This window comes from Mycobacterium sp. Soil_C_30 (assembly GCF_057656995.1).
Map to the genome: position 1 here is coordinate 112,738 of NZ_JBDGJH010000012.1, position 94,795 is coordinate 207,532.

Genomic DNA, 94,795 nt, shown 5'->3' on the forward strand with positions numbered 1-94,795 from the left:
CCTACGAACGTCCGTTCGCGATATGGGCCGAGACCGCGGGCTACCAGCTGGACTATCTGACACAGTTCGACCTGCACGAAGGGGCGGACGGACTCGACGGTTACTCGTGTGTGCTGACGGTGGGGCACGATGAGTACTGGACCTGGAAGATGCGCGACACCATCGACGAATTCGTTGACAGCGGTGGCGGTTTCGCCAGGCTCGGTGGCAACTACCAGTGGCAGGTGCGGCTCAGCGAGGACCTCGCGACGCAGTACTGCTACCGCCTGCCGTCATTGGATCCCGAAGCCGCCGCCACGCCACATCTGGCGACCACCGTGTGGGAAGCGAAATCGGTGGGCCGCCCCGGTGCCACCACCATCGGCCTCAACGGCCTGGGCGGCATCTACAACCGCTACGGGGTGGCGACACCACGCTCGGCCGGCGGGTTTACAGTGTACCGGCCGGAGCACTGGAGCTTCGCGGGTACCGACGTCTACTACGGCGACCTGCTCGGCGGACCCCCGGCGTTTCTGGCCGCATTCGAGGTCGACTCGGTGGAGTACACCTTTCGCCGCGGACTGCCCTATCCGACGTTCGAGGACGGTGCTCCGGAAACGCTGGAGATCCTGGCGCTGTGCCCGGCGGTGCGCGGCGAGGAGGACCGGTTCGGCGGCCGCTACCCACTCGGAGGCCCGGAAGCCGAGGTGTACGACTACAACGCCGAACTCGGCGACGATCTGCCGGACTACGTCCACGAAGGTCAGATGCGCGGCGCAGGCATGATCGCCGCGTTCACCCGAGGCGCCGGCGAGGTCTTCAACGGCGGAAGCACCGAATGGTCGCACGCGTTGGCGGTGGGAGATCCGCAGGTGGACCGCATCGTCCGCAATGTCCTGGACCGGTTCGCCGCCAAGGAGCGCGCATGAGCATCGCCGCAGTCACCACCATCGGCACGGCCGGTGTCCGCGTGGTGCCCGATCCGGAGTCGTACTCCAGCGCCAGCCCAGGTTGGACGGAAGAGGAGTTCCGGGCGTTCGAGCTGGCCAACGGCTCCCTGGGCGGACTCTGGCAGGGTGAGCCGGGCCGGGTGTCGTTCGACAGCTGGCCCTACACCGAGGTGTGCGTCATCCTGTCCGGGCACGTCGCGATCGAGGACGACGCCGGCGGGCGACGCGACTTCCGAGACGGAGACGCTTTCGTGGTCCCGGAAGGGTTCCGTGGCACCTGGATCACCGTGACACCGACCCGGAAGGTCTTCGTCGGGGTGAGTAGTCGGCCCGACCGCCACTAGAGTGACGGCGTGGATTTCCGGGCGGTGGGCGCGATCCTGCTCCCGCTGCCGCTCATGGTGGGGCCCACCGCGCACGCCACGCCGGAGACCGGTCTGCCGCCGCTGCAGCCGGGGCAGGTGATCCGCGTCGGACCGATCGCAGGCACCGGCACCGGCACCCGGGATTACGGTATCGGCGCCACCGATCTGTGTGAGTTCATGGAGTTCAACACCGAACTTCTGCAGGTGTGCGGCGACAGCTTCGCCGGCCAGGGAGTGGGGTTCGGCGGCTGGTACTCACCAGTGGCGCTGCACGTCGACCGGGCGTCGCTGGACGCACCCGACGGCGTGCGCTACACCGGGGTCAGCGGTGTTCATTCACCCCTGCTGGCCGACCCGACACCGCCCGGCTCCTCCCAGTTGCCCGCCGGTGTGGTGTCGATCAACCGCGAGAACTATCTGATGGTCACCACCACCGCCAGCTTGCGCCCGCAGACGTCCCGCTTGGTGAAAGCCGAAGCGTCCCAGGATCAATGGGTGACCATCCCCGGTTCGGAACGCGACGCGGGATTCGCCGGGGGAGGGCAGTCACAGATCAGTGGCTATTACGACCCCATCCCGACGCCCGACTCGATCTCCGGTTGGGTGTACATCGTCGCCAACAACTTCGACCGCAGCGGGCCCGTCACGCTGTATCGGGTGCCGCCCGCGCAGTTCACCGACCGCGCGGCCTGGCAGGGCTGGTCCGACCTCGAGGGCTGGGGGAAACCGCCGACCCCGTTGTGGCTGGATCGGATCGGCGAGATGAGTGTGCGCCAGCTGGACGGTAAGGCGGTGCTGTCCTACTTCAATGCCAGCACCGGCAACATGGAAGTCAGAGTCGCCAACGACCCCACTGGTCTCGGCAGCGCGCCCGTGACCACCGTGGTCCGGGCGTACGCGTGGCCGGAACCCGCCGAGAGCCTGCCGCCACCGGAAGTCAACCAGCTCGCCCAGCCCTACGGCGGGTACATCGCACCCGGTTCCACCTTGGATGAGGTGCGGGTGTTCGTCAGCCAATGGAACACCGAATCCCGCGAGCGTGCCCCGTACCGGGTCATCCAGTTCGTGGTCAACCCGCTGCGTTGACAAGACGAAGCCCCGCAGCGCACGGGTGCTCGTGGTCTGAACACCTGACTCTGCGGGGCTTCGCTGGGCCTGCCCTCGGATTGTGCGTCGATAGAGCAGCGGGGCCCGATGTCGGGGTAGCCACTGTGAGGCAGACCTAATCCCGGTGGGTCCAGACGCGAAAGCGGCCACCGCGTGAATCGCGATGGCCGCTTGCGAGATGTCGATCAGTTCTTGAAGGCGTCCTTGATCTTTTCGCCCGCATCCTTGATGTTGGACTTGGCTTGATCGAGCTTGCCTTCGTTCTCGGTGCTCTTGTCGCCGGTCACCTTGCCGAGGCCTTCCTTGGCTTTTCCGCCGAGGTTGTCGATCTTGTTGCTGGCCTTGTCGTCGGCGCCCATGATGTTCTCCTTCAGCTGTGACGGTCGAAACCGGGCTCGTTGTGAACCTGCCGGGTGGGTACCTCCTCGGGCGGGCGCTCAAAACCAATTTCACCTGTGAGGTGAGCCGACCTGCTCACAGCAACTACATAGCTCGGTCCTAAACAACGCTGTGGTCAGCGGGTGGATCATCGCCGCATGAGTGAAAATCCAGAGCCCAGCACCCAACCTGTCACCCCGGTGACGACCGTCGATCGACCGGCTGATGTCGCCGTCACGCGGGATCGTCGGCCCAGCCGGGCGGTCCAAGCGGCGGCGTGGGTGGGCATCGTCGCGGGCACCGTGTTCGTCATCGCCGTCATTTTCTTCTCCGGATTCGTCCTCGGTAAGCAGTCCGGCGGAGGCGAGCGCGGCTTCGGGCCCGGTGGCCAAGGCCCACGCCATCACCACGAGATGATGTTCCGCGAAGGCCAGGCGGGCCCGCCCATGTTCCGGCAGGGCCCCGACGGATCCGTTCCCGGACCGGGCAACACCGGACCGGTGCAGCAGCAGCCCACACCACCCGCACCGCCGGCGCGGCCCTGACCGAGCTGTTTCGCCGGTGCCCACGTGTGGGTACAGGAGACCGCAAAAGCCCAGGGAGGAGATGCGTGGCGCCCATGACCGAGAAATTTGCGACGACCGACGGTGGTGCTCCGGTACCGAGCGTGGAGCACTCACTGTCCGTCGGACCCGACGGCCCACTGCTACTGCAGGATCACTACCTGATCGAGCAGATGGCGAACTTCAACCGCGAACGCATCCCGGAGCGGCAGCCGCACGCCAAAGGCGGTGGGGCATTCGGCTATTTCGAAGTCACCAATGACGTCAGCAAGTACACCCGCGCGGCGTTCCTGCAGCCGGGCACCAAGACCGATACCCTGATCCGGTTCTCGACGGTGGCCGGTGAACGTGGCAGCCCAGACACCTGGCGCGACCCCCGCGGATTCGCGCTGAAGTTCTACACCACCGAAGGCAACTTCGACATGGTGGGCAACAACACCCCGGTGTTCTTCCTGCGGGATCCGATGAAGTTCCAGAACTTCATCCGCAGCCAGAAGCGGATGCAGGCCACCAACCTGCGCGACCACCACATGCAGTGGGATTTCTGGACCCTGGTCCCCGAATCGGCGCACCAGGTCACCTGGCTGATGGGCGACCGCGGCATCCCGAAGACGTGGCGACACATGAACGGCTACTCCAGCCACACCTACAGCTGGCTCAACGCCGAGGGTGAATTGTTCTGGGTGAAGTATCACTTCAAGACCGACCAGGGCGTCGACTTCCTGACTCAGGAAGAAGGCGACCAGCTGGCCGGCGAGGACGGCGACTACCACCAGCGCGACCTCTACGACTCGATCGAGAGCGGCAACTTCCCCAGCTGGACGCTCAAAGTGCAGATCATGCCGTTCGAGGAAGCAAAAACCTATCGCTACAACCCCTTTGACCTCACCAAGGTGTGGCCCCACGGCGACTACCCGCTGATCGACGTGGGCAAGCTGGTGCTCAACCGCAACGTCACCGACTACCACGCCGAGATCGAGCAGGCGGCGTTCGAACCCAACAACGTCGTCCCGGGCACCGGCCTGAGCCCGGACAAGATGCTGCTGGCTCGGGGATTCTCCTACGCAGATGCCCACCGCGCCCGACTGGGCGTCAACTACAAGCAGATTCCCGTCAACGAACCGCACGTCGAGGTGCACAGCTACAGCAAGGACGGGGCGATGCGGATCCGCAAAGTCACCGATCCGGTGTACGCGCCGAATTCGGTGGGCGGTCCCGTCGCCGACGCCAAACGCGCCGCCGAGGTGCACTGGGCTTCCGACGGTGACATGGTGCGCACTGCGTACACATTGCGCGCCGAGGACGACGACTGGAGTCAGGCCGGCACGCTGGTGCGCGAAGTGCTCGACGACGGCCAGCGGGAACGACTGGCGCACAACATCATCGGACACGTCTCCAAAGGTGTTAAGGAACCGGTGCTGTCCCGCGTCTTCGAATACTGGCGCAATGTCGACCCCGACCTCGGAAAGAAGGTCGAAGAAGGCGTGCGCGACAAGCTCAGTTAGCGGTCCTGCCCGGGGTACGGCAGCAGCGCCATCTCGCGCGCGTTCTTGATCGCGGTGGCTACCTGGCGCTGCTGCTGCACCGTCAGCCCGGTGACGTTGCGGGAGCGGATCTTTCCCTTCTCCGAGATGAACACCCGGAGCGTGTTGGTGTCCTTGTAGTCGACGTGATCCAGGCCCATGCCCTTGAGGAGGTTGCGCTTCGGCTTCTTGGCGTCGGCGACCGCGCGGCGCTTCTGGGGGCGGGCCATCACCAACTCGACTTCCGGACGCCGGGAAGCTCTCCGCGATGCGCGAGTTCGCGAACTCGCACTCTGGACAGGCCGAACTTGCGGAGATGCCCGCGAGGGCGGCCGTCCACCGAATCCCGGTTGCGAACGCGAACCGCGCTGGCATCACGCGGCTGTCGCGCCAGCTCGGCTTGGGCGGCAGTTCGCTGCTCAGCAGACGTGCCCGGCGACTTGATGATCCGCTTCAGCTCCGCGCGGCGTTCGGCGTAGCGGGCGACGACTTCCCGACGCTTGTCGTTCTTGACGACGTTGGACCGCTTGGCCACCTCAGCGCTCCTCGCGGAAGTCGACGTGCCGTCGAACCACGGGGTCGTACTTGCGCAGCACCAGACGGTCAGGATCGTTGCGCCGGTTCTTGCGGGTGACGTAGGTGAACCCGGTCCCCGCGGTCGAACGCAACTTGACGATGGGGCGGATATCGGTGCTCTTGGATGCCATCAGATCTTCTGTCCTTCCCGGCGCAGCCGCGCCACCACCGCTTCGATGCCGTCGCGGTCGATCACTTTCATGCCTTTGGTGCTGACCCGCAGCCGGATACGACGGTGCTCCGACGGCAGGTAATAGGTCTTGAGCTGGATGTTGGGTGACCAGCGGCGCCTGGAACGCCGGTGGGAATGCGAGACGGTGTTACCGAATCCCGGCGTACGCCCGGTCACCTGGCACTGCGCGGACACTTGCGCACACCTCCACTGTTGTTGGGAATCATTTTCGACAAGCTGTCTGTCGCACTGTAGCGTGAACACCGCCCAACTGAAAATGATTCCCGATAACGGAGGGTGATGTGCGTACGCCGGTAGTTCTGGTCGCAGGTTCGAGCGACACCGACGCCACGGCAGGCGTGCTTCTGCGTCAGCCCGGGACGCTGGTGGTCGAGCACCGGTTCGACGGACACATCGTGCGGCGCACCATGAGCACGCTGCAGGACGGGGTGCTCACCACCGCGGAGGGCGCGCTGGAACTGGCCCATGGATGTGTGTCGTGCACGATCCGCAATGACCTGCTGATCCTGTTGCGCCGGTTGCACCGTCGTGAAGACGTGCACCGCATCGTCGTTCATCTCCCACCCCTCATGGAACCGGAGCCGGTGTGCTTCGCGATCAACCGTGTGCCGGTGCGGGTGGGCCCGGGCTACCTGGACGGACCCGCCGCCCGCGACGTCAGGATCGCCGCGGTGGTGGTATGCGTCGACACCGACACTTGGTTGACGGCAGCGCTCGGCGACGAGGTACTCGACGACGGCCGCACCGAGGCGCAGGTGGTGGTGTGTCAGGCTGAATTCGCCGACGTGCTGGTGGTCAGCCGCCCCGAACCCACGGTGCTCGCCGCGCTGCGGCGACTGGCGCCGCGAGCCCGCATCACCACAGGATCGGCTCGGGTGGAGATGGCGCTGGCCAACCTCGAGCCCGATTCCCGTTGCGGGCGCGGCGATCACCCGCACTCTCCGCTCCTGGCCGGCCAGCCGCCGCTGGAGGCGGACGGTCCGGTGAAGATGGTCGAGTTCGGCGCCAGGCGGCCGTTCCATCCGCGCCGATTGCACGATGCGCTGGACAAGCTACTCGACGGGGTGATCCGGGCACGGGGGCGGTTGTGGCTGGCCAACCGTTCCCAGCACGCCATGTATCTGGAGTCCGCCGGCGGCGGACTTCGCGTCAGCAATGCAGGAAAATGGTTGGCGGCCATGACGTCCAGCGAGATCGCCTACGTCGATCCCGAGCGGCGGGCGATTGCGGATCTGATGTGGGAGTACCGGTTCGGAGACCGGCACACCTCGATGACCATTCTGGTGTGCGGCGCCGATCCCGCCGAAGTGTTGGCGGCCCTGCACAACGCGCTGCTGACCGACGACGAGATGAACCGCCCCAACGGGTGGGCAGGCTACGAGGATCCGTTCGGCGACTGGCATATCGAACCCTGTGAGACCACAGACGAATTCGCTGCCGAGATGCAACGCGGCGCAGAAGGAGAACGATGAAACCCGATATCCACCCCGACTATCACCCGGTGGTGTTCCAGGATGCGACCACCGGTAAGTCATTTCTCACCCGGTCGACGGCCACCAGCACCCGCACCATCGAGTGGCAGACGCCCGAGGGAGTGCGGACCTATCCTCTGGTGGTCGTCGATGTCACCTCGGACTCGCATCCGTTCTGGACCGGCGGCAGCCGGATTCTCGACAAGGCGGGTCAGGTGGAGAAGTTCCGTAAGCGCTACGGGCAGCGCACCTAAGCGGACTGCGGGGAGGTAAGCGACGCCACGATGTCCTCCCATGCCTGACCCAGATGCCCACAGATGGGCCCGGTCTGGGTGAGCACCGTGACACAGCGGTGGCTGTGGTCGTACAGTTCGACCGCTGAGGTGAGTCCGGTGGCGCCGTGTGCCTGGGTGACCCAGCATTCGGCGACCATCGCCGGATCCACGGCATATCGCGCCGCCCCGAACACCACCGAGGTGTGCGTCTCGACGTGTTCGACCATGGCCGCGGCTCCGCGGTGCAGCTGAAGGCACCCTCCGCCGGCAACGGCGACGGTGAGCGGTAAAGCGTTGCGGCACAGGTGTTCCAGAAGATGCGGTAGCGCACGGGTTTCCACCTGACGGGCGCCGGTGAACGGCAGCACCCGGTACCGCTCCGGGGTCAGCGCATCGAGGTGGGTGATCTGGTCGGCGTCGCGCCACGTCAGTGCGGACCAGTCGAGCGGCGCGGCCGGTGCCGGACGCCGGGTCGGAGCCAACTGCAGCGCCTGGACGGCCAGGTGATCCGACATCGGCGTGAAGTACGCGCGGTGAGTGCCGAATTCACCGGCCAGGGTCAGCGCCCGAGGTGTCAAGCGAATGTCGTTGACGGCGTTCGGGTTCACCCGCAGGCTGATGTGGGAGTCCCCGCAGCGCAACGCCTCACCGGGCAGTGCGGCAGGCAGGTATTCGCCGGTGTGGCTCAGCAGGGCGGCGTCGTTGGCGGTCACCGCGACCACCATGCCGAGGGCAGGCAGCGTTTCGGCGATCACGGTGGGGCCCGCGGTGATCCGTTTGGCCGGGCAGTTTCGGCAGCGTTGCCCGTCAGTACACATCGCGGACGTACCGTTTCTCCCGTTTGAGGGTGTTGACGTATTCGGTGGCGGCGTCGCGATCGAGGCCGCCGTGTTCGATGACCACGTCGTGCAACGCCTTGTCGACGTCCTTGGCCATCCGGGTGGCGTCGCCGCACACGTAGAAATGCCCGCCGTCCTCGAGCCAGGTGAACAGTTCCTTGCCCTGCTCCAGCATGCGGGTCTGCACGTAGATCTTCTGCGCCTGGTCCCGCGAGAACGCCAGATCCAGGCGGTTCAACAGGCCCGATGCGTTCCAGCCGACCAGCTCGTCGCTGTAGATGTAGTCGTGTTCGCGATGCTGGTCACCGAAGAACAGCCAGTTCTTACCCGCCGCGCCGCGCCGCTCGCGCTCCTGCAGGAACGCCCGGAACGGGGCGATACCGGTGCCGGGGCCGACCATGACCATCGGTGCACTGTCGTCTGCCGGTACCCGGAACGATTTGTTGGGTTGCAGGAAGATCTTCGCGGTGCCTCCGCGGTCGGCCAGGAACGTCGAGCACACGCCGCCACGCATCCGGCCTGTGCTCTGATAGCGCACACTGGCGACCGTCAGGTGGATGCGATCGGGGTGCGCCAGCGAGCTCGAGGAGATCGAATACGCGCGGTGCTGCAGAGGTTTGAGCAGTCCGATGAACTCCTCCAGGCCCAGCTCGTCGCCACCGATGCGCAGGATGTCGAGGACGTCTTTACCGTAGAGCCAGCGATCCAGGGTCTCCTTCACACCACCGCGCAGCGCATGGGAGAACTCCTCGTTCTCGGCGCGGCTCTCCACTTCACCGAGCAGATCCTTGGACGGGGCGCTGATCTCGTAGCGGTGGGCCAACAGCTCACCCAGCGGTTCGCCGTCCACCAGGGTGTCCACCGAAATCCGGAAGTGATCGGCGATCGCCTCGACCAGCGCCGGATCGTTCTCCGGGATGACCGCCAGCGCGTCGCCCGCTTCGTAGGTGATGCCGCTGTCGGCGAGCGCGAACTCGTAGTGCCGGATCTCTTTGTCCGAACCCGCTCCCGACAGCAGGCGGTTGACCGCGACCTCCGCGACGAACGGGTTCTTGCGGGTCCAGCCGGAGCGGGCCGCGATACTGGGCGGCGGAGTGCTCGGAGCGCCGCTGGCACCGGTGATGCTGACCAGGCTGCCGACCGCGGACTGCACCCATTCCGCGGCGTGCGCTTCGTAATCGATATCGCAGTCGACGCGGGTCACCAGGCGGCTGGCACCCAGCTGCTCCAGACGGGTATCGAAGAGCTTGCCGGCCTGGCAGAAGCCGTCGTAGCTGGTGTCACCCAGCGCCAGCACCGCGAAAGACACCCCTTCGAGGCGGGGCGCCATATCGGAAGACAGTGCTTCCCAGAACAATTCGGCGTTGTCGGGCATCTCGCCCTCGCCGTAGGTGGAGGTGACGATCAGTACGTGTTTGAGGCCGGCGAACTCGTCGAGTTCGATCTCGTCCAGACCCGAGACGGTCACGTCGAAGCCCTGCGCCCTGGCGGCGGCCGCGGCGTCGCCGGCGACGCCTTCGGCGTTACCGGTCTGAGTGCCGTAGAGGATGCGCAACGGGGGTCGCGGTGCCTCCTGGTCACTGGTGACAGGAGGTGGGGTGGTCATGTTCATGGCCAGCCGAGAGTGCAGGCCGGCCAGGAAGCCCGAGATCCAGGCGCGCTGGTCCTCGTTGAACGGGGCGTCTTCGGGAATGTAGGCGATCTTCATGAGCTCTTCACGGGGGTCTGGACGGCCAGGGCTGCCACAACAGGGGGGATGGTCTTGAGCGCGAACAACTCCTCGAAAGACGGCAGCCGGCCGATTTTCTCGACGTTTCTGGCGCTCTGGTACAGGATCCAGCCGTAGGTGCCGGGGCTGTCCATCGACAGGACGTTGCGCTGGGTGAGTGCGGCTTTGTAGTCGGTGATCCGCTTGTTGGCGATCAACACCGCCAGATCCTCGTCGCTGAACGGATCGATCGCTTCGCGGGCGTAGCGCTGCAACTTCTGGATCAGGAAGAAGTCCTCCGTGAGCACCAAGTTGCGCACCGTCTTGCCGATCCGGGGGTCGGTGACGTCAGTGACACCAGGCGTGCGCGCCATCGCCAACTGCTGGGCCATGTTCAACACGGTGTAGGTGTTGAGCAGTGCGTACATCTCCTCGGTGTCGGTGTCGCCGTAACCCGGCACCGAACCACCGTGCACCATCTGCTGGTCGCGGTAGGACCGCTTGAACTTGTGCACCTGGTATCCCGCCAGCGCGGCGGCCAGCTCGTCGAGCAGTTCCTTACGGGTCTTGGCCGCCAGAATCGCATCGGAGTCCTGGTACTGCAGCAGCGCGCGCGGCATGGCGTACACCACGTGGCGGCGAGTGGTGTCCCAATTGTCCAGAAGTGCAGCGGCTTTCGCTGATCCGGTGGCTTCGACGTGCCATGACAGCAGCGTCTTGGCGGCCTCTTCGTGGAACGGTGCCTCCGTGACCGGTGCGATCACCACGGAATCAGCGCTCACCTTGGCGGGCAGCATCGCATCGGGGTCGTACTGGTAGAGGAAACCGCCGCTCATCCCGTTGGCGACACCCTTGCCGAAGCCGCCGATGTTGAACACGGCACCGTTGGTCATGTACTCGCACAGGAATTCGCCGACACCCTCGACCACCGCGGTGGCGCCCGAGTTGCGCACCGCGAACCGGTCACCGGCCTCCCCTTCGACGAACAACCGTCCTCCGGACGCGCCGAACAGGGCGAAGTTGCCGACCAGGACGTTGCCGCTGGGCGCGTCGGACCCGCCGCCGGGGGAACGGACGGTGATGGTGCCGCCGCAGGCGCTCTTGCCCACACCGTCGTTGCAGGTTCCGGTGTGAGTCATGACCATTCCGTCGTTGCAGAAGACGCCGTAACTCTGGCCGGCCGATCCGCTGGTGGTGATGACGATGCTGTCGGGTTTGAGGTAACGGCGGCCGCGATGGTCGGTGGCCACAGCGTCCTCCGGGATGAGCCCCTGGTGTGTTCCGTGGTTGAGCATCCGCTCGATGTCGATTGCGAGCTGCCCACCGACGCTCTTGTTCTGATTCGTCAACGAGACCGGGGCCGGTACCCCGCCACCCAGCTGGCTCAAGAAGCTGTCGTCGACGGCGTAGTCCTTCTCCATGTAGATCGGCTCATCGACGATGAATTCCTCGGCCACCTGCAGCATCTGGCGCAGGTCGAGCCTGCCGATGCTGGAGGGATGCTCGAGCAGGTGCAGCAGATCGCTGCGGCCACGCGCCGCCCGCAACGACGGCAGCCCCAGGGTGGCGAGGATCTCGCGCACCTCATGGGAGATGTTCAGCAGGTACTGGGCGAGCGCGCGCGGATCACCTTCGAACGCCTCGGCATTGGTGGTCAGCCCGGCCGGGCACTTGATGTTGCAGTTCTTGGCCATGACGCACTTGAGCATCATCAGTGCGGTGGTGCCGAATTCGAAGCTGTCACCACCGAGCAACGCGGACTTGATGACGTCGCTGGCGGTCTGGTGCGCGCCCGAACAGCGGAGCAGGACCTTCTGGCGGATACCGTTGGCGCACAGAGCCTGGTGCACTTCGGCGATCCCGATCTCGGCGGATCGCCCCGCATATTTGAGGCTGGTGACGGCGGCGGCGCCGGTGCCGCCGGTGTTCCCGGCGACATTGATGACGTCGGCGCCGGCCTTGGCGACGCCGACGGCGATGGTGCCGATACCTTCGGAGGACACCAGCTTGACGATCACTCGGACGCGGGCGGCCTTGCAGTCGTGGATCAGTTGCGCCAGGTCCTCGATGGAGTACGTGTCGTGATGCGGCGGCGGTGACACGAGCTCCACCCCGGGGGTTCCCCCGCGCGCGGCAGCGATCTGCACGGTTACCTTCGGTGCCGGAAGCTGGCCGCCCTCACCGGGTTTGGCGCCCTGGCCGATCTTGACCTCCAGCTCGCGCAGCATCGGGTCGGCGAGGTACCCCGCCCACACCCCGAAACGGCCGGAGGCGAACTGCTTGATCCGGGAACCGCGGATGGTGCCGTAGCGGCTGATGTGCTCGCCACCCTCACCGCAGTTGGACAACCCGCCCACCATGTTGGTGCCATGGGCCACCGCTTCGTGGGCCTGCGCCACCAGCGCGCCATGGCTCATCGCGCCCGAGGCCAGTGTCGCCGCGATCTCGCTGGCGGGCTGCACCCCGGCCAGAGGAATCGAATCCGGTGCGCTGCGTACGTTCTGCAGATACGCCGCGGCCGCGCCGGTGGCGCGCACCCACAACCGGTCGCCGACGATGTCGCTGTCGAGAATGTCGTCGCCGAATCGTGCCGCCAGCGAGAAAGCCAGCGCGTCCAGGCGTTCGGAGCCCTGGCTCAGGCGCAGGGTGAACTCGTCGCGCACCTGGATACACGACAATCCCCGGACCTGGAAGTCGTTGTTGCCCGTGAGCGCGAATTGGCCCATCTCCTGGGTGAATTCGTCGGCGGTGTGTACGAAGTTCACATCAGCGGGCAGCGCCAGCACGTCGCGCAGTGCAGCAGGCCTGCGGGTGCGTTCGGCGTTCATACTGCGCACGAAGTTGCGGTAACCGGGCGTGATGTCGAAGCTGTTGATGGCCCGCGGCGTCAGCTCGTCGAAACTGGTGTTGCGGTAGGCCTCGTCATCGAGGCCGAATGCACCGTCGAGTTGATGCAACGGTAGCCCGCGCAGGAAGGCGGGGTCGGCCATATCCGGATTGTCCGGCTTGGCTTCGTCGCCGAAAGAGATGGATTCCTCTGTCATGTCGACGAATCCGCGCACAGCGGTGGTGCCGTAGGAGTGCCCGGCCCCCTCTGCGCGTTCCTTGAACAGGCCGAGCAGGGGCACGTCCTTCTCGCCTGCCACTTCCAGTGCGCGAGCGTGCCACTCGGCGACGGTGTCGGCCAGGGTGGTGAACCCGACCCCGGCGACGGGGGAGACGACATTGGGGAAGTAGCGGCGCAGAACCGGGTCACCGGTGTCCAAGTAGTTGGGCTCGAAGAACTCTCCGCCGATGTAACTCTCGACGGTGCACAGACCCACGCGGCCCATGGTTTTCATCAGGGACTTCTCGGCGGCCTTGGCGAACTGCTTGAAGGCCCTCGAGGCGCCTGTTTCGACGTCGCCGAACTTCTCCTCGGCCCGCATCTGTACCGCCAGCGGATACACCGCGGCCGCCCCGAATCCGAGCACGGTGGCGACGTGATGCGACGAGCACAGCTGACCGCTCTCGGCGATCACCGAGACCCGCAGGCGCAGGCCTTCCTCGATCAGCCGCTGATTGACCGCCGAGATGACGATGATCAACGGCATGGCCGCCCGTTCGCTCTCGACGTGCCGGTCCGAGATCACGGCGATGCCACCGGTTTCGCGGGCGAACGCCTCCACCTCATCACATAAGGCGTCGATGGCCCGGACCAGCGCGTCGGCGTTGGCGGCCCGGTCGGTCAGGTCGATGCGGTAGCGCATGCCGAACCGGCGCACCGGGGTCTGCTGCTGATCCCGGATCTTGAGCATGTCGAGATGGGTGAGAATCGGTGAGGGCACCACGATCTGGGGTGCGGGCCGGGCTCCGCTGTTGGGCTTGGCGCCGAGTGCCACCCGCAGCGTCATGCCGTCGGCCTCGCGAATGCTGTCCAGCGGCGGGTTGGTCACCTGGGCGAACTTCTGCGAGAAGTAGCGCGCGATTCCGCCCTCGTGGTTGGACAGCGCGTTGATGGCGGCGCCGTAGCCCATTGCCGAGATCTTCTCCTGGCCGGTGGCCAGCATCGGATCCATCAGGAACTTGAAACTCTCCTGGTTCAGCGAGTACGCGACGTAGCGCTGGTGCCGGGACAGGTCGCCGTTGTAGCGGGCGGGGGAGAGTTGACTTTCCGGGGGAACCGAGGGCAGATCGGCGAGATTGACGCGGGCGGCATCGAGCATCGCCGGGTAATCATCGCGTGCGGCAAGCATTTCCAGCGCCTCGTGGGTGCTGTAGGAGCGGCGCGTGGTGTGGTCGTAGTACAGCATGCCGCCGGCTTCGATACGGCCGCGCCTGATGACGGTCTCCGGGGGGAAATACACCTGCCCGGCTTCGGACATCACGCCCAGGTATTCGTCGGTCTCGACGGTGCGCAGCGGCCGCAGCCCCAGGCGGTCCAGGCGCGCCCCGATGATCGTGCCGTTACCGAAGATCAGGGCGGCGGGGCCGTCGTTCTTCTCCTCGTAGAGGCTGAAGAACTCGAGCATCGCCCGCACCTGCGGCGAGAGTGTCTGGTCGTTCTCCCATGCCGGCGGCATCATCGCGACCACGGCCGAGACCACATCCAAGCCGTCTTCGAACACGCGGTTCTGCAGGGTCTGGTCCAGGCGGCAGCTGTCGGACTGGCCGAGCGGACGCACGATCGAGCGGTTGCGGGCCCGGGCGATCGCGTTGTCGGAGAGGCGGTTCTTCTTGTCGGTGTTGAGTTCACCGTTGTGTGCCATCAACCGAAATGGCTGCGCCATCATGGCATTCGGGACGGTGTTGGTGGAGAACCGGGTGTGGAAGAACATCGAGTGCACTTCCATCCGGGGATCGGACAGATCGCTGAAGTACGGCACCACTTCGCCCGAGTTCAGCCGGCCCTTCAGCACCTGGGTGCGCGCGCTCAGCGACAGCGGATACAGACCCAGCAGCTCGGCGCGGGTGTAGGCGACCGATTCGATGGCCATGAGAGCGTCGTGGATCTTGCGGTCTGTGATCTGTGCGCCGGGGCCGGACTCGAACACCCACTGCCGGATGGGCAGCTGGTACTTGATCGCCGCCGGGCGGATCGCAGTGTTGTCCACGGGGACATCACGTTTGACCAGAATGTCGAAGCCTTGGGCCAGCAATGCCGCCTCGATCACCGCTTCGGCTTCGCCGTGGAAGGCGGGGTCGGTCGGCAGGAAGAAGTTACCCACCCCGAACTGGCCCAGCTCCAGGTCGGCGCGGCCGGTCACGTCGGCGAAGAAGCGCAGCGACAGGTCGAGGTTCACCCCGGCGCCGTCGCCCACCCCCTCCGAGGACATTCCGCCCCGGTGCGGAACCGCGCACAGCGCTTCGTGCAGCTTGCGGATGACCTCATGCGTCTGTACGCCGTCTTTTCGGGTCAGGAATCCGACACCACAACTGCTGTGTTCCCGGTCGGGGTTGTACAGACCGCTCAAACGAGGCTCTCCTCAGCTGAAAAAACAGACGCAACGGCGCATGTTCGCGTGACGTGGCCGCGCGCCGTTGAGCTGGCCGGTCGTTCCCAGGCAGCACAGAACCCCGCCCCGGTGGCGAGGCAAGCCTAGCCTAACTTTAGGTGTGACGGCTCGGGCCGCTGTCTGCGCGTGGTAGCGGGCCGCGGTTGTTCGGGCCCGTCGGCGACACAGCCTAGCTGGCATGATCGATGAAATGAGCATCGAAGTGGTGTACACCGCAGAGTCCACAGCCTCCGGTGGCGGCCGCGACGGCCACGTCAAGTCCACCGACGGCAAGATCGATCTCGACACCCGGCCGCCTAAGGAGATGGGCGGCACCGGCGAGGGCGTCAACCCTGAACTGCTGTTCTCCGCCGGCTACGCCGCCTGCTTCCTGGGGGCGCTGCGCCTGGTCGCCAAGAACGAGAAGATCAGCATCGACGACGCCAGCGGGATCACCGCGCAGATCGGCTTCGGCAAGGATTCCGAGGGCGGCTTCGGTCTGACCGCCAATCTGATCGGCTATCTGCCCGGCCTGGAGCAGAAGGTGGCCGACGAGCTGATGGAGAAGGCGCACGGCGTCTGCCCGTATTCGAAGGCCACCCGCGGCAATATCGAAGTGTCACTGTCCGCGAAGGTCTGACATGCGCAGAATCGCCGCGACGCTGTGCGCCGCCGGTCTGGCGCTGACTGCTGCTTCCGGCCTGGCGGCGCCCGCAGCGGCCCGGCCGTCGGATCCCGGTGTGGTCAATTACGCCGTGCTGGGTAAGGGGTCGGTGGGCAACATCGTCGGTGCACCGATGACGTTCGAGTCGATGTTCACCAACCCGGTCCAGGTGTTCTCGGTGGACATCCCGGTGTGCAACAACTGGGCCGACATCGGATTGCCGGAGGTGTTCAACGATCCGGATCTGGCCTCGTTCAACGGGGCGACCACCCAGGCGTCGAACACCGATCTCACCCATCTGGTCAAGCAGGCCATCGGGGTGTACGCCACCCCTGAGGCGGCCGATGCCGCCTTCCACCGTGTGATCGACCGCACCGTGGGGTGCTCGGGTCAGACGACCCGGATGGGTTTCGGCAACGGGACCACCCAGGTGTGGTCCTTCACCGGCGGTCCGCCCGGTCCCGCCGATGCCGCGTGGGTCAAACAGGAAGCGGGCACGGATCGGCGTTGTTTCACTCAGACCAGACTGCGGGAGAACGTTCTGCTGCAAGCGAAAGTCTGCCAGTCCGGAAACGGCGGTCCGGCGGTCAACGTGCTGGCCCAGGCGATGCAGAACAGCTTGGGACAGTGATCGGGGGATAGCCCGACCGCCCACTGGGTACATGTCAGCGCGATGGTCCCAAGAATGTCACCCGATAAAAACGGGAGTTTGTCGGTGCTCTCGCCCAAGATGGACCCATGACGTTCGTCGTCACGTCGCCAACCGCGGATGCGCGGCCCTTGACGGATTCCGCCGACGCCGCGCAGTACATCGCCGCCGGCAGTCTCACCGACGCTCCGCTGGGCCAGGTGGGCCTCGAGATCGAGGCGCACTGCTTCGACCGGTCCGACTTGCACCGCCGCCCGTCGTGGTCGCAGATCAGCACCGTCATCGAGGCGCTCCCGACGCTGCCCGGAGGCAGCGCCGTGACGGTCGAACCCGGCGGGGCGGTCGAACTGTCCGGCCCGCCCTTCGCCGGGGTGCTGCCGGCAGTGACCGCCATGGTCGCCGACCGGGCGGTGCTCGACACGGCTTTCGCCGCGGCCGGGTTGGGTTTGGCGCTGCTGGGCACCGACCCGCTGCGTCCGCCCCAGCGGGTCAACCCGGGCGCGCGTTATCAGGCGATGGAACAGTTCTTCGACGCCAGCGGCACCGGCGAGGCCGGCGCGGCCATGATGACGTCGACCGCCTCCATCCAGCTCAATCTCGATGCCGGTCCGCGTGACGGCTGGGCGGCCCGGGTGCGTCTGGCGCACGCGCTCGGCCCCACCATGATCGCTATCGCCGCCAATTCGCCGCTGCGCAGCGGCCAGTTCACCGGGTGGGTGTCCTCGCGGCAGCAGGTGTGGGGCCAACTGGACTCCGCGCGGTGCGGTCCGATCCTGGGTGTCAGCGCGGACGACCCCGCCAATGAGTGGGCGCGGTACGCACTGAAGGCGCCGGTGATGTTGGTGCGCTCGGGCGATGCGGCGGTACCGGTGCTCGATTGGGTGCCGTTCGCCGAATGGGCCGACGGGACGATCCTGCTGGGCGGCCGGCGTCCCACCACCGCGGACGTCGACTACCACCTGACCACGCTGTTCCCGCCGGTGCGGCCGCGGCACTGGCTGGAGATCCGCTACCTCGACAGCCTGCCCGACGCGCTGTGGCCGGCGGTGGCGTTCACGCTGACGACGCTGCTCGACGACCCGGTGGCCGCCGATCTGGCCGCCGAGACGGTAGAACCCGTGGCCTCGGCGTGGGACACCGCCGCCCGGGTCGGGCTGGCCGATCGGCACCTTCACGAGGCGGCCGTTCGCTGCGTCGCGATCGCCGCTGACCTCGCCCCCGCGGAATTGGCCGGCTCGATGCAGGCGTTGGCTGACATGGTGGGCCGTGGCCGCACCGCGGGAGACCACTTCTCCGATACCGCGGTGCGACTCGGTATCGACGCCGCCCTTGACGATCTGTGGCAGGAGCACCTGTGAGTACACGAGAGTTGTTGGCCGACGGTCTGACCCGGGCCCGCGAGCGCACCCGCCGCCTGGTGGCGTTCGACGAGGAGGAACTGCGCCGGCAGTACCACCCCTTGATGAGTCCGCTGGTATGGGATCTGGCGCACATCGGCCAGCAGGAAGAACTGTGGCTGGTGCGCGACGGCAATCTCGACGTGCCGGGGCTGCTGCCGGCCAATGTCGAAGGGCTCTACGACGCGTTCGTGCACTCGCGGGCCAGCCGCGTCGACCTGCCGTTGCTGTCGCCGAAGGAAGCTCACGCCTATCTCGACACCGTGCGTGCCAAGGCCCTCGACGCCCTGGACGGCACTCCGGAGGAGTCGACGTTCAAGTTCGGCCTGGTGGTCAGCCATGAGAACCAGCACAACGAGACCATGCTGCAGGCGCTCAACCTGCGCACCGGGACACCGCTGCTGACCACAGGCGCGCCCCTGCCCGCGGGCCGGCCCGGCGTGGCGGGCACTTCCGTGGAGGTCCCCGCGGGTGAGTTCGTGCTCGGTGTCGACGCCGCCGACGAACCCTTCTCACTGGACAACGAGCGCCCATCCCACACCGTGCACGTGCCCGGATTCCGGATCGGCCGGGTGCCGGTCACCAACGCCGAGTGGCGGGCGTTCATCGACGACGGTGGCTACCGCAGGCCGGAGCTGTGGTCGAGCCGCGGGTGGGAGCACCGGGTGCAGACCGGCCTGACAGCCCCGCAGTTCTGGAATGCCGGGGAGGGCACCCGAACCCGGTTCGGGCACGTCGAGACCATCCCGGATGACGAACCCGTGCAGCACGTCACCTACTTCGAGGCGGAGGCGTACGCCACGTGGGCGGGGGCGCGCCTGCCCACCGAGATCGAGTGGGAGAAGGCCTGCGCCTGGGACCCGGCGACCGGACGGCGCCGCCGCTACCCCTGGGGCGCGAACCATCCGAACGCTCAGCTGGCGAATCTCAGCGGTGAGGCATTGCGGCCCGCGCCGGTGGGCGCCTACCCCGGCGGAGCCTCGGCATACGGGGCCGAGCAGATGCTGGGCGATGTCTGGGAGTGGACCAGTTCGCCGCTGCGGCCGTGGCCGGGCTTCACCCCGATGATCTACGACCGCTACTCCGTCCCTTTTTTTGAGGAGCCGAATTCGATCGGGGACTATCGTGTGCTGCGCGGTGGTTCCTGGGCCGTGGCCTCCGACATCCTGCGGCCGAGCTTCCGAAACTGGGACCACCCGATCCGTCGGCAGATCTTCGCCGGGGTGCGTCTGGCCTGGGATCTGTAGATGTGCCGTCACCTCGGGTGGCTCGGCCGGCCCGTGCCGGTGAGCAGCCTGGTGCTCGAACCGCCCAGCGGGCTTCTGGTGCAGTCGTATTCGCCGCGGCGGCAGAAGCACGGCCTGATGAACGCCGACGGCTGGGGAGTCGGTTTCTACCCGGCCGATTGGGGGGACAAGCCCCCCTGCCGGTGGCGCGGGGCCACCCCGCTGTGGGGTGACGCGTCGTTCGCGTCGGTGGCACCGGCGCTGTGGAGTTCGTGCGTGGTGGCCGCGGTGCGCTCGGCCAGCGCGGGTATGCCCATCGACGCCAGTGCCGCGGCGCCGTTCACCGACGGCCATTGGTTGCTGTCGCACAACGGCGTCGTCGACCGCGCGGTGCTGCCTCTCGACCCGACGGCCGAATCGGTGGTGGACAGCGCGGTCCTGGCCGCGCTCATCTTCCGCCGCGGCCTCGACCGCCTGGGGGAGACGATCGTGGAGGTGGGTTCACGCGACCCCGCCGCCCGGCTGAACATCCTGGCGGCCAACGGTTCTCGACTGTTGGCCACCACATGGGGTGACACGTTGTCGGTGCTGCGCCGCCCCGACGGGGTGGTGGTGGCAAGCGAGCCGTACGACGACCACCCCGACTGGGAGGACGTTCCCGACCGCCACCTCGTGGAGGTAGTCCAGGGAAACGTGACCATATCCGCGTTGCCGTTCTGAGAAAGGGTCCTTCATGGGAAGCCGCACGTCACCCTCGGTCGCCAACCACCTGGCGGCCGACCACGCCGCGCGCGCCTTGCGTCAGGACGTGCGCGAGGGTCTGACCGCCACTCCGAAGTCCTTGCCGCCCAAGTGGTTCTACGACGCCACCGGCAGCGACCTGTTCGACCAGATCACCCGGCTGCCGGAGTACTACCCCACCCGCGCCGAGGCGTCGATACTCGCCGAGCGCGCCGCCGAAATCGCCGAGGCCAGCGGGGCGGACACCCTGGTCGAACTCGGCAGCGGCACCTCCGAGAAGACGCGGATGCTGTTGGACTCGATGCGCGAGCGCGGCTCGCTGCGCCGTTTCATCCCGTTCGATGTGGACGTATCGGTGCTCGAGGCGGCCAGCGCCGCGCTGACGGTGGAGTACCCGGGTGTCGAGATCGACGCGGTGTGCGGCGACTTCGAGGAACACCTCGGCCAGATCCCCAGTGGCGGACGCAGGCTCATCGCATTTCTGGGCTCCACCATCGGCAACCTGACCCCGGGGCCGCGCGCCGACTTCCTGGCCGCGCTGGCCGCGGTGATGCAACCCGGCGATGCGCTGCTACTCGGCACCGACCTGGTGAAGGACACCGGCCGACTGGTCCGTGCCTACGACGACAGCGCGGGCGTCACCGCCGCATTCAACCGCAACGTCCTGGCGGTGGTGAACCGCGAGTTGGGCGCCGACTTCGATCTCGAGGTCTTCGAGCACGTCGCGAAATGGAACCCGGACGAAGAGCGCATCGAGATGTGGCTGCGCGCACGCGCCAGGCAGCAGGTCCGGATCACCGCACTGGACATGACCGTCGAGTTCGGCGAAGGCGAGGAGATGCTGACCGAGGTCTCGTGCAAGTTCCGGGCCGACGGCGTGGCCCGGGAATTGGCCGCCGCAGGATTGTCCCGCACGCACTGGTGGACGGATACCCCCGGCGACTTCGGCCTGTCCCTGGCCGTCAAATGAGTGCTGCCCCCGGGACCGAGGACCTGGCCACCCGCTGGCGGGCCGCCCGGCCCCAGCCGGCGGGCATCCACCTGGATTCGGCGGCCTGTTCCCGGCAGAGCAACGCCGTCATCGAGGCCGTGACCCGGCACGCCCGCCACGAAGCCGAGGTCGGCGGGTACGTGGCCGCGGCGGCGGCTGAACCCGCGTTGACCGCGGGCCGGACCGCCATCGCGACCCTGACGGGCATGAGCGCGGCCGACGGCGTGTTCACCACCGGCTCCAATCACGCGTTGGACCTGCTGCTGGGCTCCTGGCCGGGGCGTCGGTCGCTGGCCTGCACGCCCGGCGAATTCGGGCCCAACCTGGCCGTGATGGCGGCCAACGGGTTCGAGGTCCGTGCGCTCCCGGTCGACGAGCACGGCCGCGTCCTCGTGATCGAGGCTGCGGCGGCGCTGCAAGCCGACCCTCCCGGCTTGGTGCACCTGACCGGTATCGCCAGCCACCGCGGCATCGCCCAACCGGTGGACAAGCTCGTCGACCTGTGCCACACGCTCGGCATCCCGCTGGTGCTCGACGCCGCGCAGGCGCTGGGCCAGCTCGACTGTGCCGTCGGCGCCGACGTGGTCTACTCGTCGTCCCGCAAGTGGATGGCGGGACCGCGCGGTGTCGGCTTCCTTGCCATCACACCTGATCTGGCCGACCGACTGGTGCGCCGCCTGCCCCCGGCCTCCTGGGATGTGCCGGTGGATGTGCTGGCCAGCTTCGAACACCATGAAGCGAATCTGGCTGCGCGCATCGGGTTTTCAGTGGCGGTCGGGGAACATCTGGCCGCAGGCGCCGAGACGGTGCGGGCCACCCTGGCGCAGATCGGCAAAACCGCACGCAGCATGCTCGACGGAGTGTCGGGCTGGCGGACCGCCGAACCCGTCGACGAACCCACAGCCATCGTCACGTTCGTCCCGCCCGCGGGTGTCGACCCGGCGGCGGTTCGGCAATGGCTCATCGAGCAGCGCGGAATCGTCACCACCGCCGCCGAGATCGCGCGCGCCCCGTTCGAGCTGACCGCGCCGGTGCTGCGGATCTCGCCGCACGTCGACGCCACGACCGCCGATCTGGAGGGTTTCGCCACCGCCCTCGATGAGGCCACAGCCTCTTTGACCAGGTCGTAACACGCCACAGGTGTGATCGCAGCCACTTCGGGGAACCCCGCCTCCGGCGATATGGCGATGACTGGCTGAGGAGTTGGGGATGGCGAGCGCAGCGGAACCGAGGCCGGATACCGAGCCCGACCCTGGGAAGAAGACCAAAAAAGACCGCACCCACTGGCTGTACATCCTGGTCATCGTGGCGGTGGTGGGCGGCGTCGTCGTCGGCCTGGTGGCCCCCGAAACCGGGTCGTCGCTCGGTGTGCTCGGCACCTTGTTCGTCAGCCTGATCAAGATGATGATCTCACCGGTCATCTTCTGCACCATCGTCATCGGCATCGGATCGGTCCGCAAGGCGGCCTCCGTCGGCAAGGTGGGTGGGCTGGCGCTGGCCTACTTCCTCATCATGTCGACGTTTGCGCTCGGTATCGGCCTGGTGGTCGGCAACCTGATCAGCCCCGGAACCGGGCTCAACGTCCAGGGCGATCCCGGGGCCGGCGCCGAACTGGCCGGTGAAGCCGAAGCCGAAGGCGGCATGCTCGAGTTCTTCCAGAACATCGTGCCGACCTCGCTGCTGTCGTCGCTGACCGAAGGCAATGTCCTGCAGACCCTGTTCGTCGCGCTGCTGGTGGGCTTCGGCATCCAGGCGATGGGCGCCACCGGCGAGCCGTTGCTGCGCGGTATCAACTTGGTGCAGAAGCTCGTGTTCCGCATCCTGGCCGGCATCCTGTGGCTGGCCCCCATCGGTGCCTTCGGTGCCATCGCCAAAGTGGTGGGCGACACCGGGTTCGACGCGGTGATCCAGATGGGCGTGCTGATGCTCGCCTTCTACATCACCTGCGTGGTGTTCGTCTTCGGTATCCTGGGCCTGCTACTGCAGTTCGTCGCGCGCACCAACGTGTTCAAACTGGTCAAGTACCTTGCCCGCGAGTATCTGCTGATCGTGGCCACCTCGTCGTCGGAGTCGGCGCTACCGCGGCTGATCGCCAAGCTGGAGCATGCCGGTGTCCAGCCCACCACCGTGGGAATTGTTGTGCCCACCGGGTATTCGTTCAACCTCGACGGTACGGCCATCTACATGACCATGGCTTCGCTGTTCATCGCCGACGCGATGGGCAATCCGTTGTCGATCGGTGAGCAGCTGTCGCTGCTGGTGTTCATGATGGTGGCGTCCAAGGGTGCCGCCGGGGTCAGCGGCGCCGGGTTGGCCACGCTGGCCGCCGGGTTGCAGAGCCACCGTCCCGAGCTGCTCGACGGGATCGGGCTGATCGTCGGTATCGACAAGTTCATGTCGGAAGCCCGTGCGCTGACCAACTTCTCGGGCAACGCGGTGGCCACCATCCTGATCGGCGCCTGGACCAAGACCTACGACCACGACCGGTTGACCGCCGTGCTCGACGGGGACGTGCCGTTCGACGAGCAGGCGATGGTGGACGACCATCCGCTGCCGAGTGAGCGTGAGCAGGTGCCGGCGGCGAAGAGCTAACTCAAGCGGTATCTGACCTGAGGCCGGCCCGCCTTACCGTACTCGGTCACCCGGGTCACCACACCGTCGTCGGCCAGACGTTCCAGGTAGCGCCAGGCAGTCACCCGTGAGATGCCCGCCTGCGCAGCCGCTTCCGAGGCGTTGAGGCCGTCCGGGGTGGCTCGGATGGCCGCGGTCACCAGATCCATGGTGTCGGCCGAGACACCTTTCGGGGTGGCCGGGCGCTGGCCGGCGGTGCGTAAAGCGTTCATCGCCCGGTCGATCTCGTGCTGACCGGCTGCGGAACCACCCGCGCCGAGGGCCTCCCGGTACTGCTGGTAGCGCTCGAGCTTTTCGCGAAAAGCCGCGAAGGTGAACGGTTTCAGCAGATACAGAGCGACGCCGTGGGCCACCGCCGACCGCACCACCTCGAGGTCACGTTCGGACGTGATGGCGATGATGTCGGGGGAGGGGCGGATGGCGCTCAGAGCGGAGGCGACATCGATACCGCTGGCGTCGGGCAGGCCGATGTCCAGCAGCACGAGGTCGATCGGATTCTCATCAGCGGCGGCTGCGGCGACGGCCCGTAGCGCCGCGCTGCCGGTGCCGACGGCGGCATGCACCACGAATTCAGGTAGACGCTCAACGTATTGACGGTGCGCCTCGGCGATCAGCGGCTCGTCTTCGACGATGAGAACCCGGATCACCGGCGCACCGTGGGTATGGTGGCGGTGATCACCGAACCGTAGGTGTTCTCCGAGGTGATGGTGCCGCCGTGCGCGGCGATCACCTGCCACACCAGGGCCAGGCCCAGACCTCGCTCGCCGGACTTGGTGGAGTATCCCCGCATCCGGGCCTGCTCGAAGGCATCGGGCGTCATACCCGGTCCGCTGTCGGCCACGATGACGGTGAGGGCGTCGGTGGTTCCGCGCACGGTGACCTCGACCCACGCGGGTGTCTCGGCACGAGAGGCGTCGATGGCGTTGTCGACGAGATTGCCGACCAGCGTGATCAATTCGCCCTGTTTGAGGGTGAGATTGCTGGGATCGTCGAGCAGTGAGTCTTCGGTGACGGTCAGTTCGACACCACTGTCACGGGCCTGGCTGATCTTGCCGAGCAGCAGTGCGGCCAGTGCGGGCTCGGCGACGGTGGCCATCAGCCGGTCGATGAGGTGTTGTGACACGGCCAGTTCCGCCGTGGCGAATTCGACGGCCTGCTCGGCGCGGCCCAGCTCCACCATCGTGATCACGGTGTGGAGTCGGTTGTCGGCTTCGTGTGCACGCGAGCGCAGCGACTCGGCGAACTGCGTGACCGAGCTCAGCTCACCGGAAACCCGTTGCAGATCAGTACGATCCCGCAAGGTCATGACCGTCCCGACTTTGCGGCCCTCCCACAGCACGGGCTGCTGGTTGACCAGAAGCACGCGGTCAGCGGTGACATGGGTTTCATCGGTCAGCGTGTCACCGCTGGAGCTGCCCAGGGAGCCAGGCAACTGCGCCCGGGTCAAGGGCTCGTCGGGCAGCGAAAGCAGCCTTCGTGCTTCGTCATTGACCACTTCGGCGCGGCCATCGAGGTTGAACACCAGCAGCCCCTCGCCGATGGCGTGCAATACCGCCTCGCGTTGTTCGTACAACGTCGACAGATCACTGAACGACAATCCCAGGGTGCGCCGGCGCAGCCGTCGCTCCAGGAGGTAAGCCCCGAAGAAGGCGAGCAGCAGCGCGACACCGACCGCGAGCCCGATGGCGGGCAACGTGGCGAGCACGCTCTGCGACACCTTGGTGCGGGTGACGCCGGCGGACACCAGCCCCACGATGTTGCCGTCAGCGTCCCGCACCGGCGCCACCGCCCGAATCGAGGGTCCGAGTGTGCCGGGGTAGGTCTCGGTGAAGGTTTTGCCGGCCAGCGCGCGGTCGATGTTGCCGGTGAACTCACCACCGATACGGCTGACGTCGGTGTGGGTGAAGCGGGTGCGGTCCGGCGCCATCACCACGATGAAATCGACGCCGGTGGCCTTGCGGATCGCCTCGGTCTGCGGTTGCAGGATCGCCGTCGGGTCGCGGGAGACGATGGCCTCGGCGGTCGAGGTCATCAACGCCACCGACTCGGTGACCGCGATGACCTTCTGCGTCGTCAGCTCGTCCGCGTCGCGCCGGGCGTCGAGCACCGCCACCCCACCCGCCCCCAGGATGAGGATCAGCAGGAGCGCCAGCTGCCAGCTGAACAGCTCGCGGGCCACACTGCGATCGGTCGCCGAACCCCTGATCGTCACCGTGACGACCCTATTGGGTCGTGTCAGTCTGCCGACGCGGCTTGGGCCAACTCCCCGCGTGATGCTCGTGAACAGAGCAGCTGGCAGACGTGTCCTCTCAGGGATAGCTGTGGCGCCGATTCAAGGCCTGATGGCTGCTCATTTGTTTGCTGGCGGCGCTGGGTGGGATGCCGTGCAAGGTTCCGTGAACTGAAATCAATGAACTTATTGGTGACTTGGGTCACGCGGGGCCCGAGCATTTTGTGCAGTCCACGTGACCCCCACCACAGAACTCGAACTAGGAGCGCTGACATGGCAGATCAAGACACCGCCAGGCCTCTCGAACAACGCAAGAAACGCGACCGCACCCACTGGCTGTACATCGGCGTCATCGTCGCGGTGCTCGGCGGCATCGTCGTCGGACTCGTGGCGCCCGAGACCGGATCCGATCTCGGCGTCCTCGGCACGCTGTTCGTCAGCTTGATCAAGATGATGATCAGCCCCGTCATCTTCTGCACCATCGTGTTGGGCATCGGATCGGTCCGCAAGGCCGCCTCCGTCGGCAAGGTCGGCGGGATGGCGCTGCTCTACTTCCTGGCCATGTCCACCGCGGCGCTGGCTATCGGCCTGGTGGTCGGTAACCTGATCAGCCCCGGGACCGGGCTCAACGTGACCGCGGACCCGACCGCGGGCGCCGAACTGGCGGAGAAGGCCCACGGTGCCGGCGGCACCATGGACTTCATCGCGGGCATCATCCCCACGTCGCTGCTGAGCTCCCTGACCGAGGGCAACGTGCTGCAGACGCTGTTCGTGGCGCTGCTCGTCGGCTTCGGCCTACAGGCCATGGGGGCGGCCGGTGAGCCGATCCTGCGCGGTATCGGAATGGTGCAGAAGCTGGTGTTCCGCATCCTGGCGGGCATCCTGTGGCTGGCCCCGATCGGCGCATTCGGTGCCATCGCCAAGGTGGTGGGCGACACCGGCTTCGCCGCCGTGGTCCAGCTCGGTGTGCTGATGGGCGCCTTCTACCTGACCTGCGTGCTCTTCGTCTTCGGTGTGCTGGGCGGCCTGATGCGCCTGGTGTCGGGTGTCTCGATCTTCAAGTTGGTGCGCTACCTGGCCCGCGAGTACCTGCTGATCGTGGCGACGTCCTCCTCGGAGTCCGCGCTGCCCCGCCTGATCGCCAAGATGGAGCACGCCGGTGTGCAGCCCACCACCGTGGGAATCGTTGTGCCGACCGGCTATTCGTTCAACCTCGACGGCACCGCGATCTACCTGACCATGGCCTCGCTGTTCATCGCCGACGCGATGGGCAACCCGCTGTCCATCGGCGAGCAGCTCAGCCTGCTGGTGTTCATGATCATCGCTTCCAAGGGCGCCGCCGGTGTCAGCGGTGCCGGGCTGGCCACTCTGGCCGGCGGCCTGCAGAGCCACCGCCCGGAGCTGCTCGACGGTATCGGCCTGATCGTCGGCATCGACCGGTTCATGTCCGAGGCCCGCGCCGTCACCAACTTCTCCGGAAACGCCGTGGCCACCATCCTGATCGGCACCTGGACCAAGACGCTGGACAAGGCGCGGGTCCATGAGGTGCTCGACGGCAAGGCCCCGTTCGACGAGCAGACGATGGTCGACGACCACCCGCTGCCTGCTTCGTCGGAGAAGAAGGAACACGTCGGGGTCTGACTCCGCCAAGCAACCGAGCGCCGGCCCGAAATGGGTCGGCGCTCGGTCATGTTTTTCGGGCCTTGTCCCCGGCACATATGTGTGTGCAGCGACGTCTTGGCGGCGAGTCGCGTCGTTAGCCGCATATATGTCGCGGGGCGGCAGGGGGTCGACGGGCACATATGTGTGTGTAGCGGCGTCTTGGCGGCGTGTCGCGTCGTTAGCCGCATATATGTCGCGGGGCGGCAGGGGGTCGACGGGCACATATGTGTGTGTAGCGGCGTCTTGGCGGCGTGTCGCGTCGTCAGCCGCATATATGTCGCGGGGGTGGGCCGGGGGCGACGAAGCCGGGCGACCCTGCCCGACCGGGTAGGTATCGCACTGTCCGCTCGTGCGCAATTCCACTGCCAGGCGAGGGGTCTTGCCTCCGGAGTGTTCCCTAGATCACACCCCGTCCTCGACTCTGGTGTCCGACACCGAGTGCTCAAGACTCAGAGAGGACGCCACCCAATGAAGGTCGAGGATCTGCTCAAGCCTTTCCCCATCAAGGAGTTCCATCCCTTCCCGCGCGCCATGATGGGACCCGGCGCTCACGAGATGGTGGGTCCGGAAGCGCTCAAGATGGGTTTCAAGAAGACCCTGCTGATGTCGTCGGGCCTGCGTGGCACCGACATCGTGCACAACATGGCCGAATCGCTGAAATGGCATGGCCTCGAGGTGGTGGTCTATGACCAGGTGGAGTCCAATCCCAAGGACTACAACGTCATGGACTCGGTGAAGCTGTACCAGGAGCAGGAATGCGACAGCTTCATCTCCATCGGCGGCGGCTCCACCCACGACGCCTGTAAGGGCGCGCGCATCTCGGTGGCCCACGACGGTCGTAATGTCAACGACTTCGAGGGCTTCAACATGAGCGAGAACCCGAAGAACCCGCCGCACATCGCCATCTCCACCACCGCGGGTACCGGCTCGGAAACCTCCTGGGCGTACGTCATCACCGACACCACCACCGATCCGGACAACCCGCACAAGTACGTCGCCTTCGACGACGCCTGCGTGGCCACCCTGGCCGTCGACGACCCGGTGCTCTACTACGACTGCCCCACCGACTACACCGCGCAGTGCGGTTTCGACGTGCTGGCCCACGCCTCGGAGCCGTATGTCTCCCGGCTGAACTTCGAGCCGTCGCTGGGCAACGCCATCCGCGCCATCAAGCTGACCGCCGAGAACCTGCGCGAAGCCACCTGGAACGGCCAGGACCTGGCCGGTCGCCAGGGCATGATGTACGCGCAATACATTGCCGCACAGGCCTTCAACTCCGGTGGGCTGGGGATCATCCACTCCATCTCGCACGCGGTGTCGGCGTTCTACGACACCCACCACGGCCTCAACAACGCCATCGCCCTGCCCCGGGTGTGGGCGTTCAACATGCCGGTGGCCTACAAGCGATTCGCCGACATCGCCCAGGCGATGGGGGTGGACACCTATGGCATGACCGACGTGCAGGCCGCCGACGCCGCGCTGGCCGCCGCGATCCGCCTGCTGCGCGACGTGAACATCATCGAGAAGTTCACCGATATCAAGCAGGACAGCTACTCCAAGAACCGGTTGGGCCTGGGGCCCACCAAGTTCTACGAGAACGCCAAGGTGATCAAGGGTGACAAGGCCGACGTCGACCGCATCACCAACCACGTCCTCGGCGACGCGTGCACCCCGGGCAACGCCAAGGAGTGCACCTTCGATCTCGTTCGCCCCGTCGTGGACCACTGCATGAACGGCGACCTCGACGATCTCCTGAGCTGATGTTCACAGGCGTAGACGAGGTGCGTGAGGCACTCGCCGGGCAGGGCTACCTGGCCGACGAGCGCCTTGCGACAACGGTTTTCCTACAGACCAGGCTCGACAAACCACTGCTGATCGAAGGGCCGGCGGGTGTCGGGAAGACGGAGCTGGCGAAGGCTCTGGCCGCGGCTACCGGCCGGCGACTACTCCGATTGCAGTGTTACGAGGGTCAGGACGAGACCAAAGCGCTCTACGAATGGGATTACGGCAAGCAGTTGCTGTACACCCAGATCCTGCGGGAGAAGATCGGTCAGCTGGTGGCCGACGCCAGCACTCTCGAGGAGTCGGTGGAGCGGATCGGCAAGCAGGAGAGCGTGTTCTTCTCCGATCGGTTCCTGGCGCCGCGACCGCTGCTCGAGGCGGTGCGCTCCGAAGAGCCCGTGGTGCTGCTGATCGACGAAATCGACAGGGCCGACGAGGCATTGGAAGCGGTGCTGCTGGAACTGCTGGGTGAGTACCAGGTCTCGGTACCCGAGGTGGGCACCTTCACGGCCAAGCACGCCCCCTATGTGATCCTGACGTCGAACAACACCCGGGATCTGGCGGCCGCCCTGAAACGGCGCTGTCTGCATCTGTTCCTCGATTACCCTGCGGCAGAACGGGAGTTGGAGATCGTCCGGTCCAAGAACACCGGGCTCGCCGATGCGCTGGCCACCCAACTCGTTGACGTGGTGCGGGGCCTGCGTGACCTCGATCTACGCAAGTCGCCCAGCATCTCCGAGACCATCGACTGGGCCAGGACCCTGGCGGTGCTCGGCGTGGACGAGCTGAACGCCCAGGTGCTGTCCGACACCGTGTCCGTGGTGGTGAAGTACGACAAGGACGTGCGCAAATCGCTCGATGCGCTACCCCGCTTGGTGGATCCCAACGCGAAAGTGCCTGCGACGATGCACCACTCCCACAACGGGCACAGCCACTCGCATGATCATGATCATGATCACGGACATCCTCATGATCATTCCCACGATGAGCCCGACGGTAAGGACGTGCGGCAAGCCAAGGACAAACCCGGCCGGTTCCAAGACGGGTACTACGGCACACCCAAAACCGCCTCGCTCGGCCGGCGCCGACCCTTCTGATGGAAGCGACCCTGCACCGGTTCGTCCGGATCCTGCGGCTCGGGGGCCTGCGTGTCTCGATCCCCGAGGCGCTGGACGCAATGCGGTGCGCTGGGCAGCCTGGTGTGTTGAAATCCCGGGCTGTCCTGCGCACCGCATTGCGCGTCGCGCTGGTCAAAGACCACCGCGACGAGCCGATGTTCGACGAGATCTTCGACGCGTTCTTTTCGTTGGTGCGCATCGGCGCCGAAGATTCCGGGCACGGGCACAGCCACGCGCATGACGATCTGGTGGACACCGGCGAACTCGAGTCGTTCACGTTGTCCGAGGAGCCCAGCGACAAGCCGGAGGAGGGACACGAACACGGCAAGCCCAAGAGCATCCGGGACTACTTCAAGCAAGAAGACCTGGCCCAGCAGTACAACCTGCACCAGGAGGCCAACAAGATCGATCTGGCCGCACTGACCGACCAGATCGTGTTCTCCAAGGAAGGCACAGGGCTCGACGACAACAAGTACCGCGTCGAGCTCTCCGCCGACCGGCTGCACGGCGCGGGTCCCCCCGGCACCCTGTCGACCGCGTCGGGCACCGAGGTCGACGCTTCGCTGACCATCGCCGAGCAGAACGCACTGCTGGGCTGGCTCGACGAACTGGACGACCTGACCGGTGACGAATCGGATGCCGCGGCGTTGCGACGTCGGCTCACCGGCGTGCTGGAGAACCTGCCCCAGGCCCTCAAACGTCACCTCGAAGCGCTGCTGGCCTTGGAGAACCGTGTCATCGAGACCCGCGAACTGCGGGAGGCGGAACTGTCCGGGTCGGCCTGGCTACGTGAGACCGAGCGTGCCGAACTCGAGGACTCCCTGCGGAGGCTGGCCAGGTCGCTGCACGGGGCGTTGACCCACCGTCGGCGGATCGCCGCGGCCGGGCGCGTGGACCCCGGCCACACGATGCGGCGCAACATGCGCTTCGACGGCGTGCCGTTCATGCCCGTCACCATCCGCCGCGCCGAGGACCGGCCCCGGCTGGTGGTGCTCGCCGATGTGAGCCTGTCGGTGCGCGCGACCGCGCGGTTCACCCTCAACCTGGTGCACGGGTTGCAAGATCTGTTCACCCAGGTGCGTTCGTTCGCGTTCGTCGCGCACGTGGCCGAGACCACCGAGTTGTTCCGCGATTTCTCTTCCGAGCGGGCGCTGGGGTTGATCTTCGGAGGGGACGTGATCGATGTGGATGCCAACTCCGATTTCGGCAGCGTCTTCGGCGAGTTCCTGGCCGAACACTCCTCGGCGGTGACCCGGCGAACGACGGTGGTCATCCTGGGAGACGGCCGTAACAACGGCAAAGATCCCAATCTCGCGGCGTTCGAAGAGATCACGCGGCGCGCCCGGGAAACCGTCTGGCTGACCCCCGAACCGCGCTATTCGTGGGGCCTGGGCAGCTGTGACCTGCCTGCGTACGCCGAATTCTGTGACCGGGTACGGGTGGTCCGCGACCTGTCCGGGCTCGAGCATGCCGCGGCCGAATTTGCCGCCGGGGCGGTAGGCCGATGACCCGGTGGGGTCGTACTGTGGAACCTGCATTGTTATCCGGGTCACACTGTGTGCGCTCGGCGCAGGTCAGGCAGAGCGAGATGGTGACAGAACAACGGACGCGTGCCCAGCCCTGTCGGGTGCTCAAGTTCCACGCCCCCGAGATCGTCTTCGGGCTCGATTCGATGGTGGAGGCCGCGCACGCCGCGTTGCGGTTGGGAGCGCTGCGGCCGCTGCTGATCACCGACTCGGGTCTGATCGAGGCGGGCTGGGCCGACGAGATGCTGGCACACCTGCGCGAGCAGCACGTCGACGCCCAGGTGTGGAGCGGGTTGACGCCCAACCCGAAGGATCATGAAATCGCCGCCGGCTACCAGACCTATGTCGAGCACGGCTGCGACGTGCTGGTGGCGGTGGGCGGCGGTTCGGTGATCGACGCGGCCAAAGGGGTCGCGATCCTGGCTTCCAACGGCGGGCACATCCTCGACTACGAAGGCGTCGACAAAGCGCAGGTTCCGATTCCACCGCTGGTGGTGGTGCCGTCGACCTCCGGCACCGGCGCCGATGTGTCCCAGTTCTGCATCGTCACCGACACCACCCGCAATGTGAAGATCAGCATCCTGGGCCGTGCGCTGGTACCCGACGTCACCGTCATCGATCCGCGCCTGCTCACCACGATGCCCGAAAACCTCAATGCGGCAACCGGTCTCGACGCGTTGACGCATGGTATCGAAGCGTTCGTCTCACTCGGGCACAATCAGCTCACCGACCATCACGCGCTGCGCGCAGTACAGATGGTCACCGAGAATCTGGTCACCACCATCGAGCGCCCCACCGAGATGCCGGCCCGGGTGCTGATGGCCCAGGCCGCACTGGAGGCGGGCCTGGCGTTCACCAACGCGATCCTGGGCGCCACCCACGCGATGAGCCATCAGGTGGGTGGACTGCTGGATCTACCGCACGGCGTCATCAACGGCGTGCTGCTGCCGCACGTGATCCGGTTCAACTCCGAGGCCGACCCCGAGCCGTATGCGGTGATCGCGGCGTCCCTCGGGCTGGCCGAGCCCGGTGCACCGGCCGCCGAAGCAGCCGAAGCGCTGGCCGAGCGGATCGACCGGCTGGCCGCCGACGTCGGCGTGCCCCGCGGCCTGGCGCAGCTGGGGGTCAGCGACACCGACGTACCGATCCTGGCCAAGAACGCATTACACGACGCCTGCATGGCGACGAACCCGCGGCCGGCGGACGAGGAGCAGATGCAGGCGCTGTTCCGGGCGGCCATGTGAGTGCGGGGCCCGATCTCGAACGACTGACCGGACTGCGCTCCGGCAAGGGGACGTTCTACAGCGAATTCCGCGCCACCGCACAGCGACTCGACCGCGTGGTGGTGGCGCTGGACACCATCTCGCGGGCCCTGGTGCAGACCGTGCACGGTTCGGAGAACCTGGTGCGCGCCGTCGCCGAGGCGGCCCGGGTGCATCTGGACGCAGAATGGGTGGTGCTCGCACTGGCCGACGGTGCCCTGCCCGACGCGTATCCCCGGCACCTGATCCTGGATTCGGCGGGGCGGGCGTACGCGTTCGAAGGCCTGCCCGACGTCTCCGATCCCGGACCGCACCTGCCCGACGCGGTGCTCAACCGGCTCAACGACATCCTGCGCGGCCAGCTGGCGCAGTTCCGATTGCCGGTGATCGAACGCCGGCACGCGCACGTCCCGATCGAACTCGACGGTGAGGTGATGGGTGCGTTCGCGGCCTGGACGGCGCCCACGCGCACACTCGATGCCACCGACGCCGCGGTGATGCGGATCCTGGCCAGCCAGACGGCGGTGGCCCTGCAGAACTCGTCGCTGTTCTCGAAATCGGTGAGCCTGCTGGCCGAGTCCGAGGCCCGCAACGCCGAACTGCTGGCCACACAACGCGAACTCGGTGCGGTGCAACGTCATCAGGTGCTCGACAACGAACGGCACCGGATCGCCCGTGAACTGCACGACAGCGTGGCGCAGACGGTGCTGTCGGCGGGCATGCTGATCGAGGTGTGCCGCAGCGAGGCCGATGCGCCCGAACTGGTCAGCAGACTCGATCTGGCCAAAGACCTCACCCGGTCGGCCACCGAACAGCTGCGGTCGGCCATCTACGCCTTGAACCATCCCGGCGAGGCGGACCGCTCCAGCCTGTCGGAGATGCTTCAGCAGCTGGCCACGGTGCACATGCCGGAGGACCTGCGGGTGGAGCTGCGGGTGACGGGTAAGGCCGTCGAATTGCCCAACGACGCCGAGCACGCCCTGCTGCGGATTGCCGGTGAGGCGCTGTTCAACACCGCGATGCACGGCCACGCCACCCGCGCCATCATCGGACTGTCGTACAGCGATACCGCAGTGACACTGTCGATTTCCGACGACGGTGTGGGAGATCCCGGGCGGCTTCGATTGATGCTGCGGATGGCCGAAGCCGCTGACGTCGACGGTCGGCATCGCGGATTGGCGAACATGCGGGCCCGGGCCCGCGAACATGGTGGCACCTTCGAGGTGTACCGGTCCCGCATCGGCGGGGTGCGGGTGGCGGCCAGGATTCCCCGAGGAGTGCAAGCATGAAGACTGCGACAACCACGATCCGGCTGGTTCTGGTCGACGACCACGCCATCCTGCGCCAGGGGCTGCGCTCGATCCTGGAACGTGAACCCGACCTCGTCATCGTGGGGGAAGCGGCCTCGGAGGCCGAGGCGGAAGCCGTTGTGGCGGCGACGAATCCGGATGTGGTGCTGCTGGATCTGAAACTGTCGGCCGGATCGGATTTCGAAGGCCTGTCGCTGTGCGCGAAACTGTCGTCGGCCTACCCGTCCTGTGGCCTGCTGGTGCTGACGACGTTCCTGGATGAGAGTCTGGTGCTGCGCGCCGTGCACGCCGGGGCACGCGGTTATGTGGTCAAGGATGTGGACACCACCGAGCTGGTGCGGGCCATTCGGGCGATCTCGTTGGGGGAGAGCGCGTTTGATTCGCGTAGCGCCGCGGCGGTGGTGCGTTCACTGTCTGGTCGTACCGAGCCGCCGCAGCAGCTCACCGATCGCGAGATCGAGGTGCTGCGGCTGCTGGCGGCCGGGTTGTCCAACAGCAAGATCGGCGAGAAGCTGTTCATCTCGGCCACCACGGCCAAGTTCCACGTCAGCAACATCATGCGCAAGCTGGAGGTCAGCCGTCGCGCCGAGGCGGTGTACGCGGCGAGCAAACGCGGGCTGATCTGATCCCCTGCTCGGCCCTAGGGCCCTGGGGGTCCTGGGGGTCCTGGGGGTCCTGGGAGGCTCAGTGGTCGAGAATGAGCCAGCCGCCGTGGAATTCATCCACCGAGGCGGTCAGGCCGGAATGCTCGTCGCACAGTTTCGAGCCGAGGTGGTGCAGCCGGTCAAGGTCGAAACGCTGGACATGGCCGTAGCATTCCCTCGGCTCATCCTCGAACGGCACCGCCACCACCACACGATGGCGGGCCAGCCGCACGGCTTCACGCAGTACGGCGTCGACGGTGGGGTCATCCAGGTGCTCCAGCAGGTGCAGTGCGGTGACGGTATGGGCACTGTCGTCCGGCATCGGCACCGTCGAAGCATTGCACTGCAGTGTGCGCAACGGCCGGCCCAACGAACGGCTGGCCATGCCGAGCAGCTTCATGGTGGGGCCGCTGAGATCGGTTGCCGTCACTGCGATTCCGTTTCCCGACAGCCGCAAAGGGAAGAAACCGAAACACGAACCCAGGTCCACCACCCGCTGGCCGGTCACCAGAGTCGCGGCGCGCTCGTGCACCGGTGCGAACGCCGTCTCGCCGGCCTCGAGCCGCGCCAGGGAGTTGCGGTAGAAGCGCAGCCAGGCCGGTGCGCCGCCGTCGACGGTCGAGCGCACCACACCGGTGAACACCAGCTCGAACTCCGGTTGGCCCTGCAGCGCCCCGATGTCGACCAGCTCTTCGGCGAGCAGCACCGCCAGATCGTCGGACAGTTCGGCGGGGGTAAGGTCATGTTCCACGGTGAGTAGGGCACCGCTGCGATGCACGCAGAACCGCCGCGTGCACACCGCGTCGTGATGGTGGGAGCGGTGTGGACCGGTCCGGCGCCGCACCCGCACGCCATGGCCCGTCCACAGTCCGCGCGCCGCGGGCGCCAACGGATCGAGCGCAGTCTCCATGGCGGTCAACGCTATTGAACGAAGCCGGTGCTGCGCCCGCACCGAAAGGGCGCCGAATCAGCGCCGGTCGGGTGGGGGAGTGACTACCCGATCGGCGAGTGGGCCGGCGTGGCGGGCCGGGCGATGGACCGCCACACCATCTCGGTGAGCTTGCGGCAGTAGTCATCGGTCACCGGCTCCCCGGTGTAGAGGATGCGCATGTTGATGGGCGCGAACACCATCTCCAGGCAGACCTCGGGGTCGACGCCGGTGCGGATCTCGTCGCGGTCCCGCGCACGGTCGAAAATCACGCGCAGGCTGTCCGCCCGGGCTCGCCACGCCGCGCGGCGGATCTCCACCGTCCCGAGATACGGGTCGGTGATCAGATGGGCTCCGTGCAGTTTGGGGCCGTCCTGCGAGCCGAGGATGGTGGCCATCCCGACCGCGAGCAGGTAGAGGTCCTCCAGAAGCGACCCGGTGTCCGGCGGGAAGTCGTCGTCAGGGCGATGGGCGAGCGCGTCGAGGACCAGGCTGGCCGAGTCCGGCCAATGCCGTGCGACGAGCTGCGGGTCGAGTCCGTGCCGCTCGGTGGTTGCGGCGACGTCGAAACGGTCGATACCCCACCGGGTCAGTTCTTCGCGGACGGCACCGAGGACCCGATCGAGCTCGTCGACGGGCGCGGCGTCTTCGGGCACCATGCTCATGTTCTCCTCGCGTGATCGTCTGAACGATGCCGGATGCAGCGCTAGACGGGGGTGCGCCGGCGGTTCCTGGTATCGGTGCGCAGCACGGTGCGCACCGATACGGTGTCCCCGAGCATGTGCGCAATGGTACCGACGATGTCAGTGGCGGTCGTCACTCCCGTATCCAGCGGGCTGCGGGCCGCGACCGTCACGGTAAGAGTGATTGTGGGTGAACCGTGTTCAGCGGCGGCGCGGCCGGTGGCCTTGATGACATTCGAGTGTTGAGCCAGGGTGGTCGCGGCGACCTGCGCCACCGAGGACGCGTCTGCTGTGAGTCCGAAGTTGTCGGTGGTACGCCCGTCAACGAGGCCGAGACGAGTGAGCTTCGGTGCCCGATGATGCGAGAACAGCCACCGTAGCGCCAGCAGGATCAGCAAGATCCCGGCTGCTGCCGAGGCCCAGGGCCACCACGGTGTCTGAGTCAGTTCGGCGGCGGCGGACAGGTCCAGGGGCCGGGCCTGCCAGAGGGCTCCGCGTTGCCATGCGACTGCCGCCAGGCCGGAAGCCAGGAGTCCGATCCCCAGTAACAGCGCGGCGATTCGATCGACGATGACGGCGCGTCGCGTCATGATCTGGTCTCCTTCCGAGTGCGCACGACGATGCGAGGGGTGTGCTGTAGCGGCTGAAGCGCCACGCCGACAGCGTCGGCGACTCGACGCTCGACCTCTCCGCCGGTGTCACCGGTGACGGTGCAGCGGACGACGATCTTGCGACGGGTGGCGCTGGAGCGTGCGTTCAGGACGCCGGCAACGTCGTCAGCGGCGGCCGTCGCCACCTTCGCGATGTCACCGAGACCGATGAAGGCACCGGTGTCGGTGCCGATCGGTTGGGCGGTGGCCCGCCGGGGCGTGAGCGCGACGACCATCAACCCGATACCGAGGAACGCGGCGATGACTCCGAGTGGTTCCAGCCAGGCGGTGGGTGCCCATCCGTCCACTGCGGTGATGGCTTGGGAGACCCAACCCTGCCCGGCCAACCATCCGGCGGCGACCGCGGTGTCGCGGACGGCCACCACGCCGACCGCGCCGAGCGCTAGTGCGGCCGGCACCGCCACGTAGCTTGCGCCTGCCGCGGCGCGGGGTGCGGCTGCTGTGCGAATGTTTTGGCGGACAGGGGCACTGGTCATGTCAGCTCCCGGTGGCTGGAGGGCGGAACGATGGCAGCGACGTGCACGGTGACGCCGTCGACGGCGAGGCCGCTCTGGGTGGCGAGCGCATCGGTGACCTCCCGCCGCACCGTGGCTGCGGTGTCGGCGAGTGCACGGCCCCACTGCACGGCGATCTCGACGTCCACGCGGACCCGGTCGCCGGCGACGAAGGTGTCGACGCGGGGCAATTCGCGGCCGGCGACCCTCGACAATCCGCTTCCGTGCCGGTGGACGCCGTCGGCGCCAAGGGCAGCAGCCGTGGCGATGCTGGCCACGGCGCGATCCCGGACGGTGAGGCGTCCGCGCGCATCCGGGACCGCGAGGGTGTCGGGGTCAGCCACGGCCGCGGCCCTTGAACCAGGCGGTGGCGTCGAACTCCCCGTCGCGGTGCCCGCCGACGATATAGCCGAGTGCTCCCAACACCAGGGCCAACAGGAACCCCGTCAGCCCGCCTGCGGCGGCAGCGACGCCGAGCAGGACACCTGCGAGCATCCCTGAGGTTGCGGTGGTCATTCAGTTCTCCTTGGCGAGGTGGGAAGAGTTCCGGGGTCCTGCGGCGGGTGCGCCACGATGTCTTCGACGGTGACGTCGACGGGCCGCCCCGGCACCGCCGCGGCGACGGCGGCGCGGACAGCGGCGGCCGTCTCGCGCACCGCCGCGTCGCGCAGCACGCTGATGTGCACGTCGATGCGGTCGTCGGAGATCCGCACACCGGTGACCCGGCGTCCGGGTAGGTAGGTCGCGACCTCACCGAACATGCCGGGATGCAGTCCGGCGACGCCGGCCACGGTGCGGGCGATGCCCGCCACCGTGTCGGCTTCCGTGGAGAGGTCGGGCACTACTCGACCCTGGCCAGGCGGCTTTCCGTGGCGTCATCCTCGTCGGCGGGGACGTGGACGTCGTGCACGGTGATGTTGACCTCGACAACTTCCAGGCCGGTCATGCGTTCCAGAGCCGCGATGACGTTGCGGCGGATACCGGACGCCAGATCCGCGATCGAGACGCCGTACTCGGCCACGATGTCCACGTCGACGGCGGCCTGCTTCTCGCCCACCTCGACGGACACGCCCTGGGCGTAGTTGGTGGTGGCACCCGGGATGCGTTCCCGCAGCGCGCCGACTGCGCGGGTGGTGTTCCCACCCAGGTCATAGACGCCATTGACCTCGCGTGCGGCCAGGCCGGCGATCTTGGACACCACGGTGTCGGCGATCGTCGTCCGGCCGTGGCTGGTGGCCAGCGGGCCATTGGCGGCAGGAGCAACCGTCGGTGCTGCGGTGGTCGGAGTTTCGGTGGAAGCCATCTCACGAATCCCTTCTCGTCGGTTGTTGTACGTAGGTTGGACGGCGCTCCCCGGCGAAACCGAACGCCGCTGGAATGTGTTCTGTGACACAATCCGTGCCGGCGTCGGGGCCGGGTGTGGCGGAGGGGGCGCGGTGTGTGACGAGGAGACCTCGTCGGATGTCGACGACCGGGGGCTGGCGGCTGCTGCCCGCGCGGGCGATGCGGACGCGTTCGAGGAACTGGTCCGTCGGCACGGGCCGTCGCTCTACAGGTACGCCCGGCGCATGACCCAGGACACCGACGCCGTGAACGACATCGTTCAGGAGACGTTTGTGGCGGCATGGCGCCGGATCGCGACATTCCGCGGGGATTCGGCGGTGCGAACGTGGTTGTTCTCCATCTGCGCCCGCAAAGTGGTGGACTCGCAGCGCATCAAACGCGCGATCCCGGTTGACGACAGGTTGATCGAGCCGGTCAGCCATGACGCCGGGACGCATCCGTTTGCCGTGGCCTCCAACACGGCATTCCTGGAGGCTCTGGAAATCGCACTGGCCGAACTACCGCCCCGGCAACGCGCGGTGTGGATGCTACGAGAGGTCGAGGAGTTGACGTTCCCCCAGATCGGCACCATCCTGAATCTGAGCCCGGATGCCTCTCGCGGACACCATCACCGGGCCAGGGTGACACTCCAGCAAAGGCTTCAGCAATGGCGGTAGGTGACTACCACGGCGACGAGGACGTACTCCGGCGTGCGCCGCGGGTCCTGCGCGCCGCGCCCGAACCAGGCTGGCAGGCCCTCCAATCGAAGGTGCTCGCAGCGGTCCGGGCCACACCTCGCGGCGGCTGGCCCCTCGACGTCGACGATCCCCAGCCCGCCACGGCGACCGGTGTGCTGCGCGTCAGCGACCTCGTTCTCGGTACGGCACTGAGCCGGGCCTTGCGGGGCGACCCGAGCTACCAGGTCACCGATATCGATATCACGTCCGAAGAAGGTGTGCTGCAGGGTGTTTCGGTGACAATCAGTGCGCGCTACGGCGCGGATCTGACGGCGGCAGGTGCCCGTATCCGACGGCAGGCCGCAGCTGTGGTCGCTGACATCGTCGGGCCGACAAGTGTTCCCGCCATCGAGGTCGACGTCACCGATATCCACCGCTGACGTCCCTCGGTGGGTGCTGACCGCGTGGCCATTCAGAATCCGCGCGATCGATTGTCTTGTGAGGTCTGAACCTCGCGCACCATCCTGACCCCATGACATACCGGACACTCGGCCGCACAGGTGTGAAGGTGAGCCCGCTGACGCTGGGGGCCATGAATTTCGGTGCGTACGGCAACACCGATCACGATGACGCGATCCGGATCATCGAGCGCGCCCTCGATGCCGGGATCAATGTCATCGACACGGCCGACGCCTATTCACAGGGCGAAAGCGAGGTGATCGTCGGCAAGGCGCTCAAAGGACGCCGGGACGACGTCATCGTGGCCACCAAATTCCACGCGCCGTTCGGGGACGGAATCAACACCCGCGGCAGCTCGCGCCGGTGGATCTTCACCGCCGTCGAGAACTCGCTGCGCCGTTTGCAACTCGATCATCTCGATCTCTACCAGGCACACAAACCGGACCCCGACGTCGAACTGTCCGAGACGCTGGGAGCTCTCGACGACCTGGTCCGGCAGGGCAAGATCCGCTACTACGGCACGACGACTTACGAGCCGCACCTGCTGGTGGAAGCACAGTGGGTGGCGCAGCGGGATTCGCTGCGTCGGCCGGTCACCGAGCAGGCCCCCTATTCGATCCTGGCGCGCGGTGCGGAGCGGGCCGCCCTGCCGGTTGCACAGAAATACGGGCTCGGGGTGCTGACCTGGAGCCCGTTGGCCGGCGGCTGGTTGTCGGGACGGCATCGCGCGGGAGAGGAGGCGCTTCCGTCCCGGCGGGCCGAGAAGATGCCTGCGCGCCACGATCCGGAACTCGACGCCAACCGGCGCAAACGCGATATCGCCGTGGCGCTCGACAAGCTCGCCCGCGACTCCGGCATCACGGTCGCGCAGCTCTCGATCGCCTTCGCGCTCAACCATCCCGCGGTCTCGTCGGTGATCATCGGGCCGCGGACGCTCGATCAGTTGACCACGCTGTTGCCGGCCGGCGACGTTCGTCTCGACGCCGGCGTTCTGGACGCGATCGACGAACTGGTGCCGGCGGGCACCACCGTCAACCGCGCCGACGAGGGCTGGGAGCCACCGTGGCTGGCCGATGCCTCGGCGCGACGCCGCTGAACCCGGGCGATCAACCGTTCACGGCACCGTGATGGCCGCGTAGCGGGAGCGGAGGTACTCCTCGGCCGTCACCGGCTGATAGTCGTTGGCCCGGCCGATGGGCGGTGGGAACGACTCGATGAGCTGGTCGAGGTTGGCTTCGAAGAAGAAGATCAGCGAGATCAGCTCCTCGTCGGGCGCTTCGGCGCTCGGCGGCAGCACCCGGTGCAGGGTCGAGGTCCAGCGGTCGCCGGTCCAGCGCGCCATCAGGTCCCCGATGTTGATGGTGTAGGCGTCGGGAATCACCGGCGCGTCGATCCAGACACCGTTCCGCGTGCACACCTGCAGCCCGCCGTACCCGGCTTCGCGGTCGAGGATGGTGATGGTGCCGAAATCGGTGTGCGGTGCGATCCGGAACTGCCCTTCGGCGACGGGCCCGGTGCGGTTCAATGCGGGGTAACGGTTGATGTTGAACGTGTGCGGTGATGCCATGCAGCGTTCGACGAACCAGTTGGGCGGCAGGCTCGCCGCGGTGGCCAAGAGCTCCAACAACTCGGCGGCCAGGTCACGCATGGCGACGGCGTAGGTATCGCAAAGGGATTGCAGCACAGGGACTTCAGTAGGCCACACGTTGGGTGGGAACCATTCGGCGTCGACACTCGCCGCGCCGCTGGAGTACTCGTGACCCGACACGAACGTCTCTTTCAGGTCCGGCGGCAGCTCGACGCCCAGCAGGTACCCGTTGGCTTCCTTGCCCGGCGGTATCCAGCCGCGGCCACCCACCGCGGTGGCGTAACGCTGTTTGGCGGGATCGGAGAGCCCGAAGAACGTTCGTGCGGCCTCACGCAGTCCGGCCCGCAACGCGGCCGGCACTCCGTGCCCGCTGACCATCAGGAAGCCACTGTCGACGAGGGCGCGGTCGACAGTGGCGGCCAATGCGGCACGGTCGGCTTCAGAGCCGTTGCGCCACAACGAGAGGTCGACGAGCGGGATGCTGGCGGTCACAACTGATCCTGTCTCTGCGCGGGCCTGCCCGAGATGCGGCCTCAAGACTGGGCAGTCGATGTGTCCGACCCATCACCCGCGCGTTGCGTCGCGGTAAAAGACCGCCCCGGAACTAGGCCGGCTTGTGCGCGGTCAGCAGGAACGCGGGCATCTTCACCCGGCCCTTCTCGTCGCGGTCATGCGCGGGCATCGGAATGCCGGGAATCTCAGGCATGTTCGCGTGGATGAACGCAGGCCGGATCTCGTCGATGGCCCAGTACTTGCCCACGGCCGCACGGAGTTCGGCCTCGTCCACCGCATTGGGCTTCTGCTCCAGATCCGGCGGGAACGCACCGACCGCGAACACCAGGATGTAGAAGGTGGCGCCCGGGGCGGCCGCCGCGAACACCCGCTGCTGATAGGCGTCGCGCGCCTCTACCGGCAAGGAGTGGAACAGGGTGCTGTCGAGGATCGTGTCGAAGCGACCGTCGAACCCGGTGAACGTCGTGATGTCGTCCTGAACGAACGTGGCGTTGGCCAGGCCGCGTTCCTGGGCGGCCCTCGTCGCGGCCGCCACCGCGGTGGGGGTGAGTTCGATGCCGACGACGGTGTAACCCTGCGCGGCCAGCGCCAAGGACAACTCGGCGTACCCGCATCCGGCATCGAGCACCTGACCCCGCACCTTGCCGGCGGCGATCAGCGCGGCCAGCTCAGGCTGCGGCTCCCCGATGTTCCATGGTGGCGGGCCGTCGAAGCCGCCCTCACCGCGGTAGGTGCTGTCCCAGTCGATTTCAGACGTCATGCGGTCGACGCTACGCGGGGCCGTCCCAGGTGTGGACGGGCTCGTTGGTGTGCATCCGCTGGCAATACAGCCGCAGCATCTCGGCGAGTGCCTGGGGGCGCGCCATACCTCGCTCCTGCAGCGCGCGCACCGTCGCGACCTGCCAGGCGGCGCCCGTCTGCCCCGTCTTCGCCCGGCCTTCGATGACGCCGAGAAAACGGTCGCGCACCTCGGCGGCCACGCCCCAGCGGCGCAATCCCTCGTGCGCCATCGGCAACAGCCGGCGCAGCACCAGCTCATCGGGTGTCACCTCACCCTCGCCGGGCCAGTACAGCCGCGCGTCCATGCCGTCACGGGCCGCGGAGGTGAAATTCGTCTCTGCCGCAGCGAAACTCAGCTTCGTCCACACCGGCCGGTCTTCCTCGGACAGCGTGCGCAACATGCCGTAGTAGAACGCGGAATTGGCCAGCATGTCGATCACCGTCGGCCCGGCGGGCAGCACCCGGTTCTCCACCCGCAGGTGGGGCCGTCCCTCCACCACGTCGTACACCGGCCGGTTCCACCGGTACACCGTGCCGTTGTGCAGCCGCAGCTCGGCCAGCTTCGGAGTGCGGCCCGCCGCCAGCTCGGCCACCGGGTCTTCGTCGGACAGCTCGGGCAGCAGCGACGGGAAGTAGCGGACGTTCTCCTCGAACAGGTCGAAGATCGAGGTGATCCAGCGTTCGCCGAACCACACCCGCGGGCGGACGCCTTGCGATTTGAGTTCGTCGGGCCGGGTGTCGGTGGCCTGGGTGAACAACTCGATGCGGGTCTCGGCCCACAGCTGGTGGCCGAAGAAGAACGGCGAGTTGGCGCCGAGCGCGAGCTGGGGCCCGGCCAGCACCTGCGCGGCGTTCCAATTGTCGGCGAACTCGCCGGGGGAGACCTGCAGGTGCAATTGCATACTGGTGCAGGCAGATTCGGGCGCGATCGAGGGTGACTGGAGGCTGAGCCGCTCCGGTCCGTTGATGTCGATCATGATGTCTTCACCGCGCGCGTTGAAGATCGAGTCGTTGAGCGCCTGATACCGCGTGGACTCACTCATCCAGTCCGAGGACAGGTGCTCGGGCATCAACGTCGGCAGGATCCCGATCATCACGATGTGCGCGCCACTGGAATTGGCTTTGGTTTCAGCGGCATTCAGGCTGGCGCGGACGTCATTCTCCAGTTCGAGGCCCGACGTGCCGGGCAGCGGCCGAGGCGGCACGTTGAACTCGATGTTGTACGCACCCAATTCCGTCTGGTACGCGGGGTCGGCGATCGAGGCCAGCACATCGGAGTTGCGCATCGCCGGCTGGTAGTCGTTGTCCACAAGGTTGCACTCGATCTCCATGCCGGTGAGGGGGCGGTCGAACTCGAAAGCTGTTTGGTTCGGCGCGGTCTGTCTGAGCATTGCCTCGAACACGTCGAGGCACAGTTGCACCTTGCGCCGGTACTCCTGGCGGTGCGCTCCGCTGAACTCGGTCTGCGTGACCTCTTCGCCCACGCAGTCGATGGTAGTGATTACAGCTCGGACAGCGCCCGGGGTTTGAGCAGCCACGTGGCGATGACACTGATCACCGCGGTGCCGACCAGGTACGCGCAGGCCAGCCACGGCGAGCCCCCGGCGGCGGCGATCAGCGCGGTGAGGATCAGCGGCGTCAGGCCCGAGGAGTACACGCCGGACAGCTGGTACACCGTCGAAAGGCCGGTGTAGCGCACGGGTGTGTCGAACAACGAGGCGTACAGCGTGCCCTGCGCGCCGTAGAACCAGGCATGGATGATGCCGAAGACCACGACCATGCCGATGGTGTAGGCCACCATGCTGCCGGTGTTGAAGAGCGCGAACACGGGGAAGACGGCGACGGCGTAGGCGGCGATACCGGTGCCGTACACCAGCTTGGCGCCCAACCGGTCGACGAGCATGCCCGACACCGGCAGCAGCACCGCCATCAGCAGTGCCGAGACCGTCACCACCACCAGCACCGGCACCTTGTCGAAGTGCAGCGTGGCGGTGGCATAGGAGATGGCGAAAACACCCCAGGTGTTGAACGCCGCACCCTCACCCCAGCGCGACAGCATGCCCAGCACGGTGGTCTTGAGCACCGGCGGCTTGAAGATCTCCTTGACCGGGACCGCCGACCGCCGTTCCTCGCTGCGGATCTTCTCGAACGCCGGAGTCTCGTCGGCCTTGAGGCGGACGACCACACCGAAGATCACCAGCAGGATGCTGACCAGGAAGGCGATGCGCCAGCCGTAGGACAGGAAGGCGTCCTCGGGCATGGCGACCTGGAGGAACGCGAAAACGCCGGTGCCCAGGGCCAGGCCGAGCGCGAGACCCACCTGCGGGACGCTGCCGGAGAACCCACGCCGGGTGGCGGGGCTGTGTTCGACGGCCAGCAGCACCGCCCCGGCCCACTCGCCGCCGAGGGCGAAACCCTGCACGACGCGCAGCAACAGCAGCAGGATCGGGGCCAGCACGCCGATCTGCGCGGCCGTCGGCAGGATGCCCATCAGGGCGGTGGCACCGCCCATAAGGAACATCGTCAGCGCCAGCGTGCGCTTACGGCCGATCCGGTCGCCGATGTGGCCGAACACGAAGCCGCCGATGGGCCGCACCACGAACCCGACGGCGAACGTCGCGAACGACAACATGGTGCCCACGAACGAGCTCTGGTCCGGGAAGAACGCCTGGTTGAACACCAGGCTGGCGGCGGTGGCGTAGAGGAAGAAGTCGTACCACTCGATGGTGGTGCCGACCAGGCTGGCCAGCAGCGCGGTACGCACCTTGGAGGGGTCCGTCTGATCGGCGCTCGACGGGACTGGCGGGTCGGCGATGGTCACGCTGCCCTATGTAGCCTGCTGCGCGCCGATTCACACCAGGGTTTCGCGCATCACGATTTAAACCGCTGCGCGACGACCACCTGCGGTGACGTGATGCCGCCGCGCAGTGTGACCTCGATGTTCGGGTCGGCATGGGCGGCCAGTGCCCGCAGCGCCGAGGGACTGTAACTACGCAGCGAACTGATCACACCGTCGTGCACGAACGGGTGAATGAGCGAGAACGGCAGCATGGTCGCCAACTGCATCACATGCAGCGGTGCGGGTGGGCGGGCCAGGTCGATGATCACCAGCTTCGTGGCCACCCGGGTGCCTTCGGCGAACACCTTCGCCGCCTGCGCCGGCGCCAAGTGGTGAAACGACAAGGCGAACAGCGCCAGGTCGAAGGCCCCGTCGGGCGCATCGATCGCGGTGGCGTCCATCTCGCGCACCGTGGCGCGCGGATCCTCGCCCAGCTCGGCCATGCCGGCCACCGACTCGGTGTTGATATCGGTGACGGTGACCTCAGCGGTCGGATGGTTCTCCAGCAGCAGTCGTGACACCGCGCCGTGGCCGGCGCCGAGTTCGAGGATTCGCGGGTCGGCGACGTCGGCGATCTCGGCCAGCGCGATCTCGGCGAAACGGCGGTGGTTGCCGAACACCCGGCCCGTCCAGTCGAGCGCGCCGATGACCCTCCGCTTGACGGCGTCGTCGATGTCGTCACGGTCGAGATACTCGAGCCGGCTGGTCTCCAGCAGCCGGTCCAGGCAGCTCGCGTCGGGTCCGCCGCGGGGCATGCGCTCGATGCTCATGTGGTCCATCTTGTCGCGATTTCGGCGCGCTCATAACCGCTCAGCGGTTACGAGCGCGCCGAAATCCCTAGTCTTCGCTGAGGATCTGGTAGATCTCCCGGCGGGCGTTGTTGAGGATCTCGATGATCCGCTGCTGCTGCTCCTCGGACGCGGCGTGCGCGGACTGCGCGACGGCTCCGAAGAGCTGGCCGGTGGCCGAGCGCAGATTCATCTGGGCCGGATCGGCGTTCTCGTTGATCTCATCCCACGGCGCGGTCTCCACCTTCTCGGCGGCGGCCCGGCCGTCCTCGGACAGTTCGAAGAGCTTCTTGCTGCCTTCGGTCTCGGCGGCGGTGATCAGGCCCTCGTCCTCGAGCAGTTGCAGCGTCGGGTACACCGAGCCGGGGCTGGGCTTCCACAGGCCGTTACTGCGGGAGGCGATCTCCTGGATCATCTCGTAGCCGTGCATCGGCCGTTCGACGAGCAGGGTGAGGATGGCGGCGCGCACGTCTCCGCGCTTGCCGCGACCGCCGCGGCCCGGGCCGCGACGACCTCCGCGTCCGCCGAACGGGCCGGGGCCGAAGCCGAAGCCGGGGAAGTCGCGGCCGAATCCGGGGCCACCGAAGCCCGGACCGAAGCCGGGCCCGCCGTGTTCGCGGACGTGGTTGCGGAAGTCGCGACGGGCGCTGCGGCGCTGCTCATGCAGGGCACGACGATCGCCGGGCGCGAAACCGAAGCCGGGGCCGCCAATGGGGCCGGCAAAGGGGCGGCCGAACGGGCCGTCTTGTGGTGTGAATGGGGTGTTCATGAGGTGTCTCTCTTTCAGTGTGGGAAGCTCGATAACCGCTTCCGATACGTTGACGATATATCGATAACTATCGTGATGCAACGTTTGTTCCCGAGCCGGTGGTTCCATCGTCACGGCTGCCGCGTCCCGGGGGTCGCCAAATGACCCCGTTCACAACGTCATTCGGGTGCACCGCGTCTGTGGACGTGGCGAAGGTGACCGGACGATCTACCGGGTCAAGAAGTAGGGTCTTGCCGCTCGTCGATCGCGGACAGGAGCCAGCGCGCCCAATCGGCCTCCATGGCCGCGCTGCGCAGGCCGTATTCCAGCGCGGCGCGGGCGAAGAAGTCGTCTGCGTCGTCCTGCCACGGCACCGAATCGCGGATGTGCTTGTAGTGCTCCAGGGTCTTGTCGGCGGTCGCGGCGATTCCGTCCACGTACGCGCGGGCGTCGGCCGTCGTCATCTCGCCCAGCAGGAACACCCGCAGGACATCGGGTCTGCGGACCGGGGTGTTGTCGCGCGGACGGGTGATCCAGGTCAGCAGCTCCGCGCGGCCGGCCTCGGTGATGGCGTACTCCTTGCGCCCCCGCGCTCCCACCGCGGTCACCTCGATCAGTCCGTCGGCAGCGAGCTTGTTCAACTCCCCGTAGAGCTGGCTCTGGGTTGCCGGCCACACGTTGCCCATCGATGCTTCGAACCGCTTCAGCAGGTCATAGCCGCTCGCGGGATGTTGGGCCAACAATCCGAGGGCGGCGAAGCGGAGACTCACGGCGGACATGCTACGGCCCCGACACTCCAATAGTGGAATGTCGAGGCCGCGGCGAGGAGTGGGATCAGCCCTGGACCAGATCGGCACCCTGCGGGAGGCGGAGTGCGGACATCCGCCACGGCCCGCGGGTAGCCAACAGGTAGAACAGGCCGAACGCGACGCCGCAGCCGATGAACCAGCTGTACTGGGCCGCGGTGGCCATGCCGGCCACCGAACCCCCGAGCAAGACCGGGATCACCGCCAGCACCGCACCCACGATCGTGGCGGCCACCGCGGCTGGGTTGTAGCCCTTCTTGTACCAGTAGTTCCCGGTTTCGGTCATCGTGAAGAGGTCGTCGACGACGATCTTCTGCTTACGCACCAGGTAGAAATCGGCGATCAGCACCCCGAACAGCGGACCGATGAAGGCGCCGAGGGTCTCCAGCGTGTAGTGGATGACCTCGGGGTTGTTGTACAGGTTCCACGGGGTCAGCAGCACCGAACCCACGGCGGCGATCATGCCGCCCATCCGCCAGCTGATCTTCTGCGGGCTGACGTTGGAGAAGTCGAAGGCCGGCGAGATGAAGTTGGCGACGATGTTGATGCCGATGGTGGCGATGGTGAAGGTCAAGGCGCCCAACACGATTGCCATGGTGTTGTCGATCCGCGCGACGGTTTCCACCGGGTCGGTGAGCAGCTCGCCGAACACCGGCACGGTGGCCGCGGCAGTGATCACCACGAGCAGCGAGAACACCAGGAAGTTCACCGGCAGGCCCAGGAAGTTGCCTTTCTTGACTGCCTGGAAACTCTTGCCGTAGCGCGAGAAGTCGCCGAAGTTCAGCATCGGGCCGGAGAAGTACGACACCACCAAAGCGATGGCGCCCAACATGATCGCGATGGTGTTGCCCTGCTTCTCGCCGCCGAGGGTGAGGCTGACGTGCCAGTCCGAGCGGTACAGCAGATAACCGCACAGGATGAACATGACGACGTAGACGGCGGGACCGCAGAAGTCGATGAACTTGCGGATGGATTCCATGCCGCGCCAGAAGACGCAGGCCTGCAGCACCCAGAGCAGCGCGAAGCTGCACCAGCCCAGCAGGGACAACCCGGTGAATCCATACTGCTCGGGATCCGCGTAGGGCATCAACGCCGGGAACAGCTTGAGCAGCACCACGTCCAGCGCGGCCGACGCCAGGTAGGTCTGGATGCCGTACCAGGCCACCGCGATCAGACCGCGGATGATGGCCGGGATATTGGCGCCCAGCACGCCGAAAGAACTGCGGCACACCACCGGGTAGGGAACTCCGGCCTGCTGGCTGGGTTTGGCCACCAGGTTGCAGAACACGTTGACGATCACGATGCCGACCAGCAGCGCGATCAGCACCTGCCAGCTGGCCAGACCCAGGGCGAACAAGCTGCCTGCGGTGACATATCCACCCACGCTGTGCACGTCGGACATCCAGAACGCGAAGATGTTGTACGACGACCAGGTCTGCTTGCCCAGCGGGGCGAGGTCTTCGTTGGTGAGCCTCGGGTCGTAGGTCGACTTGATGATTCCGCCGCCGACCGGGTGACCGGATGCCTCGACGATGTCGTTGGCACCGACGACAGCGCCGGGGGGAAGGTCTTGGGTGTCTGTCATGGTCAGCTTCCTGCTCGTGACTCCAGATCGATGTCAGGAAACGTAGCCACGGCGTGTTTCCCAGCCGTTGCGCCGAGAATATATTTACGAGATCACCCGTCTTTGATAACCAGGCCGGTGTCCGTGGGCAGCGACGCCACCACTGTGTTGAGGCGTTTGTTGTGCACGGCGGTGGCTTCCAGCAGGGCGTCTGCGTCACCGTCGAGAAACGCCACCAGCATCACCCGGTGGTCGTCGTGCAGGACGGCGCGCTGGCTGGGCTCCACATGGACCATCAGCTGCACCGGTTCGGTGATGTTCCAAGCGGATTCGAGCATGTGTACCAGCCGCAGCATGCGTGACGGCCGGCTCAGCGCCATGTGGAATTGACGGCTGTGTCGATGGTAAGCCTGCGCGTCGTCGAATTTCAGCGCCTGCTCGAGGGTGTGGTGAACCTCGGACAGGTGCGTCCGGTCGGCGTCGGTGGCGTGCAGCACCGCCGCTGCCATGGCCGCGGACTCGAGAGTCTCACGCACCAGGTACATTTCGGCGAGCTCACTGGCGGTCAGCTGGGCCACCGAGTAGCCCGAGTTCGGCCGGTGTTGCACAAGCCCTTCTCCGGTAAGGGTTTTCAGGCTTTCCCGAACCGGGATATGGCTCACTCCGAACATCTCGGCGACCTCGGTCACCGGAATGGGTGTGCCCGGCGGAACGGCGCCGTCGAGAATCACTCGCCGCAGCTCGTCGACCACGTTCTGGTGTGAGCCGCCGTCGCGGCCCACCGCCGCCCTGAACAGCGCGGCGGAGTGTCGGCGGTCAGGCACTCAGCGATCTTCCTCCCAAGACTGCGATAGCGCGAGGCGACCACATTCCACTATTGACATGTCAGCGTTGGAGTGTCAGAGTGGTGGAGTCAGCGAATCCCAGCCCAGGAGACTTCCGACATGACTCACACATCCGAACCGCAGACCGCCTCTCCTGAGCGCGGCAATCTGCCCGCCGAGGGTCAGTTCTTCCGTACCGGAAACTACGCCCCCGTTGCCGATGAGCTCACCGAATTCGACCTCGAGGTCGACGGTGCCATTCCGGGTGAACTCGACGGGTGGTACCTGCGCAACGGCCCGAACCCGCGCCAGGCCACCGCACACTGGTTCACCGGTGACGGCATGATCCACGGCGTCCGGATCGAGAACGGACGCGCGGCCTGGTACCGCAACCGCTGGGTGCAGACGGACAGCTTCAAGAAGGACTTCCCTCTCTACAACGCCGACGGCACCCGCAATCTGCACGCCAGCGTCGCCAACACTCACGTGGTCAACCACGCCGGCAAGACACTGGCGCTGGTGGAGTCGTCGCTGCCCTACGAGATCTCCAATGACCTGCAGACCGTCGGCGCCTGGGATTTCGGCGGCAAGCTCGTCGATTCCATGACCGCGCACCCGAAGATCTGCCCCACCACCGGGGAGCTGCATTTCTTCGGCTACGGCAACATCTTCGCCCCGCACGTCACCTATCACCGGGCTGACGCCAACGGTGAACTGGTGATCAACCGGCCCGTCGACGTGCCCGCGCTGACGATGATGCACGACTTCGCCCTGACGGCGCGGCACGTGGTGTTCATGGACCTGCCCATCGTGTTCAATCTCGACGTCGCGTTGCGCGGTGAAGGTGACATGCCCTATCGATGGGATGACGCCTACGGTGCCCGGCTCGGTGTGCTGCGCCGCGACGACCCCTTCGGTGAGATCCGCTGGTTCGATATCGACCCGTGCTACGTCTTCCACGTCGCCAACTCCTTCGACGACGGTGATTCGATTGTGCTGCAAGCAGTTCGGTACCCCGAGCTGTGGCGGGGTACCGGTGGGTTCGAAGCCGACGGTGTGCTGTGGAGCTGGCGGCTGAACCTGGCGACCGGTCGGGTCGAGGAACGCCAACTCGACGACCGCTCGATCGAATTCCCCCGCATCGACGACCGCCTGGCCGGGCTGCCGGCCCGCTACACCGTCTCGGTGGGCAACGACAGCTTGATTCGCTACGACCTGGAAACCGGTGCCAGCGAACGTCATTCGTTCGGAACCGGCGGACCCGGTGAAGCCGTCTTCGTCCCCTCGGCCAACGGCCCGGCCGATGAATCCAACGGGTACTACCTCGGATATGTCTACGACCCCGAGCGCGACGGCAGCGACCTGGTGATCCTGGACGCTTCCGACTTCGCCGGTGCACCGGTGGCCCGCATCAGGCTGCCGCGCCGGGTGCCCTACGGCTTCCACGGCAACTGGATACAGGCTGGTTAGCGGCGTCGGTGACGACGAGTTGGTGGGATGGGCGATGGCTAAACCGCTTGGCGCCGATGCTCGTTCGGGCTGAAACCGTAGGCGCGCTTGAACGCACTGCTGAACGCGAACGGCGTGCTGTAACCGACGCGGCGGGCCACGGTGGCGACGGTGTCATCGCTGGACCGCAGCAGATCGGCGGCCAAGGCGAGACGCCACCCGGTGAGGAATGCTATCGGCGGTTCGCCCACGAGGTCGGTGAACCGCCTGGCCAGTACCGCCCGCGAACAACCCACTGCGCCAGCCAAGTTCGCCACCGTCCAGGCGTGCTCAGGGCGGGCGTACATCAACCGCAGGGCCGGGCCCACGAGTGCGTCACGCTCGGCGTGCCACCAACGCGGCGCGGTGTCGGCCCGGTCGAACCAGCTCCGCAACGCATCGATGAGCACCAGGTCGAGCAGCCGGTCCAGGAACACCTCCTGTCCCGAGCTCTCGCGACCGGCCTCAGCGGCCAGCAGAGCAACCAAAGGGGAGTCGGTCCGCATGATCACCACCGGCGGCAGCGCATCGAGAATCCGTGCACTGACCGCGCTACGGCCTTCATAGGCTCCGATCACACACCGGTGCTGTCCGGCCTCGCTGTTGCCCCAGGTGCGCACGCCGATCGCCATCTCGAAGCGCAGGTCCGCGCCTGCCGGTGTGGTGCACCGCTGGCCGGGGTGGATGATCACCTGCGGCGGGGTGGCCGGGGAATCGGCGAAGACATAATGGCGGGTACCGCGGGCCACCGCGACATCCCCCGGATGCAGCCAGTCCTGGCTGCCGTCATCGCCCAGGATCACCGCCTGACCCTGCGTCTGGCACAGGACGGTCAGCGGCGCCTCGTCCTGAATCCGCATGGCCCACGGCGGATCCAGCGACAACCGCAGGACGAACGCGCCGCGGGCCCGCACCCCGTCGAGCAACCCGGCCAACGCATCCACAGACCGCAGCGTAGCTCCGGACGGCGTACCGGACGTTCTTTGTGGGTAGGCCATGTCCATGGTCGAAGTCGAACGCCGCGCTCGTCCCGGCGGTGCCGTGCTGAACTGGGTGCTGGCGCTGGCCACGATTCTCGGCGCCGCGGCGCTGGTGGTCTTCGCGTACGGCAAGGTGATGGGTACCGCTGCGTGCACGGCGGCGACGTGCGAAGTGCCTTCGGAGGGTCTGTTCACCGTGCTGCTCTACGGGCCGCCGGTGGTGTCGGCCGCCGCCATCCTGCTGTCGTTCTTCACCGCGCGGCGCCCCAAGGGCATCCTGGTGCCGATGGTCGCCTGGCTGTTGCTTGCGGTGGACCTGGTTCTGCTGCTGGTCTCATTCCAGAGCTGAGACGCTGACGTATGTAATCGCGACGATGAGCGATGGATCGTCGCAGCCGGCGGGAGTTGACTCGCGGTGTGAGTACGCAGCCGTTGCTGATCCTGTCCTACGCCGCCGCCCTCGGTGCCGCCGCGGTGGGCGGGCTGTTCTACGCCTTCTCCACATTCACGATGCGCGGTCTGGACCGCACCGATCCCGCGGAGGCGATCACCGCGATGCGGGGGATCAATGCCGAAGCGCAGGCGAATGCCCCATTCCTGGTGATGTTCCTGGGGTCGGCCCTGCTGGCGCTGGCGGTGGGGATCGTCGCTGCGCTACAGCTGGGCCGACCGGGCAGCGTCTACCTCTTGGCAGGTGCCGCGTGCGCGGTACTGGCTCTGATCATCACCATCGGGTTCAACATCCCGCTCAACGACCATCTGGCCGCAGTGGATCCGGTCGGCTTGAACCCTGCCGAGGCCGCCCGGGAGTGGGCGGCCTACTACCGGCCGTGGACCGCGTGGAATCACGCGCGCAGCGTGGTGTCGTTAGTGGGTGCCGCGCTGCTTCTGGCCGGCATCCACTTTCGCTGAGCGCCGGAACGATACGCTGACCACCAGTGCTGCGACCAACGCCAGCGAGCTCGCGATGATCGCCGTCGGAGCGATACCCGAGTCGAACGCCGTACGCGCCGACTCCAGCAGTGCATCGCCCAGCCCCTGCGGCAAGGTGTCCGCCACCGAGGTGGCTCCACCGATGCTCTCGGCTGCGGCCTGGGTCTGTTCGGGGTTCAAACCCGCGGGCACCTCGACGTTGTTGCGGTAGAACGCCGTGAAGATGGTGCCCAGCGTTGCGGTGCCGACGACGGCGCCCAGCTCGTATGCGGTCTCCGAAACTGCTGACGCTGCACCGGACTTCGCGGGCGGTACCGAGGAGACGATGATGTCGTTGGACAGCGTCTGCGACACGCCGACGCCGAGCTCGAGCACCAGGAACGACACGATCACCGCGACGATCGTGAGGTCATGGCGGAACAGCAGGATCAGCAGGAAGCCGGCCGCGACGAGCACCAGCCCGATCGTCATCAGCGAATGCGGCGCGAAACGCTTGGCCAGCTTCACCACCGCCAGGCCGCCGATCACCGAGAGCACCGCACCCGGCAGCGTCACCAGGCCGGCCGCCAACGGGCTGAGCCCCAACACCAACTGCAGGTGCTGCGAGATGAAGAACAGGAAGCCGATCAGGCCGACGATGGACAGGAAGTTGGCCAGGATCGACGACGTGAACGGGGCGTTGCTGAACAGTTTCATGTCGAGCATCGGTGTGGCGCTGCGGTTCTGGCGCATGACGAACAACATGCCTGCGGTCAGGCCGATGGCCACCGCCGCCACGACCACCGTCGAGAACCCATCGTGGGCAGCGGTTTTGATAGCCCACACCAGAGGCAGCATCGTCACAAAGGACAGCAGCACGCTGGGCAGGTCCAGCGGTCCCGGATTGGGGTCGCGGGACTCGGGAACCAGCCGGGGTCCCAGCACCAGCAGCGGCAGCAGGATCGGGATGGCGATGAGAAAGACCGAACCCCAATGGAAGTGCTGCAGCAAGGCGCCGCCGACGATCGGCCCCAACGCCGAGCCCGCGGTGAAACCCGAGGCCCAGATGGCGATGGCCAGGCGGCGTGCGGAGGCGTCGACGAAGATGTTGCGCAACAGCGACAGCGTCGAGGGCATCAGCATGGCGCCGAACACACCGAGCAGTGCGCGGGCGCCCACCAGCACCTCGGCGCTCGGGGCGAAAGCCGCCGCGGCCGAGACCACGGCGAAGCCGGACGAGCCGATCATCAGCAGCCGGCGGCGCCCGATGCGGTCACCGAGGCCACCCATGGCCACCAGCAGGGCGGCCAGCACGAGGGCGTAGACGTCGACGATCCACAGCTGGGTGGAGGCCGGCGGACGGAAATCCTCGGCGATCTTCGGCAGCGCGAACGTCAGCACGGTGTTGTCGATCGCGATCAACATCACGGGAAGCATGAGCACAGCCAGGGCGACCCAGGCGCTGCGCGGAGTGGCGGCGGAGACCGTGCGGTCGACGCCGATGAAGGTGGACATGTGTTCTCCTGAGATGGTGACGCGGAGCGGAGGCTCTACGCGTCGGAACGGATGGTGCCCTCGGTGAGGGTGGCCATGATGGCGTCGACGATGCGGTGTTTGGAGGTGCCGTCCTCTTTTGCCGCTTGGTAGCCGGCATTCAACAGCGCCCAGAACGCTCGTCGCGCCCATCCAGGTGGTGCAGTGGCGGGCTGGGTGGACACCTTACTCAGCATCTCGGCGATCACTTCGTCGCCGGTGTCGAGATGCGCCATCAACGCGGTGTCGGCGTTGACGATGGGTTCGGTGAAGACGTACACGACGATGGGGCCGAGCTCGAGCTGGCCTTCGACCACGCGGCGCAGCGCTGCCAGCGGCGGTCCGCATTCTGGTTCGGCCTCCGCGATCGCGGCGTTGCTCAGTTCGTGGACATGCAAGGCCAGCGCGCGGATCAGGTCGGCGCGCTCGGGGAAGTAGCGGTGCAGTGTGCTGCGCCCGACGCCCGCGGCGGCCGCGATATCGGTCAGCGGCGCGGCGGGGTTCTCGGCCAGCACGATCATGGCTGCCTCGATGATCGCCTTACGGGTGCGTCCCCGCGCGCCACCCTCGATCGATGCAACCTCACTCATGGCTCAAAATATAGCACGAGTTTTTCAAAATGGGACATTGGTGTCCCACATTAGGTCGGAGGTGTGAATCCTCCAGGCTGCTGCGAGGTCGGGGTCGGTGCCGGCGGGCGCGGGGTCCAGGTCGGCGGGCCGGGCGTCGGGGGCCAGGCTGGAAAGCTCACCGGCGGACCCGGCGCGGCGCTCTGACGCCCCAACCGGTCCAGTTCGCGGCGGTGCCGCTCGGCCAACACCGCGGCCAGCACGTATTGGGGCGGTGTCCCGGGCGGAGGTGGCGGGGAGATTCGAGCGAGGACCTCGCCGGCAATGCGGTGTGCCATCTGCTCACGCAGCGCAGGGTCGAGTTGACGGGCGCGGGACAGGAACTGCCGGGCCAGCTCGGCCTGCTCGGGCCCGAGCCCCGACAGTTGCAGTGAGGCGGCCCACCACGCCAGCGAGGGCGGCATCGGCGGTGGGGGACTGACACGCAGACCGCGCTCGCTGATCACCACGGTGCCGGCGAAGACGTCGCCCAGACGTTTGCCCTTCGGGGAGATCAGACTGCAGATCACCGCCGGCCCACCGAAGAACATCCAGATCTCGATCACCGCCGACAGCGAACGAAACAGGGCCTGCCGAAATCGTTCTGGGCCGCCGTCCTCGGACACCACTCGCAACCCCATCGCCATCTTGCCCAGCGAGCGGCCGCGGGTGGCGGTCTCGAACACCAGCGGATAGCCGAGCAACACCAGCACCGTGAAGATGATCAGCACCGCGGCAGACAAGGCCGGGTCATAGTCGGGCAACGTGGCCGCCCACAGGAGTATCCCGATGACGTAGCAGACGAACATCACCGTCACGTCGATCAGCGCGCCCACCGCACGCACGGGTAGCTGGGCCAGTTGCACATCGAGCACCACGGCATCGCCGGTCACCACCGAACCGGGTTGCTGCCAGTTGCCAGGGGTAGCCACATTTCGACGCTACTAGACTTCGCGGGCGTGGATGTCGACGCGTTCGTGCTCGCCCACCGCCCCGCCTGGGACCGGTTGGAAACGCTGGTCAAGAAGCGTCGCACGCTGACGGGAGCCGAAGTCGACGAGCTGGTGGAGCTGTACCAGCGGGCGTCCACCCATCTGTCGATGCTGCGGTCGTCGTCGACGGATTCGGTGTTGGTCGGCCGGCTCTCGACGCTGGTGGCCCGCGCCCGCGCTGCCGTCACCGGCGCCCACGCCCCCCTGTGGAGCGAGTTCGTCCGGTTCTGGACCGTCTCGTTTCCCGTGGTCGCCTACCGCGCATGGCGGTGGTGGCTGGCCTCGGCGGTGGCGTTCTTCGTCGTGGCCACCATCATCGGCGTCTGGGTGGCGCTCAATCCGGAAGTGCAGGCGGCGGTGGGCACCCCCACCGACATCGATGAACTGGTCAACAATGAGTTCGCGGCGTACTACAGCGAGAATCCGGCGGGTTCGTTCGCACTGCGGGTGTGGGTGAACAACTCGTGGGTGGCCGCCCAGTGCATCGGCTACGCGATCCTGCTCGGGCTGCCGATCCCGTACGTCTTGTACCAGAACGCCGCGAACCTCGGGGTGTCCGGTGGGCTGATGTTCCACCACGGCAAAGGCGACGTCTTCCTCGGCCTGCTGGCGCCGCACGGTCTGCTCGAGCTCACCGCGGTGTTCCTGGCGGCCGCGGTGGGCATGCGGCTGGGCTGGGCAGTGATCTCACCGGGCAACCGGCCGCGCGGGCAGGTGCTGGCCGAGCAGGGCCGTGCCGTGGTCGCGGTCGCTGTGGGACTCGTTGTGGTGCTGCTGATCTCCGGGCTGATCGAGGCACTGGTGACGCCGTCGCCGTTCCCGACCTTCGTCCGCGTCGCGATCGGGGTGCTGGCCGAGGTCGCGTTCCTGGGCTACATCGTCTACTTCGGCCGTAAGGCGGCGTCGGCCGGCGCCACCGGTGACGCCGATGACGCGCCCGACATCGTGCCCACATCGTGAGCGCTCAGAGTTTCCCGGTGGCCTTCATCGCCAGGTAGCTGTCGGCCAGGGCGGGCGCCAGATCTTCAGGGAGGGCGTCCACCACCTCGACGCCACTTCGGCGCAGCCGGGATGCGATGGTGCGACGGTCGTTTCGGGCCTTCTCGGCGGCCGCCGCGTCATACACTGCGGCGGGATCCGAACGGCCGGCGGCCAACTCGTCGACGCGCGGGTCGCCCACCGCGGCGACGATCACCCGGTGTTTGGCCGACAGCTGCGGCAGCACCGGCAGCAGGCCCTCGTCCAGCGCCGAGGCGTTGAGGTCGGTGAGCAACACCACCAGCGCACGGCGCCGGACCCGGCGCTGGATCGCGGCCACCAACGCCGTCGAATCCGATTCGACGAGAGCGGGTTCCAGTGGTGCCATGGCCTCGACCAACTGCGCCAGGAGTTCGGTGCGGGAGGCGTTGACGACGGCTGCGCGGGTGCTGCGGTCATGGGCCAGGAAGTCGACGTGGTCACCTGCGCGCGAGGCCAGCGCGGCCAGCAGCAGTGCGGCATCCAGGGACCAGTCCAGGCGGGGCCAACCGCCGGGGTCGCTGGCGGTGGGGTCGACGCCTACCCGGCCGGCCGAGGTACGGCCGGTGTCGACGACGATGACGACCCTGCGGTCACGTTCCGGGCGCCAGGTGCGCACCACCACGTCGTTGCGCCGTGCGGTGGCGCGCCAGTCGATGGACCGGACATCGTCTCCGACGACATACTCACGCAGCGAATCGAATTCGGTGCCCTGACCGCGGATCAGCACCGGAACCATGCCGTCGAGTTCGCGGAGTTTCGCCAGCCGCGACGGCAGGTGCTTGCGGGACAGGAACGGCGGCAGGATCCGTACCGTCCACGGAACCCGGTGCGAACTCTGCCGGCCGGCCAGACCCAGCGGGCCGATGGATCGCGCGGTGACCACCGCTGAGACCTGATCGCCGCGCCGGATGGGGCGCAGGGCGGTACCCACCTGCTGTCGGTGCCCCGGCGCGAGAGTGAGATCGTGCGAGCGGGGTTGCGCTCTAGTGCTGGGCGCCCACGCATCTCGGACCGCGCCGCGGAAGGTGCGGGAACCGCCGTTGTGCACCAGGAGCTGTACGTTCACCGGCTCGCCGAGACGCGCCGAGGTGTCGCCGGAACGCGAGAACTCCAGACCCTTGGTGCTGGCCGCAAACACGACGTCGAGTCCGACGGCGGCAGCGAGCAGCACCGCCAGGACCGCGAATGCCGTTGCCGGCCAAGGGGCTACCGCGACGGGGAGAACGCAGATCAGCGCCACCAGCCCGGTGCGGCCGGTGAGGACCATTACCGCGGTACCGGAACGGAGGCCAGGATGCCGTCGAGCACGGCGTCCGGTGTCGCGCCTTCGAGTTCGGCTTCGGGACGCAGGGCGATGCGGTGGCGCAGCGTCGGACGTGCCATGGACTTGACGTCATCGGGGGTCACGTAGTTGCGCCCGGACAACCACGCCCACGACCGGGCGGTGCCCAACAGTGCGGTGGCCCCCCGCGGTGAGACACCCAGTTGCAGGGCCGGCGATTGCCGGGTGGCGCCCACGATGTCGACGATGTAGCCGAGCACCTCGTCGGCGACGAGTACGCGGCCGGCGGCTTCGCGGCCCGCGCGCAGATCGTCGATGCCCGCAACCGGCCGGATGGCGGACAGGTCGCGCGGGTCGAAACCGTGCGCGTGCCTGCCCAGGATGGCGATCTCCTGATCCCGGGGCGGCAGAGGAACATTCAGCTTCAACAGGAAACGGTCGAGCTGTGCCTCGGGAAGCTGGTAGGTGCCTTCGTACTCGATCGGGTTCTGGGTGGCGGCCACGATGAACGGGTCGGGCAGCGCGCGCGGATCACCGTCAACGCTGACCTGTCGTTCCTCCATCGCCTCCAGCAGGGCGGCCTGGGTTTTGGGTGGGGTGCGGTTGATCTCGTCGGCGAGCATCAGGTTGGTGAACACCGGGCCTTCCCGGAATTCGAACTCGGCGGTGCGCGCGTCGTAGATCGCCGATCCGGTGATGTCGCCCGGCATCAGGTCGGGGGTGAACTGCACCCGCTTGAACTCCAGCTGCAGTGCTGCGGCCAGCGAACGCACCAGCAGCGTCTTGGCCACCCCGGGTACACCTTCGAGCAGCACATGGCCGCGGCACAGCAATGCGATGACCAGGCCGCTGATCACGGCATCCTGACCCACGACCGCTTTGGCGATCTCGGCGCGCAGGGCCAGCAGTGCCGAGCGTGCGGTGTCAGCGGTGGAAGTAGCGGGCTGTGTCACGAGTGGGCGACCTGCCTTTCGATGTCGTCGAGCGCGTGAGCGAGATGCATCAGATCGTTGTCGGAACCGGGAGTGGGCCCGAATAGAGTGTGGTGCACGGTATTCGGATCCAGAGCAGTGCGTTGGGCCACCGCCTGTACGACGGTTGCGGGGTCGGGGTGGACTCCGAATCCCAGCCGGGGTGCCAGTCGCTGCAAGGTAGCCGTGCGCAGTGCGTCGGCGGCGCGGTCGCGCGCTCGTCGCGCCCGGTACAACCGGCCGCGGCCTTCGACGGTCTCCGACGCCCGCACCACCACGGGAAGCCGTTCGGCCACCAGCGGACCCAGCCTGCGGCCCTTCCACAGTGCCACCAACGCCACGACAAGCCACAGTTGCCACACGATCCAGTCGACCTGTTTCGGGATCAGGTCGAACACCGTTGCAGAGCCCGACGTTTCACCCTCGAGGCGCTGCGGTGCGTACCAGATGACCCGGGGCCGGCTGCCCGCCAGGTTCATCGCCAGCGCGGCGTTGCCTTCCTGCAGCAGCGTCGAATTGGTCATGAACTCGGCGGTACTGACGACGGTGATGGTGCGCCGTTGGTCATCCTGATAGCGCACCACCGCGCCGGAGTAACAGCGCACGAGATCCACCGTGGAATCCTCGACGGCTTCGTAGGTGTCCGTCGGCCCGAACTGTGCGACCCCGGCGCGGACGGCTTCGGGCAGGTCGCAGTCGGGGTCGCCGCCATAGGTGGCGGTGGGCGCCACCCGGACCTGCGGGGCCAGTGCTTCGCGGGTGCGCGACGTCGGCTCCACCACCAGGCGGTCACCGGGCGCCTCGGCCAGGTCGCGCAGCAGTTCGTCGTCGGCGGTGTAGGCGGTCTGCGCGATCAGGATCAGCGAGTCGGGACGGGCTGCGCGTTCGGCGTCGGCCACCGTGTCGGCGACCACGACGTCCACACCGCGTTCCCGCAACAACGCCACCAGCGCGTGCGCGCCGTCGGCGGATGTTGCAGTGGGATCCATCCGGCCGCCGGGCCGAGGCGCGGTGAGCCAGGCGGCGATCACCGCCAGCACGATGATCATGACGGCGGCCCCGGCCACCCACCGCACGGTGCGCCAGCGGCTCACGACGGCCGGGCGTGGTGCCGTGGACGTCACCGCACCTCCGCCCAGCCGTGCGGTGTCGCCGGCGGCGACGCCGACGTCGGCGTCATCGACCGCGTCCGTAGATGGTCGTCGAGCTCGCTGATCATCTGGTACGCACCCTGGGTGCCGGGCAGCTCACCGTAGGTGACGTCGTTGAAAGCGCCTGCTGCCGCGCTCAATTCACCTGAGAGCTGGGGCAGTGCGCCACCGGCGTCGCGCGCCAGTTCGTTGGCGGTGCGACCGGGAATCGCGGACACGACGCCCACCTCTTCGAGGTGCCGGGCGATGGCGCGGAGCCGATGCCGGATGGCGGCGGCCCAGTCGCCGCGCATGGCGCACTGCTGCGCGAGCTCGCGGTGTTGGGCCGCAGACAGTTCCGTCGAACCGAACAACTGGTGCTCACCACCGCGATTGGTACGCATGGTGTTACGCGCGATACGGACGGCCACCACGATCGCGATCGTCAGGATGATCAACAGCACCATGATGGTGAACCAACCGCCGGGAATCAGGTCACCGCCGGCCACGATCCGGAAGATCAGATCGTTGAGCCAGTCGTTGAATCGATCGGTCAGCGAACCCTTCGGATAGATCGGCTTGTTGAGTTCCTCCTGCGCGGCCTCACGCGCGGCATCGCGGTCGATGTCTACCGGCGGCACGGCAACCTCATCCTCAACGCCGGGCCAGCCAGAGGTTGTCGGTCGAGGTGATGTCGCCGGGGCCGGCGGTCGCGCCGGTGCGCAACACCAGGTCGAACGCCTCGGCCCGGATACGCCGGTCGGTGTAGAGGAGTACGACGACGCCGGCGGTGAACGGCGCGGTGATCACCTGCCCGACGATCGCGCCGACGCTGGCCGAGACCGTACCCAACAGGATCGCGGCGGTGGATTCCATGCCCATGATCAATTGCGCGATGGAAAACGGCATGGCCACGGCGGCCGCGATGGCCCACACCACGATTCCGGCCAGCGCCCTTATCCCGAACACCCTCAGGAAGTCGTGACGGATCAGGAAGAACGACCGTTTGACCGAGTCGATCACCGGCATCCGCTCGAGCACGATCGCCACCGGCGCGAAGGACAACATGGTGGCCAGATACAGGATCGCGACGATGCCGAGCAGCCCGAGCGGAATCCCGACGAGGACGGCGACGGCTACGCCGGTACCGACGGAGAGCCCCACGATGATCAGTGTGATGACGCCGGCCAGCAGGATCACACCGAGGAGTTCCAGCACCGCCAGCCCCAGCAGCGGCAGGATGCGGTCGCGGATCCTGGCCCAGGCCTCACCGATGGTGATCGGGGATCCGAAAACCGCGCGGCCCACGACGACGGTGAGCATGCCGCTCAGGATGACCGCGGTCAGCGCCTGCATCAGGGCTGCCACCACCGTGGTGGCGAAGGACCCGATGAGGCCCGCGGTGGAGTCGCTCTCGCCGCGCAGGGCGTCGAGTTCCCCCATCGCGGCCAGCGGGCCCACCTGGAGGAGGAGTGCCAGTATCTGGGTCACGATGACGACCGCGGCCGCCAGCCCGAGGGTGGCCTTGGGATTGGCGCGGATGTAGCGGACGGCGCCGTTGAAGATGTCGCCGATGGTCAGTGGCCGCAGCGGGATGATGCCGGGCTGCAGGGCCACTGGTGGCAGGACGGGATAGCCGTTGTGCGGCGGCGGGTAGCCCTGGATCGGGTACCCAGGCGGGGGGTAGCCCGGTGGCGGGTAGCCAGGCGGGGGGTAACCCTGCTGTGGGTAGCCCTGGCCCGGGTAGCCCTGCTGCGGGTAACCCGGAGGCTGCCAGCCGGGTCCGGTCGGCGGCTGGGTCACAGTGAGCGTCCCCCGTCGTCGTTGCGCATGGTGACCATCCTGTCGATGGTCGTTGGTTCTGACAACGATACGAGTCACACGGGGCGGCCAGGCGTAGCGTCATGAGGCATGGCGGAGCTCAAAGCGCGGCTGCGGTCTGATCTCACTGCGGCGATGAAGGCGCAGGACAAGTTGCGGATGGCCACGTTGCGGATGTTGCTGGCCGCCGTGCAGGCCGAGGAGGTCTCCGGCAAGCAGGCGCGTGACCTCTCGGACGCCGAGGTGCTCAAGGTGTTGACCCGGGAAGCGAAGAAACGGGGCGAGGCCGCCCAGATCTACATCAGCAACGGCCGTGGTGAGCTGGCGGCCAACGAACGCGCCGAAGCGGCGGTGATCGAGGAGTACCTGCCCACCCAGCTCGACGACGACGAGGTGGCCCACGCGGTCAACACGGCGATCGCCCAGGTGGCAGAGGAACTCGGCGAGCGCCCCGGCATGAAACAGATGGGTCTGGTGATGAAGGCTGCCAATGCGATCGTCGCCGGCAAGGCCGACGGGGCGCGGGTCTCGGCCGCGGTCAAGGATCGGCTGTAACTGGAGGAAGCCCGGCTCGTGCCTCGCCGCCTCGTCGACCGGGCTGAAGCCGCTGGAGCCCGGCCCTCCCTCCCCGGCTCGTGCCTCGCCGCCTCGTCGACCGGGCTGAAGACGGTTTGCCGCCCAGGCGCCCGGGTATCCGACCCGCATGACCAGGTTCGGATACACCTTGATGACGGAGCAGGCGGGGCCCAAAGAGCTTGTCCAGCACGCTGTTTCAGCGGAGTCTGTCGGTTTCGACTTCGAGGTGTGCAGCGACCATTTCTCACCCTGGCTGGCGGCTCAGGGCCATGCGCCCAACGCGTGGACCGTCCTCGGCGCCGTCGCGCACGCCACCCAGCGGGTGGATCTGTACTCCTATGTCACCTGTCCCACCATGCGATACCACCCGGCGATCGTCGCGCAGCAGGCGGCCACGGTGCAGATCCTGTCGGACGGCCGCTTCACCCTCGGGCTCGGCAGCGGCGAGAACCTCAACGAGCACGTCGTCGGTAAGGGGTGGCCCAGTCTGCAGACCCGCCAGGACATGCTCGTCGAAGCGATTCACATCATCCGCGAGTTGTGGACCGGCACGCTGGTCGACTGGCGCGGCGACTACTTCCAGGTGGACTCCGCGCGCATCTGGGATGTCCCTGAGGAGCCGATCGGAATCGGCATCTCGATGACCGGCGACCGCTCACTCGACAATTTCGCGACACTGGCTGACCACCTCATCGAAGTGCAACCCGACGCCGACCGCGTGAAAGCCTGGCATCACGCGCGGCAAGCAACCGGGCTGCCCGGTGGTGGCCGCGTCGTCGGTCAGATCCCCATCTGCTGGGACCCCAACAAGGACGCGGCGATCGAACGCGCGCACGAGCAGTTCCGGTGGTTCGGGGGCGGTTGGGCGGTCAATGCCGACCTACCGACCACGGCCGGCTTCGCCGGCGCCACCCAGTTCGTCCGCCCCGAGGACGTCGCGGAGAGCATCCCGTGCGGTCCGGATCTCGACGCGATCGTCGAGGCCGTCAGCGCTTACTGGAAGGCCGGCTTCACCGACATCGCCCTCGTTCAGATCGGGGGCGCTCACCAGGATCAGTTCTTTAAGGAAGCCGCGGAGCCGCTGTTGGCGGCACTGCGGTCAGCAGCCGATTAGGGAGGAAGAAACATGACCGACGAACACAGCCAGCGAGTGGCCACCAGCCCGCACGAGGTCAAGGGCGTCGACGACAAGGATCGTCCCGGCCCGGCCGATCACGGCCGTGAAGGCGGGATGGCCACCCGCGAGGTCGCGCCGGATGTGGCCGACGAGCAGGGCACTCCGGAACCGCCGGACTGAGTCCGTTCGTCAGGTCAGCGCTGCGAGCTCGCGGCGGGCGCGGCGTTCGACAAGCAAGGGAATGAAATCCCGCACGGTGCTCTGCTCGAATTGCGCGTGCGCCTGACCGATGGTGGCGGTGACCTGCTGTGGGTCGATTTCGGTGTAGATGCTGGTCAGACGGTGTTCGATTTCGATCAGCAGATCTTGCTCACTTCTTGGCACCCAGAGATGATTACCGGCAGGTAAACGCTCGTCAACGAGGTGTCGATCACAGCTGTTAACTGTCGACAGAGTTGGCCTCGTGTCGGCCCTGACGGCTTCCGCGGTAGGCACCCCGGCGCAGGGCGGTGAGCCATTGCGGCAGCAGTGTCACTCCGGGTGCGGTGTTGCGGGTCGGGTCGAGGGCGAATTCACCCTTGTCGTCATTGGGTAGCAACTCGGACAGTGTCAGCATCGCCAGCGGGGCGAAGCCGCCCAGGCCGGCGGATTGGTCCACGGCGATACGGATCGCAGTACCGCTACCCAGCGCTGCCGACAGGTCGTCGAGTGACAGGCCATTGGAGGTGGTCGGCTCCAGGAAGCGAGCGCGCAGCCACCACGTCTGCGCGCCGTACCCCAACGGCATCAAGGTCGAGAACGTGGTGTTCGGCCAGGCGCGGGCCGGGCGCAACACAACACGACCCAGCGCACTCGACCCCGCGGAGACCATCAACACATCCCACGGCGTGACCGCGGACGCACCCGGACCCATACGCCAGGCCAATCCGGCAAAATCGGGCAGCCCGCCCGGCAGCCCGGCCCCTTTGGACAATCTCGCGGTGATCTCACCCGATTCGACGGGTAAGCCCTTGGCTACCGGCGCGATCCGCTCGATTCGGCCACGCGCCAGTACCCCGATGGGGTGAAACGCGCGCCGGTGGCGCAGTTCAGCGCCGAGTTTGAACGGCAGTTCGGCGATGTTTGAGAGATGCACGACACCCGGATGCCCCCCGAAACCGTTGGTAAACGGCGGCAAGCGGTTTAACCCGCCCGAAACAGGGCATCAAATTTCCCACGTGCTACATCAGCACACGACGACAGTTGAGAGGCCGCCGTGACTGCAACGCTCCCCGAAATCCACCGCCCAGTTGTCGCTGCACCCGATGTGTATCGACCGCAGGAGGATTCACACCTGCTGATCGACACATTGGAACGCACCACAGTGGTGGTGGGCCGACGGGTGGTCGATTTGTGTACCGGCAGCGGTGTGGTCGCCATCGCGGCCGCCGGCCTGGGCGCCGCTGAGGTCACCGCATGGGATGTCTCCGAAGATGCGGTGTCCTGTGCCCGTCGCAATGCCGCGCAGGTGGGCGCGGACGTCGACGTACGCCTTGGTTCGTTCGACAACGCGCTGGCGGACGGGCCCTACGACGTCGTGGTGTCGAACCCGCCTTACGTGCCAACACCTTCGGCGATCGATCTCACCATCCCGGCGAATGCCGACCCGGCATGGTCGTGGGACGGCGGTGACGACGGCCGCATCATCGTCGACCCGTTGTGCACGATGGCACCCAAACTGCTGACCGATGGTGGCACGATGCTTCTGGTGCAGTCCGAGTTCACAGGTATCGAGCAGTCCATCGAGTCATTGCGTGCCGGTGGGTTGAAAGCCGATGTGGTTGCCTGGCAGTTGATTCCTTTCGGGCCGGTGCTCACCTCCTGCGCGCCGTGGCTCGAGGCGACGGGGCGGTTGCCCCTAGGACATCGGGTCGAGGAACTCGTGGTGATAAGGGCTGACAAGCAGTGAGTGACGCCGAACCTCGCCGAGTCAAGATCGTGCCCAAGGGCCCGATCATGGTAGAGGGTCCGGTGTGTATCGAGATGCCCGACGGAAGCACCGTCGAGTCCGACCGCTTCATGGTGGCAATCTGCGCGTGCAAGCGCAGCAAGTCATATCCGTTGTGCGACACCAGCCATCGGCGAAAAGCCCGGCGCTCGGCATAACGCGCATACAACATCGCGAACATACGACGAAGGCCCGCCACCCGGCGGGCCTTCGTCGTCGTCTGAGAAAGTCAGTCCAGCGGCCGGCGCAGTGAGGTCTGATTCTCTGCCCAGCGCTTCATCAGCAGATCGGCCAACCGGTCCTCCACCACTGCGTGGGCCCGGATGCCGAACACCACGTCCCGCTCGAGTTGCGGTTCCAGCCTGATCAATTCACCTACGACGTCGGTGCGCACCACCTGTTCGTGCACGGCGTCGGCCTCCACATGCTCCTGGTAGAAGCGGACGCATTCCTGTGGGGCCCCGAGACGCTCGAGACCCTGGACCAGGCGCGCCGACCCGGGGGGAGAGGTGATCTCCGTGGACGCGAAATGCCCCACCGCAGCGCCTCGGAAAGCGCGGTGCAGGCCGAACATCGACATCAGGTTAACCGACGAAAGAGCTTCTGCCGGAACGTGATTGATGTACCCGAGATAGCTGGAGTCGAGTCCCGCGGCGGCCATCAGGTCAGCGAACAGCCGCTGATGCAGATTCTCGCCGCGGCCGCCGCCGTATTCGTCGAATTCGACCGCGACAAAAGATGCCTTGGCCTGCCCTTGCAGACGGGGGATCGCGAAAGCATGGGGGTCGGCTTCTTTGAGGTGGTACAGCGAACGGTGCACGAAGTACTCCTGTACCTGTTCCAGCGTCGCTTTGTCGCGGATGAAGTACGACGGGCCTTCACCATCGGCGGGCTCGGTGGAGATGTCGTCCATCACCGCGAACACGGACTCCACGTCGTCGAGCGAACCCACCTCGTTGGTCACCACATCGAGAAAAGCGATCTCCAGCTGTGCCCGCAGATGAAGCAGTGCCGGATTCCACTCCCAGGCCGGATCTACGCCTCGGAACCCGCGGTAGTGCAGTTCATACAGAACGTAGAGCGCCATGTGCAGGTCCAGACCCCACGGATCGGAGTCGACCACCGGAGCGTTGATGCGGGTGAGGAGGCGACGCGGCGGACGTTCACCCAGAACCTCCAACACCGTCGCCGACAATGGTCCGACAGCAACGGGAAGTGCGGGTTCGGTCACGGGAGTAGCGAGAGTCACGCGAGTCAGGTACCCGCATACACCCGTCAGAAACCACCTTTCACCAACGTCACAGGCGCCACAGCGCCTCCTGGGTCATGCTCGCAATCAATTGGCCGGACGCGTCGTACATGGACCCGACCACGAGGCCGCGGTTGTCGTTGTTGTTGACCGGATGCACCTCGTAGCGATGCCAGCTCGCAGGGTCGAACGGCCGGTGGAACCACACCGAGTGGTCGAGGCTGGCCGCGTATCCGACATTGGGCTCCAGCGGGGTACCCGCGGGCCGGGCCGCGGGTACGGGTCCGAGATCGGTGACGAAAGTCAGCGCGCACGACCGCGACAGCGGGTTGTTCTCGACCGGTTCGCGGAAGCGCACCCAGTACGGGGGTACCGCGAAGGCGGACGGATCCGAGGGTGCGGTACGGATCTCGAGGTGCTCCGTGATCGATAGCCCCGGGTACTTCGGCTGGGCGGCGTCGAGGTCGAGCGCCTCCGGTGCCGGCGGGTGCCAGTCCGCACCGGCTTCGGGCCGGTGGAACGAGGTGATCATCTCGAGGATGACCTTGCCCTCCTGGACGGCGGTCACCCGGCGGGTGTCGAAGGATCGGCCGTCGCGGGTGCGCTCCACCTCGAAGCGCAGTTCCACCCCGAATTTGCCGCCCCGGACGAAGTAGGCGTGCAGTGACTGCGGCAGCTTGTCCGGCTCCACGGTGGCACCGGCGGCGCCCAGGGCCTGGGCGGCGATCATGCCGCCGAACAGACGCTCTCCGCGCCCGCCCGCCGGGTCCGCCACCACGAACACGTCACCGTCACGCTCGAAGGCCAATAGGTCGGCGATCCAGCTTCTCTTGACACCTGTCATCGAATGCCGACCTTAGCGGTCGGCGAAATACTTCTGACCGTCGGCGGCCATGCGGCCGAAACCGGCTTTGACCACCGGCGCCAACACGTGGAAGGGCAGCCGCAGCGCACTCTTCGGGTCGATCGCCACCGTCCAGCTGAACAACGTCCCGGTCCCGTCCGGTGCGATCGTGTAATCCTCGGCGAAGCGCCGGAACAGCGGGGCATTGGCCTCGTAGACGTAGAACGAGTAGCCCGAACCCTCGTCCCACCGGAAGAAGTGCTCACGCACCCGGGCCAACCCGCCCGGCATCGCCACCTCACGGGTGGTGCCGATCCCGAACGGCCGCGGCGTCGTCCACGTGACGGACTGCACCGACGATCCCCAGTCGGCGAGCGAGTGGTCCGACGCCAGTGACGTCCACACCACGTCCGGCGGTGCGTCGAAGTGCTTCTGATAGCGGAACACGTGTGCTGCGGTGTCGAACAACGTCGCATCGGTGGATTCGAGCGGATACCAACGGGCCATGGCCCCAAGCCTTCCACGAACAGTGTGGGCCAGACGCCCCGACTGTCGCTCAGCCCCGGCCGTCAGGCTGGTTGTTGTTCTTCTGGGCGCCCCAGCCGTGCACCCGGTCCACCTCGATGAGCGCGCTGACCCGCGGGCGGTCCCGGGCCGGATACTCCTTGCCCTGGTAATGCCGAGACAGTGCATCGATATCGGCGAGGCCCTCGTCGTCGTAGATGTCGGTGACGTGTCCGATGACGGTGATGTGGGTGTACCAGTCACTTTCATCGATCACCGTCAGCGACACCCGCGGGTCCTTGCGCAGATGAGCCAGCCGTTTGCGGCCGACGTCCATGTTGACCAGCACATGATCGTCGCGCAGCAGGTACCAGGTGGCGGCGGACACCGGCTGCCCGTCAGTACGGACGGTGCTGATGACAGCGGGGTTGGGCTTGGACAGCATCTTCTTGGCGTCGTCGGTCAGTGGTGATGTCATTGGGACGGAATGCCCCGGGCGGACCCGGTTATGCCTATTCACTCCCGGGGACGCCCGTTCCAGGCACCTCTCGTAGAGGCTGAGGTAAGCCGCACCCATGACCTTCGGCGAGAACCGCCGTTCGGCAACAGCCCGGCAGACGGCGGGATCGATCTGCTCCGCCTCTCCGACGAGCCGCGCCAGTGCGGTCTCGTCACCCGGCGGCGCCAGCAGGCCGGTGCCCGGCTCGACGAGTTCGGGCAAGCAGCCACGGGCGTAGCCGACGACAGGTGTGCCCAGCGCCAGCGACTCGACCACCCCGGTACCGCCGGGCTCATCCCACAACAGTGCGAACAGCGTGGCACGTGCCGTTCCCACCAGGCGGTCGCGGTCCTCGCCGGTGACATTGCCGATCCACCGCACCAGATCCCCGTCCACCAGCGGTGCCACCTCGTTACGCCAGTACCGCACATCGGCGTACCGATCAGCGTGCGGGTCAGCGGCCAGCGCAGTAGCGTCGGGGTACGGGCCCACCGGACCCGCCAGCACCAACGGACGGTGCAGTCGCTGCGCGATGCGCGCCGCAACGTGTTGGCCTTTGCGTGCACAGATCCGGGCCACGAACACCAGATGATCTTCCTTGGTGCGCAACGGCGTCATGGTGGCGGCGTCGGCCAACGGGGTGGCCAGATGAACATGACCGAGGATATGTCTCTTCAAAGTGTCTGGCGCACAATCAATTTGGTTCTTCGAAACGCCGTTGATCCACACCCGGTTCGCGCTGCAGAAGCTGGAGTAGAGGCCCCGGTGCTTGGTCACATCCCAGTGCAATGTGTGCAACACCGGAGGCAGGCAGCCTTCGGCGCCCCCGAGCATGGTCAGACCCAGCGCTTCCACATGATCGTGGATGAGATCGATATCGGAGCGGTCACGCACCTCGGTGATCACCCGAAGCATGTGCGCCGCAGGCACTCCCATCACTTCGTTGTACGGTTCACCCAACCGCGGGAACTGCGGCTCGTCGAACACGCTGATCATCTCGTCGACGTCGATGGTGCTGGCACCGACCGTTGCCAGCACAACCCGCACGTCGTTGCGGCGCAACTCCGGAATCAGTGTGGCTATGACGTTTTCGATGCCGCCGTACCCCTGCGGCGGCACGGTCAACCACGGGCCGGCATTGATGAAAACGGTCAGCGCCATGGCACATCACGCTCCTCATTGCCCTCGCACGAAACCGCGACTACCGCTGAGTGAGGTGTGCGCTCTAGGGTAATCCTGCGGCGTCGATAGGGAGGCGAAATGGCAGACTGCAGAGTCGGCTTCGTCGGCGCCGGAGGGGTGGCCACCCGACATGCGCGTCACCTGGCCGGCATACCCGGAGTCGACATCACCGCCGTCACCGATCCCGCGCCCGGCGCGGCCCAACTGTTCGCCGAAGCCACCGGTGCCGCCGCCCTGCCCGACCTGGCCGCCGTGCTCGATGCCGGCGTGGATGCGGTCTACGTGTGCGTGCCTCCGTTTGCACACGGCTCCGTCGAGGAGGCGGTGATCGAGGCGGGTACCGCGCTGTTCGTGGAGAAGCCGCTCGGACTCGACCTGGCGACCGCTGCACGCATCGCCGCACTGGCCGGCAGACACGCGACCGTGACCGCCGTGGGGCACCACTGGCGCTACTCGAACACGGTGCGCCTGGCGCAGCAAGTGCTCGCCGGCCGGCCTGTCCGGTTGGCCGTCGGATCCTGGGTGGACCGCGTGCCGCCGGTGTCGTGGTGGGCGCAGCGCTCCCGATCCGGCGGCCAAGTCATCGAACAGGCCGTGCACGTACTGGACCTGGTGCGGCTGCTGTGCGGCGAGGTCGACGGCGTGACGGCCTACGCCAACGACACCCCGCCCGGCGACGGCGATATCGAGGTGGCCACCGCGGCGGTGCTGCGTCTTCGGTCCGGGGCGGTGGCCACCATCGCGACCACCTGCTGTCTGGATTGGAAACAGTCCGCCGGCCTGGACCTGCACGCCGACCGCCTTTCCGTCGCCATCGGCGAAGATGGCGTCACTGTGCGCACCCCCGAAGGATCGCAGCATCACAGCGTGGACCCCGACGAGGCGAAACAGGCGGCGGATCGGGCATTCATCGACGCCGTGCTGGGCCGTGGGGAAGTCCTCGTCGACTATGCCGAGGCGCTGCTGACACACGAATTGGCTTGCGCCGTAGCGACATCCGCTCGGGAGGGGCGGGCGGTGAGCCTGCGTGCGTGAACCGGGCTACGTCGTCGTGGTGGAGCAACCCGGTGTCGTGACGCTGCAGCAGCAGCCCGACCCCGGGCCCCTGGCGGCGGGGCAGTTCGACGTCGAGACGGTGTTCAGTGGGTTGTCTACCGGCACCGACCTGAGCTGGGTCAAAGGCACGAATCCGGCCGGACGCCGCCGCTGGGATGCGGACCTGGGGCTGTTCGGCTCGGACGCTACCGACAGCGGCTACCCGGTGCGCACGTTCGGTTACATGCAGGTCGGCCGGGTCACCGACAGCGCCACCGCGGCCGTCCACAGTGGTGACCTGGTGGCGATGACGTACGGGCATCGCAGCAGCTGCCGGGCCGACGTGCTGGCCGACCGCGTCGTCACCCTCCCCGCGAGCCTGGACCCGGTACTCGGAATCTACGCCGCACACATGGGCCCCATCTGCGCCAACGGATTACTGCACGCCGCGGCCGACAGCTGTGGTGCCGACGTCCGCAGCCTGGGCGACGGTGTGCGCGGCCGGCGCGTCGTGGTTGTCGGCGCCGGGGTGATCGGACTGCTGACGGCGATGTTCGCCGACCATCACGGCGCCGCGACGATCGTTGTCGTCGATCCCACACCGGGCCGACGCCGGGTGGCCGAACTGCTGGGGTTCGAGGCGCTGGACCCGTCCGACGACCCCGCCGTGCTGCTCAAGACCCGGTGGCGCCACAGCGCGGGCGACCGCGGCGCCGACGTCGCGTTCCAGTGCCGCGGTCAAGCCACCGCTCTGGCGACCGCCCTGAGAACGCTGCGGCCGCAAGGCACGGTGATCGATCTGGCGTTCTATCCCGGCGGCAGTGCCGAGCTGAGGTTGGGGGAGGAGTTTCACCACAACGGGCTCAGCGTGCGTTGCGCACAGATCGGGCGGGTGCCCCGGGGGACGGCTCACCTCTGGGATCGCGAACGGCTCAGCGCCGCGACGCTGGAGCTGCTGGCCGCGCGGGGCGCAGCGATCAGCGCCCATCTGATCACCGACCGGGTGCCGCTGCGCGAGGCCCCCGGGGTGCTGACCCGGCTGGCGCGGTCCCGGCACACCGGTCTGCAATTGGTCTTCACCGGCGATTGATCACCCGGACCCGTCCTGCTCCAACATGCAGAGGTCCCTGTTGTACTTCGCCGGCGGCGCCATGGGGTCGGGACCGCACATGCTGCGGTTCATGCCGTCCTCGAACGGGATCTGCGCTCCGCCGGCGGAGCCCCACCCGGGTTGGCCCGGCGCGCCGGCATCGAACGACAACCTTGAACAGTTGGTTACCCATCGAGGTCGTCGGCGGTGCGGTGGGCCAGGTGGGTCCAACGGGTGACTTCGGCGGAGACGTAGCAGGGAATGCCGCAGATGGGAAGTTTGGATAGGCGTCGGCCATCACAACGGTGACGTCGGTGCTCGGGTCGAGTTCGCGAATGCGCAGTGCGGCGCTGATACCGGCTGTCAGAGCGTGGTGTTGGGTGGTGTGAGCGTCGTGTGCAGCTGCTGCACACGGGCGGCGATATCGTCGCGGACCAGGCGCATGCGTTCGAGGCCGTCGATGCCGCGTTCGGAGGGTTCGTCGGTGTCCCAGTTCTGCACCTGGGTGCCGGGCAGCGGATCGAGTTGTGCCTCCCGGCCGAGGGTGACCACCAGGTCGACATCGTGGGCGAGTTGATAGTCGATCAGTTTGGGCTTCACACCGGTGATGTCGACGCCCACCTCGTGTAGCGCTTGGGCTGATAGATCATTGATGGTGCTGCCGGGTTTTGTGCCGGCGGAATGCACGATGACGGAGTCTCCGGCGAGCTGGCGCATCAGCTCGGCCGCCATCTGTGACTTGCCTCCATTCTTGACGCAGACGAACAGCACTGAGGGCGTGGTGGATTCGGTCATCGGGTCAGGCCTGCCACGCGGTGACGTTGAGTTCGGCGAGCAGGCGGCGGACGCGTTCTTCGATCTCGTCGCGAATCGGCCGCACCGCGTCCAGCTCTTGCCCGGCGGGGTCGGGCAGGTCCCAGTTGACGTAGCGCTTGCCGGGGAAGATGGGGCAGGCATCGCCGCAGCCCATCGTGATCACGACGTCGGCAGCCTGCACGATCTCATCGGTCCAGGGCTTGGGGAATTCGCCTGTGATGTCGATGCCGACTTCGGCCATCGCGGCGACGGCGGAAGGGTTGATGTGGTCGCCCGGTTCGGAGCCACCCGACCAGGCGACGGCGTCGTCGCCGGCGAGGTGGGCGAAGTAGCCCAGTGCCATCTGCGAGCGGCCGGCATTGTGGGTGCACAGGAACAACACGGTCGGTTTGCCGTCGGTGATCTTGCCTTCTACCCGGGCCAGGGCATGTAGGCGTTGGCGGGCGAACCGTTCGGCGAGTAGCGGCAAGAAGTTCGCGATGGTGGCGCGGCCGGCGAACTGGTCGTAGGAGGTGTGCAGAAACCGCTCGATCGTTTCGACGCCGAAGCTGTCCCCGAAGTCGCGTTCCAGGCGGGTGGCAGCTGTCGTCAAGGCGTGCTGTTGATCGATGGACAGATCGCGGTGTGGGCGCAGGGCGGCAGGACTGTCGGACATGGGGTTACGACTCCTTTGTCGAGGCGGTGGCCGAAGACGCAGTGCTCTGATCGGAGAAACGTCGCCGCAGGGCCAGTGATACGTAGACCAGGGCGACCAGGACCGGGACTTCGATGAGCGGGCCGACGACCCCTGCCAGGGCCTGGCCGGAGGTGGCGCCGTAGGTGGCGATCGCCACCGCGATGGCGAGCTCGAAGTTGTTGCCGGCGGCGGTGAATGCCAGTGTCGTGGTCCGTTGATAGCCCAGGCCGGTCGCAGCGCCGAGCAGATAGCCGCCACCCCACATGATCGCGAAGTACGCCAGCAAGGGAAGCGCAATGCGTACCACATCGAGAGGACGGCTGGTGATCTGTTCGCCTTGTAGCGCAAAGAGAATCACGATGGTGAACAGCAGTCCGTAGAGGGCCCAGGGTCCGATTCGGGGCAGGAACGTGGTTTCATACCAGTCGCGGCCCTTGGTCTTCTCACCGAATCGGCGCGAGAGGTAGCCGGCGAGCAGCGGGATGCCGAGGAAGATGAGCACCGATTTGGCGATCTGCCAGGGCGAGGTGTCGATGGTGGTCTGTTCCAGACCGAGCCAACCGGGCAGCACGGACAGGTAGAACCAGCCCAGTGCGGCGAACATGACGACCTGGAAGATCGAGTTCAGCGCGACCAGGACGGCGGCGGCCTCGCGGTCACCGCAGGCGAGGTCATTCCAGATGATGACCATGGCGATACAGCGGGCAAGCCCCACGATGATGAGGCCGGTGCGGTACTCGGGCAGGTCCGGCAGCATCAGCCAGGCCAGGGCGAACATCAAGGCCGGGCCGAACAACCAGTTCAAGAACAACGAGCTCAGCAGCAGCTTGCGGTCACCGGTCACGGTATCGAGCCGGTCGTAGCGCACTTTCGCCAGGACCGGGTACATCATGATCAGCAGGCCGAGCGCAATCGGAAGCGAAATGCCGTCGATCTGAACGCTTTCCAAGGCCCTGTTCAAGCCGGGGATCCAGCGACCCAGCAGCAGCCCTGCGACCATCGCGATGCCGATCCACACCGGCAAGAACCGATCCAGGGTGGAGAGTTTCGCGACGACCGGTGCCGACGTCGATGACATGGTCTCGGTCATGCGGTCGTCTCCGCGAGTGTCGCTGTGTTGAGGCCCAGCAGCGCTGAGAGCTCGCCGAGGGCGGCCGGGACGACGGCGTAGTACACCCAGGACGCCCGGCGCTCAGAGGTCAGCAGGCCTGCATCGCGCAGGACTTTGAGGTGGTGCGACACGGTTGGCTGGGAGACGTCGATGCCACCGGAGATGTCGCAGACGCAGGCCTCACTGCCGGCATGGCTAGCGATCGCACTGAACAGCCGCAATCGCACCGGGTCCGCCAAGGCCTTTAGCTTCTTGGCCATCTCTGCGGCGGCCTGCTCGGACAGCGGCTCGTTGAGCAGGGGCGCAGTGACGCAACACGCGTCCGCCGCCTCGGGTGGATTCGACATGCATCGATATTGACACTCATCAAACTAGGGTGCAAGCGAACAGTCGGTGAACGACGACCCGTCGGCGGGCATGCCGGCGGCCCGGCATGCCCACCGGCTCATGGTCAGCAGCAGGGCGATGCGGTCGCTGTCGGCGCGGCTGCGCGTTGGCTGCCGCAGCACACGTCGGCAGCGTCCGTGGTGTCATCGAGATGCTGCGGGCTGCTGCCGAAGGTGTCGGAGTCGGCGAGCACGGTGTAGACCTCCCACTGTTCGCCGGCCGGTCCGGTCACCCACACCTTGTCCTGGGTGGCGAAGCAGCACGTGGTGCCGATCTGCTCGTCGGTGAACAGACCCTCGCCGGCCAGGCGGGCGATCTCGGCGTGGACGGTCTCGCTGGATGTGACTTCCACGCCGAGGTGGTTGATGGTTCCGCCCTTGCCGGGGTTCTCCAGCAGTACCAGCTTCAGCGGGGGCTCCGCCACGGCGAAGTTGGCGTAGCCGGGCTTCACCTTGGCGGGTTCGGTGTTGAACAGCTTGCTGTAGAACGTGATTGCTTCGTCGAGGTCGTCGACGTTGAGTGCCAGTTGTACGCGGGACATGGCCCGGCCTCCTCGGGTTGTTTTACATATATCGAAGTAGCGCGCCACGGCCCAGCATGCCACCTTTTGGATATATGTCAATCTTTCTGGCAGACTGGCGCCATGCCCAAAGCGCTTCCCGTCATCGACACGTCTGCGCCGGTGTGCTGCGCACCGGTCGCCGCGGGACCGATGACCGATGACGACGCACTCAACGTCGCGCTGCGCCTCAAGGCGCTCGCCGACCCGGCACGCGTGAAACTGATGTCGCACCTGTTCTCGTCCGAGGCGGGGGAGCAGAACAGCGGCGAGCTCGCCGCCGCGCTCGGGCTCACCGAATCCACGGTGAGCCATCACCTGGCCCAGCTGCGCAAGGCCGGCCTCGTGCTCTCCGAGCGCCGCGGTATGAACATGTTTCATCGCGCGCACCCGGAAGCCCTGCAGGCGTTGTGTGCCGTACTCGACCCGAATTGCTGCCGCTAGCGTGCGGCCCGCGGCCCCGGAGAACTTCGGCGCACGACCGTCGCGAACTCTGGTTGCGGCGTTGGCACCGCCATACCGTGATGTTCTCAGTGGCCGGCGGCACGAACCGACCCGCAATGGCGCCTACAACGTGAGGACTTTCGCGATAACGAACAAAATCGAGCGGAATGGCGCCGAAGAAAAGCTCTGAGCGTCACTGCTGTGGCTCGCTCAGGGCGGCGCCATTACACAGAATCAGGCCGGCCCCTTGACCTCATCCATCGCGCACCGGCACTCGCTCGCCCACAAGTTCGTCAGATATCTATCGATCCGGACGTCGATCCCGACGTCGACTTATTTATCGATGCGGTAGCCACGCTAAAAGCCCTGCATCGCTTCTGGATCGACATAGAACTCAGCGCCGGGGGCTTCCTCGCCGATGGTTCGCACGTTGACATCGATGTCGATGAGGTTATGCCTGCGTCGTTGATGGTGGACACGCGTCTGCGGTTCTGACCTCGGATACCTATGCAGACTTGTTCCCGGACGACCTGGAGCAGGTTTCGGTAGCACTAGATGCGGCGCGAGTGCGGTCCTTAGCAGCCACTGCGGACCAGCTGCGGACTGAGAAGTGAGAAGGCCCCGGACTGGATGACCAGTCGGGGGCCTTCTCGCTGCAGTTCACACGAGTCGGGGTGGCGGGATTCGAACCCACGACCTCTTCGTCCCGAACGAAGCGCGCTACCAAGCTGCGCCACACCCCGCGTGAAGCTCCGACAGCGTATCGCACGGGTAGCCCGAGAAGCCAAACGCATAAAGATCGCCCGATTCGGGAACAGATGGCTCACGGACCGATGTCACATCGGATCTCGATCGCAATTGCACGGATTGGGATGGAAATGGCGTGTCGCAGGCGTTGTGGACAGTAACGAAGCGCACACTGCGCACCAGGTAGACGACGGAAAAGGTGGACCGGCCATGACGGCTCTGGGTGCTGCTATCTACGGGGGATTCTTCGCGCTGGCGGCTCTGTGGCTCTTCTTGACGTCCGACGATTCGACGGGCGGCGATCAGCTCCAGGAGCAGGATCTCTCGAACTCGGACAGCTTCGCCGCCGGCCCGGTGGGATCCAGCTTCATGCTGGTGAGCCACTCCTCCGAGAAGTAGGTGTCGGCGTAGCGGTCGCCACTGTCGGCCAGCAGGGTCACCACCGAGCCACTGCGGCCCTGGGACACCATCTCGGCCAGCAGGCCGAATGCACCCCAAAGGTTGGTTCCGGTGGACGGTCCCACCCGGCGGCCCAGCACGGCGCTCACGTGGTGCGCGGCGGCCACCGACGCCGAATCGGGCACGCTGACCATCCGGTCCACCACGTGCGGTAGGAACGACGGCTCGACCCGCGGTCGGCCGATTCCCTCGATCCGTGACGACGCACCGGTTTCGATTTCGGCGCCGCGCTCGTAGGAGAGGAAGAATGCCGAGTTCTCGGGGTCGACCACGCACAGCTTGGTGTCGTGGCGCCGATACCGGATGTAGCGCCCAATGGTTGCGCTGGTGCCGCCGGTACCCGCCCCGACAACGATCCACTCCGGGATCGGGTGGTCTTCGTCGCGCATCTGCGAAAAAATCGATTCGGCGATGTTGTTGTTGCCGCGCCAGTCGGTGGCGCGCTCGGCATTGGTGAACTGATCGAGGTAGTGACCGCCGGTCTCCTGAGCCAGCCGGTGGGCTTCGGCGTACACCTCCGAGGAACGCTTCACGAAATGGCAACGCCCACCCTGTGCTTCGATCAGGGCGATCTTCGACGAGCTCGTCGTTGCCGGCATCACCGCGATGAACGGCAACCCCAGCATCGCCGCGAAATACGCCTCCGACACCGCCGTCGACCCCGACGACGCCTCCACGACCGTGGTGCCTTCGTGAATCCACCCGTTGCACAACGCATAGAGGAACAACGACCGCGCCAGCCGGTGCTTGAGGCTGCCGGTGATGTGGGTGGTCTCGTCCTTCAGATACAGCTGGACGTCCACGCCGCCGCACCACGACGACGGCAGCGGATAGCGCAGCAGGTGGGTGTCGGCGCTGCGGCGGGCATCGGTTTCGATCAGCCGGACGGCGTTGTCCACCCACTGTCGCGAACGGCCGCGGTCAACGACCCGGGTCACCGGGATCAGTGCACGGAGGACGCGGTCGGATGCGACTGTCCCAGTGTGCGGCTGGAGTCCCGTCCGCCCGTCGGCGCCGCGATGAGCGTCAGCAGCGTGGCCTCGGGACGGCAGCAGAATCGCAGCGGGGCATACGGTGACGTACCGATTCCGGCCGACACATGCAGCGCGGTGTCCGCACCCCACTTCGACGCGCCCTTGACCCGCGACGTATCGATATCGCAGTTGGTCACGATGGCCCCGTAGAACGGCAGGCACAGCTGCCCGCCGTGGGTGTGCCCGGCCATGATCAGCTGGTAGCCGTCGGCGGCGAAGCGGTCCAGGACCCGGGTGTACGGCGAGTGGGTCAAACCGAGCCGCAGGTTCGCCGCCGGACTGGCCGGGCCGGCGATGGTGTCATAACGGTCGCGGTCGATGTGCGAGTCGTCCACCCCGGCGGCGGCGATGGTCACGCCCGCCACCTCCAGCTCGCGGCGGGTGTGCGTCATGTCCAGCCAACCGCGCTCGGTGAACGCAGCCCGCAGGTCCTGCCAGGGCAGCGGTGTGCCATGAGCGCGAAACTCGCTGTCGTAGAGGTACTTGGCGGGATTCTTCATCGTCGGCCCGAAGTAGTCGTTGCTGCCGAAGACGAACAGACCTGGAACCGAGAGCAGGTCACCCAGCGCCTGGACCACGGCGGGCACCGCCTTGGGGTGCGACAGGTTGTCTCCGGTGTTGACCACCAGATCCGGCTCCCAGCCGGCCAGTTCGCGCAACCATGCCTGCTTGCGGCGCTGTCCTGGCCGCATGTGGATATCGGACAGATGCAGGACCCGCAGCGGCGAGGACCCGGGCGTCAGCACCGGCATGGTGACCTCGCGCACGACGAACGCGTTGCGTTCGATGATCGCGGCGTAACCGATGCCCGCGACCGTCGTGCCGAGCGCCACTGCTGCGGTGTTCTTCAGAACATGCAATGCGGCAGCCATGTGTGCAGCCTACTGCGGCACCCTGTGCGTGGCGCGAGTTACGGGGGTGGCGGTGGGGGCGGCGGCCCCGGTGGCGGGGCAGGCGCGGGCGGGACGAGAACCGGCACCGTGATCGGAGGCAGACCAGGGATCTGCACCACGGTCTGGCCGAACTCCGGCGGAGCGCCCGGCGGGGGCGCTGCCACCGGCGGTGGTGGCGGAGCGGGCGCGATGCCGTTGCTGATCTGGATGGTGATGATCGAGCCCGGGATCGTCTGCCCCGACGGCGACGTGCCCACCACCGCACCGCTCGGTGAGCTGCTGTTGACCGGGGTGGCCTGATCGGCGACCTGGAAACCGGCGTCGCGCAGGCGTTGACGAGCCGCGTCCTGGGTCAGCCCGGCGACGCTGGGCACCCGGCCGCCCGGAGACCCGTCGACGTACCGCGGATCGGTGGGAGGCAGGGCCACCTCGCCGAAGTTGGTGGCGATGGGCTGCATCGCCGTGAACCAGGTACGGGCCGGCTCGTTACCGCCGAACAAGCTGCCGGATCCACACTGGCGCAGCGGGAACGAGCACAACTCGCTGGGCTCGGTGGAGTCGTCGTAGATGTAGTTGGCCGCGGCCAGCTGGTTGGTGAAACCCAGGAACCCGGAGGATCGGTTGGCTTCCGTGGTGCCGGTCTTGCCGGACATCGGCAGCGTCCAGCCGACGGATCCGGCGGCCCCGGCGGCGGTACCCGATCCGCGATCGTCCTCGCTCATGGCATTGGCCAGCGTGTTGGCCAGACCTTCCGGCACCACCTGCTCGCAGGTGGAGGTGGTCACGGCGACCTCGTTGCCGTCGCGGTCGAAGACCTTGTCGATGGGGTTGGGCGGGCACCACACACCACCGGAGGCCAGGGTGGCCGCCACGTTGGACAGTTCCAGCGCGTTCACCTCGATGGGGCCCAGGGTGAACGAGCCGATGTTCTGCCGCTTCACGAAGTCGGCGAGGCTCTCGTTGCTCTCCGGGTCGTAATCGCGCGCGGTTCCCGGTTCGGCGTAGGACCGCAGGCCCAGCCGGACGGCCATGTCAACCGTTCGGCCCACCCCGACCTGGGAGATCAGCTTCGCGAACGCGGTGTTGGGGGAGGTGGCCAAGGCGTCGGTGATGTTCATCTTGCCGCGGTAGCCGCCGGCGTTCTGCACACACCAGGTGTCCTTCGGGCACCCGCGGGCGCCGCCACTGCCCAGCCCCTTGGCCTCGAACCGACCCGGCACGTCGAGCTCGGCGTTGATGCCCATGCCCATCTCCAGGGCCGCGGCCGTGGTGAAGACCTTGAACACCGATCCGGCGCCGTTGCCCACCAATGAGAACGGCTGCGGTTGCATGGTTTCGCCGGCATCGAGGTTCAACCCGTAGTTGCGGTTACTCGCCATCGCGAGCACCGGGTGGGTCTGCTTACCGGGCCGGATCACGCTCATCACCGAGGCGATGCCCTCCAGATCGGCAGGCGCGAACTTGTTGATGGCGTTCTTGACGTTGGCCTGCACGTCGGGGTCCAGCGTGGTGCGAATCAGGTAGCCGCCCTTGGACAGCTGCTCCTTGCTGATCCCGGCCCTGGCCAGGTATTCCTGCACGTAGTCGCAGAAGAATCCGCGATCTCCCGCGGCGATGCAGCCGCGGGGGAGTTCCTGCGGCTGCGGCAGGATGCCCAGCGGCTCGGCTTTGGCGGCACGCAGTGCCTCGGCATGCTCGGGCACGTTCTCGATCATGGTGTCGAGCACGACGTTGCGACGGGCCAGGGCGCCCTCGGGGTTGGTGTACGGGTTCAGCGTCGAGGTGGACTGCACCAGACCGGCCAGCAAGGCCGACTGCTGCCAGTTGAGCGCGGAGGCGTCGATGCCGAAGTAGGTTTGCGCGGCGTCCTGGATGCCGAAGGCGTTGTTGCCGAAGGAGACCAGGTTCAGGTAACGGGTCAGGATCTCAGGCTTGGTGAACGTCTTGTCCAGCGTCAACGCCATCCGGATCTCCCGCAGCTTACGGGCGGGCGTGGTTTCGATGGCGGCGCGTTTCTCGGCGTCGGTCTGGGCGATCACCAGCAGCTGATAGTTCTTGACGTACTGCTGTTCGAGGGTGGACCCACCGCGGGTGTCGAGGTTGCCCGACAGGTAACCCGACAGACCCGTCAGCGTGCCCTGCCAGTCCACACCGTTGTGTTCGGCAAATCGTTTGTCCTCGATGGACACGATTGCCAGTTTCATGGTGTCAGCGATTTTGTCGCTGGGAACCTCGAACCGGCGCTGGGTGTAGAGCCAGGCGATGACGTTGCCCTTGGCGTCCACCATCGTGGAGACGGCGGGTATCTCCCCTTCGACAAGCTGAGAAGAACCATTGGCGACGACGTCGGAGGCTCGGTTGGACATCAGGCCGATACCGCCGACGACCGGGAACATCAATGCCGCTGTCAACACACTGGCGAGTAAGCAGCACCAGGCCAGCTTGATCAGGGTGACAGCGACCGGGGGGCGGTCCGACATGGTCTACAGAGTAATGGGGTTGCCGACAGTGCTGATGCCCGTACGGCGTCCACGGAACGGCCCCGGAGCGTGCCCGCGACACGCCGAAACCAAAGATTCGCTGAGGGACTGCACGGTTGTCCCAAAAAAGTCGGAATCAGACTGTTGCCAAAACGCTATTTGACCACCTAACTTAGACAGACAGTGCGACACAGGTAACAGAAAAGTGCGCAATGTGGCGTAGATCGCAGTCGCGGTTTGCACCCGAGACAGTGGCCGGAAAGTCGGCCTGAGCGAAGGGGAGTTCGCTGATGTCAGGAATTTCGGCCGCACCAGGGGGGACCACCGCCACACCCATGCCCAGCCCGCTGCAGGGGGCCGAGGGCGAGGCGCGGATCGCGTGGGTGTCACAGGCCCGCTGCCGCGGGGCAGACCCTGATGAGCTGTTCGTCCGCGGGGCCGCGCAGCGCAAGGCGGCAGTCATCTGCAGGCACTGCCCGGTGATCGCCGAATGCGGCGCCGACGCCCTCGACAACCGTGTGGAGTTCGGGGTCTGGGGCGGTATGACCGAGCGTCAGCGGCGGGCTCTGCTCAAGCAGCACCCGGAGGTCGTCTCCTGGGCCGAATTCTTCGCCGCTCAACGCAAGCACCGCAGCGCTGGCTAATTTCTGCGTAGTACTGGCTTCAATCGGCCCCTCCCGCACCGCGCGGAGGGGCCGATTGCATCCCGGACGTTGGTCTCGCGGCCGTCTCGACTCACGCCGGCCCGTCTGGGCGTGAGCTCCTTCGACTGCTCGTTCCTCGCAGCCTCGGACTCACGCCGGATCGTTTGGGCGTGAGCTCTTCGACGGCCTCGTACCTCGGCCGTCTCGACTCACGCCGTGATCTGGTCGGCGATGGCTCTCAGCGCTTCCAGGTCCGACACGTCGAACGGCAGCGACGGCACCCCCACGATCGCCACCTTGGGATTGGCCCCGGTGAATCGCGACAACAGGCGAACCTCACGCTTGGCCGTCAACGCCCGATCGGCGTGCACGCGCAGCACCGCCGCCGTCAGCGACTCGGGATCATCGGCCTCCAGCTCCTCGGCCCCGTCCACCGCACGCTCCACGTGCAACGAGCACAACGTCGGATGCGTGCGATTGAGGATCAGCCCCGCCAGCGGCATGCCCTCCTCCGAGAGCCGATCGACGAAGAACGATGCTTCACGCAGCGCATCCGGCTCGGCCGCGGATACCACCACGAACTGGGTTCCGCGGCGCTTGAGCAATGCGTAAGTACGGTCGGCCTTCTCCCGAAAACCGCCGAAGGTCGAGTCCAGAGACTGCACGAAAGCCGAAGCGTCCGAGAGCATCTGGCTACCCAGGATGGTTGACATCCCCTTCATCGCCAGGCCGACCGCCCCGGTGACCAGCTTGCCGATGCCACGGCCCGGTGCCAGCAGCAGACGCCACAGCCGGCCGTCCATGAAACTACCCAGGCGCTTGGGGGCATCCAGGAAGTCCAGCGCATTGCGCGACGGTGGGGTGTCGACCACCACCAGATCCCAGCGATCCTGGGCCAACAGCTGGCCCAGCTTCTCCATCGCCATGTACTCCTGCGTGCCGGCCAGCGAGGTGGCCACCGTCTGATAGAACTGATTGTCCAGAATCGCTTGCGCGCGTTCGTTTCCCGAGTACTCGACCACCATCTCGTCGAAGGTGCGCCGCATATCGAGCATCATCGCGTGTAGCTCGCCGGGCACCTCCGGAGCCAGCGGTACACGCTGGGGCGAGTTGCCCAGATCCCTGATGCCCAGTGCCTGGGCCAGTCGCTTGGCCGGATCGATGGTGAGCACCACGACGGAGCGGCCGTACTCGGCGGCCCGCAGGGCCATCGCCGCGGCGGTGGTGGTCTTTCCGACACCGCCGGCGCCGCAACACACAACAACGCGGTTGGTCGTGTCGCGAAGGATCGACTCCATGTCCAGAGCTGGTGGTGTGGTGCTCATCGTTACCGGACCCCCTGCTCTGCCAGTGCCTCGGCCAGCTCGTACAGGCTGCCCAGGTCGATTCCGTCGTTGATGGCCGGTAACTCCAGCCGGGGCACCTTGATCAAGTCCAACTGCTCGGCGCTCTCGGCACGGGCCTGCAACCGGGTGGCGTGCTGGATGCTCTCCGTCAGCAGTCCCGCAAAGTCGTCGTCCGACAACGTGATTCCCACCTTCCCGAGATCGGCGCGCACGGCGTCGGCGTCGATGTCTCCTTCGGCAGCCTTGGTGAGCGCGTCCGCCGGCAGGAACGTCGGGATGTTGCGGTTGACGATCACGCTGCCGATCGGCAGCCCGAGCGCCTCGAGTTCTTCGATGGCCTCGACTGTCTCCTGGATGGGCAGCGCCTCCAGCAGCGTCACCAGGTGAATGGCCGTCTGCTCGGAATGCAGCAGCTTCACCACACCCTCGCTCTGCGAGTGCACCGGCCCGCCCTTGGCCAGATCAGCGACAGCCTTGGTGACGTCGAGGAAGCGTGCGATTCGGCCGGTGGGCGGTGAGTCCACCACGATCGCGTCGTACACCGGCTGCTTGTTGCGGTCCACGCGGACCACGGACTCCTTGATCTTGCCGGTCAGCAGCACGTCGCGCAGCCCGGGCGCGATGGTGGTCGCGAATTCGATGGCGCCGATACGACGCATGGCTCGACCGGCCAGACCGAGGTTGTAGAACATGTCGAGGTATTCGAGAAATGCGGCTTCGATGTCGATGGCCAGGGCGTTGACCTGACCGCCGCGTTCGGCCGTGGCGATCTTGAGCTCTTTGTACGGCAGCGGCGGAACATCGAACAGCTGCGCGATGCCCTGGCGGCCTTCGACTTCCACCAGCAGGACCTTGCGGCCGCCGGCGGCCAGCGTGAGAGCCAGCGCGGCCGCCACCGTGGATTTCCCGGTGCCGCCCTTCCCACTGACAAAATGGAGGCGGGCTTTCGCCAACCGGGAGGGCCAACCGACGCTGGTTGGGCCGCTTGCTGTGGTCGCCATGGCTTGCAGCCTAACCATGTGGTTGGGTCCGGCGGCTAAGCTCTGCCCATGAGCGAACCGACCATCTGGGAGTACGCCACCGTGCCGCTGCTCACCCACGCCACCAAACAGATCCTCGACCAGTGGGGGGCTGACGGCTGGGAGCTGGTCGCCGTCCTGCCCGGGCCCACCGGCGAACAGCACGTCGCCTACCTCAAGCGTCCCAAATGAGCTGGTCTGCCAAGCTGACCGAGCTCGGCATCGAGCTGCCGCCCGTCGTCGCTCCGCTGGCGGCGTATGTGCCCGCCGTGCGCACCGGCAACCTGGTCTATACGGCCGGCCAGCTGCCCATCGAGGGCGGGGAGTTGCTGCGCACCGGCAAGGTCGGCGCCGAGGTGAGCGCCGAAGACGCCAAGGCCCTGGCCCGGGTGTGTGCGCTCAACGCACTGGCGGCCGTCAATTCCCTGGTGGGCGTTGACCAGGTGGTCAAGGTCGTCAAGGTCGTCGGCTTCGTCGCCTCGGCACCCGGATTCGACGGTCAGCCGGGCGTCATCAACGGCGCCTCCGAACTGTTCGGTGAGGTGTTCGGCGATGCCGGTGCCCACGCTCGCTCCGCGGTCGGTGTCTCCGAACTGCCGCGCAACGCTCCCGTCGAAGTGGAAATCATCGTCGAGGTCGCGTGACCCTCGAGCACCCCGCCTACGCGCAGCTGCGTCCGGTCACGGATACGGCGTCGGTGCTCCTGTGCGACAACCCGGGCATCATGACCCTCGACGGCACCAACACCTGGGTGCTGCAGGGGCGGGGTAGCGACGAGATCGTGATCGTCGACCCCGGTCCCGACGACGAGGCGCACCTCGACCGGATCGCCGCGCTCGGAAAGATTCCTCTGGTCCTGATCAGCCACCGGCACGGCGACCACACCGACGGCATCGACAAACTCGTCGAGCGCACCGGCGCCGTCGTCCGCTCGGTCGGTAGCGGATTCCTGCGCGGTCTCGGCGGGCCGTTGACCGACGGCGAGGTGATCGACGCTGCCGGCCTGCGCATCACCGTCCTCGCGACACCCGGTCACACCGCCGACTCGGTGTCGTTTGTCCTCGAGGACGCCGTGTTGACCGCCGACACTGTGCTGGGTCGCGGAACCACGGTCATCGACACCGAAGACGGGAGTCTGCGCGACTACCTGGACTCTCTGCACCGGCTGCATGGTCTGGGCCAGCGCACTGTTCTGCCTGGGCACGGCCCCGATCTCGGCGATCTGGTGGGCGTGACCGAGATGTACCTGAAGCACCGCGAGGAACGACTCGATCAGGTCAGGGCCGCCCTGCGGGAGCTGGGAGAGGACGCCTCCGCCCGGCAGGTCGTCGAACACGTCTACACCGACGTCGACCAGAAGCTCTGGGATGCCGCGGAGAAGTCCGTGCAAGCCCAGCTGGACTACCTCAAGACGTGATTTCGGCGCGCTGGTAACCGCTCAGCGGTTACCAGCGCGCCGAAATCACAAGAGAACTAGCGGGCGCGCCTTGCCAGCCGCTCGGAGTCGCTGATCAGCACGCTCTTGCCTTCCAGGCGGATCCAGCCGCGGTGGGCGAAATCGGCGAGCGCCTTGTTCACCGTCTCGCGGGAGGCGCCGACGAGCTGGGCGATCTCCTCCTGCGTCAGGTCGTGCGTCACGCGCAGGGCGCCGCCCTCCTGAGTGCCGAACCGCTGAGCGAGCTGCAGCAGCTGCTTGGCCACCCGGCCGGGCACGTCGGTGAAGATCAGATCGGCGAGGTTGTTGTTGGTGCGGCGCAGGCGACGGGCCAGCACGCGCAGCAGCTGCTCGGCGATCTCGGGCCGGTCGGCGATCCAGGCACGCAGCGCGTCCCGGTCCATCGACACCGCACGGACCTCGGTGATGGTGGTGGCACTCGACGTCCGGGGGCCCGGATCGAAGATGGACAACTCACCGAACATGTCGGAGGGGCCCATGATCGTCAGGAGGTTCTCCCGACCGTCGGGTGACCGACGACCGATCTTCACCTTGCCCGAGATGATGATGTACAGCCGATCGCCAGGCTCGCCCTCGGCGAATACCGTGTGCCCCCGCGGGAAGTCGACGGGCTGCAGCTGCTTGGTCAGCGCTGATACGGCGCTGGGTTCGACTCCTTGGAAGATTCCGGCCCTCGCCAGGATCTCGTCCACGTTGCCCCTCTTTGGCTCTTGGCTGTGTGATGTGCGTCGACCAGCCTCTATCTGTGTGTTCCTTGCAAGTCTAGAGGTAAGCAGTGGCGCGACTAGCCAACGCTACACACGATTGGCCTGGCGAGTCGCCTGAAACTGCGGATTCCTGTCCACCGGAATCTGCACGGACGGGCTCAGCCGGGTCGGCAAACGGGGTTCACCGTCGAGTGTTTCGAAGGCCGCGCGCAGCGAGGGAAACGACGGGAAGTCGTTGTCCGGCCGGGGTTCGGGGCGCATCTTGGGCTGTTCGGTCAGCTCCGCGCCATCGCGGGACTCGAAGGTACAGATACCGGACTCCAGCCGCTGCAGCCCGAAGGTCGCCAGCATGAGCAGGCCGGGGACCGACGCCGCGAGCAACCAGGACACGACGAGAAGTAAACACGCGCCAGGTCTCAGCAGGATCACGGTTTGTCAACCGCTCAGACATAGCTGTAACGAATCTGTCGGGCCCGGTCAGTAGCCTGTCAGGGTGGCCGCCAAGGCAAAGCCGGATTCTTCGCCGAAGACCAAATCGAAGACCAAATGGGACACCGAGACGCACCTGGGGTTGGTCCGGCGTGCCCGCCGGATGAATCGCACCCTCGCGATGGCGTTCCCACATGTCTACTGCGAGCTGGATTTCACCAACCCGCTGGAGCTGACGGTCGCCACCATCCTGTCGGCGCAGAGCACCGACAAGCGCGTCAACCTCACCACTCCCGCGCTGTTCGCGAAGTACCGCACGGCCGCCGACTACGCCGGGGCCAACCGCACCGAACTCGAAGAACTCATCCGGCCCACCGGCTTCTACCGCAACAAGGCCAGCTCGTTGATCGGGCTCGGACAGTCGCTGGTCGACAACTTCGGCGGCGAGGTGCCGGCCACCCTCGATGAGCTGGTGACGCTTCCCGGCATCGGCCGCAAGACCGCCAACGTCGTCCTGGGCAACGCGTTCGACATCCCCGGCATCACGGTCGACACCCACTTCGGCCGGCTGGTCCGGCGGTGGCGGTGGACGGCGGAGGAAGACCCGGTGAAGGTGGAGAAGATCGTCGGTGACCTGATCGAGCGCCCCGAGTGGACGCTGCTCAGCCACCGCGTGATTTTCCACGGGCGTCGGGTCTGCCACGCCCGTAAGCCCGCGTGCGGGGTCTGCGTACTGGCCAAGGACTGTCCGTCGTTCGGTGCGGGCCCCACCGATCCGCTGCTCGCCGCTCCGCTGGTCAAGGGACCCGAAACCGAACACCTCCTGGCGCTGGCAGGTCTGTGACCGGCTCGGCCAAGTGGACCCTGGCGATCGTCGCCGTCATCGCGGTGGTGATGGCTGCGCTGCTCGCTCAGCTCGGTGAGTCTCCCGAGACCGGCGTGCAGTCCGGCCCACCGACTGCGGGCCAACCCCGCCAGGACCCGGGCCAACTGAGCCAAGCCCGCCGCGAAGCGGACCTGCCGCCGTGCCCCACTGGCGACGGCGGCCCAGGCCCTGCCGAACTGCGCGGGGTCACGGCGGTGTGCGCGGCCGACGGCGGGCACGTCGACGTGGCACGTGCGCTCTCCGGGCGCCCCGTGCTGCTGAACCTGTGGGCCTACTGGTGCGGACCGTGCGCCGACGAACTGCCGGCGCTGGTCGAATATCAGCAACGGGTGGGCCAAGACGTCCTCGTGGTGACGGTGCACCAGGACCCCAACGAGGAGGCGGCATTGTCGCGGCTGGCGGAGTGGGGCGTCAGGTTACCCACCCTGCAGGACGGTGACCGCAGCATTGCTGCGGCTCTGAAGGTCCCGAACGTCATGCCTGCGACGGTTCTGCTGCGCCCGGACGGTAGCGTTGCCGAGATCCTGCCCCGTGCTTTTGTCTCCGCGGACGACATCGCCGAGGCGGTCGGAACCGAGTTGCGATGAGAGGGGTACCGCGGTGAGCAGTGCGGTATCCCCGTCGCCCGACGACGGACCCGACTGGTTGCGGCCACTGCTGGACAACGTGCACAACGTGCGCGGCGCGTACCGGCGCCGGGTGCCGGCCGAGGTGCTGGCGTCCATCACCGCGGCCGCCGAGTCCGCCGTCACCCGGCGCGACGCCGCGGTGCTGGTGTTGTTCTCCGGCCCGGAGTTCACCCCGGCTCGCTCTGTGGTGCCCGGGCTGCCCGACGAGGCGGACCTGCTGCTCACCGTCCGGGCTTCCACACTGCGCCACCACGCCGGACAAGCCGCCTTTCCGGGCGGCGCCAGCGATCCGGGCGATGATGGACCGGTTGCCACCGCGTTGCGGGAGGCGCGGGAGGAGACCGGGATCGACGTCACACGCCTACAACCGTTGGCCACGCTCGAGCGGATGTTCATTCCGCCGTCGGGCTTCCACGTCGTGCCTGTGTTGGCCTACTCGCCCGATCCAGGACCGGTGTCCGTCGTCGACGAAGCCGAAACCGCAATCGTTGCGCGGGTACCTGTCCGCGCGTTCACCAACCCGGAGAATCGGCTGATGGTCTACCGAGCCGCCAATACCCGCCGCTTCGCCGGGCCCGCCTTCCTGCTCAACCAGATGCTGGTGTGGGGATTCACCGGCCAGGTCATCTCGGCGTTGCTCGACGTGGCCGGCTGGTCCAGCCCCTGGGACACCACCAAGGTGCTCGAACTCGAGGACGCCATGGCGCTCGTGGGCGGGGAGGCGCAGTGACCCCTTCGCAGTGGCTCGACATCGCTGTCGTCGCAATCGCGTTCGTCGCCGCCGTTTCGGGCTGGCGTTCCGGCGCGCTGGGTTCGGTGATGTCGTTCATCGGCGTGGTACTCGGTGCCGTTGCCGGCGTGCTGTTGGCGCCGCACATCGTCAACCACATCGACGGTGCCAGGACAAAACTCTTCGCCGCACTGTTCCTCATCCTGGCTCTGGTGGTCGTCGGCGAGGTGGCCGGTGTGGTGCTGGGCCGCGCGGTACGCAGCGCCATCCGCAATCCCGGTGTGCGGTTGGTTGATTCGCTGATCGGTGTGGGCCTGCAGCTGATCGTGGTGATGGTGGCGGCCTGGTTGCTCGCCACCCCGCTGACCTCCTCCGACCAAACCAATCTGGTCAATGCCGTCAAGGGCTCTAAGGTGCTGGCGCAAGTGGACGAGGCGGCACCCGAGTGGTTGCGCGCGGTGCCCAAGCGGCTCTCGGCGCTGCTGGACACCTCCGGCCTGCCTGACGTGCTCCAGCCGTTCGGCCGCACCCCGATCGTCGAGGTGGAGCCGCCGAACGCGACCCTGGCCACCGACGCCGTGGTGGCCGCGGTCCAGCCCAGCGTCGTGAAGATCCGCGGGGTGGCGCCGGGATGCCAGAAGGTGCTCGAGGGCACAGGTTTCGTCGTTGGGCCGCAACACGTGATGTCCAACGCGCACGTGGTCGCGGGCTCCGACAGCGTGACCGTCGAGTCCGCCGGCCAGACCTACGACGCCGTGGTGGTGTCGTATGACCCGAACGCCGACATCTCGATGCTGTTCGTGCCGAACCTGCCCGCGCAGACGTTGGATTTCGCGCCCGACCCCGCCGTGACCGGCACCGACGCCCTGGTACTCGGCTATCCCGGTGGCGGGGACTTCGCAGCCACGCCCGCGCGGATCCGCGAGATCATCGAACTCAACGGTCCCGACATCTACCGCACCACCACCGTCAACCGCGAGGTCTACACCATCAGAGGGACTGTGCGGCAGGGCAATTCCGGCGGCCCGCTGATCAACGCCAACGGCGAGGTGCTCGGGGTGGTGTTCGGCGCCGCCGTCGACGACACCGAGACCGGATTCGTGCTCACCGCCAATGAGGTGGAACGTCAGATGCTGAAGGTGAACGCGACCGAGCGGGCGGCCACCGGCTCCTGCGTCACCTAGGCCGGCCTACAGAGGGGCCAGGCCGGCCGACGAGGCGGCGAGGGACGAGCCGGGGAGAGAGGGCCGGCCTACAGAGGGGCCAGGCCCGTCGAGGGGCTAGAACAACCGGGCCAAGAACCTGTTGAGGTGGCCGTTCACCTGATCCGGCACCTCCTCGTGACCGAAATGCCCTGCCCCGGAAAGGGACACGAACCTACCGTGGGGCGCGTAGCGCCGGGTCCGCTCGACGGGTGCTGACAGCACATACGGGTCGGCGTCACCGCGCATGTGCAGCAACGGGATTCCGAGCTGACGGTCCATCTGTTTCATGAAACGCCGGCCCTCACCCCGGAGTTGGCTGCGTACTGCCCATCGCTGGTACTCCAGCGCGCAGTGTGCGGCACCCGGGATCTGGATGGCGCGGCGCAGATGGCCGATGGTCTCCGAGAAATCCTGCGACGCTTGCCACTTGCCGGAGGCGCGGCTGCGGACCAGCGCCTCGAGGTCGTCGGCGTCGCGGCGGGTCAACACGTGCTCGGGCCAGCGCGGCAGCTGATAACCCAGCAGCGAAGGCAGCAGTGCCCGGCCCTGGTCGCGGCGGGTCAGTGCGGTCCGGCGCAGCGCGCTCGGGTGCGGCGAGCTGACCAACGCGATCGCCCGCACCAGACGTGGGTGCAACACCGAAGTGGCCCAGCACACCAACCCGCCGTCGGCGTGGCCCACCAACGTGGCCGACGTGTGCCCGAGGGCGCGGATCAAGCCACCGGTGTCACCGGCGAGCGTCCACCCGTCATACCCGCGCGGTGGTTTGTCGCTGCCGCCGTACCCACGCAGGTCCACCGCGACCACCCGCGCTCCGGTGATACCGCGCAACTGATGGCGCCAGGCCCACCAGAACGAACCGAACCCGTGCAGCAGGATCACCAGGGGCCCGTCGGGCGCGGAGGACTCGGATTCGACGACATGAAACCGGATGCCGTTCGCGTGGACGTCCAGGTGACGCCACGGTCCGTTGATCCGAACGACGGACGGATCCGGCGGCGGCATCTACCAGCCCGACGGGTCCGTGGTTGCGGGCGCCTTACCCGCGGGCGCCTGCGGCGCCCTGTCGTGACCGGGGGTGAAAGCCGCCCTGGTCTCCTTGACGGTTTCGATGGTCTGCTGCGGCCCGCGGATCTTGCGCACCTTGCGGTAGCCCAGGAGCGCGAACAGCGCGGTGGTGAGCACCATGACGCCGAAGACGATCAAGAAGGACGCCCACCGCCACAGCCAGGTGTCGAGCAGTTCCGCGGCGAAGAAGAAGAAAAAGAAGGTGGAGTAGAACAGCACCACCAGCGCCAAGATGAAGTAGACGCTTCCGGTGAGACCCTTCTTGACGTCCCGGGTGATCTCCGCGCGAGCAAGTTCGACCTCGGCGCGCACCAGGGTGGACACCTGAGTGGTGGCGTCCTTGACCAGGTCACCGATCGACGGATCCGCCGGTACGGCGTTGGGATCGACCAACGGGATCGACGTCACGGTCGCGGGCACACCATTCTTGCGGTCACCATTGCTCACGGGCTTCATGTTGCCATGTCTGGTTCACTGGGGACGACCCTGGCCAAACCCTGACTTGGGAGTTCGCTTGAAATTCGCGCGCCTTGCCGTCTGCGCTGTCGCCGCCCTGGCCGCATTCTCGGTCATCACCGCAAGCCCGGCGGTGGCCGCCCCGGTGACCCTCGGCGGAGGTTCCGGCATCGTCATCAATGGCGAGTCCTACTGCACGCTCACCGCGATCGGCACCGACAACCGGGGCGATCTCGTCGGCTTCACCTCGGCGCACTGCGGAGGCCCCGGCGCCCAGGTGTCTGCCGAGGGCGCCGAGAACCAGGGGCCGGTGGGCGTGATGGTGGCAGGCAATGACGCACTCGACTACGCCGTCATACGCTTCGACCGCAGCAAGGTCATCCCGACCAACAACGTCAACGGCTTCGTCATCGACGGCTTGGGGCCGGACCCGGCCTTCGGCCAGGTGGTGTGCAAACTCGGCCGCACCACCGGCACCTCGTGCGGGGTGACGTGGGGGCCGGGGGAGGACCCCGGCACCGTCCTGAATCAGGTGTGCGGGGCGCCGGGCGATTCGGGCGCGCCGGTGACCGCGAACAACAAGCTGGTCGGGATGATCCACGGCGCGTTCAGCGACGACCTGCCCAGCTGCGTCATCAAATTCATCCCGCTGCACACCCCCGCGGTCACCATGTCGTTCAACACTCAGCTGGCCGACATCACCGCCAAAGCCCGTCCGGGGACGGGCTTTCGGCCGGTGTAGTACGCCTCACTTGCTGGCGCGGATGGCTTCGAAGACGCTGGGGTCCACGAGGGTCGAGGTGTCGCCGAGTTCGCGGCCTTCGGCGACGTCGCGCAGCAGCCGGCGCATGATCTTGCCGCTGCGGGTTTTCGG

At 66.9% G+C, this 94,795-nt stretch carries 104 protein-coding genes, 1 tRNA gene and 3 pseudogenes (1 of these 108 cut by a window edge); 47 read left to right on the forward strand and 61 right to left on the reverse strand.

Annotated elements, in window-relative coordinates:
* The 3 genes in view from AC3A6P_RS21805 to AC3A6P_RS21815 are tightly spaced (at most 54 nt apart) and all read left to right on the forward strand, a layout consistent with a single transcriptional unit that may run on beyond the window.
* A protein-coding gene (locus tag AC3A6P_RS21805) for a N,N-dimethylformamidase beta subunit family domain-containing protein (RefSeq protein WP_487693849.1) crosses the window boundary here: on the forward strand, nt 1-908 show its 3' portion. Its footprint begins 709 nt before the window's first position; 908 of the gene's 1,617 nt are visible here — the last part of the coding sequence; its start codon lies off the left edge, out of view; the stop codon is at nt 906-908.
* Nucleotides 905-1,273: a cupin domain-containing protein gene (locus tag AC3A6P_RS21810; protein ID WP_487693850.1), complete on the forward strand. Its 369-nt coding sequence runs from the start codon at nt 905-907 to the stop codon at nt 1,271-1,273. The genes AC3A6P_RS21805 and AC3A6P_RS21810 overlap by 4 nt, the downstream gene beginning before the upstream one ends.
* A gap of 54 nt (nt 1,274-1,327) precedes the next feature.
* Nucleotides 1,328-2,380 carry a DUF4185 domain-containing protein gene (locus AC3A6P_RS21815; RefSeq protein ID WP_487693968.1) on the forward strand — a complete coding sequence of 351 codons (1,053 nt, stop codon included), beginning with the start codon at nt 1,328-1,330 and terminating at the stop codon, nt 2,378-2,380.
* A gap of 206 nt (nt 2,381-2,586) precedes the next feature.
* Here AC3A6P_RS21815 and AC3A6P_RS21820 read toward each other — a convergent pair whose 3' ends face one another.
* On the reverse strand, nt 2,587-2,760 hold the full coding sequence (locus AC3A6P_RS21820) for a CsbD family protein (RefSeq protein WP_487693852.1): 174 nt from the start codon (nt 2,758-2,760) through the stop codon (nt 2,587-2,589).
* Nucleotides 2,761-2,937: 177 nt separating this feature from the next.
* On the opposite strand from AC3A6P_RS21820, the gene AC3A6P_RS21825 reads away from it, so the two are divergent.
* Both AC3A6P_RS21825 and AC3A6P_RS21830 read left to right on the forward strand, forming a co-directional pair.
* Entirely contained in the window at nt 2,938-3,324 is a 387-nt protein-coding gene (locus tag AC3A6P_RS21825) for a hypothetical protein (protein ID WP_487693853.1), read from the forward strand.
* A gap of 74 nt (nt 3,325-3,398) precedes the next feature.
* Complete coding sequence (locus AC3A6P_RS21830; RefSeq protein ID WP_487693854.1) at nt 3,399-4,847, forward strand: catalase; 1,449 nt, start codon at nt 3,399-3,401, stop codon at nt 4,845-4,847.
* On the opposite strand, the gene rpsR is transcribed toward AC3A6P_RS21830, so the two are convergent.
* From rpsR to rpmB, 4 genes are read right to left on the reverse strand one after another with little or no spacing between them, the layout of a single operon-like run.
* Nucleotides 4,844-5,095 carry a 30S ribosomal protein S18 gene (rpsR, locus tag AC3A6P_RS21835; protein ID WP_487693855.1) on the reverse strand — a complete coding sequence of 84 codons (252 nt, stop codon included), beginning with the start codon at nt 5,093-5,095 and terminating at the stop codon, nt 4,844-4,846. The two genes, AC3A6P_RS21830 and rpsR, sit on opposite strands and share 4 nt — an antisense overlap.
* Nucleotides 5,095-5,400, reverse strand: a complete 306-nt coding sequence (gene rpsN, locus AC3A6P_RS21840) for a 30S ribosomal protein S14 (RefSeq protein ID WP_487693856.1) — start codon at nt 5,398-5,400, stop codon at nt 5,095-5,097. Before rpsN ends, rpsR begins: the two co-directional genes overlap by 1 nt.
* 1 nt (nt 5,401) lies before the next feature.
* Entirely contained in the window at nt 5,402-5,572 is a 171-nt protein-coding gene (gene rpmG / locus AC3A6P_RS21845; protein WP_487693857.1) for a 50S ribosomal protein L33, read from the reverse strand.
* On the reverse strand, nt 5,572-5,808 hold the full coding sequence (gene rpmB, locus AC3A6P_RS21850; protein WP_487693858.1) for a 50S ribosomal protein L28: 237 nt from the start codon (nt 5,806-5,808) through the stop codon (nt 5,572-5,574). Before rpmB ends, rpmG begins: the two co-directional genes overlap by 1 nt.
* Before the next feature lie 107 nt (nt 5,809-5,915).
* Here rpmB and mrf point away from each other — a divergent pair, with 107 nt between their 5' ends.
* Nucleotides 5,916-7,106, forward strand: a complete 1,191-nt coding sequence (gene mrf / locus AC3A6P_RS21855) for a ribosome hibernation factor-recruiting GTPase MRF (protein WP_487693859.1) — start codon at nt 5,916-5,918, stop codon at nt 7,104-7,106.
* On the forward strand, nt 7,103-7,360 hold the full coding sequence (locus AC3A6P_RS21860; RefSeq protein ID WP_487693860.1) for a type B 50S ribosomal protein L31: 258 nt from the start codon (nt 7,103-7,105) through the stop codon (nt 7,358-7,360). The genes mrf and AC3A6P_RS21860 overlap by 4 nt, the downstream gene beginning before the upstream one ends.
* On the opposite strand, the gene AC3A6P_RS21865 is transcribed toward AC3A6P_RS21860, so the two are convergent.
* The 3 genes from AC3A6P_RS21865 to AC3A6P_RS21875 are packed head-to-tail and all read right to left on the reverse strand — an operon-like array spanning nt 7,357 to nt 15,381.
* Nucleotides 7,357-8,199, reverse strand: coding sequence for a ChuX/HutX family heme-like substrate-binding protein (locus AC3A6P_RS21865; RefSeq protein ID WP_487693861.1), 843 nt, complete (start codon nt 8,197-8,199; stop codon nt 7,357-7,359). The genes AC3A6P_RS21860 and AC3A6P_RS21865 overlap by 4 nt on opposite strands.
* Entirely contained in the window at nt 8,189-9,928 is a 1,740-nt protein-coding gene (locus tag AC3A6P_RS21870; protein WP_487693862.1) for a diflavin oxidoreductase, read from the reverse strand. Before AC3A6P_RS21870 ends, AC3A6P_RS21865 begins: the two co-directional genes overlap by 11 nt.
* Nucleotides 9,925-15,381, reverse strand: coding sequence for a glutamate synthase-related protein (locus AC3A6P_RS21875; RefSeq protein ID WP_487693863.1), 5,457 nt, complete (start codon nt 15,379-15,381; stop codon nt 9,925-9,927). The genes AC3A6P_RS21870 and AC3A6P_RS21875 overlap by 4 nt, the downstream gene beginning before the upstream one ends.
* Before the next feature lie 220 nt (nt 15,382-15,601).
* Here AC3A6P_RS21875 and AC3A6P_RS21880 point away from each other — a divergent pair, with 220 nt between their 5' ends.
* The 8 genes from AC3A6P_RS21880 (at nt 15,602) to AC3A6P_RS21915 (ending at nt 23,662) form a co-directional block, all read left to right on the forward strand.
* The gene (locus tag AC3A6P_RS21880; protein WP_487693864.1) at nt 15,602-16,042 is read left to right on the forward strand and encodes an organic hydroperoxide resistance protein; all 441 of its coding nucleotides are present in this window, start codon (nt 15,602-15,604) and stop codon (nt 16,040-16,042) included.
* A gap of 1 nt (nt 16,043) precedes the next feature.
* Nucleotides 16,044-16,697 carry a sensor domain-containing protein gene (locus AC3A6P_RS21885; protein WP_487693865.1) on the forward strand — a complete coding sequence of 218 codons (654 nt, stop codon included), beginning with the start codon at nt 16,044-16,046 and terminating at the stop codon, nt 16,695-16,697.
* 107 nt (nt 16,698-16,804) lie between these two features.
* On the forward strand, nt 16,805-18,073 hold the full coding sequence (gene egtA, locus AC3A6P_RS21890; RefSeq protein WP_487693866.1) for an ergothioneine biosynthesis glutamate--cysteine ligase EgtA: 1,269 nt from the start codon (nt 16,805-16,807) through the stop codon (nt 18,071-18,073).
* Nucleotides 18,070-19,359, forward strand: coding sequence for an ergothioneine biosynthesis protein EgtB (egtB, locus tag AC3A6P_RS21895; protein WP_487693867.1), 1,290 nt, complete (start codon nt 18,070-18,072; stop codon nt 19,357-19,359). Before egtA ends, egtB begins: the two co-directional genes overlap by 4 nt.
* Nucleotides 19,360-20,058, forward strand: a complete 699-nt coding sequence (egtC, locus tag AC3A6P_RS21900) for an ergothioneine biosynthesis protein EgtC (protein ID WP_487693868.1) — start codon at nt 19,360-19,362, stop codon at nt 20,056-20,058.
* Nucleotides 20,059-20,071: 13 nt separating this feature from the next.
* The gene (gene egtD / locus AC3A6P_RS21905; protein WP_487693869.1) at nt 20,072-21,049 is read left to right on the forward strand and encodes an L-histidine N(alpha)-methyltransferase; all 978 of its coding nucleotides are present in this window, start codon (nt 20,072-20,074) and stop codon (nt 21,047-21,049) included.
* Nucleotides 21,046-22,200: an ergothioneine biosynthesis PLP-dependent enzyme EgtE gene (gene egtE, locus AC3A6P_RS21910; protein WP_487693870.1), complete on the forward strand. Its 1,155-nt coding sequence runs from the start codon at nt 21,046-21,048 to the stop codon at nt 22,198-22,200. The genes egtD and egtE overlap by 4 nt, the downstream gene beginning before the upstream one ends.
* 79 nt (nt 22,201-22,279) lie before the next feature.
* Nucleotides 22,280-23,662 carry a cation:dicarboxylate symporter family transporter gene (locus AC3A6P_RS21915; protein ID WP_487693871.1) on the forward strand — a complete coding sequence of 461 codons (1,383 nt, stop codon included), beginning with the start codon at nt 22,280-22,282 and terminating at the stop codon, nt 23,660-23,662.
* Here AC3A6P_RS21915 and AC3A6P_RS21920 read toward each other — a convergent pair.
* A complete protein-coding gene (locus AC3A6P_RS21920; RefSeq protein ID WP_487693872.1) occupies nt 23,659-24,348 on the reverse strand; it encodes a response regulator in 690 nt (229 codons plus the stop codon). The two genes, AC3A6P_RS21915 and AC3A6P_RS21920, sit on opposite strands and share 4 nt — an antisense overlap.
* Nucleotides 24,345-25,913 carry a sensor histidine kinase gene (locus AC3A6P_RS21925; protein ID WP_487693873.1) on the reverse strand — a complete coding sequence of 523 codons (1,569 nt, stop codon included), beginning with the start codon at nt 25,911-25,913 and terminating at the stop codon, nt 24,345-24,347. Before AC3A6P_RS21925 ends, AC3A6P_RS21920 begins: the two co-directional genes overlap by 4 nt.
* A 291-nt stretch (nt 25,914-26,204) precedes the next feature.
* Between AC3A6P_RS21925 and AC3A6P_RS21930 the strand changes: the two genes are divergently transcribed.
* From AC3A6P_RS21930 to AC3A6P_RS21960, 7 genes are all read left to right on the forward strand, one after another.
* Nucleotides 26,205-27,572, forward strand: a complete 1,368-nt coding sequence (locus tag AC3A6P_RS21930; protein WP_487693874.1) for a cation:dicarboxylate symporter family transporter — start codon at nt 26,205-26,207, stop codon at nt 27,570-27,572.
* A gap of 489 nt (nt 27,573-28,061) precedes the next feature.
* A complete protein-coding gene (gene mdo, locus AC3A6P_RS21935; RefSeq protein ID WP_487693875.1) occupies nt 28,062-29,354 on the forward strand; it encodes an NDMA-dependent methanol dehydrogenase in 1,293 nt (430 codons plus the stop codon).
* Nucleotides 29,354-30,472: an AAA family ATPase gene (locus tag AC3A6P_RS21940; protein ID WP_487693876.1), complete on the forward strand. Its 1,119-nt coding sequence runs from the start codon at nt 29,354-29,356 to the stop codon at nt 30,470-30,472. The genes mdo and AC3A6P_RS21940 overlap by 1 nt, the downstream gene beginning before the upstream one ends.
* The gene (locus AC3A6P_RS21945) at nt 30,472-32,001 is read left to right on the forward strand and encodes a VWA domain-containing protein (protein ID WP_487693877.1); all 1,530 of its coding nucleotides are present in this window, start codon (nt 30,472-30,474) and stop codon (nt 31,999-32,001) included. The genes AC3A6P_RS21940 and AC3A6P_RS21945 overlap by 1 nt, the downstream gene beginning before the upstream one ends.
* A gap of 80 nt (nt 32,002-32,081) precedes the next feature.
* Nucleotides 32,082-33,263 (forward strand): iron-containing alcohol dehydrogenase, encoded by a 1,182-nt coding sequence (locus AC3A6P_RS21950; RefSeq protein WP_487693878.1) that lies wholly within the window; start codon nt 32,082-32,084, stop codon nt 33,261-33,263.
* Nucleotides 33,260-34,570, forward strand: coding sequence for a MadS family sensor histidine kinase (locus AC3A6P_RS21955; protein WP_487693879.1), 1,311 nt, complete (start codon nt 33,260-33,262; stop codon nt 34,568-34,570). Before AC3A6P_RS21950 ends, AC3A6P_RS21955 begins: the two co-directional genes overlap by 4 nt.
* On the forward strand, nt 34,567-35,217 hold the full coding sequence (locus AC3A6P_RS21960) for a MadR family response regulator transcription factor (protein ID WP_487693880.1): 651 nt from the start codon (nt 34,567-34,569) through the stop codon (nt 35,215-35,217). Before AC3A6P_RS21955 ends, AC3A6P_RS21960 begins: the two co-directional genes overlap by 4 nt.
* Nucleotides 35,218-35,275: 58 nt before the next feature.
* Here the strand turns inward: AC3A6P_RS21960 and mftM are convergent, their stop codons facing one another.
* From mftM to AC3A6P_RS22000, 8 genes are all read right to left on the reverse strand, one after another.
* On the reverse strand, nt 35,276-36,145 hold the full coding sequence (mftM, locus tag AC3A6P_RS21965) for a mycofactocin oligosaccharide methyltransferase MftM (protein ID WP_487693881.1): 870 nt from the start codon (nt 36,143-36,145) through the stop codon (nt 35,276-35,278).
* A gap of 83 nt (nt 36,146-36,228) precedes the next feature.
* Complete coding sequence (locus tag AC3A6P_RS21970; RefSeq protein WP_487693882.1) at nt 36,229-36,828, reverse strand: TetR-like C-terminal domain-containing protein; 600 nt, start codon at nt 36,826-36,828, stop codon at nt 36,229-36,231.
* 41 nt (nt 36,829-36,869) lie between these two features.
* On the reverse strand, nt 36,870-37,436 hold the full coding sequence (locus tag AC3A6P_RS21975) for an alkaline shock response membrane anchor protein AmaP (RefSeq protein ID WP_487693883.1): 567 nt from the start codon (nt 37,434-37,436) through the stop codon (nt 36,870-36,872).
* Entirely contained in the window at nt 37,433-37,993 is a 561-nt protein-coding gene (locus tag AC3A6P_RS21980) for a DUF6286 domain-containing protein (protein ID WP_487693885.1), read from the reverse strand. The genes AC3A6P_RS21975 and AC3A6P_RS21980 overlap by 4 nt, the downstream gene beginning before the upstream one ends.
* Nucleotides 37,990-38,355, reverse strand: a complete 366-nt coding sequence (locus tag AC3A6P_RS21985; RefSeq protein ID WP_487693886.1) for an Asp23/Gls24 family envelope stress response protein — start codon at nt 38,353-38,355, stop codon at nt 37,990-37,992. Before AC3A6P_RS21985 ends, AC3A6P_RS21980 begins: the two co-directional genes overlap by 4 nt.
* Nucleotides 38,348-38,527, reverse strand: a complete 180-nt coding sequence (locus tag AC3A6P_RS21990; RefSeq protein WP_487693887.1) for a hypothetical protein — start codon at nt 38,525-38,527, stop codon at nt 38,348-38,350. The genes AC3A6P_RS21985 and AC3A6P_RS21990 overlap by 8 nt, the downstream gene beginning before the upstream one ends.
* A complete protein-coding gene (locus AC3A6P_RS21995) occupies nt 38,524-38,853 on the reverse strand; it encodes an Asp23/Gls24 family envelope stress response protein (protein ID WP_487693888.1) in 330 nt (109 codons plus the stop codon). Before AC3A6P_RS21995 ends, AC3A6P_RS21990 begins: the two co-directional genes overlap by 4 nt.
* Nucleotides 38,853-39,314 (reverse strand): Asp23/Gls24 family envelope stress response protein, encoded by a 462-nt coding sequence (locus AC3A6P_RS22000; protein ID WP_487693889.1) that lies wholly within the window; start codon nt 39,312-39,314, stop codon nt 38,853-38,855. The genes AC3A6P_RS21995 and AC3A6P_RS22000 overlap by 1 nt, the downstream gene beginning before the upstream one ends.
* Before the next feature lie 133 nt (nt 39,315-39,447).
* On the opposite strand from AC3A6P_RS22000, the gene AC3A6P_RS22005 reads away from it, so the two are divergent.
* The 3 genes from AC3A6P_RS22005 (at nt 39,448) to AC3A6P_RS22015 (ending at nt 41,566) form a co-directional block, all read left to right on the forward strand.
* A complete protein-coding gene (locus AC3A6P_RS22005) occupies nt 39,448-40,011 on the forward strand; it encodes an RNA polymerase sigma factor (RefSeq protein WP_487693891.1) in 564 nt (187 codons plus the stop codon).
* Nucleotides 40,002-40,451, forward strand: a complete 450-nt coding sequence (locus tag AC3A6P_RS22010; protein WP_487693892.1) for a hypothetical protein — start codon at nt 40,002-40,004, stop codon at nt 40,449-40,451. The genes AC3A6P_RS22005 and AC3A6P_RS22010 overlap by 10 nt, the downstream gene beginning before the upstream one ends.
* Nucleotides 40,452-40,543: 92 nt before the next feature.
* Nucleotides 40,544-41,566, forward strand: a complete 1,023-nt coding sequence (locus tag AC3A6P_RS22015; protein ID WP_487693893.1) for an aldo/keto reductase — start codon at nt 40,544-40,546, stop codon at nt 41,564-41,566.
* Nucleotides 41,567-41,584: 18 nt separating this feature from the next.
* On the opposite strand, the gene AC3A6P_RS22020 is transcribed toward AC3A6P_RS22015, so the two are convergent.
* From AC3A6P_RS22020 to AC3A6P_RS22060, 9 genes are all read right to left on the reverse strand, one after another.
* On the reverse strand, nt 41,585-42,550 hold the full coding sequence (locus tag AC3A6P_RS22020; RefSeq protein WP_487693894.1) for an isopenicillin N synthase family dioxygenase: 966 nt from the start codon (nt 42,548-42,550) through the stop codon (nt 41,585-41,587).
* A 112-nt stretch (nt 42,551-42,662) separates the two neighbouring features.
* On the reverse strand, nt 42,663-43,331 hold the full coding sequence (locus tag AC3A6P_RS22025; protein ID WP_487693895.1) for a class I SAM-dependent methyltransferase: 669 nt from the start codon (nt 43,329-43,331) through the stop codon (nt 42,663-42,665).
* Between the two features lie 10 nt (nt 43,332-43,341).
* Nucleotides 43,342-44,835 carry a glutamate-cysteine ligase family protein gene (locus tag AC3A6P_RS22030; protein ID WP_487693897.1) on the reverse strand — a complete coding sequence of 498 codons (1,494 nt, stop codon included), beginning with the start codon at nt 44,833-44,835 and terminating at the stop codon, nt 43,342-43,344.
* A 17-nt stretch (nt 44,836-44,852) separates the two neighbouring features.
* Nucleotides 44,853-46,172 (reverse strand): MFS transporter, encoded by a 1,320-nt coding sequence (locus tag AC3A6P_RS22035; protein ID WP_487693898.1) that lies wholly within the window; start codon nt 46,170-46,172, stop codon nt 44,853-44,855.
* 50 nt (nt 46,173-46,222) lie between these two features.
* Nucleotides 46,223-46,969, reverse strand: coding sequence for a class I SAM-dependent methyltransferase (locus AC3A6P_RS22040; protein ID WP_487693899.1), 747 nt, complete (start codon nt 46,967-46,969; stop codon nt 46,223-46,225).
* 58 nt (nt 46,970-47,027) lie between these two features.
* A complete protein-coding gene (locus AC3A6P_RS22045) occupies nt 47,028-47,747 on the reverse strand; it encodes a PadR family transcriptional regulator (protein ID WP_487693901.1) in 720 nt (239 codons plus the stop codon).
* 215 nt (nt 47,748-47,962) lie between these two features.
* Nucleotides 47,963-48,496: a PadR family transcriptional regulator gene (locus AC3A6P_RS22050; RefSeq protein WP_487693903.1), complete on the reverse strand. Its 534-nt coding sequence runs from the start codon at nt 48,494-48,496 to the stop codon at nt 47,963-47,965.
* 64 nt (nt 48,497-48,560) lie between these two features.
* A complete protein-coding gene (locus tag AC3A6P_RS22055) occupies nt 48,561-50,117 on the reverse strand; it encodes an NCS1 family nucleobase:cation symporter-1 (RefSeq protein WP_487693904.1) in 1,557 nt (518 codons plus the stop codon).
* Nucleotides 50,118-50,209: 92 nt separating this feature from the next.
* The gene (locus AC3A6P_RS22060) at nt 50,210-50,920 is read right to left on the reverse strand and encodes a GntR family transcriptional regulator (RefSeq protein ID WP_487693905.1); all 711 of its coding nucleotides are present in this window, start codon (nt 50,918-50,920) and stop codon (nt 50,210-50,212) included.
* Nucleotides 50,921-51,040: 120 nt separating this feature from the next.
* On the opposite strand from AC3A6P_RS22060, the gene AC3A6P_RS22065 reads away from it, so the two are divergent.
* Nucleotides 51,041-52,390 (forward strand): carotenoid oxygenase family protein, encoded by a 1,350-nt coding sequence (locus AC3A6P_RS22065; RefSeq protein WP_487693906.1) that lies wholly within the window; start codon nt 51,041-51,043, stop codon nt 52,388-52,390.
* A 38-nt stretch (nt 52,391-52,428) separates the two neighbouring features.
* Here the strand turns inward: AC3A6P_RS22065 and AC3A6P_RS22070 are convergent, their stop codons facing one another.
* Nucleotides 52,429-53,352: an AraC family transcriptional regulator gene (locus AC3A6P_RS22070; protein ID WP_487693907.1), complete on the reverse strand. Its 924-nt coding sequence runs from the start codon at nt 53,350-53,352 to the stop codon at nt 52,429-52,431.
* A gap of 52 nt (nt 53,353-53,404) precedes the next feature.
* Here AC3A6P_RS22070 and AC3A6P_RS22075 point away from each other — a divergent pair, with 52 nt between their 5' ends.
* Together AC3A6P_RS22075 and AC3A6P_RS22080 are read left to right on the forward strand one after the other, a co-directional pair.
* Nucleotides 53,405-53,737 carry a hypothetical protein gene (locus AC3A6P_RS22075; RefSeq protein WP_487693908.1) on the forward strand — a complete coding sequence of 111 codons (333 nt, stop codon included), beginning with the start codon at nt 53,405-53,407 and terminating at the stop codon, nt 53,735-53,737.
* A gap of 68 nt (nt 53,738-53,805) precedes the next feature.
* Nucleotides 53,806-54,300 carry an anthrone oxygenase family protein gene (locus AC3A6P_RS22080; protein WP_487693909.1) on the forward strand — a complete coding sequence of 165 codons (495 nt, stop codon included), beginning with the start codon at nt 53,806-53,808 and terminating at the stop codon, nt 54,298-54,300.
* Here the strand turns inward: AC3A6P_RS22080 and lfrA are convergent.
* The 3 genes from lfrA to AC3A6P_RS22095 are packed head-to-tail and all read right to left on the reverse strand — an operon-like array spanning nt 54,256 to nt 57,337.
* Nucleotides 54,256-55,815, reverse strand: coding sequence for an efflux MFS transporter LfrA (gene lfrA / locus AC3A6P_RS22085; RefSeq protein ID WP_487693910.1), 1,560 nt, complete (start codon nt 55,813-55,815; stop codon nt 54,256-54,258). The two genes, AC3A6P_RS22080 and lfrA, sit on opposite strands and share 45 nt — an antisense overlap.
* A gap of 35 nt (nt 55,816-55,850) precedes the next feature.
* Complete coding sequence (locus AC3A6P_RS22090) at nt 55,851-56,423, reverse strand: TetR/AcrR family transcriptional regulator (protein ID WP_487693912.1); 573 nt, start codon at nt 56,421-56,423, stop codon at nt 55,851-55,853.
* Nucleotides 56,424-56,473: 50 nt separating this feature from the next.
* Entirely contained in the window at nt 56,474-57,337 is an 864-nt protein-coding gene (locus AC3A6P_RS22095) for an RDD family protein (protein ID WP_487693970.1), read from the reverse strand.
* Nucleotides 57,338-57,400: 63 nt separating this feature from the next.
* On the opposite strand from AC3A6P_RS22095, the gene AC3A6P_RS22100 reads away from it, so the two are divergent.
* Entirely contained in the window at nt 57,401-58,393 is a 993-nt protein-coding gene (locus tag AC3A6P_RS22100; RefSeq protein WP_487693913.1) for a stage II sporulation protein M, read from the forward strand.
* A 4-nt stretch (nt 58,394-58,397) separates the two neighbouring features.
* Here AC3A6P_RS22100 and AC3A6P_RS22105 read toward each other — a convergent pair whose 3' ends face one another.
* From AC3A6P_RS22105 to AC3A6P_RS22125, 5 genes are read right to left on the reverse strand one after another with little or no spacing between them, the layout of a single operon-like run.
* Complete coding sequence (locus tag AC3A6P_RS22105; RefSeq protein ID WP_487693914.1) at nt 58,398-59,720, reverse strand: DUF58 domain-containing protein; 1,323 nt, start codon at nt 59,718-59,720, stop codon at nt 58,398-58,400.
* A complete protein-coding gene (locus AC3A6P_RS22110) occupies nt 59,720-60,688 on the reverse strand; it encodes an AAA family ATPase (protein ID WP_487693915.1) in 969 nt (322 codons plus the stop codon). The genes AC3A6P_RS22105 and AC3A6P_RS22110 overlap by 1 nt, the downstream gene beginning before the upstream one ends.
* Nucleotides 60,685-61,845, reverse strand: a complete 1,161-nt coding sequence (locus tag AC3A6P_RS22115) for a DUF4350 domain-containing protein (protein WP_487693971.1) — start codon at nt 61,843-61,845, stop codon at nt 60,685-60,687. The genes AC3A6P_RS22110 and AC3A6P_RS22115 overlap by 4 nt, the downstream gene beginning before the upstream one ends.
* Nucleotides 61,827-62,477, reverse strand: a complete 651-nt coding sequence (locus AC3A6P_RS22120; RefSeq protein WP_487693916.1) for a DUF4129 domain-containing protein — start codon at nt 62,475-62,477, stop codon at nt 61,827-61,829. Before AC3A6P_RS22120 ends, AC3A6P_RS22115 begins: the two co-directional genes overlap by 19 nt.
* Nucleotides 62,478-62,490: 13 nt before the next feature.
* Nucleotides 62,491-63,708 carry a DUF7847 domain-containing protein gene (locus tag AC3A6P_RS22125; RefSeq protein ID WP_487693972.1) on the reverse strand — a complete coding sequence of 406 codons (1,218 nt, stop codon included), beginning with the start codon at nt 63,706-63,708 and terminating at the stop codon, nt 62,491-62,493.
* A 39-nt stretch (nt 63,709-63,747) separates the two neighbouring features.
* Here AC3A6P_RS22125 and AC3A6P_RS22130 point away from each other — a divergent pair, with 39 nt between their 5' ends.
* From AC3A6P_RS22130 to AC3A6P_RS22140, 3 genes are all read left to right on the forward strand, one after another.
* Complete coding sequence (locus AC3A6P_RS22130) at nt 63,748-64,212, forward strand: GatB/YqeY domain-containing protein (protein WP_487693917.1); 465 nt, start codon at nt 63,748-63,750, stop codon at nt 64,210-64,212.
* Between the two features lie 148 nt (nt 64,213-64,360).
* The gene (locus AC3A6P_RS22135) at nt 64,361-65,347 is read left to right on the forward strand and encodes an LLM class F420-dependent oxidoreductase (protein ID WP_487693918.1); all 987 of its coding nucleotides are present in this window, start codon (nt 64,361-64,363) and stop codon (nt 65,345-65,347) included.
* Between the two features lie 12 nt (nt 65,348-65,359).
* Nucleotides 65,360-65,530: a hypothetical protein gene (locus AC3A6P_RS22140; protein WP_487693919.1), complete on the forward strand. Its 171-nt coding sequence runs from the start codon at nt 65,360-65,362 to the stop codon at nt 65,528-65,530.
* 9 nt (nt 65,531-65,539) lie between these two features.
* Here the strand turns inward: AC3A6P_RS22140 and AC3A6P_RS22145 are convergent, their stop codons facing one another.
* Together AC3A6P_RS22145 and AC3A6P_RS22150 are read right to left on the reverse strand one after the other, a co-directional pair.
* Nucleotides 65,540-65,734 carry a three-helix bundle dimerization domain-containing protein gene (locus tag AC3A6P_RS22145; protein WP_487693920.1) on the reverse strand — a complete coding sequence of 65 codons (195 nt, stop codon included), beginning with the start codon at nt 65,732-65,734 and terminating at the stop codon, nt 65,540-65,542.
* Nucleotides 65,735-65,789: 55 nt separating this feature from the next.
* Nucleotides 65,790-66,485 carry a phosphodiesterase gene (locus tag AC3A6P_RS22150; RefSeq protein WP_487693922.1) on the reverse strand — a complete coding sequence of 232 codons (696 nt, stop codon included), beginning with the start codon at nt 66,483-66,485 and terminating at the stop codon, nt 65,790-65,792.
* Nucleotides 66,486-66,605: 120 nt separating this feature from the next.
* On the opposite strand from AC3A6P_RS22150, the gene AC3A6P_RS22155 reads away from it, so the two are divergent.
* Both AC3A6P_RS22155 and AC3A6P_RS22160 read left to right on the forward strand, forming a co-directional pair.
* On the forward strand, nt 66,606-67,298 hold the full coding sequence (locus tag AC3A6P_RS22155) for a HemK2/MTQ2 family protein methyltransferase (RefSeq protein ID WP_487693923.1): 693 nt from the start codon (nt 66,606-66,608) through the stop codon (nt 67,296-67,298).
* On the forward strand, nt 67,295-67,495 hold the full coding sequence (locus AC3A6P_RS22160; RefSeq protein ID WP_487693925.1) for a CDGSH iron-sulfur domain-containing protein: 201 nt from the start codon (nt 67,295-67,297) through the stop codon (nt 67,493-67,495). Before AC3A6P_RS22155 ends, AC3A6P_RS22160 begins: the two co-directional genes overlap by 4 nt.
* 71 nt (nt 67,496-67,566) lie before the next feature.
* On the opposite strand, the gene AC3A6P_RS22165 is transcribed toward AC3A6P_RS22160, so the two are convergent.
* The 5 genes and pseudogenes from AC3A6P_RS22165 to AC3A6P_RS22185 form a co-directional block, all read right to left on the reverse strand.
* On the reverse strand, nt 67,567-68,586 hold the full coding sequence (locus AC3A6P_RS22165) for an iron-containing redox enzyme family protein (RefSeq protein WP_487693927.1): 1,020 nt from the start codon (nt 68,584-68,586) through the stop codon (nt 67,567-67,569).
* A gap of 49 nt (nt 68,587-68,635) precedes the next feature.
* Nucleotides 68,636-69,430, reverse strand: coding sequence for an acyl-CoA thioesterase (locus tag AC3A6P_RS22170; protein WP_487693928.1), 795 nt, complete (start codon nt 69,428-69,430; stop codon nt 68,636-68,638).
* Between the two features lie 12 nt (nt 69,431-69,442).
* Nucleotides 69,443-69,937 (reverse strand): SRPBCC family protein, encoded by a 495-nt coding sequence (locus AC3A6P_RS22175; RefSeq protein ID WP_487693929.1) that lies wholly within the window; start codon nt 69,935-69,937, stop codon nt 69,443-69,445.
* 49 nt (nt 69,938-69,986) lie between these two features.
* The gene (locus tag AC3A6P_RS22180; protein WP_487693974.1) at nt 69,987-70,412 is read right to left on the reverse strand and encodes a PPOX class F420-dependent oxidoreductase; all 426 of its coding nucleotides are present in this window, start codon (nt 70,410-70,412) and stop codon (nt 69,987-69,989) included.
* Between the two features lie 168 nt (nt 70,413-70,580).
* Nucleotides 70,581-71,594: pseudogene (locus AC3A6P_RS22185) on the reverse strand (glycosyltransferase); the annotation flags it as partial.
* A 99-nt stretch (nt 71,595-71,693) separates the two neighbouring features.
* Between AC3A6P_RS22185 and AC3A6P_RS22190 the strand changes: the two are divergent.
* On the forward strand, nt 71,694-72,650 hold the full coding sequence (locus AC3A6P_RS22190) for a Gfo/Idh/MocA family protein (protein ID WP_487693930.1): 957 nt from the start codon (nt 71,694-71,696) through the stop codon (nt 72,648-72,650).
* Entirely contained in the window at nt 72,643-73,740 is a 1,098-nt protein-coding gene (locus tag AC3A6P_RS22195) for a zinc-dependent alcohol dehydrogenase (protein WP_487693931.1), read from the forward strand. The genes AC3A6P_RS22190 and AC3A6P_RS22195 overlap by 8 nt, the downstream gene beginning before the upstream one ends.
* On the opposite strand, the gene AC3A6P_RS22200 is transcribed toward AC3A6P_RS22195, so the two are convergent.
* The 7 genes and pseudogenes from AC3A6P_RS22200 to AC3A6P_RS22230 all read right to left on the reverse strand — a co-directional run bounded on the left by AC3A6P_RS22200 (nt 73,741) and on the right by AC3A6P_RS22230 (nt 77,271).
* Nucleotides 73,741-73,911: a hypothetical protein gene (locus AC3A6P_RS22200; protein ID WP_487693932.1), complete on the reverse strand. Its 171-nt coding sequence runs from the start codon at nt 73,909-73,911 to the stop codon at nt 73,741-73,743.
* A gap of 23 nt (nt 73,912-73,934) precedes the next feature.
* Nucleotides 73,935-74,107, reverse strand: a pseudogene (locus tag AC3A6P_RS22205) (CoA-disulfide reductase); the annotation flags it as partial.
* Complete coding sequence (locus tag AC3A6P_RS22210) at nt 74,104-74,535, reverse strand: arsenate-mycothiol transferase ArsC (RefSeq protein WP_487693934.1); 432 nt, start codon at nt 74,533-74,535, stop codon at nt 74,104-74,106. The gene AC3A6P_RS22210 and the pseudogene AC3A6P_RS22205, both read right to left, overlap by 4 nt.
* A 4-nt stretch (nt 74,536-74,539) precedes the next feature.
* Nucleotides 74,540-75,211 (reverse strand): arsenate reductase ArsC, encoded by a 672-nt coding sequence (locus AC3A6P_RS22215; RefSeq protein WP_487693935.1) that lies wholly within the window; start codon nt 75,209-75,211, stop codon nt 74,540-74,542.
* 28 nt (nt 75,212-75,239) lie between these two features.
* A pseudogene (arsB, locus tag AC3A6P_RS22220) lies at nt 75,240-76,322 on the reverse strand (ACR3 family arsenite efflux transporter); the annotation flags it as partial.
* Nucleotides 76,319-76,690 (reverse strand): ArsR/SmtB family transcription factor, encoded by a 372-nt coding sequence (locus AC3A6P_RS22225; protein WP_487693937.1) that lies wholly within the window; start codon nt 76,688-76,690, stop codon nt 76,319-76,321. The gene AC3A6P_RS22225 and the pseudogene arsB, both read right to left, overlap by 4 nt.
* Before the next feature lie 104 nt (nt 76,691-76,794).
* Entirely contained in the window at nt 76,795-77,271 is a 477-nt protein-coding gene (locus AC3A6P_RS22230) for an ArsI/CadI family heavy metal resistance metalloenzyme (RefSeq protein ID WP_487693938.1), read from the reverse strand.
* Between the two features lie 102 nt (nt 77,272-77,373).
* On the opposite strand from AC3A6P_RS22230, the gene AC3A6P_RS22235 reads away from it, so the two are divergent.
* Together AC3A6P_RS22235 and AC3A6P_RS22240 are read left to right on the forward strand one after the other, a co-directional pair.
* Entirely contained in the window at nt 77,374-77,733 is a 360-nt protein-coding gene (locus AC3A6P_RS22235; protein WP_487693940.1) for an Rv2640c family ArsR-like transcriptional regulator, read from the forward strand.
* 201 nt (nt 77,734-77,934) lie between these two features.
* Nucleotides 77,935-78,228 (forward strand): hypothetical protein, encoded by a 294-nt coding sequence (locus AC3A6P_RS22240; RefSeq protein WP_487693942.1) that lies wholly within the window; start codon nt 77,935-77,937, stop codon nt 78,226-78,228.
* A 174-nt stretch (nt 78,229-78,402) separates the two neighbouring features.
* Here the strand turns inward: AC3A6P_RS22240 and AC3A6P_RS22245 are convergent.
* From AC3A6P_RS22245 to ponA2, 4 genes are all read right to left on the reverse strand, one after another.
* Nucleotides 78,403-78,476: transfer RNA gene (locus AC3A6P_RS22245), tRNA-Pro, on the reverse strand.
* 306 nt (nt 78,477-78,782) lie between these two features.
* Complete coding sequence (gene cds1 / locus AC3A6P_RS22250; protein ID WP_487693944.1) at nt 78,783-79,877, reverse strand: L-cysteine desulfhydrase Cds1; 1,095 nt, start codon at nt 79,875-79,877, stop codon at nt 78,783-78,785.
* 5 nt (nt 79,878-79,882) lie between these two features.
* Entirely contained in the window at nt 79,883-80,845 is a 963-nt protein-coding gene (locus AC3A6P_RS22255; RefSeq protein WP_487693946.1) for a metallophosphoesterase, read from the reverse strand.
* A 38-nt stretch (nt 80,846-80,883) separates the two neighbouring features.
* Nucleotides 80,884-83,346, reverse strand: coding sequence for a transglycosylase/D,D-transpeptidase PonA2 (gene ponA2 / locus AC3A6P_RS22260; protein WP_487693947.1), 2,463 nt, complete (start codon nt 83,344-83,346; stop codon nt 80,884-80,886).
* Between the two features lie 290 nt (nt 83,347-83,636).
* Between ponA2 and AC3A6P_RS22265 the strand changes: the two genes are divergently transcribed.
* A complete protein-coding gene (locus AC3A6P_RS22265; RefSeq protein ID WP_487693948.1) occupies nt 83,637-83,990 on the forward strand; it encodes a WhiB family transcriptional regulator in 354 nt (117 codons plus the stop codon).
* A 209-nt stretch (nt 83,991-84,199) separates the two neighbouring features.
* Here AC3A6P_RS22265 and bagB read toward each other — a convergent pair whose 3' ends face one another.
* Entirely contained in the window at nt 84,200-85,315 is a 1,116-nt protein-coding gene (gene bagB / locus AC3A6P_RS22270; RefSeq protein WP_487693949.1) for an ATPase BagB, read from the reverse strand.
* Nucleotides 85,316-85,317: 2 nt separating this feature from the next.
* On the reverse strand, nt 85,318-86,337 hold the full coding sequence (gene bagA, locus AC3A6P_RS22275; protein WP_487693950.1) for an ATPase BagA: 1,020 nt from the start codon (nt 86,335-86,337) through the stop codon (nt 85,318-85,320).
* Nucleotides 86,338-86,385: 48 nt separating this feature from the next.
* Between bagA and sp36 the strand changes: the two genes are divergently transcribed.
* The 3 genes from sp36 to AC3A6P_RS22290 are packed head-to-tail and all read left to right on the forward strand — an operon-like array spanning nt 86,386 to nt 87,772.
* The gene (gene sp36, locus AC3A6P_RS22280; protein ID WP_197378998.1) at nt 86,386-86,547 is read left to right on the forward strand and encodes a Sp36 family protein; all 162 of its coding nucleotides are present in this window, start codon (nt 86,386-86,388) and stop codon (nt 86,545-86,547) included.
* Nucleotides 86,544-86,999 (forward strand): RidA family protein, encoded by a 456-nt coding sequence (locus AC3A6P_RS22285; RefSeq protein ID WP_487693951.1) that lies wholly within the window; start codon nt 86,544-86,546, stop codon nt 86,997-86,999. The genes sp36 and AC3A6P_RS22285 overlap by 4 nt, the downstream gene beginning before the upstream one ends.
* Nucleotides 86,996-87,772, forward strand: coding sequence for an MBL fold metallo-hydrolase (locus AC3A6P_RS22290; protein WP_487693952.1), 777 nt, complete (start codon nt 86,996-86,998; stop codon nt 87,770-87,772). Before AC3A6P_RS22285 ends, AC3A6P_RS22290 begins: the two co-directional genes overlap by 4 nt.
* A gap of 56 nt (nt 87,773-87,828) precedes the next feature.
* On the opposite strand, the gene crp is transcribed toward AC3A6P_RS22290, so the two are convergent.
* Nucleotides 87,829-88,503 carry a cAMP-activated global transcriptional regulator CRP gene (gene crp, locus AC3A6P_RS22295; protein ID WP_005138643.1) on the reverse strand — a complete coding sequence of 225 codons (675 nt, stop codon included), beginning with the start codon at nt 88,501-88,503 and terminating at the stop codon, nt 87,829-87,831.
* 102 nt (nt 88,504-88,605) lie between these two features.
* Nucleotides 88,606-88,908, reverse strand: a complete 303-nt coding sequence (locus tag AC3A6P_RS22300; RefSeq protein ID WP_487693956.1) for a hypothetical protein — start codon at nt 88,906-88,908, stop codon at nt 88,606-88,608.
* Between the two features lie 202 nt (nt 88,909-89,110).
* Here AC3A6P_RS22300 and nth point away from each other — a divergent pair, with 202 nt between their 5' ends.
* From nth to marP, 4 genes are read left to right on the forward strand one after another with little or no spacing between them, the layout of a single operon-like run.
* The gene (gene nth, locus AC3A6P_RS22305; RefSeq protein ID WP_487693975.1) at nt 89,111-89,791 is read left to right on the forward strand and encodes an endonuclease III; all 681 of its coding nucleotides are present in this window, start codon (nt 89,111-89,113) and stop codon (nt 89,789-89,791) included.
* Entirely contained in the window at nt 89,788-90,420 is a 633-nt protein-coding gene (locus tag AC3A6P_RS22310; RefSeq protein WP_487693957.1) for a TlpA family protein disulfide reductase, read from the forward strand. Before nth ends, AC3A6P_RS22310 begins: the two co-directional genes overlap by 4 nt.
* A 13-nt stretch (nt 90,421-90,433) precedes the next feature.
* Entirely contained in the window at nt 90,434-91,192 is a 759-nt protein-coding gene (locus AC3A6P_RS22315) for an NUDIX hydrolase (protein WP_487693958.1), read from the forward strand.
* A complete protein-coding gene (gene marP / locus AC3A6P_RS22320) occupies nt 91,189-92,376 on the forward strand; it encodes an acid resistance serine protease MarP (RefSeq protein WP_487693959.1) in 1,188 nt (395 codons plus the stop codon). The genes AC3A6P_RS22315 and marP overlap by 4 nt, the downstream gene beginning before the upstream one ends.
* Before the next feature lie 96 nt (nt 92,377-92,472).
* Here marP and AC3A6P_RS22325 read toward each other — a convergent pair whose 3' ends face one another.
* Both AC3A6P_RS22325 and AC3A6P_RS22330 read right to left on the reverse strand, forming a co-directional pair.
* On the reverse strand, nt 92,473-93,402 hold the full coding sequence (locus AC3A6P_RS22325) for an alpha/beta fold hydrolase (protein WP_487693960.1): 930 nt from the start codon (nt 93,400-93,402) through the stop codon (nt 92,473-92,475).
* Nucleotides 93,403-93,912, reverse strand: a complete 510-nt coding sequence (locus tag AC3A6P_RS22330; protein ID WP_487693961.1) for a phage holin family protein — start codon at nt 93,910-93,912, stop codon at nt 93,403-93,405.
* 106 nt (nt 93,913-94,018) lie between these two features.
* Between AC3A6P_RS22330 and AC3A6P_RS22335 the strand changes: the two genes are divergently transcribed.
* A complete protein-coding gene (locus tag AC3A6P_RS22335; protein ID WP_487693976.1) occupies nt 94,019-94,663 on the forward strand; it encodes a S1 family peptidase in 645 nt (214 codons plus the stop codon).
* Between the two features lie 6 nt (nt 94,664-94,669).
* Here the strand turns inward: AC3A6P_RS22335 and AC3A6P_RS22340 are convergent.
* On the reverse strand, nt 94,670-94,795 hold a 126-nt coding region (locus tag AC3A6P_RS22340; protein WP_487693978.1), incomplete at its 5' end, for a hypothetical protein.

Excerpts from the sequence above, each read along its gene's own strand:
- egtD (WP_487693869.1), top strand. The coding sequence starts at position 20,072 with ATGGGAAGCCGCACGTCACCCTCGGTCGCCAACCACCTGGCGGCCGAC.
- egtE (WP_487693870.1), top strand. The coding sequence starts at position 21,046 with ATGAGTGCTGCCCCCGGGACCGAGGACCTGGCCACCCGCTGGCGGGCC.
- AC3A6P_RS22235 (WP_487693940.1), top strand. The coding sequence starts at position 77,374 with ATGCCCAAAGCGCTTCCCGTCATCGACACGTCTGCGCCGGTGTGCTGC.
- AC3A6P_RS21810 (WP_487693850.1), top strand. The coding sequence starts at position 905 with ATGAGCATCGCCGCAGTCACCACCATCGGCACGGCCGGTGTCCGCGTG.
- AC3A6P_RS21880 (WP_487693864.1), top strand. The coding sequence starts at position 15,602 with ATGATCGATGAAATGAGCATCGAAGTGGTGTACACCGCAGAGTCCACA.
- bagA (WP_487693950.1), bottom strand. The coding sequence starts at position 86,337 with ATGGCGACCACAGCAAGCGGCCCAACCAGCGTCGGTTGGCCCTCCCGG.
- AC3A6P_RS22225 (WP_487693937.1), bottom strand. The coding sequence starts at position 76,690 with ATGTCGAATCCACCCGAGGCGGCGGACGCGTGTTGCGTCACTGCGCCC.
- AC3A6P_RS22265 (WP_487693948.1), top strand. The coding sequence starts at position 83,637 with ATGTCAGGAATTTCGGCCGCACCAGGGGGGACCACCGCCACACCCATG.
- AC3A6P_RS22140 (WP_487693919.1), top strand. The coding sequence starts at position 65,360 with ATGACCGACGAACACAGCCAGCGAGTGGCCACCAGCCCGCACGAGGTC.
- AC3A6P_RS22210 (WP_487693934.1), bottom strand. The coding sequence starts at position 74,535 with ATGACCGAATCCACCACGCCCTCAGTGCTGTTCGTCTGCGTCAAGAAT.
- AC3A6P_RS21825 (WP_487693853.1), top strand. The coding sequence starts at position 2,938 with ATGAGTGAAAATCCAGAGCCCAGCACCCAACCTGTCACCCCGGTGACG.
- AC3A6P_RS22175 (WP_487693929.1), bottom strand. The coding sequence starts at position 69,937 with ATGGCCCGTTGGTATCCGCTCGAATCCACCGATGCGACGTTGTTCGAC.
- AC3A6P_RS21930 (WP_487693874.1), top strand. The coding sequence starts at position 26,205 with ATGGCAGATCAAGACACCGCCAGGCCTCTCGAACAACGCAAGAAACGC.
- AC3A6P_RS21945 (WP_487693877.1), top strand. The coding sequence starts at position 30,472 with ATGGAAGCGACCCTGCACCGGTTCGTCCGGATCCTGCGGCTCGGGGGC.
- mdo (WP_487693875.1), top strand. The coding sequence starts at position 28,062 with ATGAAGGTCGAGGATCTGCTCAAGCCTTTCCCCATCAAGGAGTTCCAT.
- nth (WP_487693975.1), top strand. The coding sequence starts at position 89,111 with ATGAATCGCACCCTCGCGATGGCGTTCCCACATGTCTACTGCGAGCTG.
- AC3A6P_RS21870 (WP_487693862.1), bottom strand. The coding sequence starts at position 9,928 with ATGAAGATCGCCTACATTCCCGAAGACGCCCCGTTCAACGAGGACCAG.
- AC3A6P_RS22075 (WP_487693908.1), top strand. The coding sequence starts at position 53,405 with ATGTCCATGGTCGAAGTCGAACGCCGCGCTCGTCCCGGCGGTGCCGTG.
- AC3A6P_RS21860 (WP_487693860.1), top strand. The coding sequence starts at position 7,103 with ATGAAACCCGATATCCACCCCGACTATCACCCGGTGGTGTTCCAGGAT.
- AC3A6P_RS21815 (WP_487693968.1), top strand. The coding sequence starts at position 1,328 with ATGGTGGGGCCCACCGCGCACGCCACGCCGGAGACCGGTCTGCCGCCG.
- ponA2 (WP_487693947.1), bottom strand. The coding sequence starts at position 83,346 with ATGTCGGACCGCCCCCCGGTCGCTGTCACCCTGATCAAGCTGGCCTGG.
- AC3A6P_RS21865 (WP_487693861.1), bottom strand. The coding sequence starts at position 8,199 with ATGTGTACTGACGGGCAACGCTGCCGAAACTGCCCGGCCAAACGGATC.
- rpsR (WP_487693855.1), bottom strand. The coding sequence starts at position 5,095 with ATGGCCCGCCCCCAGAAGCGCCGCGCGGTCGCCGACGCCAAGAAGCCG.
- AC3A6P_RS22105 (WP_487693914.1), bottom strand. The coding sequence starts at position 59,720 with ATGGTCCTCACCGGCCGCACCGGGCTGGTGGCGCTGATCTGCGTTCTC.
- AC3A6P_RS21915 (WP_487693871.1), top strand. The coding sequence starts at position 22,280 with ATGGCGAGCGCAGCGGAACCGAGGCCGGATACCGAGCCCGACCCTGGG.
- AC3A6P_RS21980 (WP_487693885.1), bottom strand. The coding sequence starts at position 37,993 with ATGACCAGTGCCCCTGTCCGCCAAAACATTCGCACAGCAGCCGCACCC.
- AC3A6P_RS22285 (WP_487693951.1), top strand. The coding sequence starts at position 86,544 with ATGAGCTGGTCTGCCAAGCTGACCGAGCTCGGCATCGAGCTGCCGCCC.
- AC3A6P_RS22000 (WP_487693889.1), bottom strand. The coding sequence starts at position 39,314 with ATGGCTTCCACCGAAACTCCGACCACCGCAGCACCGACGGTTGCTCCT.
- AC3A6P_RS22055 (WP_487693904.1), bottom strand. The coding sequence starts at position 50,117 with ATGACAGACACCCAAGACCTTCCCCCCGGCGCTGTCGTCGGTGCCAAC.
- AC3A6P_RS21975 (WP_487693883.1), bottom strand. The coding sequence starts at position 37,436 with ATGACGCGACGCGCCGTCATCGTCGATCGAATCGCCGCGCTGTTACTG.
- AC3A6P_RS22255 (WP_487693946.1), bottom strand. The coding sequence starts at position 80,845 with ATGGCTGCCGCATTGCATGTTCTGAAGAACACCGCAGCAGTGGCGCTC.
- AC3A6P_RS22090 (WP_487693912.1), bottom strand. The coding sequence starts at position 56,423 with ATGAGTGAGGTTGCATCGATCGAGGGTGGCGCGCGGGGACGCACCCGT.
- AC3A6P_RS21830 (WP_487693854.1), top strand. The coding sequence starts at position 3,399 with ATGACCGAGAAATTTGCGACGACCGACGGTGGTGCTCCGGTACCGAGC.
- AC3A6P_RS21820 (WP_487693852.1), bottom strand. The coding sequence starts at position 2,760 with ATGGGCGCCGACGACAAGGCCAGCAACAAGATCGACAACCTCGGCGGA.
- AC3A6P_RS22230 (WP_487693938.1), bottom strand. The coding sequence starts at position 77,271 with ATGTCCCGCGTACAACTGGCACTCAACGTCGACGACCTCGACGAAGCA.
- AC3A6P_RS22190 (WP_487693930.1), top strand. The coding sequence starts at position 71,694 with ATGGCAGACTGCAGAGTCGGCTTCGTCGGCGCCGGAGGGGTGGCCACC.
- AC3A6P_RS22010 (WP_487693892.1), top strand. The coding sequence starts at position 40,002 with ATGGCGGTAGGTGACTACCACGGCGACGAGGACGTACTCCGGCGTGCG.
- rpmG (WP_487693857.1), bottom strand. The coding sequence starts at position 5,572 with ATGGCATCCAAGAGCACCGATATCCGCCCCATCGTCAAGTTGCGTTCG.
- AC3A6P_RS21885 (WP_487693865.1), top strand. The coding sequence starts at position 16,044 with ATGCGCAGAATCGCCGCGACGCTGTGCGCCGCCGGTCTGGCGCTGACT.
- AC3A6P_RS22170 (WP_487693928.1), bottom strand. The coding sequence starts at position 69,430 with ATGACAGGTGTCAAGAGAAGCTGGATCGCCGACCTATTGGCCTTCGAG.
- sp36 (WP_197378998.1), top strand. The coding sequence starts at position 86,386 with ATGAGCGAACCGACCATCTGGGAGTACGCCACCGTGCCGCTGCTCACC.
- AC3A6P_RS22065 (WP_487693906.1), top strand. The coding sequence starts at position 51,041 with ATGACTCACACATCCGAACCGCAGACCGCCTCTCCTGAGCGCGGCAAT.
- lfrA (WP_487693910.1), bottom strand. The coding sequence starts at position 55,815 with ATGTCCACCTTCATCGGCGTCGACCGCACGGTCTCCGCCGCCACTCCG.
- AC3A6P_RS21950 (WP_487693878.1), top strand. The coding sequence starts at position 32,082 with ATGGTGACAGAACAACGGACGCGTGCCCAGCCCTGTCGGGTGCTCAAG.
- AC3A6P_RS22015 (WP_487693893.1), top strand. The coding sequence starts at position 40,544 with ATGACATACCGGACACTCGGCCGCACAGGTGTGAAGGTGAGCCCGCTG.
- AC3A6P_RS22215 (WP_487693935.1), bottom strand. The coding sequence starts at position 75,211 with ATGTCCGACAGTCCTGCCGCCCTGCGCCCACACCGCGATCTGTCCATC.
- AC3A6P_RS21960 (WP_487693880.1), top strand. The coding sequence starts at position 34,567 with ATGAAGACTGCGACAACCACGATCCGGCTGGTTCTGGTCGACGACCAC.
- egtA (WP_487693866.1), top strand. The coding sequence starts at position 16,805 with ATGACGTTCGTCGTCACGTCGCCAACCGCGGATGCGCGGCCCTTGACG.
- AC3A6P_RS22040 (WP_487693899.1), bottom strand. The coding sequence starts at position 46,969 with ATGGACCACATGAGCATCGAGCGCATGCCCCGCGGCGGACCCGACGCG.
- AC3A6P_RS21970 (WP_487693882.1), bottom strand. The coding sequence starts at position 36,828 with ATGAGCATGGTGCCCGAAGACGCCGCGCCCGTCGACGAGCTCGATCGG.
- AC3A6P_RS22325 (WP_487693960.1), bottom strand. The coding sequence starts at position 93,402 with ATGCCGCCGCCGGATCCGTCCGTCGTTCGGATCAACGGACCGTGGCGT.
- AC3A6P_RS21990 (WP_487693887.1), bottom strand. The coding sequence starts at position 38,527 with ATGACCACCGCAACCTCAGGGATGCTCGCAGGTGTCCTGCTCGGCGTC.
- AC3A6P_RS22045 (WP_487693901.1), bottom strand. The coding sequence starts at position 47,747 with ATGAACACCCCATTCACACCACAAGACGGCCCGTTCGGCCGCCCCTTT.
- AC3A6P_RS22025 (WP_487693895.1), bottom strand. The coding sequence starts at position 43,331 with ATGACGTCTGAAATCGACTGGGACAGCACCTACCGCGGTGAGGGCGGC.
- AC3A6P_RS22130 (WP_487693917.1), top strand. The coding sequence starts at position 63,748 with ATGGCGGAGCTCAAAGCGCGGCTGCGGTCTGATCTCACTGCGGCGATG.
- AC3A6P_RS22135 (WP_487693918.1), top strand. The coding sequence starts at position 64,361 with ATGACCAGGTTCGGATACACCTTGATGACGGAGCAGGCGGGGCCCAAA.
- AC3A6P_RS21940 (WP_487693876.1), top strand. The coding sequence starts at position 29,354 with ATGTTCACAGGCGTAGACGAGGTGCGTGAGGCACTCGCCGGGCAGGGC.
- AC3A6P_RS22180 (WP_487693974.1), bottom strand. The coding sequence starts at position 70,412 with ATGACATCACCACTGACCGACGACGCCAAGAAGATGCTGTCCAAGCCC.
- bagB (WP_487693949.1), bottom strand. The coding sequence starts at position 85,315 with ATGAGCACCACACCACCAGCTCTGGACATGGAGTCGATCCTTCGCGAC.
- egtC (WP_487693868.1), top strand. The coding sequence starts at position 19,360 with ATGTGCCGTCACCTCGGGTGGCTCGGCCGGCCCGTGCCGGTGAGCAGC.
- mftM (WP_487693881.1), bottom strand. The coding sequence starts at position 36,145 with ATGGAGACTGCGCTCGATCCGTTGGCGCCCGCGGCGCGCGGACTGTGG.